The organism is Streptomyces sp. Tue6028, from assembly GCF_002300165.1.
Lineage (GTDB): Bacteria > Actinomycetota > Actinomycetes > Streptomycetales > Streptomycetaceae > Streptomyces > Streptomyces siamensis.
This window is the reverse complement of the sequence record NZ_MLCE01000031.1, coordinates 57672-173014: the sequence shown is the minus strand read 5'-3', so window position 1 is coordinate 173014 and position 115343 is coordinate 57672. Positions and strand designations below refer to the sequence as shown.

Genomic DNA, 115343 nt, shown 5'->3' with positions numbered 1-115343 from the left:
CCTACTCCCCCCATGTCATCAGGAGTCGTTTGAGCCCCACTGGTTCGGCATACGCCGTATGCCTGGTCACTGGGTAAGAGGGACGTAAGTCACAGGAGGTTCCATCACTTTCAGGGAGACTCGGCCCGGACTCGCCCCCAGGGGCTCGGCACTACTGGAAGAGTCATATCCATGCAGGTCTGGCCTGGAGAGGCATATCCACTCGGCGCCACGTACGACGGCGCCGGCACCAACTTCGCGGTCTTCTCGGAGGCCGCCGACCGGATCGAGCTGTGTCTGCTGCACGACGACGGCTCGGAGACAGCGGTGGAGCTGCGCGAGACCGACGCCTTCGTCCGGCACGCGTACCTGCCGGGGATCATGCCCGGACAGCGGTACGGCTTCCGGGTGCACGGGCGGTACGCGCCCGAGCGGGGGCGGCGGACCAACTCGGCGAAGCTGCTCCTCGATCCGTACGCGCGCGCCATCAGCGGTTCGATCAAGTGGGGCGAGGAGGTGTACGGCTACCCCTTCGGCTCGCCCGACAAGCGCAACGACCTGGACTCCGCGCCCCACACGATGTCCTCGGTCGTGGTCAATCCCTACTTCGACTGGGGCGACGACCGGCGGCCACGCACCGAGTACCACCACACGGTGATCTACGAGGCCCATGTGAAGGGCCTGACCATGCAGCACCCGGAGCTGCCCGACGAACTGCGCGGGACCTACGCGGCGCTGGCCCACCCCGCCATCATCGAACACCTGACCGAACTCGGCGTCACCGCACTGGAACTGATGCCCGTTCACCAGTTCGTGAACGACCACCGGCTGGTGGAGATGGGCCTCAACAACTACTGGGGCTACAACACGATCGGCTTCTTCGCCCCGCACAACGCGTACGCCTCCTGGGGCGACCGGGGCCAGCAGGTCCTGGAGTTCAAGTCGGCGGTCCGGGCCCTGCACGAGGCCGGGATCGAGGTCATCCTCGACGTGGTCTACAACCACACGGCCGAGGGCAACCACCTGGGCCCGACGCTGTCCTTCCGGGGCCTGGACAACGCGTCCTACTACCGACTGACGGACGACCCCCGCTACTACATGGACACCACGGGGACCGGCAACTCACTCCTCATGCGCTCCCCGCACGTGCTCCAGCTGATCATGGACTCGCTGCGCTACTGGGTCACGGACATGCACGTCGACGGGTTCCGCTTCGACCTGGCGGCCACGCTGGCCCGCCAGTTCCACGAGGTGGACCGGCTGTCGTCGTTCTTCGACCTGGTCCAGCAGGACCCCGTGGTCTCCCAGGTGAAGCTGATCGCCGAGCCGTGGGACGTCGGCGAGGGCGGCTACCAGGTGGGCAACTTCCCGCCCCTGTGGACCGAGTGGAACGGCAAGTACCGCGACACCGTCCGGGACCTGTGGCGCGGCGAGCCACGCACCCTGGCGGAGTTCGCGTCCCGGCTTACGGGCTCCTCGGACCTCTACCAGGACGACGGCCGCCGTCCGCTCGCCTCCATCAACTTCGTGACCTGCCACGACGGCTTCACGATGCACGACCTGGTCTCGTACAACAACAAGCGCAACCAGGCCAACGGAGAGGACAACCGCGACGGCGAGAGCCACAACCGGTCCTGGAACTGCGGAGCAGAGGGCGACACCGACGACGAGGACGTGCTGGCCCTCCGAGGACGTCAGATCCGCAATTTCATCGCCACGCTCATGCTCTCCCAGGGTGTGCCCATGCTCAGTCACGGCGACGAGTTCGCCCGCACCCAGGACGGCAACAACAACGCCTACTGCCAGGACAACGAACTGTCCTGGGTGCAGTGGCCGGAGGACGGCAGCGAGCTGCTGGACTTCACACGGGCGATGGTGTGGCTGCGGCGGGACCACCCCGTCTTCCGCCGGCGCCGGTTCTTCCACGGCCGGCCCGTCCAGGGCACGCACGACGAGCTCTCCGACATCGCCTGGTTCACTCCGGAGGGCAAGGAGATGACACAGCGCGACTGGGACTCCGCCCAGGCCCAGGCCCTGTCGGTGTTCCTCAACGGCAACGCGATCTCGGAGCCCGGCCCGCGCGGGGAGCGCATCTCCGACGACTCCTTCCTGCTGATGTTCAACGCCTCGCCACGGCCACTGGAGTTCGTGGTGCCGCTCGACCACGGACGGCAGTGGCAGGTCGTCGTCGACACGGCCGTCCCCGAGGGGGTCGCTCCCGGCACGGGCGCCAAGGTGGCGGCCGGTGACCGGCTGACGCTGGTCGACCGAAGCATGACGGTGCTCCAGCGGCCCGCCTAGGGGGATTCGTTCGGATCGGGTCGGATCGGGCCGCGGCGCCCGGTGCGGTGCGTCGCACGGCGGAGGACCACCCGCGTACTGGGCGTACTCGGGTGGTCCGACAACACGGCGAGGTGCCGTGCCGGGCGCCGCGGACCCGGGCGGATCCAAACGAAACCCCCTGGCCTCAGGGCCGCCGCCGAGCGGCACACGCGCGTGCGCACCGTTCACGGAGCGCACGCGCGTGAAGGGCCCGGGTACGGTGCCCGGCGTCCGGATGCGCGCGCCGATGACACGAAAGGCGACAAGAAGGGTACGTAGGTTCGCATGACACCTGAGCGTCCCGACCCGGAGATTTCGGACCCGACGGCCCCCGGCCCGGTGATTCCGGCCGTGCCGACGGCCACGTACCGGCTCCAGTTGCAGCCGGAGTTCCCGTTCGCCGGCGCCGAGGCGGCCGTGCCCTACCTGGCCTCGCTCGGCGTCTCGCATCTGCACCTGTCGCCCGTCCTGGAGGCCGTTCCCGGCTCGACGCACGGGTACGACGTGGTGGACCACTCGCGCGTGCGGGCCGAACTGGGCGGCGAGGAGGGACTGCGCGCGCTCTCCCGCACCGCGCGGGAGCACGGGCTGGGCCTCGTCGTGGACATCGTGCCGAACCACATGGCCATGCACCCGCGCCACAACCGCGCCCTGTGGGACGTGCTGCGTGAGGGCCCCGAGTCGCCGTACGCGCGCTGGTTCGACATCGACTGGGAGGCGGGCGGTCAGCTGCTGCTGCCGGTACTGGCCCGCAGGCTCGGCGCGGAGATCGACCACCTGAAGGTCGACGGCGACGTCCTGCGCTACTACGACCACGCCTTTCCGCTGCGCGCCGGCACCGAAGAACTGCCCCTGCTCCAGCTCCTCGACGCCCAGTGGTACCGACCCGCCTGGTGGCGGCAGGCCCGCACCGAGCTCAACTACCGCCGGTTCTTCAGCATTTCGGAACTCATCGGTGTACGCGTCGAGGATCCGGAGGTCTTCGACGCCACCCACGCGAAGATCCTGGAGCTGCTCCACGAGGACGTCGTCCACGGCCTGCGGGTCGACCACCCGGACGGCCTGGCCGACCCGGACGCCTATCTGCGCCGGCTGCACGAGGCGTCCGGGGGCCGCTGGACGGTGGTCGAGAAGATCCTCGCGGACGGCGAGCCGCTCCCGGCCGCGTGGCCCGTGGCGGGCACCACCGGCTACGACGCGCTGCGCCACGTGGACGGCCTCTTCACCGACCCGGCGGGCGCGGGCGAACTCCTCGGCCAGTACCGCAGGTTCGCGGCACCGCAGCCCGATCGCGGCGGCCACTGGGCGGCGACGGTGCGCCGGGCCGCGTACAAGGTGGTCACGCACGAACTGGCCACCGAGGTCGACCGCCTCACCCGCGTGGTGAGCGGTCTGTGCGCCGCGTCCCCCGATCCGGCGCTGCGCGACCACGCGCCCTGGGCCCTCGGTACCGCGCTGCGAGAGCTCCTCGTACGCCTCGACGTGTACCGCCCCTACTCGTCCACGGACGCCTCCCTGGTGGTGACCGAGCAGGCCGCCGACGAGGCGCGGGCCACGTTCACGGTGCCCGACGAGGCGCACGCCGTCGACGTCGTGCGCGACCTGGTGCTCGGGCGGGCCGGGGACGGGCCCGTGCACCGGGAGTTCCGCGTCCGCTTCGCGCAGACCGCGTCGGCGCTGCGCGCCAAGTCCGTCGAGGACACCGCCTTCTACCGCTATGTGCCCCTCCTGTCGGCCAACGAGGTGGGCGGCAGTCCGGGCAGCCCGGCCCTGTCGCCGGAGGCCTTCCACGCCTACTGCGCGCGCGTGCAGCGCGACTGGCCCACGACCGGCACGGTCCTGTCGACGCACGACACCAAGCGCAGCGCCGACGTGCGCGCGGCCCTCGCCGTGCTCAGCGAGTGCCCGGACCGCTGGGCCGGGCTGCTCGCGGAGGTGACCCGCGACGGCACGGGCGTACCCGACCCGCAGCTGGCGTGGGCCGCGTGGCAGACCGTGCTCGGGCTGGGCCCCGACGCCGAGGCACGGCTGCGCGACGCGCTGCTCAAGCACGTGCGCGAGGCCGGGCTGCACACCGCCTGGACCGAGCGGAACCCCGCCTACGAGGACAGGGTGGCGGCGTTCGTCGCCGAGGGGCCGTGCGGAGCTCCGGGGCGGCGTGTGGCCGCCTTCCGGGCGTCCCTGGCCCCCCATGTGCGGGCCAACGTCCTGGGCGCCGCTCTGGTCCATCTGACGATGCCGGGGGTGCCCGATCTCTACCAGGGCACCGAGGACGAGTACCTGGCTCTGGTGGACCCGGACAACCGGCAGCCGTTCGCGCCGCCGAAGAGCCCGTCCGAGAAGACGGAACTGACCCGGGCCGCGCTGGGGCTGCGCGCACGCCGACCCGCCGCCTTCGGCGAGTCGGCGACGTACGAGCGGCTGCCGGCGGAGGGTTCCGGAGCCGCGCACTGCCTGGCGTTCGTGCGCTCCGGCGAAGTGGTCACGGCCGTCACCCGGCTCTCGCTGAGGCTGGCCGACTCCGGGGGCTGGGGCGACACCCTGCTGGCCCTCCCCGGGGGGCGGTGGGCCGACGCGCTGTCCCCGGGGCGGGAGTTCACCGGGCACGCGCGCGTGGCGGACCTGTTCGAGCACTCGCCTGCCGCCCTGCTCGAACGGCTCGGCGCACCTCAGTGAAGCAGCACCCGCAGGGCCCGGGGCGAGGGGCTGACGGGCCCCTCCGGGGCGGGCCGGAAACCGGGCACCCAGCGCAGGCCCGGAGCCACGCTCAGCAGGGCGTGCAGACCGTGTTCCGCCGTGAGCGCGGCCAGCAGCGGGCCGGGACAGAAGTGCCTTCCGGAGCCGTACGCGAGGTCCCCCGGGTCGGCACGGAACGCGTCGTAGCGGTCCGGGTCGGCGAACCGCGCCGGGTCGCGGCCCGCGGAGCCCAGCAGGCAGGCCACGGTGGCGCCCTCGGGGATCACGCCGACCGGTGCGACGGCCCGTCGTTCCACGATGTGCAGCGGCGGGTCCCGGCGCAGCGACTCGGCCCAGGCGCCCTGGGTCAGCGTCGGGCGGGTCCGGATCACCGCCAGCTGGCCGGGGTGGTCGAGCAGGTTGGCGAGGAACGAGCCGAGTGCCCGCGCGGTGGTCTCGCCGCCCGCGCCGAGCAGGGTGCCGGCCAGGCCCGCCACGGCCTCGTCCGACAGCCGGCGCCCGTCGGTCCTGGCCGTGCACAGGGCGGACAGCAGATCGGCCCCGGGGTGGGCACGGCGGCGCGCGATGTACGGGCCCAGGAACGCTTCGAGTTCGGGGTGGTGACCGCCGAGGTGGTCCAGGCCCGAGCGGCACCAGGCGTGCACACGCGCCGTGTCCTCGTACGGCAGCCCGAGCGCGCCGACGACGGCCGCGGTGGGCAGCCAGCGGCAGAACTCGGCGACGAGGTCGGCCTCTTCGCGGGCGGCGAGGCGCCGGGCCAGGACGTAGGCCGTGCGTTCGACGCCGGCCGTCAGCGCGGCCAGCGCGGCACCGCGGAAGGCCGGTGAGACGAGGGCCTGGTGCGCGCTGTGCGTGCCGCCCTCCCGATGGACCAGGGTGCGTCCGGACGGCGGCACGGCCAGTCGCGGGTCCGCGAGCGCGGCGCGCACGTCGGCGTACCTGCTGATCAGCCACGCGCCGAACGGCTCGTCGTACACGAGCGGGAAGTGGGTCCGCAGGGTGCGGTAGAACGCGTGGGGATCGTGCTCGGTCCCGACGTCGAGCAGACTCGGCGGCCGGCCCGGTTCCCCGCCGCCCCGCCCGGGCGCGACGGGGTCCCCCGCCCGCGGTCCCGAGGACACCACCGGGACGGTCGAGACGACCACCGGACCGGGGGACGCGGCCGGGGAGGCGGGCGTCACAGCGCCGGGCGACACCGCCGGGCCGGCAGATGCCGACGGGGCGGGCGACGCCGCCGGACGGGAGGACGCAGGGGCGGAAGGCATCACCGGACCTGGCGCCGCCACCGGGCCGGAAGGCATCCCCGGGTCAGGCGACGGCACCGGACCGGAGGACGCCGACAAGCCGGGCGACGCCGACGGGCCGCCAGGTGCCGCCGGGCCGGCCGACGGACCAGCAGGAGCCGAAGGGGCGGGCGGCATCACCGGGCCAGAAGACGAGGACAAGCCGGGCGACGCCGACGGGCCGCCGGGGACCGGCGGACCAGCCGACGGGCCGGAAGCTCCCAGCGGCCCGGGCGACACCGCGGAGCCGGCAGGCGCCGCGGAGCCGGGCAACGGCGGCGCGGTCGTGCGCGAGGGGGCCGCCGGGTCGGACGGCCCGCCGTGCCCGGGCCGTTCTCCGCCCTCCGGCAGTCCCTCGTCGGACGGGCGTTCGCCGGGCGGGACCGGTGTCGTGGCCGGGCTGTCGCGGCACGCGGCCGGCCGCGCGGACCGCGGTCCCGCGTGCAGGGGCGTGGGCGCGCCTTCGCCGGGAAGGCCGTGAGAACACAGCACCGGGGCCTCCCGCCTCGGGTCTGCGCGCCGGACCCGCGCGCGGTTGGTATCAGCCGACCACCGCCGCCCCCGGACCGCAGTCCCCGTGCGCCCGTACGGGTGAATCGGCCGTCTCGCGGCGGGGCGCCGGAGCCTGCGGCCAGGACGCACGCAGGAGGTTCACGAAGGCCTCCGCGGCGCCCGTCGGCGGCACGCGCGTGAAGACGGTCAGGGGACGCTTCCAGGGCGGGTCGGCGGAGAGCACCACGCAGTCCTCGCCGACGGCGCCGCGCACGATGTGCGAGGGCGCGACGGCGACGCCGACCCCCGCCGCGGCCATCCGTACCGCCGTCGACGTGTGCTCGGTGAACACGGCCGTACGCGGCCGGAATCCCGCCTGCCCGCACACCCGGTCGAGGAAGCGCTCCCCGTCGACCACGGGCTCCATCGCGCAGCGGATCCAGGAACGGTCGGACAACTCCTCCGGTGTCACCGTCGTACGGCCCGCCAGCCGGTCGTCGAAGGGCACCACGAGGACGGCCTCCTCCTCGCCGACCGGCAGGACGCTGCCGGGCCAGTCGACGGGCGCGGGCCCGACGGCGAGGTCGGCGACGCCCCGCTCGACCTGCTCCTCCAGCGCCTGCGAGGTGGCGTACTCGTGAAGGTGCAGCAGGACGCCGGGGTGGGCCGCCCGCCAGCGCGCGAAGACGTCGGGCAGGACGCCGACGGCCACCGAGTGCACGGCGGCGACGTGCAGTTCGCCGCCCTCCGCGCCGGCGGCGGCGCGAGCGGCCCGGCGGGCCTGGGCCGCGCTGCGGACGGCCAGCTCGGCGTGCGGCCGGAAGGCCCGGCCCATGGGCGTCAGCCGCACACCGCGCGGCATGCGTTCCAGGAGGGGCCCGCCGACGGTCTTCTCCAGGGCCTTGATCTGGTGGGACAGCGCGGGCTGGGTGACGTGGAGGGCCTCGGCGGCGCGGGTGAACGACGCCTCCTCGACGACGGTCAGGAAGTACTCCATCTGACGCAGGCTCATCCCGGGCACGTCCGACCGAGGGAGGACCCATAAGTGTTCTGCATGAGTTCCACACAAACATTGCCTTGGACTCATGACAAGGAGCGGACGGAGGGTGAGTACATGGACACCTCCAACGAAACCGCCGTCCCAAGGACATCCGGCACCTCCCACGCCGCGGCCGACGTCGTCGTCATCGGCGGCGGCACCGGTGGGTACAGCACCGCGCTGCGCGCCGCCACCCTCGGCCTCGACGTCGTGCTCGCCGAGCGCGACAAGGTCGGCGGCACCTGCCTGCACCGCGGCTGCATCCCGAGCAAGGCGATGCTGCACGCCGCCGAACTCGTCGACGGCATCGCCGAGGCGCGCGAGCGCTGGGGCGTGAAGGCCACCCTGGACGAGGTCGACTGGGCCGCGCTGGTCGCCACCCGCGACGACATCGTGCAGCGCAACCACCGGGGTGTGGAGGGTCACCTCGCCCACGCGGGCGTGCGGGTGGTGCGGGGCAGCGCCCGGCTGACCGGCGCCCGTGCCGTACGGGTCGAGGGCGTGGGCACCTTCACCGCGCGCCGGGGCATCGTCCTCGCGACGGGATCACGCCCGCGCATGCTCCCCGGGCTCGTGGCGGACGGGCGGCGCGTGGTGACGAGCGACGACGCCCTGTTCGCCCCCGGCCTCCCCCGGTCCGTCCTGGTCCTCGGAGGCGGTGCCATCGGCGTCGAGTACGCCTCGTTCCACCGTTCCATGGGCGCCGAGGTGACGGTCGTCGAGGCCGCCGAACGACTCGTCCCGCTGGAGGACGCCGACGTGAGCCGGCACTTGACACGCGGTCTGAAGAAGCGCGGCATCGACGTGCTGACGGGGGCGCGGCTGCTCGACGCGGAGGTCGTGGACGACGGCGTGCGGGCCCGGGTGCGCACCGAGCGGGGCGGGACCCGCACGGTCGCGGCCGAACGGCTCCTGGTGGCCGTGGGAAGGGCTCCGGTGACCGACGGACTGGACCTGGCCGCGGCAGGCCTCGCGGCGGACGGACGGGGCTTCCTCGAACCCGCCGACTGGGACCGGCTGGAGACCGCCGTGCCGGGCATCCACGTGGTAGGGGATCTGCTGCCGCCGCCGTCGCCCGGACTCGCGCACGCCTCGTTCGCGGAGGGGCTGCTGGTGGCCGAGACGCTGGCCGGCGTGGAGTCCGCGCCGGTCGACTACGCGGCCGTGCCGCGCGTCACCTACTCGTCTCCGCAGACGGCGGCCGTGGGGCTGAGCGAGGCGGAGGCACGCGCGCGTGGTCACCGGGTCGACGTCGGCACGATGCCGCTCACCGCCGTCGCGAAGGGCATGGTGCACGGCCGGGGCGGCATGGTGAAGGTGGTGGCCGAGGCGGGCGGCGGACGGGTGCTCGGCGTCCATCTGGTGGGCCCGAACGTGTCCGAGATGATCGCGGAGAGCCAGCTGATCGTGGGCTGGGACGCCGAGCCCTCGGACGTGGCGCGGCACATCCACGCGCACCCCACGCTCTCCGAGGCGGTCGGGGAGGTGTTCCTGACGCTCGCGGGGCGCGGTCTGCACCAGCGGTGACCGGCCGAGCGCTCCCCCTTGCCGGCGGAACGTGCCACCTGGCGCCCCCTGGAGCCGCCCGGCCCGATCCTTGACAGTTCATCCAGACCGTGGACTACTGCCAAAAGCGACGCAGGGCGGACAAGTCGGGGGTGAGTCTCCTGCCGGAGTTGCGCTACCCCAGTGTGACCGAAATCGTCTCCTCCGCACGGGCATTGGCCGCTCATCGCCCCGGCCTGTGCACCCTGAGGCAAGTGGGTTCCTCACGCGCGGGAAGACCCCTGCACCTGCTCTCGGTGGGGCACGCCCGGCGCGCGGTCCTCGTCGTGGCGGGGGCCCACGCGAACGAGCCGACGGGTGGTTCGACCTTGCTGGCCCTGGCCGAACGAGCCCTCCAGGAGCGGGAGTTGCGGGCGGGTACCTCCTGGCACTTCCTGCTGTGCGCGGACCCGGACGGCGCGCACCTCCATGTCACGCCCGCGCCGCGCACTCTGTTCGACTACCACCGGGGCTTCTTCCGTCCGGCGGGTCCCGAGCAGCCGGAGTGGTCTCCGTCCGTGCTGCCTCCCGGCCGGCTCCCGCCGGAGACCCGCGCCCTGACCCGGGTCATCGACGAACTGCGGCCCTACCTCCAGGTGACGTTGCACGGGACCGATCTGGGCGGCAGCTGGGTACAGCTGACGAAGGACATCCCCGGACTCGCCGAGCCGTTCGCCAAGTCGGCGGCGGAGCTCCACATCCCGGTGGAGACGGCCGCGTCGGACGCCGCGGGCTGGCCCGCCTCGGGGCCCGGGGTGCACGTGATGCCGGCGCCGGGCTCGGACACGGCGTATCCGAGCATGCCGGACGACGCGCGGCACAGCACCTGGTACCACGCCCACCGCTACGGCGGGCTCACCGCCGTCGTGGAGGTGCCGATGTGGGCCAGCGACCTGGTGGACGATCCGGCGCCGCACCCGGCGCCGGTGGCGGCGATGCGCAGACTGGCGCGCCGGCTGCTGCGCGACGCGCTCCAGGTAGAGGTGGTCCTCGCGGAGGCGCTGCCGCGGTTGCCGGGGCCCGACGGGCCGCTCCTGCGGGCCGCGAAGTGGGCGCTGGAGCTGGTGCCGGGCCTTGCCGACGACTGGGCCCGCACACCGCCCCCGGACACGACGATGGCGTACGTCGGCAGTGTCGACGCGTTCGGCCGCCGGCTCCCGCTGCGGGCCGCCTCGATGCTGCTGCGGGTGCTCCAGGAGGCCGACGACCGTGCGGCGCCGCACCTCGAACGTCTGGTCGCCTCCTGGAGCGACGCCTTCGCGGACCGCTTCCGTGCCCGCTGGGTTCCGTTGGAGAACCAGGTCGAGCACCAGGCCCGCACGGTGGTCGCGGCGGCCCGGCACGCGCGCGACGGGGCGGTCTGAGGCCGGCCGCGGCGTCCGCGCGCGTGACCGTCGGGCAGGTCCTCGGCCGGCTGGGACGGACGGCGCCGGGCGCCCGCGCGGGGTCGTCCGTCCGGCCCGGCCCGTAGGTGTCGGGGCGCCCGTGCGGGGCTGTCGTCCGGCCCGGCCCGTAGGTGTCGGGGCGCCCGTGCGGGGCTGTCGTCCGGCTCAGTCCGTCAGGGCGAACACCGCTCCGGTCTCGGCCTCCATCACGCAGGAGTTGGAGAAGGTGTGGGTGTAGTCGATCCGGCGGCCGTCCCACACGCCCTGCGCCGAGGCGGTCACCGGGGCGTAGATCAGCGAGCACACGGCGTCGGGGGCGGGCGGGATGCGGGAGATGTCGCCGTGGGCGGCGTCGAGTTCCTCGCAGGCCCGGACCGCGTGCGGGTGTCCGCCCGGCGGGTCGCAGAGCAGCAGGGCGCCGCGGGTGCCGCCGGTGGCCACGTCCCCGTGGGTGACGGTGAGGTGGAGCCAGTCGCCGGCGTGGGACGTCCGGGGCACCGCGTCGGCCGGGACGGTGCCCGCGGTCAGGAGCGCGGCCCCGGCCAGCACCAGGGACCGGACCGCTCGCATGCTTGTCGTCATTCCAGGTGCATCGGCACGGCGGTGGGCGAACCCCACCCGGAGTCACTCGAACGGGAGCGCGCGGGGGCCCGCCGCGTGGCGAGATGGAACGCGGAGAGCACGACACGCGCCTGGTACTCGACCTGACGGGCGACCGGGATCCAGCGCGCTCCGCAGCCGTCGCGGTAGTCGGCGCACCACGCGTCGATGAGCCGGTCGAGTTCCGGCAGCGCCCCGGCGGGGTCGTGGCCGGACACGGTCACGAGTTGGTGCAGCAGCCCCGCCGTCCGCAGCGCGACACGCCGGCCCGCGAGGCGCAGGGCCGTCAGGCGGGCGGTGTCGAGCGGCGGCAGCGGGCGCGCGGCGGGCTGGTCCAGGTCGGGGTCCCAGGAGTCGGCGAGTCCGGGTCCGACCAGTAAATAGTCGTCGACGGGCGCGAGCAGGCAGGCCGTGTCCGGGGAGGTGCCGAGGCCCGGTCTGACGCGCGCGAGGATGCCTTCCAGGAGCCGTGTGTCGTCGCGCAGTTTGCGGCTGACGGAGCGCAGTACGGCCTCGGCGTCGGCGGGCCGGCCGGCGTCCTCCACGGCGGCGACGCCCCACATGGGGGCCTCGACGACGGCGGTCACCGTGCCGTAGGGGTGCGGGTGGAACCATGTCGACTCGACCGCGGCCTCCGTGATGGCGGCGGCCAGGTCGCCCCGGCGCGGCGGTGGGATGCGGTAGACGGCGGGCCCGAGGGCCGGCCAGTACAGGGTGTCGTACGGGCCGAGTTCCCGCGGGATGCCGAGGCGCGCTGCGGCGTGCGCGACCCGCTGGGCGAGGCCGGGCAGATCGTGGGTGAGCTCGACGAAGGCGCCGCCCACGTCGACGCCGTGCAGGGAGCACTGGAGGAAGGGCCGCAGTTCGTCCTGGAGGTCGAGGAGGGTCCGGGTCTCCGGCAGTACGGCGCTGTCCGCGCCGTCCGGCAGCCATTCGGGCTGTTCCAGGAAACCGGGCCGGAAGAAGTGCCGGAAGTAGCGGCCGAGGGTGTACGGGCCGGACAGCCAGGCCTCGTTGCGGCGGGAGCCGTCGGGGTCGAGGCACAGCAGCAGGTTCCAGGTGGCGTCCGCTCCCTCGCACAACCGGGGGTCGGCGAGGACTCGTTCGGCGAGGCGCAGGACGGTCGCACCGCCGACGGGTTCGTTGGCGTGCGGTCCGGCGACGACGAGGGCCTGGCGGCTGCCGTGTCCGACGGACAGGAGCCAGAGCGGCGCGCCGGCCCGCGAGGTGCCCACGCGGCGCAGTCGGGCGTCCCGGGGGCGACGGGCGGCGAGCGCGGCCGCCCGGGTGCCGAGCTCGTCCACGGTCGGGTAGCGGAGGAGTGGCGGCAGGACACACCTCCACTCATGTGGTGCCGTCGGTTCACCTGATGTGCATGGTGTACGCACAGTCAGTCACGGTGGTAAGGGTTCGTCAACACCGCGGAACACCGGGGGTGTCGGGGAAATCGGTTACTTCCGAAGCGGACCCGGTCAGTCCGAGGCGAGCCGGAACGCCATCCGCCCGAAGGCGACCTGGTCGCCGTCCTTGACGACGGTCGAGCCGACGACGCGCCGGCCGTTGACGGTCGTGCCGTTGGTCGAGCCGAGGTCGCGCAGCACCCACAGCCCGCCCTGCCGGCTCAGTTCGGCGTGCACCCGGGACACGGTCTCGTGGTTGAGCCGCAGCCCGCTGGCCGGGTCGCGGCCGATGCGCAGCGGGTACGGATTCCCGGGGTGGGGCAGCTGGAGCTTGGGGAGCCGCTCGGCCTGCCAGGCCCTGCGCACCCGTACGGTGAAGCCGGAGATCGCTTCCACGGTGCCGAACACGAGCTTCGCCCAACGCCCCTCGGTGGGCAGGTCCGCGGTGAGCACGGCGAGTTCGTCGGGCCTGCGGGCGGCGAGCGCCAGCTCCATGCGGCGGATGAAGGTGTCGTGGGAGAGACGGCCGAGGGCGACGCCGTCACGGAGCGCCTTCAGCGCCCGGTCGCGCTCCGCGTCGGACAGCCGCGCGGGGTACGTGTGGAACTCGAAAGACGACGTCACGCTCGTGATTGTCGGACAGGGCGGGCGGGGTGTCCAGAAAACGGGGAAAGGGGCGCCTCGGCCGACCGGAACGATTCGGCGGCCCGGGTGTGACACATGCGCGGCGGACACGCGGCAAAAGGGTGGATTCGAAAGCGAATTGATCTCAGGTGAAGCACCATGGACGGATTACGTCACGGTGAGCTGACAAGGGGGAACCGTCTGTGCGGTTCGAGGTGTGGGCACCGCAGGCCGACCGGGTGACGCTGCATTGCGCGGACGCCACGCGCGCGTTGGAGCGCGATCCGGAACGGGCCGGCTGGTGGACGGGCGAGGCGGACGCGCGGCACGGGACGCGTTACGGCTTCGCGGTGGACGACGGTCCCGTGCTGCCCGATCCCCGCTCGCGGCGCCAGCCCGACGGCCCGGACGGGCTGAGCGCGGTGGTCGAGCACGACCGGTACGCATGGCGTGCGCCGTGGGCGGGACGCCCGCTGCCCGGTGCGGTGCTGTACGAGCTCCACGTGGGGACGTACACGCCGCAGGGCACCCTGGACGCGGCCGCCGAGCGGCTGGGCCATCTGGTGGAACTGGGTGTGACGCACGTCGAGTTGATGCCCCTGTGCCCGTTCCCCGGCCGGCACGGCTGGGGGTACGAGGGGGTCTCGCTGTGGGCCGTGCACGAGCCGTACGGCGGCCCGCAGGCGCTCAAGCGCTTTGTCGACACGGCACATGGGCTGGGACTGGGCGTGGTCCTCGACGTCGTGCACAACCATCTCGGGCCGTCCGGCAACTACCTGCCCGCGTTCGGGCCGTACTTCACGGACACCCATCACACGCCCTGGGGCTCCGCGGTGAACCTGGACGCGCCCGGTTCGGACGAGGTGCGCGCGTTCCTCGTCGGCAGCGCTCTCGCCTGGCTGCGCGACTACCGGTTCGACGGGCTGCGGCTGGACGCAGTTCACGCGCTGCGGGACACGCGCGCGCTGCACTTCCTGGAGGAGCTGTCGACGGCGGTGGACGCGCTCTCCGGCGACCTCGGCCGGCCGCTCTTCCTGATCGGGGAATCGGACCTCAACGACCCGCGGCTCGTCACCTCCCGCGAGGAGGGCGGTCTCGGGCTCCACGCCCAGTGGAACGACGACTTCCACCACGCGCTGCACACCGCGCTGACCGGTGAGGCGCAGGGCTATTACGCGGACTTCGCACGGGACCCGTTCGCGGCGCTCGCGAAGACGCTGACCTCCGGCTTCTTCCACGACGGCACGTACTCCAGCTTCCGCGAACGGCACCACGGCCGCCCGCTGGACCGCAGCCGGGTCTCGGCGCACCGCCTGCTCGGCTACTCCCAGACCCACGACCAGATCGGCAACCGCGCCCAGGGGGACCGGCTGTCGGCGTCCCTCTCCCCCGGGCTGCTGGCCTGCGCGGCCGCGCTGACACTCACCGCGCCCTTCACCCCGATGCTCTTCATGGGCGAGGAGTGGGCCGCGGGCACACCCTGGCAGTTCTTCACCGACCACACCGACCCGGAACTGGCGGAGGCCGTGCGCAGGGGCAGGCGCCGCGAGTTCGCCGCGCACGGCTGGGCCGAGGAGGAGGTGCCGGACCCGCAGGACCCGGCGACCCGGGACCGTTCCTGCCTCGACTGGTCGGAGCCCGAGAAGGCCCTCCACGCGCGCGTGCTGGCCTGGTACCGGGAGCTGATCGCGCTGCGCCGCCGGCAGCACGACCTCTCGGACCCCGACCTCGCCGCGGTCAGGGTGGCCCAGGACCCCCGGGCCCGCTGGCTCGCCCTGAGGCGCGGGGACGTCCGGGTGGCGGTGAACCTCGGCAAGGAGCCCGCGGCGATCCCGCTCGGCCTGCGCCACGCGCGCGTGCTGGCGGCGTGGGAACCGGTGGAAGCGCCGGACACGGACGGGGTGTTGACCGTGCCCGGCGCATCGTGCGTGGTGCTGACCCAGGCGTGACCCTAGGGCGACTCGTCGGGGTCGTCCCGCAGGTCGGTGACCCGTTCCAGCATGATCGCCTCCCAGGCGCGGCCGAGTCGGGTCCGCAGGAGCGGGACGGGGCCGCCGTCGCCGCCCCGCAGACGGTCGGCGAGACGGATCACCGTGTCGCAGCGCGACAGCCACAGGCCGCGCAGGCAGGGGCGGGCGCCGTACCCGGCCAGGGTGGCGGCGCGGACGGCCGCCCCCGCCCCGACGGCGATCGCCAGCCCGCCGATGTCCTCGGCCGGGTCGCCGATCACCGCGTCGGTCCAGTCGAGGACGCCGCGCACCCGCCCGTCGGCGCTGACCACGAGGTGTTCGCCCTTGAGGGCGTGGTGCACGAGGAACGCGGCTCCGGGCTGTGCGGCGAGTTGGGCGGCGCCCGGTGCGGTGAGCTGGGCGAGCCGGGCCGGGTCGAACTCCTCGGCGGCGGCGAGCTGCTCGGCGGCAGCGGCGGCGGCCTCGCGCAGCGCCTCCAGGGAGCGCGGGGCGACGCGGGGCACGCCGAGCGTCTCGGCCTGCCGTACGGGCACTTCGCGCAGACCCGTGAGCAGGCCCGCCAGGTCGGCCTCGCCGACGGCCGAGACGTCCTGGACCTCGCCCGAACCGCCGGCGAGCCGGGTGTCCAGGGTGCAGCCGAGTCCGCTCGCCCATTCGCCGTGGGCGACGCTCACCGGGACCGGCACGCCGAGGTGCGGCCGGATCAGGTCGCGCAGCCGCAGTTCGCGGCGCTGGCGCGCGGCGGCGTCACGGTCCCGGGCGAGCCGCAGCACATGGCGCCGGCCCACCCACCAGCTGGAGTGTCCACCGCCCTCGGCGACCGGGCGCACGTCGGGGCCGGCTCCCTCCGCCGTGCCGTCGGCGAGCAGCGAACGGACCAGTTCGCGGACGGTGTCCTCGGTCGGTGTCGGTGCCTGGGTCATGGTCGCGCCCTTGTCGTTCGGGGGCGTGGGCGGGGCTTCTGCCGCACGGTCGGTGGGTGCAGGTCAGTCGACGATCACCATCTCGCGGGAGGTGGTGTTCAGGCGCCGCCCGCCGTCCTCCGTGACCGTGACGATGTCCTCGATGCGGACCCCGAAACGGCCCGGCAGGTAGATGCCGGGCTCCACGGAGAAGCACATGCCGGGGACGAGGGGCTGCTCCTCGCCCTCGATCATGTACGGCGGTTCGTGGGTGGTGACGCCGATGCCGTGTCCGGTGCGGTGGATGAACCGGTCGCCGTATCCGGCCTCGGTGATGACCGCCCGGGCCGCGCGGTCGACGTCCTGGCAGGCGGCGCCCGGCCGCACCGCGCGGAAGCCCGCCTCCTGAGCCGCGCGCACGACGTCGTGCACGGTGCGCTCCTCGGCGTCGGGCTCGCCGACATGGACGGTGCGGGAGGTGTCGGAGCCGTAGCCGTGCTTGAGGCCGCCGAAGTCGAGGACGACCATGTCGCCGTGCTCGATGACGCGGTCGTCGGCCTCGTGGTGCGGATTCGCTCCGTTCGGGCCGGAGGCGACGATGGTGAAGTCGACCTGGGAGTGCCCGAAGCGGCGCAGCAGATCGGCGAGGTCGGCGGCCACGTCGGTCTCCCGGCGGCCGGAGAAGCGGACCGTGCGGATCTCCTCGAAGGCCTCGTCCGCCGCGGCGCCCGCCGCGGCCAGCCGCTCCAGTTCGGCAGCGTCCTTGACGGCGCGCAGCATCGGCAGGGCCTTGGTGAGGGCCTGGTAGCGGGTGCCGGGCAGGTGCTGCTGGAGTCCGAGCAGGTGCAGGGCCCAGCCGTTGTCACTGACTCCGAAGCGGCCCTCGTGGCCGAGGAGCGGCGCGGTCGCCTCGTAGGGGTCCTTGCCGTCGGTCCAGTCGCGGAGCGTCAGGGCGGGCGCGCCGGGTGCCTTGGCGGCGTCGGGCGCCTCCAGGGTGGGCACGACCAGGACCGGGTCCTGCCCGGGCCGCAGCACGAGGAGGGTGAGCCGCTCGGTCTCCACCGGCCGGTACCCGGTCAGCCACACCAGGTCGGGACCCGGCGCGACCAGCACGCCGTCGAGCCCGGCGTCCGCGGCGGCCTCGGCCGCACGCCGCATCCGGGCCTCGTAGTCACCGGCCGCGAAGGGCGCGGGTGTGGCGGTCATGCGTGCCTCCAACCGTCCGGAGTTCCCCAGGGGGCTACGGGCAGCATCCTGCCCCTCCGGTGGGGCGTGCGCGAGCCGATTGGGGTGCCTTCGTGTCAGCTCTCCAGGGCGAGACGCGCACCCAGGAGGAGCAGGACGCCGCCCGAGACCTGTTCCAGACGCCGCCGCACGCCGGTCCTGGACAGCACGGCCTTCATCCGCCCGACGAACCACACGTACAGGCCGTAGTAGCCGACCTCGTAGACCGCCCAGAGCGCGGCGAGGCCGACCATGGTGGGCAGGTGCGGGGCTCCTTCGGGCACGAACTGCGGCAGGAAGGACATCGCGAAGACGGCCGCCTTGGGGTTGGCGAGGTTGAGCAGCAGTCCGCCCCGGTAGGAGGCCCAGCCGCTCCGCTCCGTGCCCTCCCAGCCGGCGCCGTCCGGGGCGTCCTTGGAGCGGCGCGCCTGCCGCAGCGTCTGGATGCCGAAGCCGACGAGGACGACGGCGCCGACGACGCGCATGACGCCGTACGCCACCTCGGAGGCGGCGAGCAGCGCGGAGAGGCCGAAGGCGGCGACGACGCCCCAGACGAACACCCCCGTCTCGTTGCCGAGGACGGTCAGGAAACCGGACCGCCGGCTGCGCAACGACTGCTTGATGATCAGCACGGTGCTGGGTCCGGGGGACGCCGCGATCAGCGTGCAGGCGCCGAGGAAGGCGAGAAGGGTGCTCAGCATGCGGCCATGGTGACGCAGCGCCCGCGGGGCGGCCAGCACTTTTCCGCACGGACCTCGCCCGACCTTCCTCTAACGTCCGGGCATTGCCTTGCCATTAGCCCTAATGCTTAGATGTCGTTGTTCCATTACACGAACTCGGGGCTTCGAGGCCTCAATCACGGGGACGGGGGACGGCATGCTCGTGCTGGCGCACATCAGCGACCTTCACTTGGACGGGACCGAGCGGGCGACGGAGCGGGCCGAGCAGGTGCGCGACCGGCTCTGGGGGCTCGCGGGGCGGGTGGACGCGCTCCTGGTGACGGGAGACATCGCGGACCACGGCGCGGAGGCGGAGTACGAGGAGGCGGCCCGTCTGCTGGGACTGCGCGACCCGGACACGGCCCCGTTCCCCGTCCTCACCTGCCCGGGCAACCACGACAGCCGCGCGCCCTACCGCAAGGCCCTGCTCGGCGGGCCCGCCGGAGACGGCCCGGTCAACAGCCTCCACGTCTTCGACGACGCGGCCGTGCTCATGTGCGACTCCAGCATCCCGGGCCGGGACGAGGGCGAGTTCGACGAGGAGACGTACGCCTGGATCGAGGCGACGCTCGACGACCTGGACGGCGGCCTGCCCGCGCTCCTCGCCTTCCACCACCCGCCGGTCGCCCTGCACCACCCGCTGCCGGACGCCTACCGGCTGCGCGAGCCGGGCGCCCTCGCCCGGCTGCTGGAGCGCAGGCCGGAGATCGTCGGACTGATCACCGGACACGCGCACACGCCGGCGGCCACCGCCTTCGCGGGACGGCCGCTCGTCGTCGGCCCCGGTGTGACCTGGACACTGCGGCTGCCCTGGGAGGGCGAGGGGGCCGCGGACCGGGACGCCCCGCCCGGGTTCGCGTTCCATGTGCTCGACGACGAAGGGCGGTTGACGAGCCACTTCAGGGTCGCGTGAGCCGGGGCCGGAATCAGGTCACGACGCCCGGGACCGTGGACAGTTGGCGTCGGGACCCGTTCGCGTGGCGGACGGAGAGGGTGACGGACGCGCCCGGGCGCGCGGCGGCGACCGCGTGCGCGAGGTCCGCCGCCGAACCGATACGGCTCTCCCCGAGGGCGAGCAGGACGTCACCGCGCACCAGGCCCGCGGTGTACCCCGGCCCGGGGACGTGGACGGCGACGACGAGCGCGCCCCCGCCCTTCGGGGCGTCGACGGCCTCGACGCCCAGCGTGGCCCGCGCGGACTCCGTCACCGGAGCCGTCCCGCCGCCCGCCGACGCCGACTTGGAACCGCCGGGGGCGGCCGGACCGGAGACGCGCCCGGAGGCGCCCGGCGGCACGGACGGCCCGGGTCCCGCCGCCCCGCCCGCCTTCTGCTGGAGGGCCGCCAGTCTGCTCATGCCGATCACCGTGGCGCCCACGGTGCCGAGCCCGACCCCCGACAGGACCAGCACCACGCCGACGAACAGGCTGAACAGCAGAGTCATCAGACGCCTGCCGCGGCGTCGTGCGGCATGCGGTCGCCGACCGACGCCGGACGGGCGGCCACCGCCCGGCTCCTGACCGGGCATCGGCTTGGGACGCAACGCGGTCTGTTCCATGGATCGCCTCCGGCAACTGCTCTACGGACCGCCTCCGGCTCTTGCTCTACCCTGCGCGCCGGCGCGCGACGATTCACTAACGAGTGAGACTTTCAGGGCCGTTCGAGAAGTTTGTCCACCACCGCGGCCGCCGCTCCCCGCGGCGATCCGGTGTGCACCAACTCCGTACGGTGCACGAGCCGGGGAGCCACCAGCGGCACGGCCGCCGTGCCGGGCACGCCGACGGCCGCCGCGCGCGGCAGCAGGACCAGGCCGTGCCCCGCGGCGGCCAGAGCGGTGAGGGCGCACAGATCGGTGCCCTCGTAGCGCAGGGCCGGGCGGAAGCCCGCACCACCGTGCGCGGCGCGCAGGTGGGCCAGCGGCAGACCCGCGCCGGGGGCGTCCAGCCAGCGGGCGTCGACCAGGTCGCCCAGTCGCAGCCCCGTACGCCGGGCCAGTGGATGCGACGCGGGCAGCAGGACGCAGACCGGCTCCTCGCCCGCCCCGTGGGTCGTCAGCGGCGCCACGTCCGGCAGCCGCAGGGGGTCGCTGGGCGCGGCGAGTCCGTCGACGAGCCCCAGGTCCGCGCCGCCGGTGGCGACGGCCGCCGGGACCTCTTCGCGGGCCAGCACCTTGAGGGTCACACCCGCGGCGGGCAGCGCCGCGACGACACGGGGCCCGAGTGCGGTCGGCGCCACGGCGAGCGTCAGACCGTGCTCGGGCGCGGCCGCCATCCGTGCGACGTCGGCCCGGGCGGCGTCCAGGCGCAGCAGCAGCGGGCCCGCGTGTTCGAGGAGCCGCTCGCCCGCCGCGGTCGGTGCGACGGGCCGCCGGGTGAGCAGCGGCGCGCCCAGGTCCTGCTCCAGCGCCGCGATGTGCTGGGACACCGCGGACTGGGTGTAGCCGAGCTCGCGCGCGGCCTCCGAGAAGGACGCGAGCCGCGCCACGGTGACGTACGTACGCAGGAGATGCGGATCCATGCCGCCAAGGATGGCGCACCGTATCAGCGTTGCTTATCGAGGGTGCAGAAATCATCGTTGGACGTGAACTCGACGGCGCGCCGAGGATGAACCGCATGACCACGAACAGCAGCACGGCCACGAACGGCCCGGCGAGCGCCATCACCACGAACGGTCCGGCCACGAACGGCTCGGCCACCGCGCGCACGGCTGTGAACGGGCCGGCCACGAACGCCCCGGCCACGAACGGCGGCGGCACGGCACGCGGCGCCCGGATCGCCCTCGTCGGGGACCGCTCCCCCACCGTCGTCTCGCACACCCGCGTCCCGCTCCTGCTCGACGCGCTCGCGGAACGCGACCGGATCGTCCTGGACGCCTACTGGATCCCCTCCGAGGACGCCGAGGACGCGACGGCCGTACACGGCTTCGACGCCGTGTGGGTGCTTCCCGGGAGCCCCTACCGCAGCGAGGCGGGGGTGCTCACGGCGATCCGGACGGCTCGCGAGGAGGGCATCCCGTTCCTCGGCACGTGCGGCGGTTTCCAGCACGCGCTCCTGGAGTACGCCCGCGACGTGTGCGGCCTCACCCGGGTCGCGCACGCCGAGAACGACCCTGACGCGGACGACTTCCTGATCGAGCCGCTCGCGTGCTCACTCGTGGGGCACGAGGCCGCCGTCACCGTCGAGCCGGGCTCGCTCGCGCAGTCGCTGATCGGGGCGGAGCGGACGGTCGAACGGTACTTCTGCTCGTACGGCCCCTCACGCCATCTCGACACCCTGCGCGCGCGGGGGCTGCGCTTCAGCGGGCACGACCAGGACGGCCAGGTCCGGATCGCCGAACTCCCGGGCCATCCCTTCTTCCTGGCCACCCTGTTCCAGCCGGAGCTGTCCGGGGACGGTTCTCGCCCGCACCCGCTGATCAGGGCGCTCGCACGGGCCGCGGTGGAGCACGCCGCACGGGTACGTGCCGAGTGACGGAGTCCGGCAGGCACGCGGCGGTGCGTGCCGATGCCGCACAACGGTCGAGTCCCGTTTGCCGCACACCGGTCAAGTCCCCTTGTCAGTGGCAGCTGTTACTTTCTGTGACATGACCGACAACGCCCTGCGCCTGCTCCGGCAGGACCCGCACCTGGCCGGCCTGGCCGCGTTCCCCTTCGGCTTCGACCTGAGCCGCGCGGCCCACGGCCATGTCGAGCCGGTCCGTCTCGCCTCGGGCGGACCTCTGGAGGTGGTGGCCGGGGACGACACCGGTGGCACCTACTTCCTGTGCGCGGACGGCTCGATGCTGTACGCGGACTCGGAAGGCGGCTCGGGCATCGTGGGGTCGAGCGCCGACGAAGCGCTGGAGATATTCGTCGGCCTCCCCGGCTGGCACGACTACCTCGGGCTGTCGCCGCAGGACGGCGCGGAGAAGATCCTGGCCGCGGTCGCGGAGACCGAGGACGAGCTCCGCGAGTGCTACGGCTTCGACGACGAGCGGACCGAAATGCGCGCCGCCCTGGGCTTCCCCGAGCGTTCCCCGGTCGAGCTCGTCGGCATGCTGTACGCGGCGCTGCGGCGCACCGAGCCCGACTTCGTGCTGATCCACGGAGAGGAACTCCTCGCCTACCGCCTCCTGGACGAGCTGCCCGGCCCACCCCTGTGGGAAGCCGCTCTGGCCCGCGGACACGCCGACCTGGCAAGACTGCGGGCGGGCGAGCAGACGGTCGAGGACGCGCCGGCCGAGGATCCGGTACGGCGCCGGGTCGCGCTGCGCGCCGCGCAGTTCGACCGCGCGGACGATGACACCGGCCTGCTCCGGCGACTCCTCCGGCACGAGGCGCGGACCTCGATGACGGACGAACTGCGGCTGGCCGCCGTACTGGTGGGCCTGCGCGGGGACCCCGCGGACCTGCCCCTCCTCCACGAGGTCCGCGACACCGACTTCGACACCCGGTGCGGGCTCGGCGGAATTCCCGAACCGGACGCGGACGGCGCCGCACTGCGCTCCTGGGCGCGGGACCTCGACGAGTCCCTGTTCGGCACGGACCCCGCCGACGAACCGCTGTTCACCTGGACCGAACTGGCCCTGGACCAGGGCCTGACGGAGCTCGCCCGGGTGGCGCTGATCCGGCACCTGGACGAGATCGAGATGAACCAGAACATGCTGCGGCGGCCGGACGCCCCGACGCGCCTCGACCCGTCCCCGCTCGGCTCGCTCGCCCGGGGGTTCGAGCGGCTCGGCGACCTCCCCCAGGCGCTGCGCGCCCAGCGCCTGTTCGCGCGGCTCCAGGAGCGGGCGTGGAACCAGGTCTCGGCCCGGCTGACCGAGGCCCGGTTGGAGCGGGAGGCGGCGCGACTCGACAGAGCCGTGAGCACCCTGGGGGTTCTCCGGGGGGTCCTGGCGGCTCCGGGCGACGACTCGCTGCGGCACTGGCAGGGCGTCAACCTCGGCCGGTTCATCGCCGAGGAGCATTACGCCCTCGCCCATGCCCTGGCCGACGCGGATCTTCCCGAGGAGGCCCGCGCGGTTCTCGCGGCCGGCGACGCGATACGCGACGAGCTCTCGCCCGCCGGCGCCGCGGCCGTGCGGCAGCCCGCCGAGGAGGCGGCACGCAGGACGCCCGGCCGGCCCTGACCCCGGCCCGCACAGGCGAGCAGGGCCCGAGCCCACCCAGCCAGGGGCGCGAGGAACCGCGCACCCAACAACACCCCACCCGCACAGGCGAGCAGGGCCCGAACCCACCCGCCCAGGGGCGCGAGGAACCGCGCGTCCGGCGACAGCTGGCCCGCACGGGCGAGCGCAGGTCAAGACCGCCCGACCAGGGGACGGCGACGGATACGAGGCGACCGCGGGCCGGTGGGGGCTGGTCGCGCAGTTCCCCGCGCCCCCGGGCGGGACGGTCCCGGCCGGTGCCCGCCCCCTGCAGGCACTCCGGCAGGGAAATGGGCCCCCCGCTCACGCCGGAGCCGTCCGGCATGCGCGGTCTCAGCCGACGGGGAGCGCCGGAGCGGGCGGCCGGTCCGGGAGGAAGCCATGGGCACGGCGCGCCAGGTACTCGGCCTTGTAGCGGTCGACGTTCCGGTGCCAGTTCAGGATGCCCGCCATCCAGTTCTGCAGGTCGGCGACATAGCCCGCCATGATCTCGCGCGCTTCCTCCGACAGGCCGAAGTCCTCGTACAGGACGGGCAGTTCGTGCGCGGCGACGTGCTCGAACTGCCGCATGCGCTGGTTCAGCAGATCGCCCACCACGCCGAGCGCGGTCGGATAGTCGCAGCCGAAGAAGTTCTGCACGACGAAGACGGCGTTGTGGATCTCGCCCTCGTACTCGATCTCCTTCTGGTACGAGAAGACGTCGTTCACCAGGCAGCCGTAGTCGACGGCCGAGTTCTCCAGGGAGCGGACCGGTCCGCTGCGGTACACCTCCGTCGGGACGGCGGAGCCGTGGCCCATCCGGCACAGGCTCAGGGTGAGGTCGGAGCCGAAGGTGGCGCGCCGCATCTCCAGATAGTCGATCGGGTCCGGGACGCGGTGCTGGATCTGGTTGGACAACTCCCACAGCCAGCTCGCCGTCATGACGTCCACCGCGTCCTTCAGGGACCGCCGCGCTTCGGGGGTCATCCCGCCCGTGGTGCGTGCCCACAGGTCGATGAGACCGTGCTCCATGCCGTTGACCGGGACGGGCATCTCCTCACCGGCCAGGGGCATGCAGGCGGACAGGCGCTCGGTGGTCATGCGCGCGGCGGCCAGGTCGCGGCGGTGCCCGAAGACGAGCGTGTAGTAGTCGTCGGCGTACGTGCCCCAGGCGAGCCACTGGGAGCTGAGGTCGAGGGCCTCGGCGGTCGCGTCGGGGTCCAGCCCCGCCGCGCACAGCGGGAGGTCGGCGGCCGCGAGCCGGTCCTCGTCCCAGACGCCCTCGTCCAGCATGCCCATGCGGTGCATCCACGGCGTCAGCCGGCCCCGGGCGGCGTCGAGGTGCGGGCAGAGCTCGACCTCGAACGGCATGGCGAAGTCGGGCAGCAGCGACGGGCCCACACGCTGGTGCGGCAGGTGGGAGTAGGCGCGCAGGCGTTCCGCGGCGACGGCGGCCAGCAGCGCGCCCACGTCGGCGGCGGAGGTGCCGGGGCCGGTCGGGGCCTGCCAGGGCGCGCCGGACGTCGCCCCCTCGTTCATGTAGCGACTGGAGCGCATGTGCCATTCGTGGCCGCCGGACTGCCAGTCCTGCAGGCCCTTGGTGTACGCGGCCACCGCCGCGACCTCGCCCGGGGTGAGCCCCTTCTCCAGGGCGAGCGCGGGCACTTCGGTGAGGGCGCTGTGCTCGAACTGGTGGAGCCGGGAGGTCAGGATGTCGTTGACGGTCTCGGCGGCCTCCTGGGTGGTGCAGCCGAAGAAGGTCTCCAGGACGAGCACGCCGTTGCTGAGTTCGCCTTCGTCCTCGACCTCCCGCTGGTAGGAGAACAGGTCGTTGCGCAGGTGCACGGCGTCGGAGAACGTCTCCGTCAGCACCCGGAGCGGCCGCGTCCGTGCGACGGCCGCCGGGACCTCGGCGGTGGCGTACTCCACGAGCCCCGCCGACCAGGGCGCACCGCCCACCTTGCGGCGCATCTCGATGTACTCGACGGGGTTGGAGACCCGCCCTTCGTTGATGTTGGACAGCTCCCACATCGACTCGTTCAGCAGATGCTCGGTGGCGACGGCGAAGCGGCGGCGCCAGTCGGCCGACATCGACGGCACCGTGCGCGCCCACAGGTCGGCGAGCCCGGCCTCGACCGGGTTCCGCGGTTCCGGCACGGGCGTCGACAGGTCCAGGGGCATGAACAGCGGCAGGCGGTCCAGGTGGGCCTTGCCCGCCGCGCGGTCCTGGGTGCGCTTGAACATGTCCAGGAAGTGGTCGTCGAAGAAGAACACCCACACGTACCAGTCGGTGATCAGGGACAGCGCGGGCCCGTCGCAGTCGGGGTGCGTGTACGCGCACAGCAGCCCGTAGTCGTGGGCGTCGAGGTCGGACTGCTCCCAGATGCCGGAGCCCTCCAGCATGCCCATGTCCCGCGCCCACCCGACCGAGTGGGCACGTGCCTCGTCGAGGTGCGGGTTGAGCCGCGCGGGATACGGCATGTAGAAGTGCGGGAGTCGGAACGGCTGCGTCATGGCCGGGCCCTACCCATGGCCTCCGGGGGACACCCGCGGGCCTGGACATGATCACACCATCGCGTGAATCCCCTGGGCGGCGGCCCCTCCGCCTCCCGGATCTGCAGCACGGCAGGTCCAGCGAGCCCCTTGCCGCCGCCGGACCGGGCCGGTCACCGTGGTCGTATGACGTCCACACCACGGGCCCCGCGGGACACGGCGGAGGCATCACATGCGCCTCGGACGCCCCACCTGCCGGACCCACCCGATGTCTTCGACCCCCGGCAGTACGCCGACGGGGTCCCCCACGCCGCGTACCGTGCGCTGCGCGATCACGTGCCCGTCGCCTGGCAGGAGGAGCGCGAGGTGCTCGGCTGGCCGGCGGGACCCGGGTTCTGGGCGGTCACCCGGCACGCGGACGTGGTGCGGGTGCTCAAGGACTCGGCGACGTACTCCTCGTGTCTCGGGGCGACCCAGATCCGCGATCCGGCCCCCGGCGACCTGCCGTTCATCCGGCGCATGATGCTCAATCAGGACCCGCCGGACCACGGCCGGCTGAGGCGGCTGGTGAGCCGGGCGTTCACCCCGCGCCGCGTCGGGCAGTTCGAGGCGGTGGCCCGCGAGCGGGCCTGTGCGCTGCTCGGGCGGGCGGTCGAGGAGGCCCGCGCGGGCGACGGCACGTGCGATCTCGTCGGCGCGGTCACCGACGACTACGCCCTGCTGAATCTGTCGGACCTGCTCGGCGTGCCGGTGCGGGACCGGGGGCTGCTGCTGGACTGGACGCGGCGGGTCATCGGCTACCAGGACCCGGACGAGGCGGGCCCGACGACGGTCGGCGCGGACGGGAAGCCCATCGATCCGCGTTCCCCGGCGATGCTGCGGGACATGTTCGAGTACGCCCGCCAGCTGGCCGTGCTCAAGAAGAACCACCCCGCCGACGATGTGATGACCACGCTCGCGGCCGACCCCGAACTCGCCCCCGAGGAGCTGGAGATGTTCTTCTTCCTGCTCACCGTCGCGGGCAACGACACCGTGCGGGGCGCGGCGCCGGGGGGCCTGCTGGCCCTGGCGGAACACCCGGACGCGTACGCGGCACTGCGCGCGGGGCAGGTCGGATTGGACACGGCCGTCGACGAGTTGCTGCGCTGGCATCCGCCGGTGCTCACCTTCCGCCGCACGGCGGCCGTGGACACCGAGCTGGCCGGACGGCGCCTGCGGGCCGGTGACAAGGTCGTCGTCTTCCACGCCTCGGCCAACCGTGACGAGCGCGTCTTCGCCGACCCGGACCGGCTGGATCTCGGCCGGGCACCGAACCCGCACGTCTCCTTCGGCGACGGCCCGCACGTCTGCCTCGGCGCCCACTTCGCCCGGCTGCAACTACGGGTGCTGTACGAGGAGACGCTCCGCGCGGCGCCCTCGCTGGGCACCGCGGGACCTCCCCGGCGTCTCGTCTCGAACTTCATCAACGGTCTCAAGTCGCTGCCACTGCAACTGATTTGATTGTGCATCAGGTCAACGCCGCGGAGTGTCCGCGCTCAGGGCCTGACCTGGATCAGCGCGTGCGTGCCGCCGGTGCGCCAGCGCTGCTCCTCGGCGGCGACGAGCGCGGCCTCGGTGCCGGCGTCGAGCCCGACGACCACGTCGGACTTGAGGGTGCGCAGTGCGGCCACCGCGCCGGGGAAATGAGCCGTCGCCACCGCGAAGGGCGTGGTCGCGGGGTAGAGCCGGTCACCGATGAGGCGGCGGTAGTTGAGGTCGCCCTTCAGGACGGTCAGGTCGGCCGCGGCGAACTCACGGCGGAGGTCCTCGGGCAGGTCGGCGTAGGGCAGCGGTGCGCAGAAGAAGGGGTGGGCCCGGACCGTGAGGCGGCCGTCGCCCGCCGCCGCCCAGAGCCGTCGGCCGGCCTCGCCGGCCGCTCCCTTCGCGTCGACGAGGCGGCGCAGCGCGTCGACGGTGTCCGCGGTCGTTGCGTCGGAGACGTAGTAGGGGTACGGCTTGACGTGCAGGACGGCCCGTGTGATGCGGTCGTGGTGCAGGAGGTGGTCGACGAGGAGCAGGTCGGGGATGAGCTCGCGGCCCGCGTTGTCCGCGACCAGGCAGAGGGTGCCGCCGTCGAGCAGGGAACGCAGCGCGTCGCCGTCGTCCGCGACGAGCCGGGACGCCGTCGGCGTGTCTCCCGCGGCGACGCCCAGGCGGAAGCCGAGGTCGGCCCGGTTGCCCCACAGCGAGCCGTGCAGCAGGGCCACCTCCTGTTCCTCGGCCGGCCGCGGGGCGAGTTCGTCGAGCGCGGCGAGCTCCTCGTCGGCCTCCGCGGTGTCGAGCTCCGCGAGCTTGAAGGGCCGGAACGGGTCGATGCCCTGCCAGGGGCCCGGCGCGAAGTATCCGACGGCTTCCAGGAGCCGGCGGTAGAAGTAGCTCTCGGACCACAGGAACGGCACGTCGAACCAGGACCGGCCGATCCGGCCCCGGCCCCATTCCAGCCACTGGTCCCGGTCCGCGGCCTCGGGGCCGAGCGTTTCGACGACGCCCTCGGTGCAGTCGGCGAGCAGGGCGTCGAGGGCACGGTGCTGTTCGGGACCGTACGGGAAGGCGCCCCGCACCTGGCGGATCAGCGCGGGGTGCCGCTCGGCGAGCACGCTCCAGGGGAACGACCCCACGACGTTGCTGACGACCACGGGCGGGACGGACTCGGCGGGCTGGCCGGAGGGTGCGGGCTCGGCGGGTGCGGGCATGCCGCTCACCGTACCGGCCGGACCGAAGGGGCCGGCCGACACGCGAGCGCGTCGGCCGGCCCCTCCCCCCGTGGAGATCAGCAGCGTGACCCGGGTCAGAAGGTCAGCTTCCAGCTGTTGATCGTGCCGGTGTCCTGGGCGGCCACGTCCTGGACGCGGAGTTTCCAGGTGCCGTCGGCGGCCTCGCCGGAGGCGTCGACGGTGTACGTCGCGCTGACGTCGTCCGCGGAGTCCGAGCTGCTGGAGGACTTCAGCCGGTACGTCGAACCGTCCGGCGCGACGAGGTCGATCACCAGGTCGCCGCGGTAGGTGTGGGTGATGTCCACGCCCACCTTGAGGGCGGCGGGCGCGTTGCCGCCGCGCCCGCTGACGGTGATCGGCGACTCGACGGCGGAGCCCGCGTCCGGGATCGCCACCGGGTCGGCGCTGGTGAAGGTGGTGCCGCCGGTCGAACCGCCGGCGGCCACGGCCTGGACGGTCTTGGCCGCGTCCGCGAGACCGGCGCCGCAGCCGCCCGAGCAAGTGCCGGGCAGGGCACGCGCGTTGGCCTTCACGGCCGTCTCGATCTGCGCCGGGGTGAGGGCCGGGGCGGCCGACTTCATGAGCGCGACCAGGCCGACGACGTGCGGGGTGGCCATGCTGGTGCCCTGGTAGTACGCGTACGACTCGGTGGACGGCGTCTTCGTGCCGGAGTTGAGCGTCGACAGGATGCCGTTGGCGGTGCCGGTGCTCATCTCGCCGCCCGGAGCCGCGATGTCCACGACGGAGCCGTAGTTGGAGTACGAGGCGCGGGAGCCGGTGCGGCCGGTGGCGGCGACCGTGATGACGTTGCCGCAGCTCGCCGGGGAGTACTTGGAGGCGTTGTCGTTGTCGTTGCCCGCGGCCACGACGACGGTCGTCCCGCGGTTCACGGCCGCGTCGATGGCGCTCTGGGTGGCGGAGGTGCAGGCACCCGGGCCGCCCAGGCTCATGTTGATGACCTTGGCGACGTTGCTGTTGGCCGGGACGCCGGACACCGTGCCGCCGGAGGCCCAGGTGATGGCGTCGATGATGTCGGAGTCGTAGCCGCCGCACTTGCCGAGCACGCGCAGCGGGGAGATCTTCGCGTGGTAGGCGATGCCCGCGATGCCCTTGCCGTTGCCGGTGACGGCGGCGATGGTGCCGGCGACGTGCGTGCCGTGCCAGGAGGAGCCGCTGGAGCCGGTGCCCGCACCGCATTCGTCCGTCGCGTACCAGTCGCCCGGGTCGGCCGGGTTGCTGTCGCGGCCGTCGCCGTCGACGGAAACCGCCGGGTCGGAGATGAAGTCGTAGCCGCCGACGACGTTCGCGGCGACGTCGGAGTGGGCGACATAGCCGGTGTCGATGACGGCGACGGTCACCCCGCTGCCGGTGGACGTGGTCCAGGCGCCGGGAACCCGCATGCCCGCGGTGGCCTCGAAGAGATCCCACTGCTTGGCGTACTCGGTGTCGTTCGGGTCGGCCTGGGGCTTGTTGAGGCGGTCCGGCACGACGTACGCGACCTGCGGGTCGGCCCGGTACTGCGCGATGACGTCGGCGACGTCCGCCTTCGCCGGCTCGGCGCCGAGGTCCACGAGGGCCGCCCCGGTGCCCAGGCGGCGCCGGAAGTCGAGGTCCTCCCCCGCCTTCCTGCCCTTCGCCGCGGCGTCGGCGTCCGCGGCCTTGTCCGAAGTCGCCTCCGCGGCACCGGACTTGTACCCGACGATGAGGCGCTCGGCCGGAGCGGCGGCCGGTGCGGCGGGCGTGGCCTCGGCCGCGAGGGTGGTGGATCGCGCGTCGGGGGTCTGGGCGGCGGCGACCGTGCTCGTCGTCACGGCCAGCAGTGCCGCGGATATCGCGGCGACGGACACCAGTTTCCGGCCGGTGCCGCGCGGCGCCTCGCGGGAGGCGTCGGGTGAGGGGGAGGGACGCAAGGGCTTGCCTTTCGTGGCCGGCTCCGGAAGGTGTGGGGTACCGCGGAGCAGCGGTCGATTCGCTTCGTCGTCGAAGCGGCGGGGGGTGCGGATCCGGAAGAGCGGCGCGGTGGCCGGCCATGCGCGAGCGACCCGGCGAGGGGATTCCTGTGGGGCGGCTGTGCTCGAACGATAGGCAGGCGGAAGGTGAGGCGGATACAGGGGAAACCCTCGATGTGACCGGTAATCGACCCTCGATCCAGGGCCGTTGGCCGGGAAGGGTACGTTTCGTGCCCCTCGCACCGCTGAACGCACGGCTCCGCGGTCCCGTACTTCATGGTGCCCCGGGTGAGGAGTGCCCTCCGCACGCCCCGCACGGTGGCCGGACCGCTTCGCCGACGTATCGAGGAGACCCCCGGATGACCGCCCACCGCACCGCCGTCGCGGCCGCTGTCGCCGTGACGGCTCCACTGCTCCTCGCCACCTGGGCCGCGGGGCCCGCCCAGGCGCACGGCGCACCGACGTCCCCGGTCAGCCGGGTCGTCGCCTGCTCCCCCGAGGGCGGGAGCATGACGCGGACCGCGGCCTGCAAGGCGGCGATCGCAGCGAACGGGGCCCCCTTCACCGCCTGGGACAACCTCCGGGTGGCCGGTGTCGGCGGCCGGGACCGGCAGGTGATCCCCGACGGGAAGCTGTGCAGTGGCGGCCTGCCCGCCTACAAGGGCCTCGACCTCGCCCGCACGGACTGGCCGTCGACCCGTCTGACGTCCGGAGCGAGCCTCACCCTCAGCTACAGCTCGACGATCCCGCACACCGGGACGTTCAAGCTGTACCTCTCGAAGCCGGGCTACTACCCCTCCCGGCCGCTGAAGTGGTCCGACCTGCCCGAGAAGCCGTTCGCCACCGCCACCGACCCGGCTCTGGTCGACGGCGCCTACCGCATCAGGGCGAAGCTGCCGTCCGACCGGACCGGGCGGCACATGCTGTACACGATCTGGCAGAACTCCAGCACGACGGACACCTATTACTCGTGCTCGGACGTGGTGCTGTCCGGCGGTCGCGCGACACCGGCGCCCACAAAGAAGCCCGCCGCCGGCGCGGGCGGCACGAGCACGGACAAGAGCGGGCGGACCGGCGCACCGTCGAAGCGTCCGCCCGCTCCGTCGCGGCCGGCCGACTCGCCGGCGCCGGCGTCCGGTTCGCCGACCCTGGTGACCACGTCACCGGCCGGCGCGGCCGGTCCGGATCACCTCCAGCCCGCCGCCGACAGCACGTCGGACCACAGTGCCGCGCTCCCCCTGGCCGCCGGGGGAGCCGCGGCGCTGCTGCTCACCGCGGGCGTCGCCGTCACGCTGCGGCGCCGCCGCTGAGCGCTCGGCGGGCCGTCAGTTGACGTGGACCGTCGGGCCGCCCTCCTGGCTGGTGTCCGACACGGGTGCGTACTTGGCGGTGAAGTAGCCGCTGGCGAAGCACAGGGACGAGCCGGAGAACTTGGTGAACTGCTGGTTGGTGAACGCGATGCTGTTGTCGGCGTTGCTCGCCGTACCGGACAGGCCCGCCGCCCGGTAGACGCAGGTCACGGTGCCGAGCAGGGTGCGCAGCTTGACCGTGGTCTGGATGCTGGAACCGGCGGCGGGCGCCACGGCGACGGCGCCGTCGGAGGAGACGGTGGTGCTGTAGGGCAGGTTGTCGACCGTGATGCCGGTGACGCCGAGCACCCCGACGACGTTGCTGCTGCAGCTCGCGCTGTCGAAGGTGTGCCCGGTGAGCGACTCGGTCGCGATGCCGGGGGCCGCCGGGTTGTCGGTGACGGTGGCGGTGAAGGTCGACGAGGAGCAGGAGACCCCGCTCGTGCCGGTGCTGCTGGAGTAGAGCGTGGCCGTGGTGCCGCTCGCCAGGGACGCGTTGACGACGTCACCGGCGGCGACCGGGGTTCCGCCCGCGCTGCCGGTGGTGAGCACCGGGGTGTCGGCCGCGGACGAGGGGACGGTCGCCGACACCGTGAGGGCGGCGACGACGCCGGCGACGGCGAGGAGGGATCGAGTGCGCATGGGGGGTGCCTCTTCTCCTGAGGGGGGTGTGAGTGCCTGACCGCGCATGGGGCGCGGGGGTGCGGGGGTGCGGCGACGAGCCGACGCGCCCGCGGCACGGCAGCGCGGGGCCGACACGGGGTGGCGCGAGCGTGCGGACGACGCGCGAGCGCGGGGCGACGCGGACGTACGGGACGACGCGAGCGGGTGGAGCGACTTAGGGGGCGACGCGAACGGGCTCGTCGCCTGCGCGCGGGAATCCGCCGCCGGTCCGTGACGCCTTCTCCGTACGTCACGGACCGGCAGCGACAGCCGGGCGCCGGCACGGCTCAGGGGGAAGGCGACCGTGCCGGTGCCAGGGGTGGGGGGTGCAGTGGTCGAGGAGGCGCGGCGCGTCCGGAGGTGTCACCGCCGCCCGTGGAAGGACGGCGTCCGGGAGGCGACCCACGCGTCACGCGGCGGACCCGGCGCCACGGGTCCGTGGGAATCAAGGCAGAGTTGTAGACCTGGTGAACGCTCAACGTCAAGGCACAGCACGGAAGTTGAGCGTGGAAGCGACCTTTTGGCCGGTCTCCGTTCACAGCCACGGCACAACCACCACGCTTTTCCCACAAGTGCCTTGACCCATGAATGTAACCCCCGGTAACTTCCTCGACGGCTACTGCTGCGTAACGAGAAAGCCCTTGCGACCGCCGGGAGGCGCGAGGGGCGTGCGCCGCAGCCGCTGTCCGCGCCAGGACAACGTGCCACTGAACCCGTACCCGCATCGAACGTGCACAGGGAGCAGACATGGCCTCGTCCTCGGACGCCTCGGCGTCCCACGGTTCCACCCCCGAGAGTTCGGAAAGCGGTTCCGCGACCGAGGGCCCGGACAGACGTGGGCGGGTCCGCCTGCGCCGCGCCGCGGTGATGGCGGTGCCTGCCACCGCGATCGCCGCGGGACTGATGATCCTCACCGCGCAGGGCGCCCTCGGCGTCCAGTTCGCCATCTCCGGCATGCCGTTCACGGTCACCGCCACCGAGCTGAACGGCACCGGCTTCGAGCAGTTCGGCAACCTCGACAACATGGCGGAGGACAGCCCCAACGCCGGCGACACCGGCGGCCAGGTCCTCGTCGTGACCTCCGCCATCAAGAACGCGACGCTCACCAAGCTGTGCCAGAGCGTCGACCTGGGCGGCACGAACCTGCTCATCACCGCGGGCAGCGGTGCGGACAAGGTGCAGGCGACCAACCTGACCACCGACTCCACGGAGCTGTCGGGCGACGCGGCCTTCGACAACATCGAGATCGGCAACGACGCCAGCACGCTCAGCAAGGCCGGCGTCCAGGGCAACAAGGGTGTCTTCAGCCAGCAGGCCGACACCGTGCACATCGCGAACCTACGACAGACCAACTACGCGACCACCGCTGCCGTGTTCAAGCTGCCCGGGCTCAAGCTCCGCTTCAGCGACCAGGGTTGCTGATGACGTCCTCCCGGAACCCGCGGTCGGAATTCCGCCGGTGGCGAGCGCACCGCCCCTTCTGGGGCGGTCTGCTGCTCACCCTGGCCGGGGCGGAGATCCTGCTCACCGAGAAGGCCTCTCTGAAGGTCGTCCTGCACATCGGCATGCAGGGACTGGCGGGTTACCTGCTGCCCACCCTGATGGTGCTGTGCGGACTGCTGATCCTCTTCAACCCGGCCCAGCGCCTGTTCTACTCGCTGGTCGGCATCCTGCTCTCCCTCGGCACCTGGCTCACCTCCAACCTCGGCGGCTTCCTCGTCGGCCTCCTCCTCGGAGCCGTCGGCAGCTGTCTCGCCTTCGGCTGGCTCCCGGACCAGGAGCCCCGCCGTCGCCGCCTGCTGCGACGCAGGCACGCGTGATCCCCGAGCCCGTGCGACCTCCGGACCCGCCGCGGTCCGGCAGCGCCCGGGCAACCCGACAAGTCGACCCGGCTCCGGGTCGACTTGTCGGTACGCGCACGGAAGTTGCCCTCGTACGCACCGGGCGACGGGCGCTCTCGCTGCGGAACCGTACCCCCGCGTAGCGTGACCTGCCGTCATGACGTTCGAATGCCAGGGAGGCTCCCCGTGGGAAATCCAAGCCCCTTAGTGATAGACGCGACCGGCCGCGACATTCACTCGGAAGCCGCCCGCATCCGGGACGGCGGACCGGTGACCCTGGTGGCGCTCCCCGGTGGTGTCGAGGCCTGGGCGGTGAGCAGCCCGGATCTGCTGAAGCAGCTGCTCACCGACCCGCGGGTGTCCAAGGACGCCCGGCAGCACTGGCCCCGGTTCGCAGGCGGGGAGATCACCCCGGACTGGCCTCTGTTCACCTGGGTCGCCGTGCAGAACATGTTCACCGCGTACGGCGGCGAGCACAAACGTCTGCGCATCCTGGTCTCCAAGGCGTTCACCGCGCGCCGTACGGCCGCGCTCCAGCCGCGGATCGAGGAGATCACCGCGCAGCTGCTGGACCGGATCGCGGAGGCCGGCCGCGACTCCCAGGTCGTCGACCTGCGTGAGGAGTTCTGTTATCCGCTTCCCATCCAGGTGATCAGTGAGCTGTTCGGGCTGCCCGAGGAACGCGGGCCCGAGCTGCGGCAACTGGTGGACCGCATTTTCGACACCTCCGCCGACCCGGGCGAGATGACCGCCGCCTACGAGCGGTTGTACGTCGTCCTGGCCGAACTCGTCGCCTCCAAGCGGGAGTCACCGGGCGACGATCTGACCACCGGGCTGATCGCGGCACGCGACGAGGACGACGGCACCCGGCTCAGCGAGCAGGAACTGCTGGACACCCTGGTGCTGATGATCAGTGCGGGCCACGAGACGACCGTGAACCTCATCGACAACGCCGTGCACGCCCTGCTCACCCACCCCGGTGAGCTCGCCGCCGTGCGTGAGGGGCGGGCCTCCTGGGACGACGTGGTCGAGGAGACGCTGCGCGTGGACGCGCCGGTCGCCAGCCTGCCGCTGCGCTACGCGGTGGACGACCTGCCGATGAGTGAGTTCGGCGGCCCGGACGGTCTGGTGATCGGCAAGGGCGAGGCCATCCTCGCCGCGTACGCCGCCGCCGGGCGCGACCCCGAGCGCCACGGGAAGGACGCCGACCGCTTCGACGTCACCCGCGCCGACAAGGAGCACCTCGCCTTCGGCTACGGGGTGCACCACTGCCTCGGTGCCCCGCTGGGCCGCATGGAGGCCCGGGTCGCGCTCCCGGCGCTCTTCGCCCGCTTCCCGGACCTGTGCCTCGCCGTTCCCGGGGAGGAACTGCGGCCGGTGGAGTCCTTCATCTCCAACGGCCACCGGTCCCTCCCCGTACGGATCTCCTGATCACTCCCCGCGCCACCAGGCCAGCAGGCGTGCCCAGCCGCTCTTCGGCGGCTCGGGCACGACGGCGGGCGGCGGGGCCACCGGCAGCGGAAGGGCGCCGGGGTGCGGCTGCGGCTCGGCGTCCGGCGCCGTGACCGCCGCCGTGGGCGGGAAGCGGACGGGCAGTGCGGCGAGAGCGCGGTGGAAGGGGCCGGGCCGCCAGACCAACTCCTCGGCCGGGACCGTGAGTTCGACATCGGGGAGGCGGTCGAGGAGCTTCTCGACGCCGACCGCCGCGATCAGCCGCGCCGGACTCTGTGCCGGGCAGTTGTGCGGGCCCGCGCTCCACGCCAGGTGGGCGCGGTTGCCCGCCCGCTGATCGCTCGTCAGTGCCGGGTCCGTGTTGGCCGCGGCGAAACTCACCACCAGCGGATCACCGGCGCGCAGCGACGCACCCTCGTAGACGACGTCGTGCACGGGATAGTGGACGGCGTAGTTGGCCATCGGCGGGTCGGACCACAGCACCTCGTCGAGGGCGTCCTCCACCGGGAGGCTGCCGCCGGACAGGTCGCCCGCGAACCGGTCGTCGGACAGCAGCAGCCGCAGGCTGTTCGCGATGAGGTTCTGCTGCGGCTCGGTGCCGGCGCCCATCAGGACGACGAGGGTGTGGATCATCTCCTCGTCGGTGAGCGCGGCCGGGTGCGCCATCAGCCAGGACGTCATGTCCTGCCCGGGCTCCGCCCGCTTCAGTGTGACGAGGTCGAGCAGGGTGGTGCTGAGCAGTTCGTTCGCCTTCTCGGCGTCCACCCCGTCGAAGATCCCGGACATGCCCTCGACCAGCCGGATCCCGTAGTCGGCGGGGCAGCCGAAGAGGTGGTTGAACACCAGCAGCGGCAGGACCTGGGCGTACTCGCCGAGCAGATCCGCCGTGCCGAGCGGGGCGAACCGGTCGATGAGCGTGTCGGCGCTGCGCTCCACGTATCCGCGCAGCGTGTTCGGCTCCACCAGGGCCAGGCTGTCCGTGATCGCTCCGCGCAGCCGGCGGTGCTCCTCACCGTCGGTGAACAGCGCGTTCGGCCGGTACATCATCATCGGCACGACGGGGCTGTCCATCGGGACGGTGCCGTCGGCCAGGTCGCGCCAGCGGCGGGGGTCCTTGGAGAAGGTCTCCGGGCTGCGCAGGACGTGCAGGGCGGCCTCGTACCCGGTGACGAGGGTGGCCCGGACGCCGGGCGCCAGTTCGACGGGGGCGGTCGGTCCGTTCTCCCGGAGCCTGCGGTACACGGCGCCCGGATCGGCCGCGAACTCCGGTCCGTACATGGGTTCGTGGGCCGGGCAGCCGGGCGGCGGCACGGACTGCGACGGTGCGGGCCGCGGCGCCGGGGCGTCCTCCGGCACGGTCTGCGGTGGTACGGACTCCGGTGGTACGGGGGTCACGCGTGCTCCAGTTCGCCGGTGCGGGTGAGCAGGTATTCGACGAGGGCGATCAGCGCCTCGGTGGAGGAGACCCGGTCACGCGCGTCGCAGCGCACGAGCGGGGTCGAGGGCAGCAGGTCGAGGGCCTCGCGCACCTCGTCCAGGCCGTGTTCGGGCGCGTCGTCGAACTCGTTCAGGGCCACCGCGTAGGGCAGTCCCAACTCCTCCAGCACGCCCATGACTTCGAAGGACTGGTCCAGGCGCCGGGTGTCGGCGAGGACGAGTGCGCCGAGCGCACCGCGCGTCATGTCCTGCCACAGCTCGGTGAAGCGCTGCTGCCCGGGTGTGCCGAACAGGTAGAGGACCAGGGCGTCGTTGAGGGTGAGGCGGCCGAAGTCGAGGGCGACCGTGGTGGTCGTCTTGTCGCGCGTCCCGGCCAGGTCGTCGACGAGCGCGCCGGCCTGGGTCATGACCTCCTCGGTGCGCAGCGGCCGTATCTCGGACAGGGCACCGACGAAGGTGGTCTTGCCGACGGCGAAGTGGCCCACGATCAGCAGCTTGACCGCGGTCTGCACGGTCGGCGGCAGATGCATGCCGCCCGACCGGGGGCGGACGTCGTCAGAGGCGGGCGCGGAGCCCATCGAGCACCTCCTGGAGGATGCGGGTGTCGGAGGGGCGGGCCGACGGGATCGGCGCGCGGGTGACGATGTGACCGCTGTCGATCAGGTCGGCGATCAGCACCTTGGTGACGCTGACCGGCAGCTCCAGATGCCCGGCCACCTCGGCGACCGACAGCGCTCCGGGCCGGCACAGCTCCATCAGCCCCCGCTTCTCGGGACTCAGTCCCGTCAGGGGCAGATCGTCGGCGGCGATCAGCAGCGTGACGAGGTCGAGGGTGTTGCGGGACGGGTGGGAGCGGCCGTCCGTGACGACGTAGGACCGCACGAGCCGCTCCCCGGGACGGCGGCGGGGTGTCATGCGGGACTGCCGGTGTCCTGCCGGGCCGGGCTGGTCAGCTCCTTGCCGAGCCGGTCGACCAGCTTGTGCATGCGGTAGGTGACCGCTTCCATGTCGACGTTCTCGGTGGTGGACACCGCGAGATAGGCTCCCTCCCCCGCGGCGACGAGGAAGACGTAGCCGTGGGCGAACTCGATCAGGGTCTGGCGCCACGGGGTGTGCGGGCTGCCGCAGAACTCGGCCGTGCTGCGGCTGATCGACTGCACCCCCGACAGGCCGGCGGCCAGCCGTTCGGCGTCGTCCCGGCCGATGTCCGCGGAGTGCGCCCGGAGCATGCCGTCGGCGGACAGCAGGATCGCGTGACGCGCCTCCGGCACCTTGAGGACCTCGTCGAGCATCCACCCCAGCTCGTTGGTCATGGGGGCGATCATCCCTGTGTGTTCCCTTCGTTCTCGTGGGGGGCTTGGTGGGAGGCCTCGGCGGCGGTCGCGTCGTGGGCGGACCGGCCGAAGCGGGTGCCGCGGGCGAAGGCGCCCATGCGCCGCGCGTTCTCCTCGGCGGTCCGGCCGCCGACCTCCTCGGCCGGAGGGGCGGGCGGCTCCCCGGCGGTCGCGGTCACCGGCGCCTGAGGGGTGCGGCGGCGCCGCTTGGGCAGTCCTCCGGCCGTGGTGGCCTCCGCGGTCTCGGCCGTACGGGCTGTCGTACGGGCAGGGGTGGCGGCGGACGCCGCCTCGGTCGGGGTGGCGGGTCCGGCCTGTGCGGGGGCCGGGGCGGCCGGAGCGGGTTCCGGCGACGTGACGGTTCCGGCGGGCCGGGACGACCGGCGGGTCGGGGCGGCCGGCGGTGCCGCCACCGTCGCGGGGTCCATGTGGGTCAGCAGCGCCGCGGGCACGAACAGCACGGCGCGCACACCGCCGTACGGCGACCGGGTGTCCACCGAGACGCTGAATCCGTACCGGGCGGCGAGCACGCCGATGACGGCGAAGCCGAACTGGGGCGGGTCGTCGAGGCGGGTGACGTCCACGGCGTGCCCGCCGGTCAGCAGCGCGGCGGCGTGCTCGGTGGCCTGCCCGTCCATGCCGACGCCGGCGTCGTCGATGACCACGCAGGCACCGTTGTGCACCGTCTGGACGTTGACCTCGACCGCCGTGTTGGGCTGCGAGTGGCGTGCCGCGTTGTCGAGCAGTTCGGCGACCGCGAGGACCACGGGCTCCACCGCGCGGCTCTCGACGGCGATGTCCGCCTGTCCGTTGATCCGCACGCGCCGGTAGTCGCGGATGCGGGAGGTCGCCCCGCGGACGACCTCGATCAGTGGGGAGGTGGAGCGCTGCCGTCCGGGCCAGGAGCCGCACAGGACGGCGATGGCCTGCGCGCGGCGGCCGAACTGGGCGTTGGTGTGGTCGATCTCGAGCAGGTCGCGCAGCACGTCGGGGTGGTCGTGCCGGTCCTGCATCTCGGAGATGGACACCTGCTGCTCGTTGGCGAGGGCCTGGATCGAGCGCATCGACGCCTTGAGGGCGGCCTTGGCGGACTGGTCGGCGCGGGACTGCGCGTGCTCCACGGCGCCGGAGAACCGCTCGACGACGCTGTCGAGGCTCTTGGCGAAGTCCGTGTCGGCCAGCCGGACGTCCAGCAGCCCGGCGGCGGGACCCGCCTGGTGCGGGGCGTCCTCCAGGGCCGGGAGGCGGACCGCGGCCAGATGACGCAGTTCCTCTTCGCGGGCCCGCAGTCCGTCCGCGAGTTCGGTGGTCCGCCTGCGCTGCCGGGCGGTGATGCCGCGCTGGCGGAGCAGCAGGACGGTGACGGCGAGCAGGCCGACGGCCAGGCACCAGAACGCTGCCTCCGGTAGGCGTTCGGTCATGGATCCTCAAGTCTCCGCATGCATAGCTGAGTTGAACGGGTGGCAGTCATAGGAGTTGGAAGGGTGAGGGGTGGGGCGCGAGTTGACGCGGCGCACGACGGTAGCCGCGCGGCGGCGCCCGCGCTTGCCCCGGCGCGCAAGGAAGTTGCTGTCATGCGCACGGGGCGTGTGCAGTAGGCTGACGCCGAGTAACTACCGCCAAAAGCACTGGAGTTGAGGTGCCGCTGCCAGCGGAGAGCTACCTCGTGGAATCGCAGTCGACCCATGAGGTGACACCACGCGAGCGGGCCGACTTCTGGAGCGAACACATCGGGTCGTACCAGTCCCGGATGGGCTTCGCGTACGCCCGCCCGGACGACTTCGGCGGCGAGACCGTCCGTCAGCGGACCGAGAAGTACCAGCTCGTCAGGTTCCGGTCCGACGAGATCGAGTACAGCAGGACCGCGCGGCAGGTCCGCGAGGACCCCGACGGGGACTACCGGTTACTCCTCCCGCTCACCGGCGGGATCGTCCTGCGGCAGGACGGCCAGGAGGCACGGCTCACCCCGGGGACCGGCACACTCGTCTCCTTCGACTCCCCCTTCGACTGCCTCCAGGACGCGACCACCCAGGCGTACATCCTCACCATCCCCGCCCGCGAGGTGGACGGCCCCCTCAACCGCAAGTCACCGCTGGCCACCGGCCTCGACCTGACCAGGGGGCTCGGCCGGGTCGTCGGCTCCATGCTGAACGACCTGCACGCCGAGCGCGACGTCCTCACCGACGCCCAGTTCGACGCCGTCTCCGACCGCATCGTCGAGCTGCTGTGCATGCTCGCCACGGGCGACGACCGCCCCGACGCGACCGGGCAACTGTCCGACGTGGAGACCATGGTCCGCCGCTACGTCCGCGACCACGCGGCCGACCCGGCCCTCACGGGTACGTCCATGGCCCGCGCGCTCGGCTGGTCACTGCGCCAGATCCAGCTGGCCCTGCAACGGGCGGGCACCACTCCCCGCGACCTGATCCGGGAGGAGCGGCTCCGGCTCGTCCGCGAACGCCTCCGGTGCGGCGACTGCGAACACCTGACGATCACCGACCTCGCGTACGCCTCGGGCTTCTCCTCGGCGAGCGCCCTGAGCACCGCGTTCCGGCAGCGCTACGGGTTGAGCCCCCGGGAGATGCGCAACGGCGGCCGACGGTCCTGAGCCCCCGCCGGACCCACCCGGACGGTGATCCGGCGAGCGGTCCTCCGGTCCGGCGACCGGCCCGCGGACGGCCGGCGGACCGCCTGCTGGTGATCGCGGCCTGCGACAATCGATGCACAAGCCCATCTCCGACGGAGATGGGGTGCGGCTTCGGGACCGGGAGCGGAGCGTACATGGACCTGCGGCAGATGGAGGTCGCCGTCGCGGTGGCCGAGGAGGGCGGCTTCACCGCGGCGGCGCAGCGCCTGCACGTGGTGCAGTCCGCCGTGTCCGGCACGGTGCGGGCGCTGGAGCGTGAACTCGGCACCCAGCTGTTCGACCGCACCACGCACCGGGTGTCGCTGACCGCGGCGGGCGAGGCCTTCGTCCCCGCGGCACGCGCCGCGCTGCGGGCCGCCGAGCAGGCACGGGCGGCGGTCGACGCGGTCCGGGGACAGCTGCGGGGCAGGATCACCGTCGGCACCATGCAGGGCGTATGGGCCGAACTGCACCGTCCGCTGGCCGCACTGCGCGCGGAACATCCGGGCGTGGTGGTCCGGCTGCGGCAGGCCGCCGTCACCGACATCCGGCAGGCACTGCGCGAGGGCTCGGTGGACCTGGCCGTCGTCGCGCTCGACCGGCAGCAGCAGCGCGGTCTGGTGACACGGCTGCTCTCGCGCGAGGAGATGGTCCTGGTGTCGGCATCCGGGCGGGCGCTCGCCGGGGAGGGCCCGGACGGCACGGTGACGCTCGCCGAGGCCGCCCGGCTGCCGCTCGTGGACTTCACGCCCGGCTGGGCGATCCGGCTCTGCGTGGACCGGGCGTTCCGTGCCGCCGGTGTCGAGCGCGAGACGACCTTCGAGGTCAACGACATCGTCGCCGCGTCCGAACTCGTCCGCAACGACCTGGGCGGCTGCATCATGCCGGCGTCGATCGCGGCACGGTTCCCGGACCTCGCCACACACCGCTTCGACCGGCACGCGCCCAGCTGGAAGGTCATGGTGGTGCGCCCGCGCGGGGAGGCACCCCCGGCCGTCGCCGCGTTGCTGCACCACATGTCCTGAGGCCGGTCCCGCCGAATGCCCTGAGGGCGGTCCCGCCGAGCGACCCTGCACGGCGGGACCGGAGCACGACGTCCTGAGGACAGTCACCCACCGACAGCGACAAGCCCTGGGGGCAGTCACCCCCGGAGCGAGACGCCCCGAGTCCGGTCGGCCCGCGGGACGGCCGCCCGCCCGGGCACCCTCCGAGGACGACGCCCCGGACCGCGGAGACCCGCGTCATCTCCCTTGGAGATAACCGATATCTCTGATCATCGCCGCGCCAGGGGAAGGGACACGTCCCGTCCGGTGCTGAGGAGACCGTACGGGCGACAAGGAGGCCGCCCGTCCAGCAGACAGCGTTCCCGCCGAACCGTCCCCATCGGTTCTTTTCCCGAGAAGGTGCCGTGTCAGCATCCTCCGAATCCGCCGGGCTCCGGTCCCAGAGCCCGTCCGCCACCACGTCCCCGCACGGCGTACCGGGCCGACTGGTCGTCCTCCTCGCCGTCGCCTCCGGCATGACGGTCGCCAACCTCTACTACGCGCAGCCGCTGCTGTCGTCCCTGCGTGACGTCTTCCACGTCAGCACCGCGGCGGCCGGCGGCCTGATCACCCTCACCCAGGTCGGCTACGTCATCGGCATGCTCTTCCTGGTCCCGCTCGGCGACCGGCTGGAGAAGCGCGGACTGATCACCGTGCTGCTGGGCGTCACCACGCTGGCCCTGGTCGCGGCGGGCCTCGCGACGAGCTTCCCCCTCCTGCTGGCCGCGTCACTCGTCGCCGGGGCCACCTCGGTCGTCGCCCAGATCGTGGTCCCGTTCGCCGCGAGCCTCGCCCCCGACCACGCACGCGGCCGCATCGTCGGCCGGGTGATGAGCGGTCTGCTCACCGGCATCCTGCTCTCCCGCACGCTCAGCAGCCTGGTCTCCGACGCGGCGGGCTGGCGTGTGGTCTACCTCGGCTCCGCCGTCCTGATGGCCGTGCTGGCCGTGGCGCTGCGTGCCGCCCTGCCCGCGCACGCACCGACCACGACGATCCCGTACGCCCACGTCCTGCGCTCCACGCTGCGCCTGGTGCGCACCCACCCCGCGCTGCTGCGGCGCGGGCTCTACCAGGCGGCGATGTTCGGCGCGTTCAGCGCCTTCTGGACGACCGTCTCGTACGTCCTCACCGGCCCGCCCTTCCACTACTCGCCTGTCGGCGTCGGCCTCTTCGCGCTGGTCGGGGCGGCCGGTGCGGTGGTGGCGCCGGTCGCGGGACACTGGGCCGACCGGGGGCTGACCCGGCCGATGACCGGCGTCGCCTTCGCCGTCGCCGCCGTCGCGTTCGCCGTCGCGGGTCTGGGCGGGCACCACATCGTGCTGCTCGCCCTGGCCGCCGTGCTGCTCGACATGGCCGTCCAGAGCACCCTGATCCTCGGCCAGCACACCATCTACCAGCTCGACGCCGACGCCCGGGCCCGGCTCAACAGCGCGTTCATCGCCATCTTCTTCGTCGGCGGGGCACTCGGCTCCCAACTCGCCTCCCTCGCCTACCACGCGGCGGGCTGGCCCGCGGTGGCCGCCTTCGGCACGGCTCTGCCCGTACTGGCACTGCTGTACTGGACGACGGAACGCGCGGCGGGCCGGCGGGCCGCCGACGCCGCCTGACCGGACGTCAGGCGAGACGGGGGATCATGCGGTGCAGCCCCTTGCGGTCGTAGTACCGGGTCATCGCGAAGCCGAAGAGCAGGGCCAGGGCGGAACCGACGGCGATCATGGTCCAGGCGCGGGCGAGACCGGCGTCGGCACGCGCGTCGAAGAAGAGGATGGCGCGCACGCCGTCGCTGAGCTGGCGCATGGGCTCGAAGACCGACAGGAAGCGGTAGAAGCCGGGGACGGCCTGGAGGGGGACGGTGGCCCCCGACGACGGCAGGCCCAGCACGATGAACACGAACATGGAGACGAGCTGTCCGATCCCGCCGAAGGCCGCGTTGATCGCCTGGACACCGAGGCCGACCGCGAGGCTCGCGCAGTACGAGTAGATCCACAGCAACGGCAGACGGGTGGCGTCCATGCCGAGGATCGCGACGGTGGCCACCATGACGAGGGAGACCGAGAGAACGCAGATCCCGGCGGTCATGGCCATCTTCAGCAGCAGGGTCTGGGTGCGGTCGATCGGCACGGTCGGCCGGCGGGTGTGCCAGGGGCCGATCTCACCGTCGGCGTAGCCGAGCGCGGTGTCCACGCCGGTGTTGATGATGTTGGCGCCGAGGAATCCGGCGAGGACGAGCAGCAGGGTGTAGTAGAACGCGGTCAGGCCGAGGCCACTGTGCGTGCCGATGGGGTGACCCACCTGGGTGACGACCTGGACCGGATCCGCCAGCAGCAGCCGCTCGGTGGCGTCGGCCCGCACGGTGGCGGGGGTCGACGTCAGTTCCTTGCCGATCGCCGCGGAGGCCTGCTGGGCGGCGGTCGAGCCGATCCGGGAGGCCAGCGAGGAGCCCAGGCTGCCCATGCCCGGATTGGTGAGCACGGTCATCGTCGGACGGACCGTCGCGTTCGCGGTGGTGAGCGCGGCCACGGAGTCGGTGAAGTCCGCCGGGACGACCAGGGCGCCGTAGATCTTCCCGGAGGCCATCTGCTCCTGGGCCTGCGCACGGGTGAGCCGGCGCCAGCCGGCCTGGCCGGAGACGTCGCCGGACAGGATCTTGTCGGTGACCTGCGCGCCGAGGTTCTGCCGCTGCCCCGGCAGCGGGCGGCCGCGGTCCTCGTCCACCATGCCGATGGGCAGGCGGTGCAGATGCCCGCTCGGGTTCACGATGCCGCCCATGTAGAGCAGGGACAGCAGCAGTGCGAGGAGCCCGGTCATGGCGGTGGGGAACAGCCACAGCCGGGGACGCCGCAGCAGCGCGGAGGCACGGGCCTCGGCGGGGGCGCGGGGGCTGGTCCGGCCCGGCTCGCCGTCGGGTGTCCCGCCGGGAACGCCGGTCCCGCCCCCGCCGCCGGCAGTGGCTTCGCCCGCGGCACCGGCCGCTCCCGCGCCCGGGGTGCGCGGCCGGGTCTCGGGGCGGGACGGCTCGCGGTCTTCGTTGTCGGCGTCCATGGTGCTCCCTGAGGTCCGGGCCTGCCTTCGGGCCGGCTTCCGGGAGGCTCGGCACCGCCGCGCGAGGGGCGGCCGCACCCGCGCCCGCGGAGCCGCCCACCGAGGTCAGCATGGTGCGTCCGGTGGTGCCTCGTTCGACGACGCGCCGACCTCGCCGCCACCGGGCGCGGGCCGCGCGTGCGGCGATGGCGGCGGGGTTTCGCCGTCCGCGGCGGGCGGCCTGCCCATGCCGAACCGCGGACGGCTGCGAGGGCTCGCCCACCGGATCTCCAAGAGGCCGCACCGGTAAGACCGTTGGGCCTCGTCCCTCTCGTCTCCCCTGCCTGCCGGACCGGTTGTGCGGACGGGCGGGCCCGGGACCTGACCGGCCCGGTTGAGGGGACTGCCCGATCAGATCATGCTTGTACATATGGTGACATTGCCGAGGCCCGCGGGGTCTGCGGCCACGGCCGGTGACGCCATGGCGGTGGTGGATGCCGACGGAGTCGTCACGGGCTGGAGCGACGGTGCCCGGATGCTGACGGGCCACACCGCCCAGGAGGTCCACGGGCGGCCGTTGGCGGAGCTGATCGACGGCGATGCCGAAGCTGCCTGGCAGGAGCTGCGGACGAGCGGCGGGAGCGTGGTGACCGTGCGGTGCCGGGACGGGCGGCGCACGGACCTGGCGCTGCGGGCGTGGGCGCTGCTCGGTGAGCGGGGCGACACCTCGGGATACGTGATCACCGCGACGCCGGACGACCGGGGCCGGGCCCTGGGCGACCTGGCGTTCCGGCAGTCGTCGGTGTCGATGTCGGTCTTCGACACCGAGCAGCGGTACCTGCTGATGAACGACACGGCGTCCCGGCTGATGGGCCGGGCGGAGGCCGAGTTCGTCGGCCGGTTCTTCCCGGACACCGTGGAGAACGAGGAGCACAGCCGCGGCTTCGTGCGCCATCTTCAGGAGGTCGTGGAGACCGATCGGCCGGTGCACTACGAGAGCTGGACGCGGGCGCCCTCCGGGACGCGCACGCACGCCTGGAACACCGAGATGTGGCCGCTGCGGGGCCCCGCGGGGGATCTGCTCGGGGTGGCGGCGGCCGCGTTCGACAGCAGCGAGCAGTACTGGGCCAGACAGCGCCTCGCGCTGCTGAACAAGGCGGCCACCAGCATCGGCACGAAGCTCGACGTGATCCACACCGCGCAGGAGCTGTCCGAACTGGCGGTCCCGCGGATGGCGGACTTCGCCAGCGTCGACCTGCTGGACTCCGTGCTGCGGGGGGAGGAACCCTCCGTCGGCGCGGTGGGCGCCGACGTGGAGCTGCGCCGCGTCGCCCACCACTCGCGTACCGCCGGGGTGCCGGAGGCGGCGATCGCTCTGGGCTCCGCCGACGTGTATCCGCCGGCCTCGCCGCCCGCCCGCGCGCTGGCGACCGGCGAGGTGGTGGTCACCAGGAGCGGCGAGCCGGGCCTCGACATCTGGCTGGCCCGCCACGACAGCCGGGCCACCCGGCAGCGGGAGTCGGAAGAATACGACTTCTCGCTGATGGCCGTACCCCTGGTGGCGCGCGGCACGGCGCTCGGGGTGGCCGTGCTCGTACGACTGCTCACGACGGGCAGCCCCGACCCCTTCGACGAGGACGACGTGTCATTGGTGCAGGAGCTGGCCAGCCGAGCCGCCGTCTGCGTCGACAACGCGCGCCGCTACACCCGGGAACACACCACCGCGCTGGCGCTGCAACGCAGTCTGCTGCCGCAGGCCATGGTGGGTCAGGCGGCGGTGGAGTTCGCCTCCCGCTACCTTCCGGCGCTGTCCCGGGCGGGCGTCGGCGGCGACTGGTTCGACATCATCCCGCTGTCCGGGACCCGGGTGGCGCTGGTCGTCGGGGACGTGGTGGGGCACGGCATCCACGCCTCCGTCACGATGGGCCGGCTGCGCACCGCGGTCTGGACGCTCGCCGACGTCGACCTGCCCCCGGACGAGTTGCTCACCCACCTCGACGACCTGGTCGGCCATCTCACGGCCGACGACAGCCAGCCGGGCGGCCAGATCGGCGCGACCTGCCTGTACGCGGTCTACGACCCGGTGGCGCGGCACTGCACGATCGCCTCCGCCGGGCACCCGCCGCCCGCCGTGCTCTACCCGGACGGAGGGGTCGAGGTCGTCGAGGTGAGCGCCGGTCCCGTGCTCGGCATCGGCGGGCTGCCCTTCGAGTCCACGGAGCTGGACCTCCCCGAAGGGTCCGTGCTGGCCCTGTACACGGACGGGCTCGTGGAGGCCCGCCACCTGGAGGTGAACGCGGGCACGGCCACCCTGTGCAGCGCGCTCGCGGCCCCCGCCGGGAATCTGGACGACGCCTGCGACAACGTGCTCAAGGCGCTGCTCCCGGAGCGCCCCGCCGACGACGTGGCCCTGCTGCTGGCGCGCACCCGCGCCCTGGACGCCGACCAGGTGGCGGTGTGGGACCTGCCGTCCGATCCGGCGGTGGTGGCCACGGCCCGGCAGCGCGTCGGGGAACGGCTCGCCGAGTGGGGGCTCGACGAGGCCGTGTTCGTCACCGAGCTCGTGGTCAGCGAACTGGTCACCAACGCCATCCGCTACGGCGGGCCCCCGATCCAGCTGCGGCTCATCCGCGACCGGGCGCTGATCTGTGAGGTGTCCGACGCCAGCAGCACCTCGCCGCACCTGCGCCGGGCCCGCACCTTCGACGAGGGCGGGCGCGGCCTCCTGCTGGTCGCCCAGCTCACCGACCGCTGGGGCACGCGTCAGGCAGGTTCGGGCAAGACCATCTGGGCCGAACAGACACTGCCCGCCGACTAGTGCGCCGTACGGGCACGGACCCGCGCGGCCGGTGCCGTGCTCAGCTCTCGTCCGGCGCCAGCCGCAGCGAGATGCTGTTGATGCAGTACCGCTGGTCGGTCGGGGTGGGGTAGCCCTCCCCCTCGAAGACGTGTCCGAGGTGGGAACCACAGCGGGCGCAGCGCACCTCGGTCCGCGTCATCCCGTGCGAGCGGTCCTCGATCAGCTCGACCGCGTCGCTGTCCTTCGGGTCGTAGAAGGAGGGCCAGCCGCAGTGCGACTCGAACTTCTCCGTCGAGGTGAAGAGCTCGGCCCCGCACGCGCGACAGGAATACACTCCTTCGGCCTTGGTGTCGGTGTACTCGCCGGTGAAGGCGGGCTCGGTGCCCGCTTTGCGCAGTACGGCGTACTCGGCCGGGGTCAGCTCCGCACGCCACTGCTCGTCCGGCTTTTCGACGTCGTACGACATGAAGCTCAACCCCTCAGGAACGCTGTGGCTACTTCGACAGGCGGGCCAGGATCTCCGGACCGAGGTCCGTGACGTCGCCCGCGCCCATGGTGAGAACGAGATCACCGGGCTTCGCCATTCCCGCGACCGTCTCGGGCACGTCGCTCTTGTCGTGGACCGCCGTGACGTCCGCGCCCGCAGCCCGTGCCGCCTGGATGATCAGGTCGCTCGTGACGCCCGGGATCGGGTCCTCGCGGGCCGGGTAGATGTCCAGGACGACCGAGGCGTCCGCCAGGGCCAGGGCCTCGCCCATCTCCTTGCCCAGCTCCTGGGTGCGGGAGAACAGGTGCGGCTGGAAGACCACCAGGATGCGGCCGGAGGCACCGGCGCGCATGGCCTCCAGGTCGGCCGTCATCTCCGTCGGGTGGTGCGCGTAGGAGTCGACGACCTGGACACCGGCCTCCTCGCCCTTGAGCTGGAGGCGGCGCTTGACGCCCGTGTACGACGCCAGGGCCGGGGCCAGCTCGGACGCCGGGACGCCCAGTGCCGCGCCGGCGGCCAGGGCCGCGACCGCGTTGTGCGCGTAGTGGCGGCCGGGCACGGAGACGGTGAAGGTGAGCTCGGTGCCGTCCAGGAGGACGGTCACCTCGCTCTTGAGGCCATGCGGGACCACGGAGAGCACCCGGACGTCGGCGTCGGCGGAGTCGCCGTACGTGACGACCCGGACGTCGCGGCCCCTGACCCGGCGCGTGAGCTCCCGCGCCCCTTCGTGGTCCGCCGAGATCACCAGCGTGCCGCCCTCGGCGATCCGGTCCACGAAGGTCTCGAAGGACTCGTAGATCTCGTCCATGGAGGCGTAGTTGGCGTGGTGGTCGAGCTCGACGTTGAGGACGATCGCGACCTCGGGCGCGTACTTGTGGAAGCTGCGGTCCGACTCGTCGGCCTCGGCGACGAAGATCTCGCCGTCGCCGTGCAGGGCGTTCGAGCCGGGCGCGTCGAGGTCGCCGCCGATCGCGTACGACGGGGACAGGCCGAGCGAGGACAGGGACACGGCGAGCATCGACGTCGTGGTGGTCTTGCCGTGCGTGCCCGCGACAGCGATCGGGCGCAGGCCGTCCATCAGGCGGGCCAGGGCGTCCGAGCGGTGCACCACGGGGATGCCGAGCTCGGCCGCGCGGGCCAGCTCCGGGTTGTCGGCGCGGATCGCGGAGGAGACGACGACGCAGGTGGCGTCGGTGGCGAGGTGGTCGGCCGCGTGGCCGATGTGCACCGTCGCGCCCAGTGCGCGCAGGGCCTCGGCGGTCGCGGAATCCTTGGCGTCGCTGCCGGCGACCGCGGCGCCGCGCTGCGCGAGGATCTTCGCGATGCCCGACATCCCGGCTCCGCCGATGCCGATGAAGTGCGGTCGGTCCATGGCGGTAGGAAGGCCGGGTGCCATGCGTGTGTCTCCCCAGGAAGCGTCGAGCGGGTCGAGAGGTGTTGCGGATCGGGTGGCGCCGGAGCGCGCGGGGGCAAGCCTATGCCTTGCTGTGCGAGAACAGTTTCAGCACCGGCACGCCCACCTTGTGGCGGGCCCGCGAGGCCCAGTCCCGGTGGAAGAACTCTTCCACGTAGTGGGGGTCGGTCAGCACGATCACCTCGTCGGCGTCGATCTCGTCGACCAGGGCCTTCAGGGCGTCCAGCGGATGGTCCTCGACGAGCCGGCCCTCGGCCGCGCTGCCGGTGGTACGCAGCGCCACCAGTGACACGTCCAGGGCCTGCTGTCCCTGGTCGGCGGCGGCCTCGCCCTCGGGCGTCTCGCCCTCGCGGGCGGCCTCGTCCAGTTCGCCGAGCGCGACGTCGTCGATGGCCCGCAGCAGCCGGTCCGCCTGGTCCCCGCGGGGCTGGAGCAGCACATGGAAGGCGACCGACTCGTCACCGTGCAAGGTGGTGACGAACTCCACGTCGGCGGACGTCAGGGCCTTCTCGATCATCAATACGCTTGTGAACACGACAGGCGCCCTTCTCCTCCGTGGGCCGTCCCGGCCCCCTGCTGAAACCATCCTGCCCCGTGATCTCGCGAGGGCTGCGAGTTTTAGTGTGCCCAGCGGACAATAAACGGAACGGTGCATTCCGCCGACTTGTCAGGGACGACGGTATCGGCTGTACAGGAACCCGGCCTCCTCCAGCAGGGACACGAGTTCGAACCGCTCCGGGACCGCCACCGAGGGGCCTCCGGCGATCCGCTGGGCACCCCCCGCCGTGAGCATGGGCGACACCGTCAGACAGAGCTCGTCGAGCACTCCGGCCGCGATCAGCTGCCCCAGCAGGCGGGGGCCGCCCTCCGTCAGGAGCCGGGTGAGTCCGAGGTCGCCCAGGGCCCGCACGGCGCGGGCGGGGTCCACCCCCGCTCCGTCCCCGGCGATCACCACCCGGGCACCCGCCGCGCGTGCCGCCTCGATCCTGTCCGGGTCCGCCGCGGCGCCGGTCAGCACCAGTGTGGGCACCAGGGGCGAGGTGAACAGCGGAAGCGAGAAGTCCAGGTCGAGCCCGGCCGAGACGACCGCGATCGCGGGTGCGGGACCCTGTCCGGCGGCCTCCCGCAGGGCCGCGAAGGCCTCACGCGCGCGTGCCGGCCGGTAACCCTCCTGGCGTACCGTTTCCGCACCGACCACTACGGCGTCCGCGAGGCCCCTCAGCACCCCGAAGACCCGCATGTCGGTGGCGCTGGAGATGGGCTGCGAACGCCCATCGTGCTGGGCGGCGCCGTCGAGCGTGGAGACCATGTTCGCGCGCAGCCAGGGCCCACGGACGTCCGGGTAGGCGTAGGCCTCGGCCAGCTCCGCGAGCCCCCATTCCCGGTCCGTCACACCCGTCGCAGGGGCCTCACCCGAGGCCTGGGCTGCTGTTTCATAGGTCACAGGGAACAGGCGTCGCATGACGCGCAGTGTGGCACGGCGCTTAGAGTGGGTGACCGTGTCGTCCACCACCACCGCCTCCGGGATCGGCCCGATACCCGAAGCGACTCCGCTGTCACTGTGCGCCCGCGAGCCCCACGTCCCCGCCGACCGGCTCGTCGCCGAGATGGTGCCGCCGCCGCGCTTCGACTCGGTCCGCTTCGCCACCTACATCCCGGACCCGAACCAGCCGAGCCAGACCGAGGCCGTAGGCGTCCTCGAAGGCTTCGCCGGCGGACTCGGCGGGGCGCACGCCGTCGGCGCCCCCAAGCGCAAGCTGTTCGGCTTCGGCAAGGCCGCGAAGAAGTCGCCCGCCGGCCCCCGCGGCGTCTACCTCGACGGCGGATACGGCGTCGGCAAGACCCACCTCCTGGCCTCTCTGTGGCACGCGACCCCCGCGGAGCCCTCGCTCAAGGCCTTCGGAACCTTCGTGGAGCTGACCAACCTGGTCGGCGCGCTCGGCTTCCAGAAGACCGTGCAGACCCTCTCCGGGCACCGTCTCCTGTGCATCGACGAGTTCGAGCTCGACGACCCGGGCGACACCGTCCTGGTCTCCACGCTGCTCGGCAAGCTCGTCGACGCGGGCGTGGCCCTCGCGGCCACCTCGAACACACTGCCGGGCAAGCTCGGCGAGGGCCGGTTCGCCGCCGCCGACTTCCTGCGCGAGATCCAGGGCCTGTCGGCGCGCTTCCGGCCGCTGCGCATCGACGGCGAGGACTACCGCCACCGCGGGCTGCCCGAGGCCCCGGCACCGTTCTCCGACGAGCAGGTCACCAAGACCGCGTACGCCACCGACGGCGCCTCCCTGGACGACTTCCCGCACCTGCTGGACCACCTCGCACGCGTCCACCCCAGCCGGTACGGCGCCCTGACGGACGGCGTCCGGGCCGTCTGCCTCACCGACGTGCAGCCGGTCCCGGACCAGTCCACGGCGCTGCGGCTGGTCGTGCTCGCCGACCGCCTGTACGACCGGGAGGTGCCGGTCCTCGCCTCCGGGAAGCCCTTCGACCAGCTGTTCAGCGAGGAGATGCTGAACGGCGGCTATCGCAAGAAGTACTTCCGCGCAATCTCCCGACTCACCGCGCTGGCCCGGGACGCCAAGGACATCGTCCACAACTAGGGGGTTTCGGGGCGCCCCCGAGGCCGGGCCCCGGCCCTCCGCCGGCACGCTCGGGGCCACCGTCCCCGAGCACCGGATCACGCCAACTGCACGACCCCTTTCGGGCGCACTTCGCGGGTGAAACGTGGAGTTAACCGCGCAAACGACTCGGCGGGTTAACGTACTTGTACGCGCCGACTCCCGGCGTGCGCGAACCGCCGGAAGGGGGGCGCATGTTACGAGGCAGGACGGCCCGGACCCTGTTCACGGCGCTCGCCGCCGTGCTGATCCTTCTGCAACTCCTCGGCCCAGCCGACACGTTCGCGTCCGTGCACAGGGGGGAGACCGTCGCCTGCGCCGAGACCGAGCATCCGCACAAGGCCGCTCCGGCCCCCGGGGCCCGTCGGCACGCGCGCGACGAGGACCTCGTACCCGAACCGCCGTCGCACCCGCTGTCGGTGGACGGCCCCGCGGCCACGCGCTCCCCCGTCCCGGGCGCCGCCTCGCACCCCCGCACGCCGAGATCCCCGGCCGCGCACTCCCCGGAGGGGCTTCAGGTCTTCCGATGCTGAGCGGAGCGATTCCCCCCACGCTCCGTTGTGCAAGCCGACGCGCCCACAGGGCGCGCCAGGAGGATCCGACATGCAACCCCTCATCGACCACCCCCGCTCCCTCGGCCGGCGGCCCGACGACTTGGCCTCGCTCGCCCACGGCCGGTCCCCGCAGGTCCTCTTCGTCACCTGCTCCGACTCCAGGGTCGTCCCGGCCCTGATCACCGGCGCCCGTCCCGGGCGGCTCTTCGAGCTGCGCACCGCGGGCGACATCGTCCCTCCCCCCACCCCGGACCGGCCGACCGACGAGGTCCACACCGGTGCCGTACGCGCTCACCGGCCGGACACCGACACCTTCGAGGCGCTGTGAGGCGCACGATGGCCTTCCCCCACCTGCGGCAGGACTTCGCCGCGTCGGTCGTGGTGTTCCTGGTCGCCCTGCCCCTGTGCGTGGGCGTCGCCGTCGCCTCCGGCGTACCCGCCGAACTCGGCCTGGTCACCGGCATCGTGGGCGGCCTCGTCACCGGATCGATGCGCGGCAGCAGCCTCCAGGTGTCGGGGCCGGCCGCCGGGCTGACCGTCCTGGTCTTCGAGGCCGTACGCGAGTACGGCCTCCCCGTCCTCGGGGTCGTCGTGCTCGCGACGGGCCTGCTCCAGCTGCTCATGGGCGCCCTGAAGCTGGGGCGCTGGTTCCGGGCGATCTCGGTCTCCGTCGTCGAAGGCATGCTGGCCGGGATCGGGCTCGTGCTGATCGCCGGCCAGCTCTACTCGATGGCGGGCCTGAAGGCACCGGCGTCCGGGCTCGACAAGATCACCGGGCTGCCGGGGGCGCTGGCGGACGCCGTGCGGAGCACCGAGGCACTGGCCTCGCTCGGGCTCGGCGCCGGCACCGTGGTCGTCCTGGTGCTGTGGCCCCGGCTGCCGCGGCGCGTCCGCGCGGTTCCGGCGGCGCTCGGCGCGGTCGCCCTCGCCACCCTTGCCGTGTCCGTGTTCGGGCTTCCCGTCGCGAGGGTGGAGGTGCACGGACTGCTGGAGTCGGTCCAGCCGCCGCCGCTCGACACGTTCGGCGAGCTCGGGCACGTCGGTGTCCTCGGCACGATCCTCGCCTTCACGCTGATCGCGTCCGCCGAGTCCCTGTTCAGCGCGGCGGCCGTGGACCGGCTGCACGACGGGCCACGGACCCGGTACGACCAGGAGCTGATGGCCCAGGGCGCGGGCAACACGGTCTGCGGGATCCTCGGTGCCCTGCCGATGACCGCGGTGATCGTCCGCAGTTCGGCGAACGTCCGGGCGGGCGCGCGGACCAAGGCCTCCCGCGTCCTGCACGGCGTGTGGCTGCTGCTGTTCGCGGCGCTGCTGCCCGCCGCGCTCGGCGTCATCCCGCTGCCCGCCCTCGCGGGCGTCCTGGTGCACGCGGGCTGGCGGCTGATCCCGCTGCGCGAGATCGCGTCGCTGTGGCGCGAGCACCGGGGCGAGGCGCTGGTCCTCGTCGTCACCGCGGTGTCGATCGTCGCCGTCAGCATGTTCGAGGGGGTCCTGATCGGGATGGCGCTCGCCGTGGGCAAGACGGCCTGGGAGGCCTCCCAGGTCCGCCTCGACGTCATAGACAAGGGGGCGGGCCCGGTCCAGGTGTACCTCTCGGGCAACGCGACGTTCCTGCGGCTGCCGAAGATCCTCGACAGCCTGGAGGCGCTGCCCCAGGACCGGCCGGTCGAGCTGGACCTGTCCGGACTGCACCATCTGGACCACGCGTGCCGGACGGCGCTGGAGACCTGGTCGGAGCGGCACAGCGCGGCGGGGGTCGAGCCGGTGAAGATCACGCCGGGGCGCTGAACCGCGCACGGGAGCCCGCCCCGCGCGGGCTCCCGCACGGGGCCGGGCCGCCGCACGGCAGCCCGGCCCTACGACGTAAAGTGGACATGTTGGGCATACTCGACGGGTGTGCCGGGCGGCTCGGAAGGGGGTCGTCATGGTCGAAGAACTCGTCGTCGCGTGCGTGGCCACGGCTTCGGCCGGTCTGGTCTACTTCGCCGCGGCGGCCCGGGTCGTCAAGCAGTACGAGCGCGGTGTGGTCTTCCGGCTGGGCAGGCTCGCGGGGAACGTGCGCCCGCCGGGCTTCACGACGGTGATCCCGGTCGTCGACCGGATGCACAAGGTCAACATGCAGATCGTGACCCTGCCCGTGCCGGCGCAGGAGGGCATCACACGGGACAACGTGACCGTGCGGGTCGACGCGGTCGTCTACTTCAAGGTGGTCGACGCGGCGAACGCGGTCATCCAGGTCGAGGACTACCGTTTCGCGGTCTCGCAGATGGCACAGACCTCCTTGCGGTCCATCATCGGCAAGAGCGACCTGGACGACCTGCTGTCCAACCGCGAGAAGCTCAACCAGGGCCTGGAGCTGATGATCGACAGCCCCGCGATCGGCTGGGGCGTGCAGATCGACCGCGTGGAGATCAAGGACGTGTCGCTGCCGGAGACGATGAAGCGGTCCATGGCCCGGCAGGCCGAGGCCGACCGCGAGCGCCGCGCCCGGATCATCAACGCGGACGCGGAACTCCAGGCCTCCAGAAAACTGGCGGAGGCGGCCGGGGTGATGTCCGAGCAGCCCGCGGCGCTCCAGCTGCGGCTGCTGCAGACGGTGGTGGCCGTCGCGGCCGAGAAGAACTCGACGCTCGTGCTCCCCTTCCCGGTGGAGCTCCTCAGGTTCCTGGAGAAGGCGCAGGCAGGGCAGACGCAGCCCGCTGCTCCCGCGGACAGGCTGCCGCGCCCGGCCGGGGACACGACGCCGGGGCGGTCCGACGCTCCCGGGGAACTCACCGCCGAGACCGACGGACTCCGGCCGACGGCCGCTCCGGACGGACCCCCGCCCGCCGCCGAACCGAGTGGCCCCGGCCTCACCGCCGAACCGGACGAGCTCGGCCTCACCGCCGAACCCGACGAGCTCGAACTCACCGCCGAACCCGACCAGCTCGGACTCGCCGCGGGCCCCGGTGACCCGAAGGGTGACCCGCGCGGGATCTTCGGGCACGACGACCCCGCCGGCCGCGACGTACCGGGCGGCGGATAAATCCGGTGCGGGGCCCCCGCCGCCTTGTTACGGTCGGGACCATGCAGCGTGCCGCCATGAACACGACGACGCCGGAGAGTGTCCCGGCGCGCTGACTGCTGACTGAGTCCGAAGCCCCGGGGCGAGTGCCCCGGGGCTTCGTCGTGCGGGCGCTCGCCTCCCCCGAGCGAGGAGAGCACCGTGCACGACCACCGCCGACTCGGCCGTGAACTGGACCTGTTCGACACCGACCCCCTGATGGGCGCGGGACTGCCGTACTGGCTGCCGGACGGCGCCGCCGTACGGCACGCCCTGGAGGAATACGTCCGCGACGCCGAGCGGCGGGCCGGCTACCGGCATGTGTACTCGCCGGTGCTCGGCAAGCGCGAGCTGTACGAGATGTCGGGGCACTGGTCGCACTACAGCGACGACATGTTCCCGCCGATGGACCTCGGCGGCGAGCAGGTCGTCCTGCGGCCGAGCCTGTGCCCCCACCACGCGCTCATCTACCGCTCCCGCGCGCACAGCTACCGCGAGCTGCCGCTCCGCATGGCCGAGTTGGGCGCCATGTACCGCTCCGAGCCGTCCGGCGTGCTCGGCGGGCTCACCCGCGTCCGCTCGATCCAGCTCAACGACGCGCACATCTTCTGCACCCCGGACCAGGTCGCCGAAGAGGCCGACGCCGCACTGGGGTTGATCCGCCGGGCCTACGAGGCGATGGGCGTGCGGGCGGCCCGCTACCGACTGTCGCTGCCCGGCCCCGGCGGGAAGTACGTCGCCGACCCGGAGCTGTGGCGCCGGTCGGCCGCGGTGCTGCGCGAGGTCCTCGACCGCGCGGAGGTGGCCTACGAGGCCGTCGAGGGCGAGGCCGCGTTCTACGGCCCCAAGATCGACGTCCAGGTCGCGGACCCGGCGGGCCGCGAATCCACCCTGTCCACCGTGCAGGTCGACTTCCACCAGCCGGAGCGCTTCGGCCTGCACTACACCGGCCCCGACGGCGCGAAGCACCGGCCGGTGATGGTCCACCGCAGTGTCGTCGGCAGCCTGGAGCGGGCCGTCGCCCATCTCATCGAGGTGCACGGCGGCGCCTTCCCGGCCTGGCTCGCCCCCACCCAGCTGGTGGCCCTGCCGGTCTCCGACGCCGAGGCCCACCGGGCCGCGGCGCTCGTGCGCCGCTGTCGCGACCAGGGGCTGCGGGCCGAGGTCGCGGGCCCTGAGCAGGGCACCCTGGCGGCGCGGGTGCGCGCCGCCCGCCTCGTCCCCTACCAGGCGGTGATCGGCCCGAAGGAGGGCGCCGACGAGATCTCGCTGCGGCTGCGCGACGGCCGCCGCCTCGGGACCCGTCAGGTCGGGGAGGTGCTGAGCCGTCTGCGGCGAGTCGTCGACGCCCACGCCGCCGACCTGCTCGACGAGGCGACCTGAGCCGCGACGACCCTCGGCCGCCGGCGCTCCCACGACGCTCCCGGCCGCCCGGCACGGTGCGCGGGCTCTCGTCCCCTCGCACGACACCACCGCCGCGTGCCCGTCGGCCCTTCCCGCAGGGCCGGCGGACACGCGGCCGTCACCGGGACGCGTGCGCGGCTCCAGCCGGGTGACTTCGCGGCCGCGGGCGCACGACACAGCCCCGTAAGGAGCAAATAGTCACATTTACGACGATAGTTTCATTATGTGACCATCTCAGTACGACAATTCGCCGTGACCTGTGCCGTCGGAGCCCTCGGAGCCGCGCTCGCCGCCTGCGGTGGACCTTCCCCCCAGCACGCCGCCCGCCCCGCGCAGTCCGCCTCGGCCGCCGCCCCGCCGTCGAAGCCGCCCACACTCGCACCGGGCCCTGCCGGACTGACCCCCGTCTTCACCAACGGGCCCCGGACCCAGGACAAGACGGTCGCGCTCACCTTCGACGCCGACATGACCGCCGACGAGGGGCCGCGCGCGGAGGCCGGCGAGCGCTTCGACAATCCCCAGCTGATCGACACGCTGCGCGGATTCAAGGTCCCGGCCACCGTGTTCATGACCGGACGGTGGGCCGAGGAGTATCCGCAGGAGGCCAGGGCCATCGGGCGGGACCCGCTGTTCGAGGTCGCCAACCACTCCTACAGCCACTACGCCTTCACCGGCAACTGCTACGGGCTTCCGACCGTGGGCGAGGCGGACATGCGCGGCGACGTGGAGCGGGCCTACGCCGCCTTCAAGAAGGCCGGGGTGCCCAAGGCGATGCCCTACTTCCGCTTCCCGGGCGGCTGTTACGACCAGCGGGCGCTGCGCGCCCTGAGCGCTGTCGGCGTGACCGCCGTGCAGTGGGACGTGGTGAGCGGTGACGCCTTCGCGACGGACGCGGACGCCGTGGCCCGGCAGGTGCTGGAGGGCGTGAAGCCCGGTTCCGTGGTCGTGATGCACTGCACGCGCAGCGCCGCACCGACCACCGAGCAGGCGCTGCGGACGATCGTCCCCGAACTGCGCAAGCAGGGCTACCGGTTCGTGAAGGTGTCCGAGCTCATCGGGCAGACGGCCGCCGGTCACCGCCGCTGACGGGTCCCGCGAGGTGCGCCCTACCCTGGGGGCATGAGCGACTACTGCGGCACCCAGGCGGACCCGGCCCCCGAGGCTCCCGAGGCCGTCCCCGCGGACGGCCCCCGCGCCGAGTGCGTGCTGTGCCGCAAGCCCACGGAGTACCCGGAGTCGCACAAGGGGATCACGCTCTGCCCGGTCTGCGAGTGGCAGGAGGCGCAGCGCACGGCCTGCTCCGGCTGATCGTCCCCGGCGGCCACCGGTTCACGGCGACCGGCGGGAGGTGAGCGCGCACGCCACCGCGAGGGCGCCCGCCGTGAGGAGGACCGCGCCCGTCAGGGGCAGCAGCGGCACGGGGACCGTACCGGTCCGTGAGCCGGTGATCAGTCCGGTGAGCGCCGCGTGGGCGGGCGAGCCCGTCAGCACGAGCGCCAGGAGCGCCGCGAGGAGCATCGCGGGGACCGCACGGCCCGGAGAACGCAGCAGTGGCCAGGTCGTGAGCGCGCCGACCGCCGTGCCGAGCAGCGCGCACACGAGTGTCGCGAGCAGCCCGGCGCCGACCGCCGCGGCCCACGGCACCCGACGGTGGTGGTCCGCGCTCGTCGGATCGCTGATCGCCGTGACGACCGGCGTGGCCGTCGCACCGAGGACCACGGCCGCCCCGAGCGCGACCGCGAGGCAGGCCAGGTGGGCCCGCGCCGGTCCGACGGCCGCCGCTGCACAGGCGCGCGCCGCCGGGGGCTCGCCGCTCGCGCAGACGCGGACCAGCCAGGCGGCGACGGGCAGCAGTGCGGCGGCCGTGTAGCCGAGCGAGTCGAGGACCGGCTGCCCGCTCTGCACACCGATCGCGAGGAACGCCGCGTACAGGACGAACGGCGGGAGCCAGCGCTGGGAGCGGATCAGGAGCGCGGTCTGATAGCGCAGCAGTGCGGTCATCGGCGGTTCTCGCTCTCCTGCGGGACATGGGGCGTGAGCGCGGCGGCCTCGGCGGGGCCGTGCCGGAACGCGGCGACCTCGGCGGGGCCGTCAGGGAGCGCGGCGTCCTCGGGCGCGGTCTCCGGGAGTGGCGCGGTCTGCGGGAGCGCCGCGGTCTCCGGGAGCGCCGCGGTCTCCGGGAGTGCCGCCCCGACGCTCACCACGTGCCACGGCGGCCGGGCGCCCAGCAGTGCCCTGAGCAGGACGTCGGAGCGGGACGCGGGCACGGTGAAACAGGTCGTCCCCCGGCCGGTGCGACGCGCGGCCGTCGACAGCGCGGTCGCCTCCGCGGGAGGTGCCTCGTCCGGCGGCCCCTGCGCCTCGACCAGCACGTGCGGTCCGGCGACGGTGCCGCCGGCCGCCGGGTCCGTACGGCGCCGGAGTGCGCCCCCGGTCACCGTGTACGTCGCGTCCGGTGCCCCCGCGAGCCGGCGCGGGTCGTGGTCGACGAACACCACGGCACCGCCGGCGGCCGTGCGCTCGGCGACCGCGCGTTCCAGTTCGGTGCGGGCGGCGGCGTCGAGCCCCGTCCAGGCCTCGTCGAGGACGAGGAGGTCCGGCGCGGCGAGCAGCGCCTGCGCGACGGCGACCTTCTGGCTGCTGCCCTTGGACAGCTCCGCCATGGGCGTGCGGGCGTAGCCGGCGGCGCCGAGCCGCTCCAGCCACGCGTCCGCGGCGCGGGCCGCGGCCGTGCGGGACAGACCGTGCACGGCGCCGAGGTGCGTGAGGTATCCGGACGCCGTGAAGGGCAGCTCGGCGGGGAAGCGCTCGGGGACGTACGCCGTGCGCGGGCGGCCGGTGATCCTGCCCTCGGTGGGCGCGTCGATTCCGGCGAGCAGCCGCAACAGGGTCGACTTGCCGGTGCCGTTGGCACCCTCGACGCGGACCAGTGTGCCGGGCGCCAGCGCCAGGTCGACACCGCGCAGCACCCAGGGGCCGCGGAGCCCGTAGCGGCGGCCGACACCCGCCAGCCGTAGATCGTCTCGCATGGTGACCATCCTCGCCCGGGCCGGACAACGCCCGCAGAAGAACCGATCTTCCGCCTGGCAGACTGGAGGGCGTGAGCAGCGACCCGACCCCCGCGACCCCGGCCTCCGAGGCCACCCCCGTCTCCCCGGCCTCCGAGGCCTCTGCCGACGAGAGCCCCTTCCGTACCGAGCGCATCGCGCGCGACGAGGCACCGCAGTTCGTGCTGCCCCTGGTCGTGCGGATCGAGAAGGCCGCTCCCCCGGCGCGTACGGACGCCCTGGAGACCGCGGCCCGGGCCGTGCTGACGATCCTCGCGGACCGGCGCTCCCTGGACGACGGGGAGTGGGCGCAGGCGATGCGGGACTGGCAGGACGCCCGGATCCGCAAGGTGGTGCGGCGGGCGCGCGGCGCCGAGTGGCGGCGGGCCGCGACGCTGCCGGGCATCACGGTGACCGGGAAGTCCGCGGAGGTGCGCGTCTTCCCGCCGGTCCCGCTGGACGGCTGGCCCAAGGACCTGGCCAAGCTCCAGGTCTCCGGCACCGATCTCGACGACCCCGAGCCCCCGGTGGACGCCGATCCGTCGGCGCCCGTGCTGTGGCTCAACCCCGATCTCGACATGTCGGCCGGCAAGACGATGGCGCAGGCGGGGCACGGCGCCCAACTGGCGTGGTGGGAGCTGTCGGACGAGGAGCGCGCGGCCTGGCGGGACGCCGGGTTCGCGCTCGCCGTGCGCACCGCGGACCCGGACCGCTGGCGCGCGCTCACCTCGTCGGGGCTGCCGCTGGTGCGCGACGCGGGCTTCACGGAGATCGCACCGGGGTCCTGCACGGTGGTCGCGGACCACCCGGCGCTGCGACGCTAGCACCGCGGCCGGGCCCCCGGCGGGGCCCGGGACGGGCTGCGGCCCGCGTGGACGAGCATGTGGAGGTCACGATGACCGGGTCCCGGCTGGACGGCAGGGTCGAACGGGGCAACCGTACGCGACAGTCGGTGCTGCGCCGCACCGTCGACATCGCCTCGGTCGAAGGGCTGGAGGCACTGTCCGTCGGCCGTCTGGCGACCGACCTCGGGCTCAGCAAGAGCGGGGTCTTCGCGCTGTTCGGCTCCAAGCGGGAGCTGCAACTGGCCACGGTGCGGGAGGCGGCCCGCATCTACGTCGAGCAGGTCGTCCGGCCCGCGGCGGACATTCCGGCCGGGATCGCCCGGGTCCGGCGGCTGTGCGAGCTCTGGCTGGCGTACTCCGAGGGCCGGGTCTTCCCGGGCGGCTGCTTCTTCTATGGCGTCATCGCCGAGTTCGACGCCCGGTCGGGGCCGGTGCACGACGCCGTCGCGGGTGCCCAGCGGGACTGGACGGACCACGTGGAGGGCGCCGTCACCACGGCCCGCGAGGCCGGTGAGCTCCACCCGGGCACGGATGCCGCGCAACTCGCCTTCGAGCTGATCGCGTTGATGGAGGCCGCGAACGCGGTGTCCGTGCTGCGCGACGAGGCGGACGCGTATCGCAGGGCCCGCGTCGCGATCTCCGCCCGGCTGCGCGCGGCGGCGGTCGACCCGTCGCAGGTGGCCGAACTCTCCTGACCCGTACGGCCGTCGGCGCAGCGACGGCACCGGCGAGCAGCGGGAAAACAAGTAGCACGACCGTTCGCTCAGTTTTAGGATCGGGGCATGACTACGACCGGAACGGACATCGTCGAGCTCGACCGGATCGCCGTGCACGAGTCGCTCAGGGTCCTGGCGAGAGCCGGAGCGACGGACTGGGAACGGGACACACCCTGCTCGGGGTGGACCCTGCGCGCACTGGTCGCCCACATGACCGCCCAGCACCACGGCTTCGCGGCCGCCGCACGCGGGACGGGGCGCGAGGAGGCGCACTGGCGGGAGCCCACGGACACGGACGACCCGGGGCGGACGTACCGGGAAGCGGCGAGCTCGGTGCTCGACGCCTTCGCCGAACCGCGCGTCACGGAGCGGGAGTTCGTCCTGCCCGAGCTCGGCGGCACGTTCCCCGGGCGACGGGCCGTCGGCTTCCACTTCATCGACTACGTGGTGCACGCGTGGGACGTGGCCGCCACGCTCGGCGTCGGCCTGGAGCTGCCCGGCGCCGTCCTCGACGCGGCGGTGGCCGTCGCCCGGCGCGTCCCGGCGGACCCGGCGCTCCGGGGACCGGGCTTCGCCTTCGCACCGGCCCGCGACGTTCCGGCCGGCGCCGACGCCCTGGACGAGGCGCTGCGGCTGCTCGGCCGCGATCCGGAGGCATGGCCGCTTCCGGGCCGGTGAGCCGACCGCCGCGCGGGACCGGCAGCGTCAGCGACGACGCCACTTGCAGCCCGACGGCCGCCACCGGTGTCGGCGTCGGCGCCCGGAGCCCGACCGGCGGCAAAAGCGCGATCGGCACCGGCCGAGCGGACGCCACGGAACGGGACCGGCTGCCCGTCGGCCACCCCGTGGAACCTCAAATGTTGCTCTGAACGTCCTCCGTGACGGATTCGGCCCCGGTTCCCGGGGCCATGACTTCGTCACACCGGGGGACACGGGTCCGTCGTGAGGAGACGACACGCAGCGTCTGGTCGAGACCGTGACGGAGGAGGGGCCATGAAGCAGCTGAGCCGACTGGGGACGGGAATCGGGTGGCGGCCGGAGATCGCCGAGGCCGTGGAGCGGATGCCCGGCATCGACTGGGTCGAGGCCGTCTCGGAGAACCTGTGCCCCGGGCACCTGCCCGAGTCGCTGGTGCGGCTGCGGGAGCGGGGGGTCACGGTCGTGCCGCACGGGGTCTCGCTGGGGCTCGGCGGCGCGGACCGGCCGGACGCCTCCCGTCTGGCGGCGCTCGCCGAGCGGGCCGAGGCACTGGGCTCGCCGCTCGTCACGGAGCACATCGCGTTCGTGCGGGCCGGCGGACCACTCACCGCGTCGCAGCCGCTGGAGGCGGGGCACCTGCTGCCGGTCCCGCGCACCCGGGACGCGCTGGACGTGCTGTGCGAGAACGTCCGCATCGCGCAGGACGCGCTCCCGGTCCCGCTCGCGGTGGAGAACATCGCCGCGCTGATCTCCTGGCCCGGCGAGGAGATGACCGAGGGCCAGTTCCTCTACGAGCTCGCCGACCGCACCGGCGTACGGCTTCTCATCGACGTCGCCAACCTCCACACGAACCACGTCAACCGGGGCGAGGACCCCGCCAAGGCGCTCGGCGAACTCCCCGTGGAGGCCATCGCCTACGTCCACGTCGCCGGCGGTTTCGAACGCGACGGCGTCTGGCACGACAGCCACGCCCACCCGGTGCCCCGGCCCGTGCTGGACATCCTCGCCGACCTCGCCTCCCGGGTGTCCCCGCCGGGGGTCCTCCTGGAGCGCGACGAGAACTTCCCCGAGCCGGCGGAACTGGAGCGGGAGATCGGGGCGATACGGGAGACGCTCGCGAAGGCACCGCGGGCGGACCGGGCCACGACGGGCTCCACCGCGGGGGTGGAGGAACCGGCGAACGGGCCGGTGGGGCCGACCTCTTCCGGTTCCGACGGCTCCCGGGCGGACGAGGACCCGGCGGCCCGGCAGCGGCTCGCGCTGGCGCAGGCCGCGCTGCTGTCCGCGCTCGTCGCCGGGACCCCCGTGCCCGAGGGGTTCGACCGGGTGCGGCTCGGTGTGCAGGCGCGGGCGCTCGCCGCCAAGCGCGCCGACGTGGTGGCGAAGGTGGCCGGGGAGCTGCCGGAGATCCTGGCGCGGGAGTACCGGCCGGCGTTCCTCGCGTACGCCCAGGGGCATCCGATGACCGGAGGCTACCGGCGCGACGCCCTCGACTTCGCCGAGCATCTGCTCCTCGCGGGGCTCCCGGAGGACGCGGCCGCGCGCCGCCGGCTGCGCGACTGGTGGCTGGAGCGCTCGGGTCCCGCGCCGCTGTCGCGACGCCCGGCGGCCCGACTGGCCCGCGCCACCCGCAGGGTGCTGCTGCGCCACTGACCCCTCCGCACGGCGAACGCACCCGGCCGCCGCGTTCCCGGAGGCGCAGGGTGCGGCCGGGCGGCTGAACCGAAGCGCCGGGACCGGAGCGACTGTTGCCGCCCTCCCGACGCTCGGCGCCGCCGCGTCGGAGAGCGGACGCGCAGCGGGCCCCGACCGGCCCCCCCCTTCCCAGAGTCGTGCGCAGGGTGTCGCCGCGCCGCTGAGCGGACCCCTGACGGAACCGGACCGGCGACGCCCCCAGCCGTGCGCGGGGCGTTGCCGTGTCGGTGGGCAGACGCGCGTCGGCCGGGTGTCGCCGCCGAGTGTGCCGGGATTAACACGCCATCCTGTGAGCCCGCCGCGGACGTCCGGATTCCTCCGCTTCACGGGGGTATGGCGTGGGCCCGAACCACCACATCCGTCGCCTTCCACCCGGCACCCAACCCGAATCTCCCGTACGGCAGTTGGCGTAGGGCCCGCAGTAATATGCCAACTCGCACCCGAAGCGCATTAGCGTGCGGTGCCGCAAGCAGGAGGCACCATGCGATCCATCAGCCGCACCGGACTGATCAGTGGAACCGGGCTCGTCATAGCGGGGCTCACGGCGACGCTCGTCGCCCTGGTCTTTCCGATCTGGTCGTACGCGGACCGCTCCGGCACCGGCCTGGACACCCTGAACGCCCAGAGCGTGTCGACCCGGTTCGGGCCCTTGTCGGCGCTGGACCGGGAGTTCGTCACCAAGGTGCGGCTGGCCGGACTGTGGGAGCTGCCCGCCGGTCAGCAGGCGCAGGAGCGCGGCACCACCCAGGCCGTACGGACGGCGGGCGAGCACCTCATCGAGGGTCACACCTTCCTGGACGCGCGGGTCCGCGACGTCGCGGCGCGGCTGAACCTGGAGCTGCCCAACCAGCCCAATCCGCAGCAGCGTCAGTGGCTCGCCACGCTCGACGCTTCGCACGGCACGGAATACGACCGGCAGTTCGCGAACATCCTGCGCAAGGCGCACGGCAAGGTCTTCTCCGTGGTCGCCCAGGTCCGCGCGAACACCCGCAACTCGCTGGTGCGCGACCTCGCCGACGACGCGAACACCACGGTGCTCGACCACATCAAGGTCCTGGAGGCCACCGGCTACGTCGACTTCGACGCCCTCGCCGAGGACGCGGCCACCGCGAGCCCGCCGCCGCTCACCAACTCCCCGGCCCCGCCCCACCCGACGCAGTCGCCGGACTCACCGGCCCCGGTCACTCCGTCCGCGGGTTATTCGCTGCCGCCCGCGGCCTCGCGCCCCGACCCCTCCGCGACCTCCTAGCAGAACCGGCGGAGCGGAACGTCACATACTCACAACACTCCGTCCACATAGTGAACAAACCATGGCGCCCGCGCGGCCGTTCGCATAGAAAAACGCCATGTTCTGGGTCCTTCTCCTGCTCCTGGCCTGGGTCGCGGCCGGCACCTCGTGCACCCGGCTCTGCCTGGCCGCCGTCCGCGCGGCGGCGGCCGACGCGAACGCGGCGCGCGGTCACGATCTGACGCTCTACGAGGCGGCGTTCCTGTCGGGCGGTCCGGCCCGGGTCGCCGATCTGACGCTGGTGTCGATGGCCCGTCAGCGGCGCCTGCTGCTCGCGCACACCGGTTGGGCGACCGTCGTGGACCCGCGGGGACGCGACGAGATGGAGTGCTCCGTCATCGGAGCCATCGGCCCGGAGGGCCAGTCCCGGATAGCCCCGGTGCGCACGGCTGCCGCGGCCGCTGACTCGGTGCGCCGCCTCGCCGACCGTCTGGTCGCCGCGGGTCTCGCCGTGCCCGACGGTGCCCGCACCACCGTCGCCGGAGCCGTCCGCCAGGTCCAGGCCGCGCTGGTCGCCGTCCTGGCGCTGGGCGCCGTGGCCCTGCTGCTGCCCGCCCAGAGCACCGGCAACGACGTACCGGTCGCCGTCTGGTTCGCGCTCCCGCTGATCCTCACGGTGAGCTGCCTCGCCATAGCGAGGATCGAGGTGCACCCCTATACGCGCTGGGCCTCCCCCGCCGGACAGCGCCTGCTCGGCACCCTCGCCCGGCACACCGGCGCCACCGGCGACGACCGTACGTACCTCACCTCCGTCGCCGTACGCGGCATCCGCGCGATCGGCGAGCCCGACCTGCGGGCCGCCCTCACGCACCGCGACCGCGGCCCGAGCGTCTGACGGGTGGCCCACGGCCGTCCTCCTGAGCCGGCGGGGAGCTCACGAAAGGGCTGAGGGGCGCCCCCGGGGGCGCATCGGGGTCATTGGGGCCGACACCGGCGGCCGGTGCTTTACTTCCCCAACCCGCAAACGAAACATCCCCTTTGTCGCTGCCGCGCGCTGAAGGGATGCCCGATGAGAGCCGCCGTCCTCTACGGAACCGCAGGGTCCGTACTCCTGACCGCCCTCGTCGGCGCCCCGGCGGCGGGGGGTGCGCCGGCCGGGCGGACCGCGGCCGGCTCCGCGGAGACGCGCGGCACCGAAGTCGCCGCCCAGCGTGCCGCCGCCGCGGGCATCCGCTTCGGCACATGCGCCGAGGAACAGGGCCTGCCCGGCGGCGTCCGGTGCGGCACGGTCACCGTGCCCCTCGACTACGCCCACCCCGACGGCAAGAAGATCAAGCTGACCGTCAGCCGGGCCCGGGCCACCGGCAAGGACGCGAAGAACTCCAAGCGCAAGGTGCCGCGGCAGGGCGCCCTCGTCTACAACCCGGGCGGCCCCGGCGCGTCCAGCATGTACTTCCCGCTGATCGGCTCCCTGCCCGGCTGGCAGCGCGTCGCGGCCGCCTACGACCTGGTCGGCTACGCGCCCCGCGGCGTCGAACGCTCCGCCCCACTGTCCTGCCAGGACCCGAAGCAGTTCGTCAAGGCTCCCTCACTGGCGCCGACGTTCCCCTCGGAGTCGTACAAGAAGGAGCGCATCGCGGAGGCCAAGGCGTACGCACAGGGCTGCGCCAGGCGTTCGGGCAGCGGCCTGCGCCACTACACCTCGCTCAACAACGCCCGCGACCTGGACGTGCTGCGCGCCGCGCTCGGCGAGCCGAAGCTGACCTACATGGGGGCCTCGTACGGGACGTACTTCGGTGCCCTCTACGCGACCCTCTTCCCCTCGCACGTCCGCCGGATGGTCTTCGACTCGGTGGTGAACCCCGCCCCCGGCAAGATCTGGTACCGGAACAACCTCGACCAGTCGGCCGCGTTCGAAGCCCGCTGGACGGACTTCCGGACCTGGATCGCCAAGCACGACGACGTCTACGGGCTCGGCACCACGCCCGCGCAGGTGCTGAACAGCTACGAGAAGGCGCGTGCGCAGCTCGCCGCGCAGCCCGCGGGCGGCAAGGTGGGGCCGGCGCAGCTGCAGGGCGCGTTCCTGGAGGCCGGGTACTTCGACGACTACTGGCCGCAGCGCGCCCTGGCCCTGTCCGCGTATCTGAAGGGCGACCCGAAGCCGCTGATCGAGGCGGCCGGCCCGCACCCGGAGACGGCCGCCGAGCAGGAGAACGGCAACGCGGTCTACACGGCCGTCGAGTGCAACGACGCGCCCTGGCCGACCGACTGGCGCACCTGGGACCGCGACAACACACGCCTCGCGCGGGTGGCGCCGTTCGAGACCTGGGACAACGTGTGGATGAACCTGCCCTGCGCCTACTGGCCGGTGCCGCGGCAGAAGCCGCTGCAGGTGCGGACGCTGTCCGGAGAGCTGCCGCCGACCTTGATCCTGGCCGCGGAACGGGACGCGGCGACGCCGTACGAGGGGGCGCTGGAGCTGCGGCGCCGGCTGTCCGGCTCGGTGCTGGTGACGGAGCGGGACGCGGGCACGCACGGTGTCGCGGGCGGCTCCAACCAGTGCGTCAACGGTCACCTGGAGGCATATCTGCTGACGGGCCGGCTGCCGGAGCGGCACGCGGAGTGCGCGCCGCACGCGGAACCGAAACCGTCGAAGCGGAAGTCCGCCGGGCAGGGCGGTCACTCGAAGGGCCCGCGGGACGCGCGGCACCCCGGCGGCCCCGCTCGCTCCGACGAGCAGGAGGCCGCCCGGCAGGCTCCCTGATCAGGCCAGACCCGCGACCAGCTCGGCGATGTCCTTGCGACGGCCGGTGTAGAACGGGATCTCCTCACGGACGTGCATCCGCGCCTCGGAGGCACGCAGGTGACGCATGAGGTCGACGATGCGGTACAGCTCGTCGGCCTCGAAGGCGAGGATCCACTCGTAGTCGCCGAGCGAGAACGAGGCGACCGTGTTGGCCCGCACGTCCGGGTAGCCGCGAGCCATCTTGCCGTGGTCGGCGAGCATGCGGCGGCGGTCCTCGTCGGGCAGCAGGTACCAGTCGTAGGAGCGCACGAAGGGGTAGACGCTGACGTAGTTGCGCGGCGTCTCGTCGGCGAGGAACGCGGGGATGTGCGAGCGGTTGAACTCGGCGGGCCGGTGCAGCGCCATGTTCGACCAGACCGGCTCCAGCGCGCGGCCCAGCTTGGTGCGGCGGAAGAGGTTGTACGCCTCCTGCAGCTGGTCGGCGGTCTCCGCGTGCCACCAGATCATGAGGTCGGCGTCGGCGCGCAGGCCGGAGAGGTCGTACGTGCCGCGGATCGTCACGTCCTTGGCGGCGAGCTGGTCGAACAGCTCCTGGACCTCGTCGGCGTAGCCCGCGCGGTCCTCGGGCAGCACGTCCTTCAGCTTGAAGACGGACCACAGCGTGTAGCGGATGACCTCGTTGAGGTCCTTGGCCAGCTTGCCCTTGTTCGGGATCCTGCCGGGTTCGGTGGTGGGGGCGTCGTCACTCATGTGCCTATTCTCCCGCTCCGCCGTGCAGGCTCTGCACCGGGTTCGCCCTGAGCGCGTCCAGACCGGCGCGGTCGCCGCCGAGCCGGTCCACGGCCGCGTACGCGCTCGCGATGCAGGCCGGGATGCCGACGCCGTCGTAGGCCGCGCCGCACACGGCGAGGCCGGGGAGCTTGCCGAGGTGCTCACGGACGCGGGCCACGCGCGCGTGGTGCCCGACCGGGTACTGCGGCAGTCCGTCGTCCCATCGCGTCACCCGCGTCGCCACCGGCTCGGCGGCGAGGCCGATCGCCTCCCGCAGGTCGTGCCGGGAGACCCGCACGAGGTCGGCGTCGTCCCGGCCGAGCACCTCCGTCTCGCCGTACCGCCCGACGGAGGTGCGCAGGACGAGCAGATCCGGTTCGTCCTCGGCGATCCAGCCCCACTTCTGGGACGCGAAGGTGGACGCCTTGATGGTGTGCCCGTCGACCGGCGGGACGAGGAAGCCGCTGCCCTCGGGGAGGGCGGCGTCCCGGCGGCGGTAGGCGAGGGTGACGAGCGCCATGGAGGCGTACTCCACGGCGGCCAGTTCGGACGCGGCGGCGGGTGCCTCCGCGCGCAGCAGGGCGGCGGCGGGCGCGGCGGGCAGCGCGACCACGACGGCGTCGGCGTGCAGCACGCGGTCTCCGGCGACGACCCGCCAGCCGGTGTGCGGGCCGCCGGCCGCGGCCCCGTCCGCTGCGCCGCCCACCCGGCGCAGCTCCGTCACGGCGGCCCGGGTGACGATCTCGCCGCCACGTGCGCGCACCGACCCGGCGACCGCCAGGGGCAGTTGCCCCACGCCGCCCTCGATGCCCATGAACACCGGTCCGGTCTGCTGCGCCGCGGCGGCCTTGGCCTGGATGTCGCGGACGGCGTCCGTGAGGGAGGTGTGGGTGCGGGCGGCGGCGTAGAGCTGGGGCACGGCCAGGCGCATCGAGATGCGGTACGCGTCGCCCGCGTAGACCCCGCCGAGGAGGGGTTCGACCAGGCGGTCGACGACCTCCCGGCCGAGGCGGGCCGCCACGTACTCACCCACCGCCACGTCGTCGCCGACCTCGGTGCGGGGCAGGTCGGCGTCACGTCCGATGCGGCGCAGGCCCTCCTCGGACAGGATGCCGGAGAGCGCGGACGCGGTGCCGGGGACGCCCATCACGTGTCCCTTGGGCATCGGGCGCAGGGTGCCGCGGTTCCACAGGGACGCCGTCGCGGTGGCGGGCGGCTGGAGGCGGTCGGCGAGGCCGGTCTCGCGGGCGAGGGACACGGCCTCGGGGCGGCGCGCGAGCATCGACTCGGCGCCCAGGTCCACCCGGACGCCCGCGATCTCGCCGGGCAGCAGCTTCCCGCCGACGCGGTCCGAGGCCTCCAGGACGGTGACCCGCGCGCCGCGGTCCAGCAGGCGGTGGGCGGCGGCCAGACCGGCGATCCCGCCGCCGACGACCACGACATGTCCCGAACCCGTACGAGTGTCCTCTTCGCGCATGCCTCCACCCTCTCAGACCGCGCCGGCGCGGCCCGCCGGGCGTCCGGTGTCCGGCGCGAGTCCTGACCGTGACCGCATCGGGACCGGCCGGGACCAACGTCCCGGCCCGGTCGTGCGTCGAAGGAGCGTCAGTCGAGTCGAGACGACCCTCGGGGGTAGGCCCACATGCGCATACGAAGCTCCGCACGTCCCGTCCAGGTCCTGGCCGGGGTGCTCCTCGCGTCCGCGCTCGCCCTCGCGGGATGCAGTGGCGCCGACGACTCGGCGAGCAAGGCCGGCGGTGGCGCCGCGGGCGACGAGAAGGCCGCCGCGCCGCAGGCCGGGCAGGAGGACTCGGGCGCCACGGGCCGCGGCGGCTCGAACGGATCCAGGGCCACCGCGCCGCCCAAGGTGAGCGCGAGCCACATCATCCGCACCGCCTCCCTGACCGTGCAGGTCAAGGACGTGCCCAAGGCCCTCGACGACGCCCGTGCCACGGCGGAGGACGCGGGCGGCTACGTCGGCAACGAGACCACGACCCGCGACGGCCGGCGTCACGAGCGCACGCGCGTCGTCCTGCGCGTGCCCACCGACCGGTACGAGCAGGTGCTCGCCGACCTGGAGGGCACGGGCAAGGTCCTCGAGCGGACCGCCAAGGCGCAGGACGTCACCGACCAGGTCGTGGACGTGGAGAGCCGCATCAAGTCCCAGCGCGCCAGTGTGGCGCGGGTCCGGGAGCTGATGGACAAGGCGACCAAGCTCAGTGACGTGGTCACCCTGGAAGGGGAGTTGAGCAGCCGCGAGTCCGACCTGGAGGCGCTGCTCGCCCGGCAGGCGTCCTTGAAGGACCGCACCGGTCTGGCCACGATCACCCTCTCGCTGTCCGAGACACCGGTGAAGAAGGCCGAGAAGAAGGACGAGGACCCGGGCTTCGTGGACGCGCTCACCGGGGGCTGGCACGTGCTGGTCACGATGCTGCGCTGGATCACCCTCGCGTTCGGAGCGGTGCTGCCCTTCGCGGTGGGCCTGGCGCTGATCGTCCTGGTGTGGGTGCGCCTGGTGCGCCCCCGGCTGCCGCGCCGCACCGCCACGCGCCCGGCCCCGGCCCCGGCGGCGGGCGCCGGGTCCCTGCCCGTGGCACGTCCGGTGCGTGCCGACGGCTCGGCGCAGGGTGGCGAGGAGGACTGAAATGCCCGGCCCCCGTAGCGTGTTCGCATGGACATGAGCCGTACGAGCAGCAGTGGCGGGGCCCGGGAACGACTGGTCGTCATCGGCGGTGACGCGGCGGGCATGTCCGCCGCGTCGCAGGCACGCCGGCTCCGGGGGCCCGACGAGTTGGAGATCGTGGCGTTCGAGCGCGGCCACTTCACCTCCTACTCGGCGTGCGGCATCCCGTACTGGGTGGGCGGCGACGTCCCCGAGCGGGACCAGCTGATCGCGCGGACGCCCGAGGAGCACCGGGAGCGCGCCATCGATCTGCGGATGCGCACGGAGGTCGTGGAGATCGACGTCGCGGGCGCCCGGGTGCGCTCCCGGGACCTCGACAGCGGGGCCGAGGAGTGGACGGCGTACGACAAGCTCGTGATCGCGACCGGCGCGCGTCCGGTCCGCCCCGACCTGCCGGGCATGGACGCCCCGGGCGTGCACGGGGTGCAGACGCTCGACGACGGCCAGGCCCTGCTGGACACGCTGGCCGGCACGGAGGGCCGGCGGGCGGTCGTCGTCGGCGCGGGCTACATCGGCGTGGAGATGGCCGAGGCGCTCATCAACCGCGGCTACGAGGTCACGGTCGTCAACCGCGGCAAGGAACCCATGTCCACGCTCGACCCCGACATGGGCCGCCTCGTGCATACGGCCATGGAGGGCCTGGGCATCACCATGGTCGACGACGCCGAGGTCACCAAGGTGCTCACCGGTGACGACGGGCGGGTGCGCGCGGTCGCCACCGAGGACGCCGAGTACCCGGCGGACGTGGTCGTGCTGGGCATCGGCGTACGTCCCGAGACGACCCTGGCCGAGGCCGCCGGGCTACCGCTCGGTGAGCACGGCGGGCTGCTCACGGACCTGGCGATGCGGGTGCGCGGCCACACGGACATCTGGGCCGGCGGGGACTGCGTCGAGGTGCTCGACCTGGTCTCCGGAAGGGAACGGCACATCGCGCTGGGCACGCACGCCAACAAGCACGGGCAGGTCATCGGCTCCAACGTGGGCGGCGGGTACGCCACCTTCCCCGGTGTCGTCGGCACGGCGGTGAGCAAGGTGTGCGATCTGGAGATCGCCCGCACCGGCCTGCGCGAGAAGGACGCCCTCCGGGCGGGCCTCCGGTTCGAGACCGTGACCATCGAGTCCACGAGCCGTGCGGGCTACTACCCGGGGGCCGCGCTCATGACCGTGAAGATGCTCGCCGAGCACCGCACCGGGCGCCTGCTGGGCGTGCAGATCGTCGGCCGTGAGGGTGCGGCCAAACGCGTCGACATCGCGGCGGTGGCGCTGACCGCGGGCATGACGGTGGAACAGATGACGGCCCTCGACCTCGGCTACGCACCGCCCTTCTCCCCCGTCTGGGACCCCATCCTGGTGGCAGCCCGCAAGGCAGTCACAGCAGTACGCAACAACACCCGATAGTCCCGCACCGAACAGCGAAGCACCCGCCAGGGGCACGAGGAACGGCACCCGTCAGGGGCGCGAGGAACCGCGCGCCCAGCCACGACGCACCCGCACAGACACAGGCACACAGACGTCACCCCGTCAGGAGCGCGAGGAACAGCACCCGTCAGGGGCGCGAGGAACTGCGCGCCCAGCCACGACGCACCCGCACAGGCACACAGACGTCACCCCGCCAGGGGCGCGAGGAACCGCGCGCCAAGCCACGACGCACCCGCACAGGCACACAGACGTCACCCCGTCAGGAGCGCGAGGAACGGCACCCGTCAGGGGCGCGAGGAACTGCGCGCCCAGCCACGAACCGACCCCCGGTCCACAACGGACCGCACCCCACCGCGGCGCGGGTCCCGCGAGCCCAGCCACGAACAACCCGCAGTCCCGGACGGACATCAGGCGCCACCCCCGACCCGCCCCGCGCCCCGCCCCGTGACCCGCCGCGACCCGACGCGCCCGCGCCTACGCGGACTCGTGCCCCGCACTCCCGTTGATCCGGTCGATGGCCTGCCGGGCCTGCTCCGCAGGCGGCCGCGCAGGCAGCGACGAAATGGACGCGGACGGGAGCGTGGACGACGAGACGGAGGCCGGCGCGGCGACCGCGGGCGGCGACTGCGCGGGCTTCGCGTGGGCAGCGGGCCTGCTGCTGCGCAACCGGTGGCTGACGGCCTCGTCGAGCGTCACCGGACGCTGCATCCGCGCCGCGAGCCGACCTGCCTCCTGGCCGAGTGCGGCGACGTCCTCCCAAGGCAGGTGCAGCACCAGGGCGATCTCCGCCTCGCCGTCGGGCAGGGCGTGCATCGGAGGAGTAACTCGGTCGTTCATCGCCTGTGTCCTCACGTCTTCCGCGTGTCACGTCTGCACCGCGCCGCGGGCGGTTGAGGAGACATACGGACGAGAACACGGTGGCGTTCAGCCAGGACGCCCCGGGGGCGCGCATTCGGCGTCGGTATCCAGGGCACTAGTTCCTTGTGGTCATCCCCGTCCATGACGTGAATCCGGTGCGCCGCACGCCGTACGTGACGTACGCGCTGATCGCCGCCAACGTCCTCGTGTTCCTCTACACTCCCGGCCTGGCCGGCTCGGCGGCGAGGGACAGCGGACTGTCGCAGCTGTGCCATCTCCAGGCGTTCCTGGACCACTACGCCGCGGTGCCACAGGAGTTGATCCATCATCAGATGCCGCGGCTGGTGCCGACGGGGCAGACCGGTGCCGGGCCGCACGGCGTGGGCTGTGTGGTGGCTCCGCCGGACTACGACAAGTCGCCGCCGCTGTCGGTGTTCACGGCGATGTTCCTGCACGGAGGCTGGCTGCACCTGCTGGGCAACATGCTGTTCCTGCTGATCTTCGGCAACAACATCGAGGACCGCCTCGGCCATGTCCGCTTCACGCTGTTCTACGTGGCCTGCGGTTATGCGGCGGCCTACGGCTTCGCGCTGCTCAACGACGAATCGGGCGACCCCCTGATCGGCGCCTCGGGAGCGATCGCCGGAGTCCTCGGGGCCTATCTGGTGCTCTATCCGAGAGCCAGGGTCTGGGTCCTCGTCCCGTTCCTGGTCTTCCTGCCGCTGCGTCTGCCGGCCTGGCTCGTGCTGGGCTTCTGGTTCGTGCTCCAGGCGGTGTACTCGTCCGGGAGCGGCGTCTCGACCGCGGGAACGGTCGCGTACGCCGCCCATGTGGTCGGCTTCCTCACCGGCATGCTGCTCGCCTGGCCGCTGCGTCCCGGCACACCGCCGCCGCCCGAACCGCGCCGTCTGCTGTGGGGCAGGCGGGCGCGGCACAGCTGGTGACGCGGCGGGCCGTGAGCGCGGGCCGGTGGACCGAAGGGGGCTCCCCCGGTCAGCGGGCGGTCTGGGTGTGCACGTACTCCACGAGTCGGGTCAGGGCGTCCGGGTCCATGGTCGGCAGCACGCCGTGGCCGAGGTTGAAGACATGGCCTTCGAGACCGGCGGCGGCGTCGAGCACCTCGCGGGTCTTGGTCTCCACGGCCTCGGTCGAGGAGAACAGCACCGCCGGGTCGAGGTTGCCCTGGAGGGCCTTGCCGGGGCCGACGCGGCGGGCGGCCTCGTCGAGCGGGACGCGCCAGTCGACACCGACCACGTCGGCGCCCGCCTCGCCCATGAGGCCGAGCAGCTCACCGGTGCCGACGCCGAAGTGGATGCGCGGCACGCCGTACCCGGCGACGGCGTCGAAGACCTTCGTGGAGGCGGGCATGACGGAGCGGCGGTAGTCGGCGGGTGCCAGGGCGCCGACCCAGGAGTCGAAGAGCTGCACGGCGCTGGCGCCGGCCTCGATCTGCACCTTCAGGAAGGCGGAGGTGATCTCGGCGAGGCGGTCGAGGAGGTCGGCCCACAGCTGCGGGTCGCCGTACATGAGCGCCTTGGTGTGCTCGTGGTTCTTGGACGGACCGCCCTCGACGAGGTAGCTCGCGAGGGTGAAGGGCGCGCCCGCGAAACCGATGAGCGGGGTCGGGCCGAGCTCGGCCGTGAGCAGACCGATGGCCTCGGTGACGTAGTGGACGTCCTCGGGGGTCAGGTCGCGCAGCTGGGCGAGGTCGGCCCGGGTGCGGATCGGGTTCTGGACGACGGGGCCGACGCCCGGCTTGATGTCCAGGTCGATGCCGATGGCCTTGAGCGGGACGACGATGTCGCTGAAGTAGATCGCCGCGTCCACGTTGTGCCGGCGGACCGGCTGGAGCGTGATCTCGGCGACCAGCTCGGGCCGCATGCAGGACTCCAGCATGGGGATGCCCTCGCGCACCTTGAGGTACTCGGGCAGTGAGCGACCGGCCTGCCGCATGAACCACACCGGCGTGTGCGGCACGGGCTCGCGCCTGCACGCCTTGAGGAAGGCGGACTCGTACGTGGCTGTCGGCTGTTGCCCGGAGGGGCTGTGGTTGGCACTCACGACGGAAAGTCTCGCACGGCGCACGGGCGTCCAGATCCCGGGCTCCGCCCTCCCCCGGCCGGTGCGGGTCCCCGGCGCACGGCGCGCGGGCGGGCGCGTTCGCGCGGAACGATCCGGACAGTGGTCCCGCGCACGGGTGTCTCTCCCTGCGCGAAGGCTCCGTTCCCCTTAATCTTCCCCGCATGGCTGCGGCTCAGGGACGACTGTCGGACGGCGCTGGCGGAATGGACGACGCGAAGGAGGGGGACCGGAATGCGGTGGAGACGGCTCCCTTGCCCTTCCGGACGGCCGTCGACGCGCTGAGGACCGCACGACTGCGGCCGGAGATCGAGATCGACCCGACGCGTCCCCCGCAGCGGCTGGCTCCGCACGCGTACGCCCTGGAGGCGGCGGTCGTCGCGGACGACGAGGACCTCGCGGACGGCCGGCTCGTCCTGCTGCACGACCCCGCCGGGCACGACGCCTGGCAGGGCTCCTTCCGTCTGGTGACCCTGATCCGCGCGGAGCTGGAGCCGGAGATGGCCGCCGATCCGCTGCTCCCCGACGTGTGCTGGTCGTGGCTGACCGGCGCGCTCCAGGCACGCGGCCTGTCGTACGGCGAACCGAGCGGCACGGTCACGCGTGCGAGCTCTCACTACTTCGGCGGCCTCGGTGAGCGCCCCGCCGCCTCGCAGATCGAGATCCGCGCCTCGTGGACGCCCCGCGAGGGACGGGGCGGCGTCCCGGACACGGCGGCGCACCTCGCGGCGTGGTGCGACCTGCTGTGCCAGGTCGCCGGACTCCCGCCGGCCGGGCCGGGCGACGGGTCGATCGTCACCCTTCCGCAGCGCCGGGGCCCGCAGTCCCGCTGAGTGCGTTCCCGCCCCCGCCGTGAGCCGTCGCACCTCGGCCACGCGGGGCAGGCTCCGCAGCCGTGCCACGCTTCGGGGCGGCTCCGCCACGCCTTCCTGCCGAAGTGGTCCGTACCCGTGCCGTCAGCGGTGACCCTGCCCGCCGGGCCTCGGCCCGGCACGCCGACGCGCCCGTCTCTCACCGCACGCTTACCGGTTCTTTGTCGATACGGCCACTTTCGGCCGTGATTTGACGCGGATCGACTCGGTTCGATCTTCGGATGATCGATCGCGTGTCCGAATTGCACGGATTGTTACTCACCAAATCGTGATCATTCTCTAAAGGACAAGGGGTTTGGTGCCGAAGACGTCTGTGACCTTGAAAGCACGGTTCGTCCCGGCTCCATCCCCAGAGCCGGTCCCGTCCCGAACCCCAGGAGGCCTGGTGTCCGTTCTCCTCGAGCAGCCCGCAAGCCTGGTCGCCTACCGCCCCAACAAGCCGACCGCCATGGTGGTCGTGGCCGACCCCCGGGTCCGCTCCACCGTCACCCGCCACCTGTGGGCGCTCGGAGTGCGCGACGTCATCGAGGCGTCGTCCGTCGCGGAGGCCCGTCCCCGAATCGGCAACCCGCGTGACATCTGCGTCGCCGACGTCCATCTGCCCGACGGCAGCGGGCTCACCCTGCTGTCCGAGACCCGAGCCGCGGGCTGGCCCAACGGCCTCGCCCTCTCCGCCGCCGACGACATCGGCGCCGTACGCAACGCCCTGGCGGGCGGCGTCAAGGGCTATGTCGTCACCGGCACCCGAACGAATGTCGGGCTCCCCACCCGGCCCGGCGCCGCACCGATCGGCTCGGCCGCCGCCCGTATGCACCGCCGCCCCCCGGGTGCCCCGAGCCACCCGGGCGGCTACCGCGAACTGTCCGGACGAGAGGTCGAGGTCCTTCGACTGGTCGCGGAGGGCCAGTCGAACAAGGCCATCGGCGTCTCCATGGGCCTGTCCGCGCTGACCGTCAAGAGCCACCTCGCCCGCATCGCCCGCAAGCTCGGCACGGGCGACCGCGCCGGGATGGTGGCGGTCGCGCTGCGGACCGGCATCATCCACTGAACCCCGCCCCGCCCCCACCCGTCTCCCACCCGTGAACCGGATGTTTCACTGACCTGACTGGTTTACGACCCTCAGACGCCCGTCGACGGAACGTTCCGTCGGCGGGCGTTGTCGATACACAGATACCCTTGACAGGTGACCGACGCCCAAGAGACCGCAGCAGACAGCTCACTGCGAACCACCGGAGGCGCCCCTCCGGACGACGTCGAATCGGCGCCGATCCCTTTGCTTGAGCCCCGAGACGGCATTCCGCCCGTGATCGCCGACGACGCCTCGCTCGCGCAGGTGATCGCCGCCTTCGCCGCCGGATCCGGCCCCGTCGCCGTCGACGCCGAACGCGCGTCCGGGTACCGATACGGCCAGCGCGCCTATCTGGTGCAGCTGCGCCGCGAGGGTGCCGGGACCGCGCTGATCGACCCCGTCGCGTGCCCCGATCTGTCCGGCCTCGGCGAGGCGATCTCCGGCGTGGAGTGGGTGCTGCACGCGGCCACCCAGGACCTGCCCTGCCTGCGCGAGATAGGCATGGTCCCCACCCGGATCTTCGACACCGAGCTGGCCGGCCGGCTCGCCGGGTTCCCCCGGGTGGGCCTCGGCGCCATGGTCGAGAGCGTGCTCGGTTTCGTCCTGGAGAAGGGACACTCCGCCGTCGACTGGTCGACCCGCCCGCTGCCCGAGCCCTGGCTGCGCTACGCCGCGCTCGACGTGGAGCTGCTCGTCGACCTGCGCGACGCCCTGGAGAAGGAGCTCGACCGGCAGGGCAAGCTGGAATGGGCCCAGCAGGAGTTCGACGCCATCGCGCAGGCCGAGCCCGCCCCGCCGCGCAAGGACCCCTGGCGCCGCACGTCGGGGATGCACAAGGTGCGCCGCCGCCGGCAGATGGCGGTCGTACGGGAGCTGTGGGAGGCCCGGGACCGCGTCGCCCAGCGCCGGGACGTCTCGCCCGGCAAGGTCCTCGGGGACGCGGCGATCGTCGAGGCGGCGCTGGGCCTGCCCGCCAACGCGCACGCCCTCGCCGCGCTCACCGGCTTCGGACACCGCATGGGGCGCCGCCAGTTGGAGCAGTGGCAGGCCGCGGTCGACCGCGCGAAGGCGCTGCCGGAGGCCGAACTGCCGCAGCCGGGCCAGCCGGTGACCGGCCCCCCGCCGCCGCGCGCCTGGGCCGACAAGGACCCCGCCGCCGCCGCGCGGCTGTCCGCGGCTCGCGCCGCGGTGTCCGCGCTGGCCGAGGAGCTCGGCATGCCGCAGGAGAACCTGATCACGCCGGACACGGTGCGGCGGGTGTGCTGGGAGCCGCCCGCGGCGCCGGACACGGCGTCCGTGGCCACCGCGCTGACCGGGTACGGGGCGCGGCCCTGGCAGGTCGAGCAGGTCGCCCCGGTGCTGGTGACGGCGCTTTCGGCGAAGGCTCCCAAGGGCTGACGCCCGCGCTCATTTCGTCGCCCCCCGGGTGAAGCCGTTGTAGATGAACCGCTGGAGGAACAGGAAGACGATCAAGGTCGGCAGGATGACGAGCACCGCGCCGGCCGAGATCGTCTCCCAATGCGCCCCGAACGGCCCCTTGAACCGGAACAGCGACGTCGAGATCACGCCAAGATCCTCGGACGGCATGTAGAGGAAGGGGAGGTAGAAGTCGTTGTAGACGGTGATCCCCTTCACGATCACGACCGTGGCGACGGCGGGCCTGAGCAGCGGAAGGATGATCTTCCAGTAGATCGTGAAGGCGTTGGCGCCGTCGAGGCGCGCGGCCTCGTCCAGGGAGACGGGGATGGACCGGACGAACTGCAGGAAGATGTAGATCGACACGATGTCCGTGCCCATGTAGAGCACGATCGGTGCCCAGCGGGTGTCGAACAGGCCGAAGCGGTCGACGATCTGGAAGGTCGCGACCTGTGTCGTGACGCCCGGTACGAGCGTGGCGATCAGGAAGAGCGCGACCACCAGCTTCTTGAAGCGGAACGTGAAGCGGTCGATCGCGTACGCCGCCATCGAGCCGATGATCACCGTGCCGGTGACGGAGAAGAGCAGGATGAAGGCCGTGTTGCCGAAGGCCGCCGGCATCCCGCCGTCCCGGAACGCCGTCACGTAGTTGTGGAAGTTCAGGAAGTCGTCGGGCAGCGCGAGCGCGCCGCTGCCGTCCGCCATCTCCTTCGAGGACTTGAGGGAGGTGAGCAGGACGACGGCGAGCGGGAGCAGCACGACGACGGAGGCGACGGCGAGCGACAGGTACGTGAGGCTGCGGGCGGCCCGGCGACGGCCCGCGGGCGTCGTTCCCGGCAGTGTCATACGAGATCCACCTTGTCGTCCGGGACGAGGCGCCGCTGCACCCACGTCACCGCCAGGATGATGAGCAGCAGCACGACCGCGGCCGCCGACGCGAGGCCCGTCTTGTTGAACTGGAAGGCCAGTTTCACGGTCTGGATCACGAAGGTCTCCGTGCCGGTCGCGCCGCCGGTCATGATGAACGGCACGTCGAACGCGGACAGCGAGCCGGAGACGGAGAGGATCACGGAGAGGCTGAGGACAGGCTTGATGCCGGGCAGGACGATGTACCGGAACTGGTGCCATCGATGGGCGCCGTCCAGCTCGGACGCCTCGTACAGTTCGCCCGGGATCGACTGGATCGCGCCGAGGAACAGCACGAAGTTCAGGCCGGTGTAGCGCCAGACGGAGACCCCGGCCAGGGAGGTGTTGGCGGACACCGAGGTGCCGAGCCACGCCCGGTCGGAGTGGTGTCCGAACAGTCCGAGGACGGAGTCGAGGGTGCCGCCGTCCTGGAAGAAGTAGAGGAAGACGAAGCCGATCGCGACGCCGTTGACGAGGTACGGGAAGAAGAGCACGCCCTTGAAGAAGTTCCGGAAGCGGACGTCGAAGCTCAGGATCGTCGCGAAGTAGAGGGCGACGGCGATCTGTACGACCGAGGCGGCCAGGTAGTAGCCGCTGACGAAGAACACCTGGAACAGCTCGGGCCGGGTGAAGAGTTCGACGTAGTTCTCGGCGCCCGTGTAGTGCAGGTCGGGGCTGACACCGTCCCAGTCGGTGAAGCTGTACGCGATCATGTTGGCGACGGGCGCGTACGTGAAGGTGATCAGCAGGGCGAGCGGGGCGGCGAGGAAGAGCCAGGGGGTCAGGCCGCGCCACAGGCGTACGCCGCGTGGGGCGCGCCCCCGGGCGGCGGGCGGCGGGGCCGTCGCGGGCCGCGCCGCCGTACCGAGGGCGTCCGTCATCACGGTCCCGGTGTCGTCGCCGTTCATCAGGACCCGGACCCGACGGTCCGGGCCGCCTCGGTCCAGCGCTTGCCGAGGTCTGCGAAGAAGTCGTCGAGGCTGCCCTTCCTGGCGCCGCGGGCGAGGTCGACGAGGTTCTGGCGGTAGTCGGGGGCGTAGATGCCGACCTCGGACTGGTTGTCGATGGCCTTGACGGTGGCTCCGTCGGTGTCGTCGAGTTCGATGAACTTCACGCCCGCGTCCTGGTACGGCTTCAGCACGTCCGGCAGCGGCGCTCCCTTGACCGGGGAGAGGGTCAGGTTGTCGTCCGCGTAGCCCGACCGGTCGGTGAACCAGTCGATCCAGGCACGGGCGGCCTCCTTGTGGGCGGAGTGGACGTTGACGGCCTGGTTGTAGTCGGGCGCCACCACGGCGCAGAACCTGCCGCCGACCTGGACGGGGAAAGGCATGAAGCCGATGTCGTCGGGGTCCGTGCCGGCCTGCTCGGCGGCGGCCCGGAACTGCGTGATCGCCCAGGAGCCGAGCCACATGGTGGCGATGTCGCCCTTCGCCAGCCGGGGTTTGGAGCCTTCCCAGTTGGTGGTCGTCGGGTCCTTCTCGGCGAGCCCGTCGTGGACGACGTCGTAGAGCAGGGTGTCGGCGACGCGCAGATCGGCGCCCTCGGCCCAGGGGTCGCCGTCGGCGAGGGCGGTGGTCGCCCCGGTGTCGCAGCTCGCGGACCCGTTGGCGGACGTCCAGGACGTGAGCGGCCACTTGTCCTTGAAGTTCGTGTAGTACGGGACGGCCTTCGTCCTGGCCTTGATCGCCCGGAGGTCGTCGATGAACGCGTCCGGGGTGGTGGGCCAGTCGGTGATCCCCGCGTCCTTCCAGACCCGTTTGTTGTAGACGAAGCCCGGGGTCACGCCGATCGGGCTCTGTCCGTAGACCTTGCCGCCGACCGTGGTGAAGTCCGTGAAGCGGTACTTCCTGGAGCGCTCGGCGGACGTGCCGAGCGAGGCGAAGAACTTGGGGTAGTCGCCCTTCTTGATCACGGCCGGGATCATGAGGACGTCGCCGTAGTTCTCCGTGTTCATGCGGATCTTGACCTCACCCTCGTAGTCGGTGACGGCCTCGAACTCGACCTCGACCTTCGGGTAGGTCTTGTTGAACTCGGCGGCGTACTTCTTCATCGTGCCGTCCTGCACGAGATCGGTCCGCTGCGTGAGGACCTTGATGGTCCCGGACACCTTGGCGGGGTCGTCGGGGGCCTTGGCGTCCGCGCCCTTCGACGCGCCTCCGCTCCCCGTGCAGCCCGCGGCCAGCAGTGCGGCGGCGAGCAGTGTTCCGGCGAATGACGTGCGGCGGTTCATCTGCACCAGCTCCGTTCACCTCGGTTGGCTGGTTCGGCACTCTGACAGCCGCCGCTAAACCGGTAAAGTCACTATTCCGCCAACGATTCCGAAATCTTTCGCAGCCACTGGTGTCTACTGCCTCAACCGGTTTAGGGAGTACGCATGCTGGACGTCACACCGCTCACCGAGGGATGGACCCTGCGGCACGAGGGAGCCGCACTTCCGGCCGCGGTCCCGGGCTGTGTGCACACCGATCTGCTGGCGGCGGGCGCCATCGCGGACCCGTTCCTCGGCCGGAACGAGACCGAGGTGGCGTGGGTGGGCCGGCGGGACTGGACGTACGACGTCGACCTGCCCGCCACGTCCGGCCACGAGCAGACCGACCTCGTCTTCGACGGTCTGGACACCGCCGCACAGATCCGGCTGGACGGACGGCTCCTCGGCTCGGTACGGAACATGCACCGCTCCTACCGCTTCGACGTCACCGGGCTCAGCGGGCCGCTCTCGGTGCACTTCACCTCGGCGTACGGCGCGGCCGAGGCGGTGCGGGACCGGCTCGGCGAGCGGCCGAACGCCTATCCCGAACCCTTCCAGTACCTGCGGAAGATGGCCTGCTCCTTCGGCTGGGACTGGGGGCCGACGCTGGTCACCGCCGGGATCTGGCGCCCGGTGCGGCTGGAGCACTGGTCGACCGCGCGGATCGCCCGGGTACGGCCGCTGGTGAGCGTCGAACGGGGCGTCGGACGCGTCGAGCTGGCCGTGGACGTCGAGCGGACCAGGGTCGAGGCCGGCCTCACCGTGGAGGCCCGGGCCGGCGGGGTGCGGGCCTTCGGGACGATCGACGGCACCTCCGGGACGGTCGTGCTGGAGATCCCGGACCCCGAGCTGTGGTGGCCCCGCGGCTACGGTGAACAGCGTTTGTACGACGTCGAGTTGACGTTGTGCGACACGCACGGCCCGCTCGACGCGTGGCGCCGCCGCATCGGCTTCCGCACGCTGGAACTGGACCGCCGCGCCGACGCCCACGGCAGCGGCTTCACCTTCGTCGTCAACGGCGTCCGGCTCTTCGCGCGGGGGGTCAACTGGATCCCGGACGACGCCCTCCCGTCCCGGATCACCCGTGAGCGCTACCGGCACAGGCTCCGCCAGGCCGCCGCCGCGGGCGTCGACCTCGTGCGCGTGTGGGGCGGCGGCATCTACGAGAGCGAGGACTTCTACGACGCCTGCGACGAACTGGGGCTGATGGTCTGGCAGGACTTCCCCTTCGCCTGCGCGGCGTACCCCGAGGAGCAGCCGCTGCGCGGCGAGGTGGAGGCCGAGGCCCGCGAGAACGTCGTACGGCTGATGCCGCACCCCTCGCTCGTGCTGTGGAACGGCAACAACGAGAACCTGTGGGGCTTCAGGGACTGGGACTGGGAACGGCGACTGGCCGGGGACTCGTGGGGCGAGGGGTACTACCTCGGGCTGCTGCCGCGGGTGGTGGCCGAGCTGGACCCGACGCGGCCGTACGCGGCGGGCAGCCCGTGGTCCGGCTCCTGGGACCACCACCCCAACGACCCGGCGCACGGCACCCACCACTCGTGGGAGGTGTGGAACAGGACGGACTACGCCGACTACCGCCTCCATGTCCCGCGCTTCGTCGCCGAGTTCGGCTGGCAGGCACCGCCCGCCTACGCGACGCTGCGCCGCGCGCTCCCCGGCGAGACGCTCGCGCCCGACTCCCCCGGCATGCTGCACCACCAGAAGGCCGACGACGGGAACGGCAAGCTGGAGCGCGGACTCGCCCGCCACTTCCCGCCCCCCGAGGGCGACTTCGACCGCTGGCACTACCTCAACCAGGTCAACCAGGCCCGTGCGGTGGCCGCCGGGATCGAGCACTGGCGCGCGCACTGGCCGGTGTGCGCCGGCACGGTCCTCTGGCAGCTCAACGACTGCTGGCCGGTGACCTCCTGGGCCACGATCGACGGCGACGGACGCGCCAAGCCGCTCTACCACGAACTGCGGCGGCTCTACGCGGACCGGCTCCTGACGCTGCTGCCCCGGACCGGCGGCCTGGTGCTCGCCGCGGTCAACCAGTCCGCACAGCCCTGGCGGGGCACGCTCCGGCTGCGGCGGATGTCCGTCGAGGGCGTGACGACGGGCGAGACGACGCTCGACCTCTCCGCCGCCGCACGCGCGGTCGGCAAGGTTCCCGTACCGCCCGAGCTGCGGCCGGCCGGGCCGAAGGAGTTCCTGGTGGCCGACGCGGACGGGCTACGGGCCCTGCACTTTCCCGTGCCCGACCGTGAAGTCCCCTACCCGAGGCCCCGGTTCGACGTCACGGTCGCGCCGGGCGCGGTGACCGTGACGGCCCACACCCTCGTACGGGACCTGCTGCTCCAGGCGGACCGCCTCGACCCGGCCGCCGAGGCCGACACCGGCCTGGTCACGCTGCTTCCCGGCGAACGGGTCACGATCGGCGTACGCGGCTGGAAGACTCTGGACGAGTGGGCCGAGACGGCCGCCCGATCCGCCCTGTACTGCGTGGAGCCGACCCGATGACGACAGTGCCGACCCCCCGCGTCACCATCAAGGACGTCGCGGCGCGCGCCGGGGTCTCGAAGGGCGCGGTGTCCCTCGCCTTCAACCGCAAGCCCGGCCTGTCGGACGCCACCCGCGACCGGATCTTCGCCGCGGCCCGGGAGCTGGGCTGGGCGCCGAACCTCACCGCCCGGTCGCTGTCCAGCCAGCGGGTGGACGTGGTCGGGCTCGCGATCTGCCGGCCGGCCAAGCAGCTCGGACTCGAACCCTTCTACATGGAGTTCATCTCCGGGGTGGAGGGCGTGCTGACCGAGCGTTCGTGCTCGCTGCTGCTGCGTCTGGTGCGGAACCTGGAGGAGGAGGTCGGGCTCCAGGAGGCCTGGTGGAAGGGGAAGCAGATCAGCGGGTCGATCCTGGTCGACTTCCGGGCCGACGACCCGAGGGTCGCCGCGGTGGAGCGGCTCGGCATGCCGGCCGTCGCCGTCGGCCATCCGTCGCTGACGGGCTCCCTCACCTCCGTGTGGACCGACGACGCGACCGCCGTCGCCGAGGCCGTGCGCTACCTTGCGGCGCTCGGACACCGGCGGATCGCCCGGGTCGGCGGCGCGGCGCCCCTCGGTCACACGACCATCCGCACGGCGGCGTTCGACGAGGCGGCCCGGACGCTGGGCCTTGCCGGGTCCTGGCAGGTGGCGACCGACTTCTCGGGCGACGCCGGGGCGCGGGCCACGCGCTCGCTGCTGTCGGCCGCGCCGCCGGACCGGCCGACCGCGATCGTGTACGACAACGACATCATGGCGGTGGCCGGGCTCTCCGTGGCCTCCGAGATGGGGCTGAGCGTGCCGGGCGACGTCTCCCTGCTCGCCTGGGACGACTCCCAGCTGTGCCGGCTCACCCATCCGACGCTCTCCGCCATGAGCCACGACGTGCACGGCTTCGGCGCGGACGTGGCGCGGACGTTGTTCGGCGTGATCACCGGCGAGGAGCCCGCGTCGCACCCGGTGCCCACCCCGGTGCTGACGCCGCGGGGGTCGACGGCACCGCCCGGGGGCGGCTCCCGGATGTGACCTTCGCCGCTCCCGCCTCCGGGGCTGGGCAGCATGGTTACCCGCAAGTAGCATGAGGGGGTGAGCGCGCGCTCAGTCGCGTGCGACGCGCAGCAGTGCCATCCCGCATCTGGAGGAGAGCCATCGTGCCTCGTACCGTCAGGGACGTCGTCTTCGTCGACGGCGTCCGCACCCCGTTCGGCAAGGCGGGCCCGAAGGGCATCTACCACGAGACCCGCGCCGACGACCTCGTCGTGAAGGCCATCCGGGAGCTGCTGCGCCGCAACCCCGGCCTGGACCCCAAGAAGATCGACGAGGTCGCCATCGCCGCGACCACGCAGATCGGTGACCAGGGTCTGACGCTGGGCCGCACCGCCGGGATCCTGGCCGGTCTCCCCCAGTCGGTGCCCGGCTACTCCATCGACCGCATGTGCGCGGGCGCGCTGACCGCCGTCACCACCACCGCGGGCTCCATCGCCTTCGGCGCCTACGACGCCGTCATCGCCGGCGGTGTCGAGCACATGGGCCGCCACCCGATGGGCGAGGGTGTCGACCCGAACCCGCGGTTCGTCAGCGAGAAGCTGGTCGACGAGTCCGCCCTGTTCATGGGCATGACCGCCGAGAACCTGCACGACCGCTACCCCACGATCACCAAGCAGCGCGCCGACGAGTACGCCGTGCGCTCGCAGGAGAAGGCCGCCAAGGCGTACGCCAACGGCAAGATCCAGCAGGACCTGGTGCCGATCTCGGTGCGCAACACCAACGCGGAGGTCGGTGAGACCGGCTGGGGCCTGGTGACCGCCGACGAGCCGATGCGTCCGGGCACCACGCTGGAGAACCTGTCCGGCCTGAAGACCCCGTTCCGCGTCCACGGCCGTGTCACGGCCGGCAACGCGGCCGGTCTCAACGACGGTGCGACCGCCTCGATCATCGCGTCCGAGGACTTCGCCCGCGAGCACAACCTGCCGGTCAAGATGCGCCTCGTCTCGTACGCCTTCGCGGGCGTCGAGCCGGAGGTCATGGGCTACGGCCCGATCCCGGCCACCGAGAAGGCCCTCGCCCAGGGCGGCCTGACGATCGACGACATCGGCCTCTTCGAGGTCAACGAGGCCTTCGCCGTCCAGGTGCTCGCCTTCCTGGAGCACTACGGCATCGCCGACGACGACGCGCGCGTCAACCAGTACGGCGGCGCCATCGCGTTCGGTCACCCGCTGGCCTCCTCCGGCGTGCGTCTGATGACGCAGCTGGCCCGCCAGTTCGAGGAGCAGCCGGAGGTCCGTTACGGCCTCACCACCATGTGCGTCGGCTTCGGCATGGGCGCCACGGTGATCTGGGAGAACCCGCACCACAAGGACGCCGGAGGCGAGAAGTGAGCACCGCTGAACTCCTGAAGGGCGCAGCCGAGCTGTTCCCCGACGAGGTCGTGACGTCCGCGAACGTACGCCACCTCGACCTGCCCTTCGGCGCCGGGCGCTTCGCGCTCATCACGCTGGACAACGGCTTCGACCACACCAAACCGACCACCTTCGGCCCTGCCTCGCTCGCGAACCTGAACACCGCGATCGACCAGGTCGAGGCGGAGGCCGCGGCCGGCGACATCATCGGCGTCGGCATCACCGGCAAGCCGTTCATCTTCGCGGTCGGTGCCGACCTCAAGGGCGTCGAGCTGCTGAAGAAGCACGAGGACGCGCTCGCCATCGGCAAGGGCGGCCACGAGGTCTTCAAGCGCCTGTCGGCGCTGGCCGTCCCGACCTTCGCGTACTACAACGGCGCGGCGATGGGCGGCGGCGTCGAGGTCGGTCTGCACTGCACCTACCGCACGGTGTCGAAGGCCCTGCCGGCCTTCTCCCTGCCCGAGGTCTTCCTGGGCCTGGTCCCGGGCTGGGGCGGCTGCACGATCCTGCCGAACCTGATCGGTGCGGACAAGGCCGTCTCGGTGATCATCGAGAACTCGCTCAACCAGAACAAGCAGCTCAAGGGCAAGCAGGTCTTCGAACTGGGCATCGCCGACGCCCTCTTCGAAGGCGCGGACTTCCTGGAGCAGTCGCTGCTGTGGACGGCCTCCGTCCTCAAGGGCGACATCACCGTCGAGCGTCCCGAGATCGACCGCGGCGAGGCCTGGGACCAGGCCGTCGCCAAGGGCCGCTTCATCGCCGACGGCAAGGTCCACGGTGCCGCTCCGGCCGCGTACCGCGCGCTGGACATCATCGCCGCGGCCAAGGACGGCGACCTGCAGAAGGGGTACGACGCCGAGGACGTGGCGCTCGCCGACCTGATCATGGGTGGCGAACTCCGCTCCGGCATCTACGCCTTCAACCTGGTCCAGAAGCGCGGCAAGCGCCCGGCCGGCGCGCCGGACAAGAACCTCGCGCGCCCGGTCACCAAGGTCGGCGTCGTGGGCGCGGGCCTGATGGCCTCGCAGCTCGCCCTGCTCTTCCTGCGCCGCCTGGAGGTGCCCGTCGTCCTGACGGACATCGACCAGGAGCGTGTCGACAAGGGCGTGGGCTACGTCCACGCCGAGATCGACAAGCTGCTCGGCAAGGGCCGCATCAACCAGGACAAGGCCAACCGCCTCAAGGCGCTGGTCAGCGGTGTGCTGGACAAGGCCGAGGGCTTCTCCGACGCGGACTTCATCATCGAGGCCGTCTTCGAGGAGATCGGCGTCAAGCAGCAGGTGTTCGCGGAGGTCGAGGCGGTCGCCCCGGCGCACGCGATCCTCGCCACCAACACCTCCTCGCTGTCGGTCACCGAGATGGCCTCGAAGCTGAAGAACCCCGAGCGGGTCGTCGGCTTCCACTTCTTCAACCCGGTCGCGATCCTCCCCCTCCTGGAGATCGTCCGCGGCGAGCGGACGGACGACGCCTCGCTGGCCACCGCCTTCGCCGTCGCCAAGAAGCTGAAGAAGACCGCGGTCCTGACCAAGGACGCCCCGGCGTTCGTGGTGAACCGCATCCTCACCCGCTTCATGGGCGAGATCCAGAACGTCATCGACGAGGGCACCCCGGTCGAGATCGCCGAGAAGGCCATCGAGCCCCTGGGCCTGCCGATGTCCCCGCTGGTGCTCCTGGAGCTGGTCGGCCCCGCGATCGGTCTGCACGTCTCCGAGACCCTCAACCGGGCCTTCCCGGACCGCTTCACGGTCTCCGAGAACCTCGCGGCCGTCGTCAAGGCGGGCAAGCGCGGCTTCTACGTGTACGACTCCGGCAAGCCGGAGCTCGACCCCGAGGTCGCCGCGCTCCTCAAGCAGGGCGATGTCGTCCTCACCGAGGAGCAGGTCCGCGCCCGTGTCCTCGACGCCGTCGCCCAGGAGATCGGGCTCATGCTCGACGAGGGTGTCGTCGCCGAGGCCCAGGACATCGACCTGTGCCTGATCACCGGTGCCGGCTGGCCCTTCCACCTGGGCGGCATCACGCCGTACCTGGACCGTGAGGGTGTCTCCGAGCGGGTGAACGGCAAGCGGTTCCTGGAGCCGGGAGTCGCCAGCGTTCCCGCGTAGCACGCTGCCTCGCGCCGGTGCCCCGCACGCCTGTCGGTGTGCGGGGCACCGGCCGTTCTGCCCCGCTTCCACGGGCGCCCTCGGAGCTGGGGGCTGCGCCCCCAGACCCCCATCGGCCTGAACGGCCTTGTCCTCAAACGCCGGACGGGCTGGGACTCTCCGACCCTGGGCGGGACAGTTCCAGCTGTCAGACCGGGCGCCAGGCCTCCAGGGCCAGGCCCGGTTCGGACTTGCGGCGGGTGAGGAGGAGTTCGCCGGAGCCGGGCGCGAGGCTCGCCGCGACCACCCGGCCGCCCTCGTCCTCCGCGAGCGAGACGACCGCGTCCCCCGGCAGTGCGGGCCCGGACTCGGCCCACCACGCCCCCGCGGCCTCGTCCTCCGTCGGATACGCGGCGAAGACGACCCGGCCGCTCGACGACCGCTGCGCGAGCAACGTGCAGTCGTGGCCGTCGAGTTCGCAACGGATCGCCGCCACGGGGCCGGGCCCCGCGCTGGCGAGCACCCGCACGGGTTTCCCGCCCGCCCGCCAGGCGCACAGGTCGCCCGACCCGTCGGTGTAGAAGACGGTGGTGGAGTCGGGGGAGGTCGCGAGCGCGCGGAGTGTGCCGGGGCGGACCTGGGCCTCCAGCGCCTCCTCCAGGACCGGCTGCGCGCCGGGCTCCGGCTGGCTCCAGTGCAGGATGCCGTCCGGCACGGCGGCGTACAGCTCGACCCGGCCGGACTCCCCCGTCACGGCCGCCAGTTCGTCCCGTACGTCATGTCCCTTGAGATCGCGCCACGGGCCCCAGCCGCCCTTCTCCTTCTGGGCGACCATGCTGACCCCGCCGCCCTTGTTGCGCACGAAGACATGGGCGCGTCCCTGGGCGTCGACCGCGACGGCCGGCGGGCCGGTCCGGCCGCCCGTCCTGTCGGGGTGCCCGATCGGGTTCCAGTCGAGGGCGGCGAGACGCGGCCGGTAGTGCGTCGAGTGGACGAGGCCGGACTCGTCGCGGACGGTGGGGCGCCAGGAGACGAGGTGGGCGTAGCCGTCGGCGCCCTGGCCGACGGCGAACACGGGGTGCAGGCGCTGGTCGCCGCCCACGGTGCGCGGGGTGTCCCAGGGGCCGCCGGGGCCGCGCTCCGCCCGGCAGCGGACGGCGGCCTCCGACAGCAGGTACACACTGAGCCTGCCGTCGCGGCCGCGTATGAGCCAGTCGCCGTTCACCGGTTCACCTTAATCGGGGGCGGGCCGTCCGCGGCGGCCCGCCCCCGCCCGACTAAGCCGCTCACAGACGCTTGGCGCTGCGGAGCAGACCCGCGTAGAAGCCGTTGCCGTCGATGCGCGAGGCGCCGCCCTTGTCGCCCATGGTCGGTCCGTTGACCTCCTTGCGGCTGGAGATGAAGACGCGGTGGCCGTCGGTGTCGACGCCGAGGTACAGGGCGACGTGGTCGAGGTGGTTGCCGGTGCGGTGGTCCATCTTGAAGAAGAGGAGGTCGCCGGGCTGGACCACGTCGATGTTCTTGGGACGCGTGTACCAGGGGGAGGGGCCGGAGAGCTTGATGATGTCGACGCCCACCTTGGAGCGTGCCATGCCGTCCGCGCTGCGCGGCAGCCCGTCGCCGATCGTGTTGGTGGCCATCAGCGGGTAGCGGGCCCGGTATCCCCACACCATGCGCATGAAGCCGGAGCAGTCCAGGGCGCGGTAGCGCTCCTTGCGCGCCTGCATCGTGGTGCCGTCACGGAAGGTGTAGTTCATGCCGAGGTAGTCGTAGAAGTCGTTCTGTTCGAGGCGGTCGACGCCGTCCTCCTTGAACGGGCCGAAGACCGCGTCGCCGGCGTAGGGGACGCCCTCGTCGTCCTTCTTCACCGGGGCACCCTGGACGTACTGGAAGGCGAACGCGAAGATGTCGTCCTCCTCGCTGCCGTAGTACTGCTTGAACCAGTCCTTGAACCACTTCTCCTTCTCGGCGCCTTTGCGCCACGCCTCCGGCATCAGCCGCACCCAGTCCTCCGTCACCACCCGGGACTGCGTGTTGGCGGGCTCGGTGAAGGTGCGGGAGGGGCCCCTGAGGGTCGCGGTGCGGGCACCGTCCGTGAAGGTGGCGAGGATCTCGCCGTCCTTGCCGCGCAGCACCGAGCGCGTCGGGTTGTTCAGGCGCTCCCAGGTCTGCTTCCCGGTGGCCTTGCCCGCCGAGTTCTCCAGGTCGGGCTTGTCGGTCACCGACTGCACCGCCGGGACCTTGGCCTCCGCGTCCTTGCGGAGTTCGACGGTGAAGTACGCGCTGCCCGCGAGCAGCGCGAGGACCGTGGCCGCGTGCAGGACGGGGCGGCCTTTGCTCTTCGGCATGGTGAAGGCTCCAGAGGTTCCGAGTGGGCAGCGGGCTCAGGCGGTCGGCATGGCGCCGAGAAGGATTCCGGCGGTCAGCACGACATAGGTGGCGAGGGTGACCGAGCCGGTCGACAGCAGGGTGGCTCCCTTGGGCTGGCGCACGAGCTGGTAGCCGATGAGGCCCGGGACGATGAAGCCCAGGGTCTGGTTGGCGTACAGCAGCGGGAACTCCATCTGGAGCACGATGATCACGGTCGCCTGGATCAGCACGCCGGTGAGCACGACGGCCGCGAAGAGCCGCTTGCCGTAGAGGATCACGACGCGCTGGAGGAGCAGGGTGGTGACGTACGTCAGGACGGTCACGCCGATGACGAGGGCGGCACGCTGGAGGTCCTCGATGAGGGTGAGCGCGAGCCAGCCCGGGGTGATCATGCCGCCGGGCGAGAGGTTGGTCGTCAGGTAGCAGATCAGCGAGAACATCAGGCCCAGGCCGATGCCGATCGCGGCGATCTCGGGGGTGAGGACGGAGGGGATCAACGGGGCTCTCCTGGGCTGTGCCACTGCTGCTGGTCGTCGGCGGAGTGTGCGGGGGGTACTCGGGGCTCGAACAGACCCCGGGACGGGGGCGGTTCGGCGGGGCCGGGGGACGGTGGTGCGGCGGGGCCCGGCGCGATCGCGGGCCACTGTTCCCTGGTCCGCTCGGGGTATCCCTGCCGCGGCTGCTCGGGGATCGCGGGGCGCGGGTGCGCCTGCCGGCGGCCCTGCTCCCAGGAGCCCGGTTCGCCCTGCGTGTGGTGCTGGTGGGGCTGGTTGTGGTGGGCCGGGTCCTGGTGCGGGTGCGTCCGGGACTGGTGCTGGTGTGTCTGGTCCTGGTGCTGGTGTGTCTGGTCCTGGTGCTGGTGCGTCTGGGCCGGGTACGGGTGCTCGGCGCCGCTCTGCACCGGGACGGCGGCCGTCTGGGGCGCGTACCGCGTCTCGTACGCCTCGGAGTAGGGCTGGTACGGGTCGATGCGCGGGGCGTACAGCTGCATGGTCTCGACGTGCTCGGGCACGCGCGCGGGCGTCTGCCGTGCGCCGGTTCCGTCGTCGGCGTGCCCGCCGGGCCGGTCGGCGGACTCGTCGGGGGTGTCGTCCGCGGGCAGTTCGGCGAGGTGCTCCAGCAGGTGCTCGCCCTGGCCGTGGATGTTGCCGATGGCCACGAGGGAGGAGTCGGAGCCGAGCCTGCCGATCAGCTGTCCCATGAACTCCTCGGGATCGCGGCGGTCGCCGCCGAGGTCGACGGCGCGGTCGCGGTACGCGGCCGGGATCGCGTCGATGGCGCTCTTGGCCGGGTGCCCGATGACGAAGACCTGCTCGGGGTCGAGCTGCGGGATGATCTCGCCCATCTGGCCGTTGCGTTCGACGCGGTCGGGACGGCAGTTGATGACCACGTTCAGCGGCCGGTGGATGGCGCCGAGGTCGAGCAGCTGGTTGATGTTCATCAGCGTCGACTCGGGGTCGTTTGCCGCGAAGACGTTGGCGAAGCGCAGCCGCTTGCCGTCCTGGGTGACATACCGCTCGACGGACAGGACACCGGGGTCCGGCGGCGCGTCGTACATGCCCTGGAGGGCGGTCTGCCGCTCCACGCCGAGAAGTTCGGCGACGGTGAGCGCGATCGCCACGTTCTCCTTGAAGGTGAACCAGCTGAAGCCGCGCAGCTCCTCGTCCGTGACGGAGTCGGGGTCGGCGTAGATCAGCTTGCAGTCGCGGGAGTCGGCCTCCTCCTGGAGGATCGCGAAGCGTTCCTTCTCCGCGGTGATGCAGATGCCGCCCTCCGGCATGGACCGGGACAGCGAGCGGGCCACGTCGTCCAGGGTGGGGCCCATCTCGGCGAGGTGGTCCTCGCGGACGTTGCAGAGCACGCCGATGGTGGAGCGGATCAGCTTGGACTGGTTGATCTCCTGGAGGGCCGGCATGACGGCCATGCACTCGATGACCATGGCGTCCGGGTTGTACGCGGCCGCACGCCGGACGATGCCGATCTGCTCGACGACGTTGGCGATGCCGAACTTGCGGTAGACCGGCTCCTCGGTGGCGTCGGGGTGGATGAACCGGGCCGCCGTGCCGGTGGTCTTCGCGACCGTGGTCAGCCCGCCGCCGCGCAGCGCGCCCGCGCACAGACGGGTGATGGACGACTTGCCGCGGATGCCGTTGACCAGCACCCGGGTGGGGATGTTGTCCAGGTTGGTGAAGTGCCGCCGCTGCTCGATGACGCCCGCCACCAGCAGGATCACGCAGCACACCAGCAGAACGGTGTAGAGGAAGAGCACCGGTGATCAGTTCCTTACGTGCTGCTCGTGCGGGGCCCCTTGGGAGCTCCGGCGCGGCGTCGACTGCTGTTTGCGCTGTTCCTGGAGTTGCTGGCGGACGAGCTCCAGGGAGCGGGTGACGGCGCCGACCTCGTCGTGGTTGCGCGGGAAGAGGACGGTCTTGCGGTCGCCCTCGGCGAGTGCCTCGGCCTGGCCGGCCAGGACCCGCAGCGGGCGGGCCACCACGATGTGCATCCAGCCCAGGCAGGCGGCCGCCGCCGCGGCGCCCAGCAGCCCGGCGAGCATCGTGCGGTGCTGCACGTCGTACTCCGGGATGGCGAGGCGGTCGGCCGGCTGCCAACTGACGACAGTCCAGCCGAGGGCCTTGGCGGGGCCGCCGCCGACGAAGGGGGCCGCGGCCGCGATCTGCACGCCGTTCTCGCGGTAGAGGACGCCGGCGGCGTGCGCGGACTTGCCGACCTTCTGGTTCGACGCGGAGACCAGGTCCTTCAGGCGGTCGTTGGGCAGCGACTGGAAGGCGATGTATCCGGTGTTGCCCGCGATGACGTGGCTCTTGTCGTCGACGAGGCGTACGACTCCGAGGCCCGGCCGCTTGAGCAGCGAGTTGAGGAAGTCGATGCGGAACTCGCCGACCAGGGCGGCGCCGTCGCGTCCGGGGATCTCCGCGGTGCCGACCACGAGGGGCTTGGTGCCGCCCTGGCCGAGCAGCTGGATCGGGTCGGCGGTGGCGGGCTTGGACCGGACCTCGTGCGGCTTGCCGCCGGACCGGGCGATCACGTCGCCGGAGGTGTCGACGACGTAGAGCGACTGGTAGCGCAGGTGCTGGTTGAGGGTGCGGTCGAGGACCTTGGTCATGTCGGCGGGGGTGGTGCGGTCGCCGATCAGGGTGGCCACGGACTGGAGGTCCGCCTCGCCCTCGTTGAGCGCCCGGCGGACCCGGTCGGTGAGGGTGTCGGTGCGCTCGCGCTGGTCGTTGACGATCTGCTGCGGCACGACGACGGTGCCGTCGGCGCGGTTGAGGGCGAGCAGCAGCGGCGCCGACCAGGCGAGCAGCAGGACCGCGCAGACGACGAGGAGACCGCGGCTGCCGATGCGGCGCAGACCGCGCGGGCGCGGCGCGGGCTCGCCCTGTCCGGCGCTCTCGCCGAGCAGCTGGCGGCGCAGCCGTTCCAGGGCGGTGCCGATACGGCGGGCCTCGCCGTACCGGGGGACGCTCACCGGGCGGGTGAGGTCGCCGCGGGTGAGGCGGCGCGACTCCAGGAAGAGCCGGATGAGGGGCCGCTGCACCGTGCCGAGCAGGACGGCGACGGCGATGCCGCCGACCAGCAGCAGGGCGCCGCCCGCGACGAGACCGAACAGCGGCGAGGCGGTCCGGGTGGGGTCCTCGGCGACCTTCACCATGGAGACCACGCTGAGACCCAGGTTGGTCGCGGTGGTGGTCTCGCCGGGTTCGGGCGCGGTGAGGGTGGCGTATCCGGCGACGGAGCGGTCACTGAGCCAGCGGCCGCCGAGCAGGCTGCCGCTCACGCCCTGGTAGCCGCCGGAGCCGGGCTCCTTCGTGCTCTGGGGGTGCCGGCCGGCCTTCTCGGCGACCTTCTTGGCGAAGGCCTTGAGCTGCTTGTTCGATGCGGCGACCTCCTGGCGCTGGAGGTCGGTGAGCACCTGCTCGGGCTCCGGGATGCCGTCGCTGCTCAGGATCGTTCCGGAGCGGTCCACGACCGCGATGGAGCGGAACTGGCCGAGGCTGATGCCGGGGAACTTGAGGCTGTTGGAGGCGACGAGGAGCAGCTGCGGCCGGTCCGGCCACGACAGCAGGGCGAAGGACAGCAGCCGGACCTCGCCGTTCTGGAGCCGCACCATGCGGGGCGCGAGCCCGTCCTCGCCGCTGAGCGAGGAGCGGTCGAGGGAGGTCAGCGGGACGGTCTCACCACGGGTGGCGACGAGCTTGCCCGACTGGATCTCGATGACCGCCGTGCCCATCCACTTCTGGTACGTGTTGCCCAGTTTGTCGAGCACGGTGTCGCCGGAGACCGGGGAGCCGGCGCTGAAGAGGGCCGCGGAGCGGTTGAGGTCCGTCACCGACTCGTCGATGGACGCCCGCAGGGCGATCGCGCCGTCCTCCGCGAAGTGCTGCTGCGACGTCTGGACCGCCTTGGGCAGGGCCACGTCGTCGACCCGGCCGAGCACGAGGGCGGTGATGCCCGCGAGGGACAGCAGGAGCACCGAGAGGATCGCGATGGGCGGACGTATGCCGCCGAGTAGCGACATGTCGGCTCGGCGGCGGGCACGGTGCTGCCGAGCCGGGGGCGATGGCGCCAACGGAGGGGTCCTCTCAGGCGTTTGTACGGATGGCGGGACGCGTGGAGCGGCCTGCATGCGGGTGCGGGCGGGTGGCGCGGGCGTGACACGGAGACTCAGGTGAGAAAACTGAGTCTCCGCGCGTCAGACCGGCGAGGGCAGATCAAAGTTGCACGATTTGAACGTGATCTGCGCTACACGAGGTTTTATGCGATCACACTCGGGCATGAGCGATCGATTCCGCTTCGGGCGGGTTCAGTTGGCCGCTTCCGGCGACCTCGACACGCGTCCAGCCCGGGTCGCACCCGGTCGCAGATGAAGCGAAACGGACGAAAAAGTACATCATGCCGACATCGCGCCCGGACCGCCGGGGTACCGGGGGCCGGGCGCGGTCCGGACGTCACGCGGGCGCGCCTCGGACGTCATACGGGGCGCGATCAGTCCGGCAGCTCCGTGAGGGGCTTCAGGCCGTCCTTGGCCGCGCCGCGGTTGAGCATGGTGCCCTCGGTCCGCTCGAAGGCCAGCCGGAGACGGGCCCGCTCCTGGTCCGTCAGGTCGTCGCGCTTGAGCTCGGCGGCCACGTCCAGCAGCCGGTAGTCCTGCACCTGGCCCTTCTTCGGCTCCACCGCGGTCTCACCGGTGGTGGTGTCCGGGTCCGGCGGGATGTCCACGAGGGTCGGCTCGTACCGGGCCTCGACGTCCCACTTGCCGCCGCGCTCGGTGAAGGTGAACCAGCCGATCACACCCTCCTCGGTCAACCCCGTCGGCACGTCGTGCCGGGCGACCTGGTTGCCGAGGCCGTACGCGATCCACGTGCCGTCGACCTTCTCCATCGGCTGCACCACGTGCGCGTGGTGCCCGATGACCAGGTCGATCCCCGTCTCCCGGGCGAGCTGGCGGGCGAACTTCAGCTGCGGCGTCGAGGGGTTCGGGTGGTGCTCACGCCCCCAGTGGATGGAGAGGATCACGACCTCGGCGCCGGCGGCGCGGGCCCGCTTCTCGGCGGCCTTGATGCGGCCCAGGTCGTTCTGGTTGACCAGCCACGGCTTGTCCTTGGGCAGCTCGTGGGCGTTGAAGCCGAAGGCGAAGGAGATCTGCGCGACCTTCACGCCCTTGACGTCCATGATCAGCGGGGTGAGCGCGTCCTTCTGGGTGCGGAAGGAGCCCGTGTGCTTCAGACCCACCGAGTCCAGCGTGTCGAGCGTGCGCTTCACACCCTCGTAGCCGTGGTCGATCGAGTGGTTGGAGGCGGTGGAGCAGGTGTCGTACCCGACATCCTTGATCGTCCCGGCGATCTGCGGCGGCACGAGGAAGTTGGGGTAGCTCTCGAAGGGGCCGTTCGGCTTGCCGATCACCGGCTCCATGTGGCAGATCCCCAGGTCGGCCTTGCTGATCACCGGCTTGATGCCGGCCATCAGCGGTCCGAAGTCCAGGCCGTGCACCCCCTTGCCGGTCTCCTTGGCGTCCTTCCTGGCCTGGTCGATCAGCTGCGGGTGGATCAGGATGTCTCCGGCCGCGGCCACCGTGAACGAGCGTCCGCCCCCCTTCGACGAATCGCCCGAGTCTCCCCCTCCGACGAGACCGCATCCCGCCAGTACGGCGACGAGTGCGAGAGGGGTCAGCAATGCGGGCAGGGTGCGGCGGCTACGACGTCTGGTCACCGGGATATCTTGATACAACCATGAAGGCATTCCGGGCCAGAACGATAACAATCGCAACACTTCTCCTGCTCCTCACCGCTCTGGCCGGTTTGGGAACGCTTGTCCTGCGCGGCACCCACGACACCGGCCGGGACGCGGGTTCCGGCCGCCCCGACGGCGACGCGCAGAGCGTCGACCTGGCGCGCGACATCGCCGACTACACCTCCCGGTTCACGCCGGACGGCGGCTACCTGCCCCCCTCGCGCACCGAACGGCGACTGGTCACCGACGGCGTCGCACTGCTTCTCGACGGCCACCGCGAGCAGGCCGAACAGCGCCTCGCCGAGGTCGACTTCGGCATCCGCACCCTGGCGGACAGCGCGACCGGGCGACGGTTCGCAGAGGTGTACGACCGCGTCGACCAAGCCCCCCACCCGCGCGGCTGGGGCCGCGTCTACGTGGACCTCGACCACCGCGCCCGATGGTCGGTCCAGGTCCCCCACCCGGTCGCCGACCACGGCACGGAACAGCTGGGCGTGCGCGTCCTGCGCGGCACACCGGGTGGCGTCCTGATCGTTGCTGGAGCACATCGCAAATCCGGCGAGGGGGACGCGTCCGACGTGGCGCACCGCCGGGACACGGTGTTCCACGCGGTCTGCGCGGAGCTCGTCCGGCGCGGCTTCCCGGGTGTCCAGCTGCACGGCTTCGCCGACGACTCGGCGCCCGACCACGACGTCGTCGCCTCCACGGGCAAGGGCTCCGAGGGCCGTGCCGACGGTCGCCGGCTCGCCGACGCGCTCCGCGACCGGGGCTTCGCGGTGTGCCGCGCCTGGGTCCGCTCGTGCCCGCTGGAGGGCCACGAGAACGTCCAGGGTCGTACCGCCGCGGACGAGGACGTGCCGTTCCTGCACGTGGAGTTCGCCCGGTCCGTCCGCTCCAGCGACGCGCGGGCCGCCGAGGCCGCCGCCGCCGTGCGCGTCGTCACCTCACGGTGGGACGCCGCCTCCGGCGTGCGACGCTGAGTCCATGGACGACGACCACGGCGACCCCCTCCTCGTCATCGTCGACGGCGCCAACGTCGTCGGCTCCGTGCCCGACGGCTGGTGGCGCGACCGGCGCGGTGCCGCGGAGCGGCTGCGCGACCGGCTGGCCCGGGACGGGCTGCCCGGTCACGGCGGACCCGTGGAGCTGGTCCTCGTCGTCGAGGGCGCCGCGAAGGCCGTGGAGTCCGTCCCCGGCGTTCGGGTGGTGGCCGCGCCGGGCAGCGGTGACGACACCGTCGTCGGCCTCGTGGCCGGGGCCACGGACCGCACCTGCCTCGTCGTCACCGCCGACCGTGAACTGCGCGGCCGTGTCACCGCCCTCGGCGCCGGCACGACGGGCCCGCGCGCCGTACGCCCGGACTGACGGCGCACTCCCCCTGCCTGCCCGGCGCCGGAGCAGAGGCCGTCGGGCCCCGCAGGCCGCCCCCTCACCGAGACCCCGTCTCCCGCACGTACAGCACCGCCCCGTCCACCTCCCCCGCCACCTCGTACTCCGCGGTGAGCAGCCTGCGCAGGGACGGGATCCGTTCCGGGGCGTACGGCGCGGCTCGTGAGTCGTCGACGACGAGGGTGGGCGGGTGCGTGCTCATCTCCTCCCGGAAGACGGGCCAGGAGCCCTCGACGCCGTACTTCTCGCCCACCTGGGGCCCGTTGCGGCCGCCGCTGTAGTTGGTCAGGAGGCCGGCGGTCAGATAGCGGCTGGCGGGGGTCCGGTCGGCCAGCCAGTACGTCTCCGGGTGTATCCCCCAGACCAGGACCCGGTCACCGGGCGCCGTGCGACGGGCCACCGCGTCCGCGAGCCGGGTGGCGTGCGCGAGGTCGGACCGGGGCGCCAGCAGTCCCCAGGCCAGGAACGCCGAGCAGCAGCAGGCAGAGGTGACCAGCGCCGTCACCAGCCGCTCCCGGGGCAGGATCTGCAGCGCCGCGGTCGCCAGCAGGGCCAGCGGCGGGATGAGTTGCAGGTAGTAGTGGCCGAAGAAGTGGAAGCCCATCAGGACGGCGACCGCGGAGGAGGCGAACCACAGCCACAGGTCCACGGCCCCCGTGCGGGCGACGCGCAGGACCCGGACGACCGGCGGGACGAGACCGGCGCAGGCCGCCGTCAGAATGGCCGTGTTGACCAGGCCACGCGCCAGGACGTGCAGCTCGGAGCCGGTGAAGGAGGCGTACGCGGCCGAGCCGGTGACGGTCCAGAAGGCGAAGCCCGCCGGGTCGGTGACAAGGGCGGCGGACAGCACCGGCACGACGATTCCGGCGAGCAGCCGCAGCAACCCGCCGCGCGTCGCGCCCTGCCGGTGCAGCAGCCACAGCACGGGCAGCAGCACCGCCCCGCCGGTCTGCTTCGTCAGCAGGGCGCAGGCCACGGTCACCCCGGCCGCGCCCCAGCGGCCGCGGTCGGCACACCACATCGCGGCTGCCGTGCACGGCAGTATGAACACCTCGAAGGTGGCGGCCTGCGCGTCCTCGGGGTTGAGCCCGACGGAGACCAGCAGGTAGAGCACGCCGGCCGTGCGTCCCGCGCCGTCGCCCCAGCGGCGCCTGGCCAGCGAGGCCAGCAGGACCGCGGTGAGCAGCTGGGCGAGAAGGGCCAGGACGCGGACGGACGTGAGGGACTCGGAACCGTGCACCGCGAACGCCCCCTCGTACAGCCAGGGCACGAACGGCGGCTTGCGGTCCACGACCGTCTCGTACAGCTCCCCCCCGTCGGCCAGCATCCGCGCCTGCACGGCGAGATACCCCTCGTCGGGGTTCCACAGGGGCCGGGCGAAGGACGGCACCCGGGTGACACAGGCCAGCACCGCGAGCAGCGGCAGCAGCCGCGTCCAGTACGCCGTCCGTACGACTGCGGACCGTGGCGGGGCGAGCGGCGCGGCGAGCATGGGAAGCACGCTATCCGGCCCCGCAGTCCACACCGAAGCGGGACATACGGGGCCGGGGTGATCGGGTGAGTGACGACCGACGGGACTTCTCCTAGAGCTGCTTGCCTCCCGGGCCCTCGCCGGTGACCTGCTCGAGCGTCGTCTCCTCCTGCCGTCCGAGACGGCTGTGCGAGCGGCCGTAGAGGAAGTACACCAGCGCGCCGATCACCATCCAGATCGCGAACCGCAGCCAGGTCTCGGTGGGCAGGTTCACCATCAGCCACACCGTGGCGCAGACGGACACGATGGGCAGGACCGGCACCCACGGGGTGCGGAAGGAGCGGGGCAGGTCGGGGCGGGTGCGGCGGAGGATGATCACGCCGATCGCGACGACGACGAAGGCGAACAGGGTGCCGATGTTCACCAGCTCGGCGAGTTCGCTGAGGCTGGTGAAGCCCGCGACGATCGCGATGATCACGCCGAGCAGGATGGTCGGCCGGTGCGGGGTCTTGAAGCGCGGGTGGACGCGGGAGAAGAAGCGGGGCAGCAGACCGTCGCGGCTCATCGCGAAGAAGACGCGCGTCTGGCCGAGCAGCAGGATCATGCAGACCGTCGTCAGACCGACGGCGGCACCGAAGCTGATGACGCCCGAGAACCAGGGGTGCCCGGTGGCCTTGAAGGCGTCGGCGAGCGGGGCGTCCACCGACAGCTTGCTGTAGTGCTGCATGCCGGTGACGACGATGGCCACGGCCACGTACAGGGTGGTGCAGACGAACAGGGAGCCGAGGATGCCGCGCGGCATGTCGCGCTGCGGGTTCTTGGTCTCCTCGGCGGCGGTGGCCACGACGTCGAAGCCGATGAAGGCGAAGAAGACCACGGAGGCGGCGGTGAAGATGCCCATCACGCCGAAGTTGGCGGGTGCCCAGCCGAACATCAGCTGGATGAGGGGGGCCTTGAGGCTGCCGCCCGCCTCCACCGCCTGCGACTTCGGGATGAAGGGGCTGTAGTTGTCGCCGTTGATGAAGAAGGCACCCGCGATGATGACGATGAGGACGACGGTCACCTTGATGGCCACGACGACCTCGGTGACCCGCGCGGAGAGCTTCATGCCGAGGACGAGGATGCAGGTGAGGACGAGCACCAGCGCCGCGGCGAGGATGTCGAACCCGAATCCGTGCGCCTCGTCCCGGCCCCCCAGCGAGGCGGGCATGTGCCAGCCCGCGTTGTCCATCAGTGAGCGGATGTAGCCCGCCCAGCCGACGGCGACCACCGCCGTGCCGAGCGCGAACTCCAGGACCAGGTCCCAGCCGATGATCCACGCGGGAAGCTCGCCCAGCGAGGCGTACGAGAAGGTGTACGCGGATCCGGCGACCGGGAGCGTGGAGGCGAACTCCGCGTAGCAGAGCGCGGCGAGTGCGCAGACGATGCCGGCCACGACGAAGGCGAGGGAGACCGCTGGGCCCGCGTTCTGCTTGGCGACCTTGCCGGTGAGGACGAAGATGCCGGTGCCGATGATGACACCGACGCCGAAGACGGTGAGATCCAGAGCGGACAGCGACTTCTTGAGTGCGTGCTCCGGCTCCTCAGTGTCCAAGATCGATTGTTCGACCTTCTTCGTCCTGAAGAGGGTGCTGCTCACGGGCGTACCTCCACGCTTGACGTCCTCGAAATGATCGAGGGGGCGTGTTAGCCGCTTGCCCCGGCCGCGAGAGAATCACGCAAATGGGCCGGTTTCACCACCCCTTCAGGGTGCTGAAACCGGCCCTTTGGACCTGTGGCCGTCCGGTCAGTCGCGCGCCGGCTCCACGGAGTCCACGGCGTGCGCCGCCGTGCGCTCGAACCGGCCGTCGAGCCTGGCGACCAGCCCGGTGACCTGGCGGGCGACGTCGGGCGCGGTCAGCCCGATCTCCGCCAGGACCTCCTTGCGCGAGGCGTGATCCAGGAAGCGCGGCGGAATGCCGAAGTCGCGCAGCGGGACGTCGACGCCCGCGTCGCGCAGGGCCTGCGCGACCGCCGAGCCCACGCCGCCGACACGGGAGTTGTCCTCCACGGTGACGACCACGCGGTGCTGCTCGGCGAGCGGGGCCATGGCCTCGTCGACGGGCTTGACCCAGCGCGGGTCGACGACGGTGGTGGAGATGCCCTGCTTGTCGAGGAGGTCCGCGATCTCCAGGCACATCGGCGCGAGCGCGCCGACGGAGACGAGCAGCACGTCGGGGATGTCGGTGCCGGGCGCCCGCAGGACGTCCATGCCGCCGATCCGGCCCACGGCGGGCACGGCGGGGCCGACCGCTCCCTTGGAGAAGCGGACCACGGTCGGCGCGTCGGTGACCTCGACGGCCTCCCGGAGCTGGGCGCGGACCTGGTCGGCGTCGCGCGGTGCCGCCAGCCTGAGGCCCGGGACGACCTGGAGGATCGACATGTCCCACATGCCGTTGTGCGAGGCACCGTCGGTGCCGGTGACGCCCGCGCGGTCCAGGACGAAGGTGACGCCGCACTTGTGCAGGGCGACGTCCATCAGGACCTGGTCGAAGGCGCGGTTGAGGAAGGTGGCGTAGACGGCGAAGACGGGGTGCAGTCCGCCGGTGGCGAGGCCGGCCGCGGAGACCGCGGCGTGCTGCTCGGCGATGCCGACGTCGTACACGCGCTTCGGGAAGGCCTTGGCGAACTTGTCGAGGCCGACCGGCTGGAGCATCGCGGCCGTGATGGCGACGATGTCCTCGCGCTCCTTGCCGAGTTCGACCATCTCCTCGCCGAAGACGGACGTCCAGTCGGCGCCGGAGGACGCGATCGGCAGGCCCGTGTCGGGGTGGATCTTGCCGACGGCGTGGAAGCGGTCGGCCTCGTCCTGGAGGGCGGGCTGGTAGCCGCGGCCCTTCTCGGTGAGGCAGTGCACGATGACCGGGCCGCCGAAGCGCTTGGCGCGGGCCAGCGCGGACTCCAGGGCCTCGATGTCGTGGCCGTCGATCGGACCGACGTACTTCAGGCCGAGGTCCTCGAACATACCCTGCGGGGCGATGAAGTCCTTGAGGCCCTTCTTGGCGCCGTGCAGGGTCTCGTAGAGCGGCCGGCCGACGACCGGGGTGCGCTCCAGGAGGTCCTTGCCGCGGGCCAGGAAGCGCTCGTAGCCGTCGGTGGTGCGCAGGGTGGCCAAGTGGTTGGCGAGGCCGCCGATGGTCGGGGCGTACGAGCGCTCGTTGTCGTTGACGACAATGACCAGCGGGCGGTCCTTGGCGTCGGCGATGTTGTTGAGCGCCTCCCAGGCCATACCGCCGGTGAGGGCGCCGTCGCCGATGACGGCGACGACATGGGCGTCCTTGCGGAGCACCTCGTTCGCCTTGGCCAGGCCGTCGGCCCAGCCGAGGACCGTGGAGGCGTGCGAGTTCTCGATGACGTCGTGCTCGGACTCGGCCTGCGAGGGGTAGCCGGACAGGCCGCCCCTCATCTTCAGCCGGGAGAAGTCCTGGCGGCCGGTGAGCAGCTTGTGGACGTAGGACTGGTGGCCCGTGTCCCACAGCACCTTGTCCTTCGGCGACTCGAAGACGCGGTGCAGGGCGATGGTGAGCTCCACGACACCGAGGTTGGGGCCGAGGTGGCCGCCGGTCTTGGAGACCGCGTCGACGAGGAAGGTCCTGATCTCGCCGGCCAGCTGGTCCAGCTGCTCCAGGCTGAGCCGGTCCAGATCGCGCGGTCCCCTGATGCGGGTCAGCAGCGGCACCCGTGCCTCCTTGCAGTAGAGCTGTTCGAGCTTTGCCGGGCCTGTCGAGTCTAATGTTCCGTCTTTGGCGCCCGTGCCCGGCCTCCACGTTGTACGTCACGCGTTCGGCCGTAAATCGTCCGTACACACGTTCTCTTCACCGTGATGCCGCCGGTGCCGCACGCGGACATGGAAGTGCCCGGTACCGCCGTTGGTACCGGGCACTTCGTAAGGGGCCAAAAGGGCCGGTCGCGCTAGGCGCGGCCTGCCGTCTTCTGGGTCTTGCGGGTGACCGCGTCGATGACGACGGTGGCGAGGAGCACACCACCGGTGATCATGTACTGGACCGGCGAGGCGATGCCCTCGAGGGCGAGGCCGTACTGGATCGAGACGATGACCAGAACACCGAGCAGGGCGTTCCAGGTGCGGCCACGGCCACCGAAGAGGCTGGTGCCACCGATGACGGCCGCCGCGATGGCGTTCATCAGCAGGTCGCCGGCGCCGGCGCCCTGGTTGGCGGAGGCGATCTTCGAGGCGATGAACAGACCGCCGATCGCGGCGAAGGTACCGGAGATCGCGAAGACCGAGATCCGGACCATCTCCACGTTGATACCGGCACGGCGGGAGGCCTCGACGCTGCCACCGAGCGCGAAGATCTTCCGGCCGTACGAGGTGCGGCGCAGCACGAAGTCCGTGAGCAGCAGCACCGCGATGAAGATCACCACGGCCAGCGGCAGGCCCTTGTACTGGTTGTACATGATCGCCACGGCGAAGGAGACGATCGCGAGCAGCGCGGTGCGCGCGACGGTCTCGCTCAGCGGCGCGGACGGCACACCGGCGGCCTCACGGCGACGGTTGCCGAAGTAGGAGTTGAGGAAGTACACGCCCGTCACGACGACGGCGAGCGCGTAGGCGGCCGCCACATCCGTGAAGTAGTAGCTGGTCAGCTTGGCGACCACGCCCTCGCTGTCCAGGTTGATGGTGCCGTTGCTGCCCAGGATCTGCAGCATGAAGCCGTTCCAGAACAGCAGACCGGCCAGGGTGACGGCGAACGCCGGGACACCGATGCGGGCGAAGACGAAACCGTGGATCGCACCGGCGACCGTGCCGGTCAGGATGGCCAGCACGAAGGCCAGCCACTCGTTCATCCCGTGTGTGACGCTCAGCACCGCGAAGGCGGCGCCCGCGACACCGGAGACGGAACCGACCGACAGGTCGATCTCGCCGAGCAGCAGCACGAAGACGATACCGACGGCGATCATGCCCGTGCCGACCATGGCCACGGAGATGTCGGAGAGGTTGCCCGCGGTGAGGAAGTTCGAGTTCAGGCTCGCGAAGATCGCCCAGATGATGACCAGACCGACGACGACCGGGAGGGAACCCAGGTCACCGGCCTTCATCTTGCGCTTGAACTCGGAGAGGTAGCCGGCGAGGCCCTGCTCGCGGACCAGCAGTCGGGGGTCGACCGCGGTGACCGCCTTGGCGGCAGCCTCGGGGTTCTCCACGACGTGGTCCTCGGGGGTCGCGGAGGTCTTGTCGATGCTCACTTCTGAGCCTCCCCATTGCTGCGCGCCGCACGACGGGTCACGGCGTTCTCCGTGGCGCCCGTGATGGCGGAGATGATCTCTTCCTGGGAGGTCGACTTGACCTCGAAGACGCCGTTGTTGCGCCCGAGGCGCAGGACGGCGACCTTGTCGGCCACGGCCTTCACGTCAGCCATGTTGTGGCTGATGAGGATCACCGCGTGGCCACGCTCGCGCAGCCGCTCGACCAGGTCGAGGACCTGAGCGGTCTGCTCGACGCCGAGGGCGGCGGTGGGCTCGTCGAGGATGACGAGCTTGGGCTCACCGAGCATCGAACGGGCGATCGCCACGGTCTGGCGCTGACCGCCGGAGAGCGAGGCGATCGGGATGCGGACACTGGGGATGCGGATGGACAGCGTGTCCAGCAGCTCGCGGGAGCGGCGCTCCATCTCGACCTCGTCCAGGACACCGCGCTTCTTCAGCTCGCGGCCCAGGTAGAGGTTGCCGACGACGTCGATGTTGTCGCACAGCGCGAGGTCCTGGTAGACGGTCGCGATGCCCAGGGCCTGTGCGTCGTGCGGCCGGTTGATCTGGACGGTCTTGCCGTCCCACTCGATGGCGCCCTCATCGATGGGGTGCACGCCGGCGATCGTCTTGACCAGCGTGGACTTTCCGGCGCCGTTGTCGCCCACCAGGGCGACCACTTCACCGGCGTGGACCTCAAGCTCTACGTCGGTGAGCGCCTGGACGGCACCGAACCGCTTGGAGACCCCGCGCAACGCCAGCACAGGCGTAGCGGACACGTGAACCATCTCCTTCGCCGCCTGACCCGGCGGGAGGTTGTGCAGAAGTTTTTGGAGGGGGGTGTTCCGTCCGGCGCCCCGCCAAGCTTGCGGGGCTGATGATGCGGGGCGCCGGAGGGGCTTCGTCACGCAAGTCCCGATCCGGAATTCAAGGATGAATTCCATTGATTGGAAAGGGACTTGCGGGAGATTACTTCAGACCGATCTTGTCGCAGGCCGCCTTGTAGGCGGAGGTGCAGATGTCGTCGATCGTGTAGACGCCGTCCTTGACGACGGTGTCCTTGATGTTGTCCTTGGTCAGCGAGGTGACGGCGACCAGGACCGACGGAACGCCCTTGGTGGTCGGGCTGTCGACCTTGTCCTTGGCGACGGAGTCGAGCGACTTGCCCTGGGCGAGCGCGACGGCCATCTCGGCGGCGGCGTCGGCCTCGGGGGCGTACGGCTTGTAGACGCTCATGTACTGCTCACCGGCGACGATGCGCTGCACACCCGCGAGCTCGGCGTCCTGGCCGGTGACCGGGACCTTCAGGCCCTTGGCCTTGAGGGCGGTGATGATACCGCCGGCCATGCCGTCGTTGGCGGAGTAGACGCCGATGATGTTCTTCTTGCCGAGAGCCGAGATGGCGCCCTCCATGTTGGAGTTGGCGTTCTCCGGCTTCCACTCCTTGGTGTCGTACTCCTTGCCGATGTTCACCTTGCCGTCGAGCACCTCGTGGGCGCCGGCCTTGAACTGAGCGGCGTTCGGGTCGGTGACCGACCCGTTCATCATGACGATCTTGCCGTCCTTGGCCTTGGAGCCAAGAGCCTTCAGGAGGGCCTCGCCCTGCGTCTTGCCGACGGTCTTGTTGTCGAACGAGGTGTAGCCGTCGATCGGACCCTGCGCGAGACGGTCGTAGGCCACGACCGGGATGCCGGCGTCCTTGGCCTTCTGGACCGAGTTCTTGATGGCGGCAGCGTCCACAGCGTCGACGATCAGCACGTCCACCTTGTTGGTGATCATGGTGTCGACCTGCTGGTTCTGCGTGCTGGCGTCCTGCTTGGCGTTGGCGTAGACGACCTCGCCCTTGTCGTTCGTGAGCTCCTTGATCTTCTGCGTGATCAGGGGCTTGTCGAACTTCTCGTAGCGAGCGGTCTGGTTCTCCGGAAGGAGCAGACCGACCTTGATCGCGTCGCCCTTCTTGGCGGAGCTGGAGCTGTCGCTCTTGTCGCCGGACTCCTTGGCACTGCCACAGGCGGCCAGCGAGACGGCCATCGCACCAGCGGCAACGGCAACGGCGGCACGACGCATACGCGTGTTCACTTCAGAAACCTCCCTGACGAGGCCGCGTCGTTGCGGCCGAGGTGGCTGGAAGTCAACTCGGCCACACGTGCGACGTCAAGAAGTAAATACTTAACGAGATGGCAACGGTGCCATGCGTTCTCTAAGTGAAGGCAGGGGCGGCGGCAGTGAGCGAGCCGTCCAAAAGGGTCGAATCACCCATCTCGCTGAGCGCGAGAGCGAGTGCCCCGAGGACCTCCGCACGGCCTCCAAGCGCCCCTGGAAGCACCGAGAGTTGACGTGCGGCGCTGGGGATCGCGTAGCGCCCGACCGACTCCCTGATGGGCCCCAGAACCAGCTCCCCGGCCTCGGCGAGATCGCCGCCGAGGACCACCCGGCTCGGGTTCAGCAAATTGCAGAGATTCGCGACTCCACTGCCGATGTGACGACCGACGTCGGCGATCACCCGACGACAGCCCGGATCACCGTCCCGCGCCAGCCGGACGACACCCTCCATGGTCAGGTCCGTACCGTGACTGGACTGGAGGAGCGGCAGCACGTAGCGCGCGGCCGCAAAGGTCTCCAGGCAGCCTCGGTTGCCGCAGCGACAGACGGGGCCGGATTCATCAAGAGTAATATGACCGATTTCTCCGGCCGTGCCGCCGGGGCCGCGGTAGATCTTGCCGTTGATCACCAGCCCGGCACCCACACCGCTGGCGACCTTGATGTACGCGAGATCCTTGGCGCCCCGGCCGCTGCCCCAGACCATCTCGCCGAGCGCGCCCAGGTTGGCGTCGTTGTCCACGTGCACCGGCACACCGAGCCGCCCCCGCAGCTCCTCGGCGGGCTTCGCACCGGTCCAGCCGGGCAGGATGGCGGTGGAACCCAGGGTCCCCGACTCCACGTCGATCGGACCCGGCACACCGAGCCCCACGCCCGCGATCTTGGACCGGTCGACGCCGGTGGCCGCGATCAGGCGGCTGACCAGCTCTTCCGCCCGGTCGAAGCCCTGCGCGGCGGAGGCGTCCACGTCGAGCGGCTCGGACTCCTCGGCGAGCACCTGGTGGGCCAGATTCCCGACCGCGACGCGCAAATGCGTGTGACCGAAGTCGACACCGATGACGATGCCGGCGTCGCCGCTCAGGGACACGCTGCGGGCCCTGCGGCCGCCCGCCGACGTGGGAGTGACCTCGACGGTCCCCCCGTCCTTGAGTTCACGGACGATATTGGACACGGTCGCGGCGGACAGGCCTGTCGTCCTCGCGATCTCCGCCTGCGTGAGCGAACCGGCAAGGCGCACCGCACGTACGACGCGCTCCAGATTGGCTCGGTGCAGCGACGACTGCGACCCCGGAGTCTCCATTGACTCTCCACCCTTAGCCCCTGGCTCGCGTCACACCGGGTGACTGAGCCTTGTACAAGTTATGAACCCCAAACTCCGCTGGATGCACCTGTGGCGTCAAGCCCTTGACAGAAATCGGTGCCATCCGCCGTACACAGGGGTCGGGCCCCGGAGAGTTGTCTCTCCGGGGCCCGACCCCTGTGCGCAGCGGGTGAAGCAGCGGTTACGTGATGACGTCGGCCGCCGGACCGGCCGAGCGACCCGGCCGGCCGTACGGCGCGACGGTGGGCGTCAGCGGAAGGTGCCCTGCGACACCGAACCGGCGATCCGCCGCTGGAAGATGACGTACACGATCAGTACGGGCACCACCGTGACGACGATCGCCGCGAACAGGGCACCGTAGTCGATGCCGTAGGCCTGCGAGGACGCGTAGGCGGCCATGCCCTGGGTCAGCACCCACTTGTCCTGGTCGGTGTTGAGCGCGACCGGCAGCAGGAACTGGTTCCACAGGCCCAGGAAGTTGAAGATCGCCACCGCCGCCATGCCCGGCCGCGCCATCGGCAGCATCACCTGGAAGAACGCCCGCCAGTCCCCCGCGCCGTCGATCAGCGCGGCCTCGTACACGTCGTGCGGCAGGGAGCGGAAGAACGCGTAGAGGAAGAACATCGTGAACGGCAGCGCGAACGCGACGTAGGTGAGGATCAGCCCCGGGCGTGTGTTCAGCAGCCCGAAGTTCTGCAGCTGGAAGAAGAGCGGCACGATCGCCAGGAAGACCGGGAAGGTCAGCCCGGCGAGCATCACGTAGTAGATCAGCCGGCGTCCCGGGAACTGGAACCGGGCCAGGACGTACGCGCACATCGCGCCCAGCAACATCACCAGGACCAGTGCGCAGACGACCACGATCACGGAGTTCAGGAAGTACTTCCCGATGCTCGCGTCGCTCCAGGCGCGCGAGTAGTTGTCGAACTGCCAGTGCTTCGGCAGCGCGAACGGCGACGACAGGATCTCCTTGGTCGTCTTGAACGACGACACCAGGACCCACAGCATGGGCAGGATCACGATCACGGACCACAGGATCAGCAGGCCGTGCGCGATCACCGCGAACCTGCGGTCGCTGCCCGCGACGGCTTTCGTCAGCTTCTGGTCGCTCGCCCGCTTCTGGTCACGCGCCTGCTTCCGGTCGGCGGCTATGACGCTCACTGGGCACCCCCCTTGGCTACGGCACGCCGAGCCTTCAACCCACGCGCTTCCTTACGGCCCTCGCTCTCGCCCCCGCCGGTCAGACGGTTGACGGCGAACACCAGCGCCGCGAACACCAGGGTGACGACGGCGAGGACGACCCCCATCGCGGTGGCCAGTCCGAACTGCTGCTTCGCGAAAGCGACATTGAACAGCCGCTGGCTGATCGTGAGGGTCGAGTTGTTCGGCCCACCGCCCGGCAGCATGGCCTGTACGTAGACGAACGCGTCCAGCGCGGCGATGCCCAGGTAGATGTACGCGGTCTGCACACTGTCCCGGATCGCCGGCAGCGTGACCGAGATCGTCATCCGGAACCGGCCGGCTCCGTCGATCCTGGCCGCCTCGTACAGCTCGGCGGGAACGCCCTTGATCGCGGCGATGAAGAGCACCGCGTAGAACCCGACAAGCCCCCAGACGATGACGAACATCAGGGCCGGCATCGCCGTCGCCTGTTCGCCCAGCCAGGCGAACTCCTTGAAGCCGTCCAGGCCGAGCCCGCTGAGGATGCCGTTGACCAGGCCGGCGTTCGGGTCGTACATCTGCGCCCAGATCAGGCCGACGATGATCGCCGGCACGACGTAGGGGAAGAACGAGACGATCCGGTAGAACGACGCCCCCTTGATCCCCCGGACGGGGCCCTTGCTGGGCCCGCCCAGGGTGATGGCCACCGCGACCCCGAGAGCGAGCGTCAACGTCACCAGCGGCACGAAGGCCGCCAGCAGGGCGACATTGCGCAGCGCCTTAAGGAAGACATCGTCCTGGAACATCTTGACGAAGTTGTCGAGGCCGATGAAGTCGTAATCCGGGCTGAAACCGCGCCAGTTGGTCATCGCCCAGAAGATCGCCTGGGCGAAGGGGTACAGGACGAAGATCACGAAGATGGCGACCGGGAGACCGAGGAACGCGAGGAAGAACGTCACCCGGTCGAACGTGAGCTTGCGGCGCCGGGGCCGCCCGCCGCGAGCGGCCGGCACGGGCCGGCTGCTCGCGGTGTCGGAGATGGTGGTCTTGTCTTTCATCGCAGTGCTAGCTGACCTTGATCTTGTCGACGGAGTCGTCTTCCCGGACCTTGTCGGAGATCTTCTGCAGAGCCGAGGTCAGACCCTTGGCGTCGAGGTCACCGGAGAGGAACGAGTTCCACGGCACCAGCTGGTCGGTGTTCATGCCGTAGGCCTCGACGAAGTTGTAGGTGAAGATGTTGGTGCCCGCGGCCTCCAGCATCTTCGTCTGCGAGACGAGGGCGGACGATCCGTAACCGTCGGCGGGCACGGTGCCCTTGACGATCGTCGGGGCCAGCTTCGTCTTGGAGAAGTTGGCGGCCGCGTCCTTGGACAGCATCGCGCGCAGCACTTCCTTGCCGCCGGCCGGGTTCTTGCCCTTCTTGGGGACGATGAACGGCTCGCCAGCGGCCGCGCGAATCGCCTCGTAGGGCAGCTTCGGCTTGCCGGTGAGCGTCATCGACGGGAAGCCGGTCATCTGGAAGTCGGCCTTGGTGGCCTTCTTCATCTCGTTCTCGATCCAGCCACCGGACGGGTAGAGCAGCGCCTTCTGGTCGTTGCTCCAGATCGCCTGCGCCTTCTGGAACTGGGTGCCGGAGCCGCCGGGAACGAACATCTTCTCCTTGACCATGGTCTCCATGACCTTGATCACGCCCTGGATGGCCGGGTGCGACCAGCAGCCCTTCTCCAGGTTCTCCAGCGCGAGCCGGACCTCGTCGCCGCCCTCCTTGATCGCCGAGTCGATCAGGAGCGTGCGGTAGTAGGTCGCCGCCTCCTTGCCGTGGACGAAGAGGTACTTGCCCTTCTTCTTCGCCTTCTGGCCGAGGTCGAGCGCTTCGTCCCACGTCTTCGGCGGGGTCCAGCCGTTCGCCTCGAACAGCGTCTTCGAGTACCAGACGCCATACACCGTCATCACATAGTTCAGCCCGACGAACTTGTCCTTGAACGTGCCGGGGCCCTTGATGCCGGGATAGATCGTGTCGGCGATCTTCTTGCCCTCGTAGTTGTTCGCCTCGAGGACGTCGTCGAGCTCCTCGAGCTGGTCGAGGATGCCGAGGAAGCCGATCTGGTCCTCGCCGGAGTTGTCGATGAGGTCCGGCGGGTTGCCGCCGACGAAGCGGGGCTGGAGCTCCGGGGCGATGTCGACGACCGGCTTGACCTTGACGTCGAGACCGTTGCTCTTCTCCTTGGCGATGTTGCCGGCGTAGGTGACGTAGTCGACGCCGTAGCCGCCGTTGAAGATGGCCGCGTCGACCTTGGAGTTCGCGGCGACACCGAACGGGTTGTTGGCGCTCGTCTTGCCCTTCGCCCCCTTGTCGTCATTACCGCTGTCGGAGGGGGAGCTACAGGCGACGGCGAACGACCCCATGGCCGCGGTCGCGATCGCCCCGCGCAGGAGCGTCCGCCTGTCGAGAGAGCCGGCACGAATGGTCATTTCCGCATCCTCACTGATCGATTGGATCTGTACGGTTTGCTGCGTGTTCGGCTGCCGGGCCGGGGTGGCCCCGTGCTTGCCGCACTTCTCTTTGAGCGCGTCCTGGTGTGGGTCTCCGCTTGAGATGTCGGCGGAGATGCACACCGGGGCGTTTCGCCGTCGTCTCGGAGCCGCTCAGCGGCACCGATGGTGATCAGCTGAGTGATGTCGGAAAAGCAGTCGCCGGGGCCGCGGCCGGAGCGGCAGTCTCGCTCCGCTTGATGAGATCGCGCTGGCCTACGCCGGGGGTGGATCCCATGCTCAAGTCCTCGCCTTCTCCAGGACTCAGGCGGTGAACCGGATCCTCCCCGGCACCGCGGTTAGGTCAAGCTGGGGTCGTGCGTGGGGGATTCACCGAGCCGGCACGACAGTCGGTGTATGTGACACCCTCCGTCGCCTCCCGATTTCCCCCCGGGGTCCTGCCTGTCCACGGCCGTCGAGCGGCTAGGCGGACGCCGACAGGTATAGTCCACTTCCCGCCAACGGAGCAAGATCGAATACGGGTTTGGCCGCCGGTCTTTTCCGAGTTGAGACCTCGCGGAAATGTGCGGCCCGCACACCCCGCCCCCACGAAGATCGTCGGGGGTCAACCTCCCGCATTGAACGCAATGTGCCGTTCGTCGGATCGCATTCACACCGGATGCCTCACCCAACACCCTTGACACCGCTGACAACTTGACTCACAAATGGTCCTTGCGCATCGAATTTGACAACGTTGTCCACGGCACGCGAGTGAGCCGAAGGGGGCGCCTGCGTCAAGGATGTGAGCGCGTCGCGGCCCCCGGGGCCCCGTCGCGCCGCACCCTCGACACGGGCTTCGCCACCCGCCGGTGAACGAGCCAGAGACAGGGAGGGTGCTCGCGCATGCAGCACAGCGCTCGGTACAGACGGAGTTCTTCGACTCGGCCGAGATGGGGTTCACCGACCGCGCTGGGGGTGGTGGCACTCTCCCTCGTGGTGGCCTCGCAGGGGGTGGCGGTCGCGCTGCCCGCCCAGGCGGCGGCCGCGGACCGGGAGTTCAGCTCCTCCTTCGAATCGGGAGATCCGGCACCGGACTGGCTCAACACGGTCGACACGGGTGCAGACGGGTCGAAAAGGGCCTCGGGTGTCGACGGTGGCTACAGCACCGGCATCCCCGGCAATGTGACCGACCACGTCACCGACGTCCGGGCCAGCGGTGAGAACACCGGCGCGGGCGAGGTGAAGGAGAACCTCGCCGACGGCGAGTCGAGCACGAAGTGGCTGACCTTCGAGCCCACCGGCTGGGCGGAGTTCGACCTGGACGCCCCGGTCAAGTTGGTGACCTACGCGCTGACCTCGGCCAACGACCACGACGAGCGCGACCCGAAGGACTGGACCCTCCAGGGCTCCACGGACGGCAAGGACTGGAAGACCCTCGACACCCGCACCGGGGAGTCCTTCGGCGAGCGGTTCCAGACCAAGTCGTACGACCTCGACAGCCCGGCCGAGTACCAGCACTTCCGGCTCGACGTCACCAAGAACAACGACGGCGACATCCTCCAGCTCGCCGACGTCCAGTTCTCCACGGGCAAGAGCGACGACCCGACGCCCAAGGACATGCTGTCGCTGGTGGACCGCGGACCGAGCGGCTCGCCCACCGCGAAGGCGGGCGCGGGCTTCACCGGCAAGCGGGCC

The 115343-nt window shown here is 72.1% G+C and carries 93 protein-coding genes and 1 pseudogene (1 of these 94 only partly in view); 45 read left to right on the top strand and 49 right to left on the bottom strand.

Annotated features, from left to right (window positions below; all coding sequences use genetic code 11):
* Window positions 1–171: 171 nt before the first annotated feature.
* Entirely contained in the window at window positions 172–2280 is a 2109-nt protein-coding gene (gene glgX, locus BKI49_RS29365) for a glycogen debranching protein GlgX (protein ID WP_095937283.1), read from the top strand.
* A gap of 306 nt (window positions 2281–2586) precedes the next feature.
* Window positions 2587–4977 carry a malto-oligosyltrehalose synthase gene (treY, locus tag BKI49_RS29360; protein WP_095937282.1) on the top strand — a complete coding sequence of 797 codons (2391 nt, stop codon included), beginning with the start codon at window positions 2587–2589 and terminating at the stop codon, window positions 4975–4977.
* On the opposite strand, the gene BKI49_RS29355 is transcribed toward treY, so the two are convergent.
* Together BKI49_RS29355 and BKI49_RS29350 are read right to left on the bottom strand one after the other, a co-directional pair.
* Window positions 4971–6119: a cytochrome P450 gene (locus BKI49_RS29355; RefSeq protein WP_257005004.1), complete on the bottom strand. Its 1149-nt coding sequence runs from the start codon at window positions 6117–6119 to the stop codon at window positions 4971–4973. The genes treY and BKI49_RS29355 overlap by 7 nt on opposite strands.
* Window positions 6120–6822: 703 nt before the next feature.
* Window positions 6823–7785, bottom strand: a complete 963-nt coding sequence (locus BKI49_RS29350) for a LysR family transcriptional regulator (RefSeq protein ID WP_095937280.1) — start codon at window positions 7783–7785, stop codon at window positions 6823–6825.
* Window positions 7786–7887: 102 nt separating this feature from the next.
* Between BKI49_RS29350 and lpdA the strand changes: the two genes are divergently transcribed.
* Window positions 7888–9339: a dihydrolipoyl dehydrogenase gene (gene lpdA, locus BKI49_RS29345; RefSeq protein WP_095937279.1), complete on the top strand. Its 1452-nt coding sequence runs from the start codon at window positions 7888–7890 to the stop codon at window positions 9337–9339.
* Window positions 9340–9470: 131 nt separating this feature from the next.
* Window positions 9471–10721: a M14 family zinc carboxypeptidase gene (locus BKI49_RS29340; protein WP_095937278.1), complete on the top strand. Its 1251-nt coding sequence runs from the start codon at window positions 9471–9473 to the stop codon at window positions 10719–10721.
* Window positions 10722–10907: 186 nt separating this feature from the next.
* Here the strand turns inward: BKI49_RS29340 and BKI49_RS29335 are convergent, their stop codons facing one another.
* From BKI49_RS29335 to BKI49_RS29325, 3 genes are all read right to left on the bottom strand, one after another.
* Window positions 10908–11324 carry an SSI family serine proteinase inhibitor gene (locus BKI49_RS29335; protein WP_095937277.1) on the bottom strand — a complete coding sequence of 139 codons (417 nt, stop codon included), beginning with the start codon at window positions 11322–11324 and terminating at the stop codon, window positions 10908–10910.
* Complete coding sequence (locus BKI49_RS29330; protein WP_179332619.1) at window positions 11321–12646, bottom strand: M14 family zinc carboxypeptidase; 1326 nt, start codon at window positions 12644–12646, stop codon at window positions 11321–11323. Before BKI49_RS29330 ends, BKI49_RS29335 begins: the two co-directional genes overlap by 4 nt.
* 168 nt (window positions 12647–12814) lie before the next feature.
* A complete protein-coding gene (locus BKI49_RS29325; protein WP_095937275.1) occupies window positions 12815–13366 on the bottom strand; it encodes a DUF1707 and FHA domain-containing protein in 552 nt (183 codons plus the stop codon).
* A gap of 203 nt (window positions 13367–13569) precedes the next feature.
* Here BKI49_RS29325 and treZ point away from each other — a divergent pair, with 203 nt between their 5' ends.
* Window positions 13570–15315, top strand: coding sequence for a malto-oligosyltrehalose trehalohydrolase (gene treZ / locus BKI49_RS29320; RefSeq protein WP_095937274.1), 1746 nt, complete (start codon window positions 13570–13572; stop codon window positions 15313–15315).
* 2 nt (window positions 15316–15317) lie between these two features.
* On the opposite strand, the gene BKI49_RS29315 is transcribed toward treZ, so the two are convergent.
* From BKI49_RS29315 to BKI49_RS29305, 3 genes are all read right to left on the bottom strand, one after another.
* The gene (locus BKI49_RS29315) at window positions 15318–16259 is read right to left on the bottom strand and encodes an aminoglycoside phosphotransferase family protein (RefSeq protein WP_095937273.1); all 942 of its coding nucleotides are present in this window, start codon (window positions 16257–16259) and stop codon (window positions 15318–15320) included.
* A 63-nt stretch (window positions 16260–16322) separates the two neighbouring features.
* Window positions 16323–17444 (bottom strand): aminopeptidase P family protein, encoded by a 1122-nt coding sequence (locus BKI49_RS29310; protein WP_095937272.1) that lies wholly within the window; start codon window positions 17442–17444, stop codon window positions 16323–16325.
* Window positions 17445–17539: 95 nt separating this feature from the next.
* Window positions 17540–18163, bottom strand: a complete 624-nt coding sequence (locus tag BKI49_RS29305) for a LysE family translocator (RefSeq protein WP_095937434.1) — start codon at window positions 18161–18163, stop codon at window positions 17540–17542.
* A gap of 175 nt (window positions 18164–18338) precedes the next feature.
* Between BKI49_RS29305 and BKI49_RS29300 the strand changes: the two genes are divergently transcribed.
* Window positions 18339–19094, top strand: coding sequence for a metallophosphoesterase (locus BKI49_RS29300; RefSeq protein WP_095937271.1), 756 nt, complete (start codon window positions 18339–18341; stop codon window positions 19092–19094).
* Between the two features lie 13 nt (window positions 19095–19107).
* Here the strand turns inward: BKI49_RS29300 and BKI49_RS29295 are convergent, their stop codons facing one another.
* Together BKI49_RS29295 and BKI49_RS29290 are read right to left on the bottom strand one after the other, a co-directional pair.
* Entirely contained in the window at window positions 19108–19737 is a 630-nt protein-coding gene (locus BKI49_RS29295) for a PDZ domain-containing protein (RefSeq protein ID WP_095937270.1), read from the bottom strand.
* Between the two features lie 92 nt (window positions 19738–19829).
* Window positions 19830–20696: a LysR family transcriptional regulator gene (locus BKI49_RS29290; protein WP_095937269.1), complete on the bottom strand. Its 867-nt coding sequence runs from the start codon at window positions 20694–20696 to the stop codon at window positions 19830–19832.
* Between the two features lie 95 nt (window positions 20697–20791).
* Between BKI49_RS29290 and BKI49_RS29285 the strand changes: the two genes are divergently transcribed.
* Both BKI49_RS29285 and BKI49_RS29280 read left to right on the top strand, forming a co-directional pair.
* Entirely contained in the window at window positions 20792–21649 is an 858-nt protein-coding gene (locus BKI49_RS29285) for a CTP synthase C-terminal region-related (seleno)protein (RefSeq protein ID WP_095937268.1), read from the top strand.
* Window positions 21650–21761: 112 nt separating this feature from the next.
* Window positions 21762–23291 carry a hypothetical protein gene (locus tag BKI49_RS29280; RefSeq protein WP_095937267.1) on the top strand — a complete coding sequence of 510 codons (1530 nt, stop codon included), beginning with the start codon at window positions 21762–21764 and terminating at the stop codon, window positions 23289–23291.
* Between the two features lie 351 nt (window positions 23292–23642).
* Here the strand turns inward: BKI49_RS29280 and cyc2 are convergent, their stop codons facing one another.
* Window positions 23643–25802 carry a germacradienol/geosmin synthase Cyc2 gene (gene cyc2, locus BKI49_RS29275; RefSeq protein WP_095937266.1) on the bottom strand — a complete coding sequence of 720 codons (2160 nt, stop codon included), beginning with the start codon at window positions 25800–25802 and terminating at the stop codon, window positions 23643–23645.
* 165 nt (window positions 25803–25967) lie between these two features.
* Between cyc2 and BKI49_RS29270 the strand changes: the two genes are divergently transcribed.
* Complete coding sequence (locus tag BKI49_RS29270; protein ID WP_095937265.1) at window positions 25968–27281, top strand: cytochrome P450; 1314 nt, start codon at window positions 25968–25970, stop codon at window positions 27279–27281.
* 35 nt (window positions 27282–27316) lie between these two features.
* Here BKI49_RS29270 and BKI49_RS29265 read toward each other — a convergent pair whose 3' ends face one another.
* Window positions 27317–28513: a damage-control phosphatase ARMT1 family protein gene (locus tag BKI49_RS29265; RefSeq protein ID WP_095937433.1), complete on the bottom strand. Its 1197-nt coding sequence runs from the start codon at window positions 28511–28513 to the stop codon at window positions 27317–27319.
* Between the two features lie 95 nt (window positions 28514–28608).
* Window positions 28609–30444: a S8 family peptidase gene (locus BKI49_RS29260; protein ID WP_095937264.1), complete on the bottom strand. Its 1836-nt coding sequence runs from the start codon at window positions 30442–30444 to the stop codon at window positions 28609–28611.
* Window positions 30445–30842: 398 nt separating this feature from the next.
* On the opposite strand from BKI49_RS29260, the gene BKI49_RS29255 reads away from it, so the two are divergent.
* A complete protein-coding gene (locus BKI49_RS29255; RefSeq protein ID WP_095937263.1) occupies window positions 30843–31793 on the top strand; it encodes a lytic polysaccharide monooxygenase auxiliary activity family 9 protein in 951 nt (316 codons plus the stop codon).
* Between the two features lie 15 nt (window positions 31794–31808).
* Here the strand turns inward: BKI49_RS29255 and BKI49_RS29250 are convergent, their stop codons facing one another.
* The gene (locus tag BKI49_RS29250) at window positions 31809–32474 is read right to left on the bottom strand and encodes a Tat pathway signal sequence domain protein (protein ID WP_095937262.1); all 666 of its coding nucleotides are present in this window, start codon (window positions 32472–32474) and stop codon (window positions 31809–31811) included.
* A 768-nt stretch (window positions 32475–33242) separates the two neighbouring features.
* Here BKI49_RS29250 and BKI49_RS29245 point away from each other — a divergent pair.
* The 3 genes from BKI49_RS29245 (at window position 33243) to BKI49_RS29235 (ending at window position 35767) form a co-directional block, all read left to right on the top strand.
* On the top strand, window positions 33243–33917 hold the full coding sequence (locus BKI49_RS29245) for a DUF6230 family protein (RefSeq protein WP_095937261.1): 675 nt from the start codon (window positions 33243–33245) through the stop codon (window positions 33915–33917).
* Entirely contained in the window at window positions 33917–34315 is a 399-nt protein-coding gene (locus BKI49_RS29240) for a DUF6114 domain-containing protein (RefSeq protein ID WP_095937260.1), read from the top strand. Before BKI49_RS29245 ends, BKI49_RS29240 begins: the two co-directional genes overlap by 1 nt.
* Before the next feature lie 207 nt (window positions 34316–34522).
* Complete coding sequence (locus BKI49_RS29235; protein WP_095937259.1) at window positions 34523–35767, top strand: cytochrome P450 family protein; 1245 nt, start codon at window positions 34523–34525, stop codon at window positions 35765–35767.
* Here the strand turns inward: BKI49_RS29235 and BKI49_RS29230 are convergent, their stop codons facing one another.
* The 5 genes from BKI49_RS29230 to BKI49_RS29210 all read right to left on the bottom strand — a co-directional run bounded on the left by BKI49_RS29230 (window position 35768) and on the right by BKI49_RS29210 (window position 39980).
* Window positions 35768–37066 carry a cytochrome P450 gene (locus BKI49_RS29230; RefSeq protein WP_095937432.1) on the bottom strand — a complete coding sequence of 433 codons (1299 nt, stop codon included), beginning with the start codon at window positions 37064–37066 and terminating at the stop codon, window positions 35768–35770.
* A 113-nt stretch (window positions 37067–37179) separates the two neighbouring features.
* The gene (locus BKI49_RS29225; protein WP_095937258.1) at window positions 37180–37803 is read right to left on the bottom strand and encodes a GTP-binding protein; all 624 of its coding nucleotides are present in this window, start codon (window positions 37801–37803) and stop codon (window positions 37180–37182) included.
* Window positions 37781–38140, bottom strand: coding sequence for a DUF742 domain-containing protein (locus BKI49_RS29220; protein WP_095937257.1), 360 nt, complete (start codon window positions 38138–38140; stop codon window positions 37781–37783). Before BKI49_RS29220 ends, BKI49_RS29225 begins: the two co-directional genes overlap by 23 nt.
* Window positions 38137–38550, bottom strand: coding sequence for a roadblock/LC7 domain-containing protein (locus BKI49_RS29215; protein WP_028800745.1), 414 nt, complete (start codon window positions 38548–38550; stop codon window positions 38137–38139). The genes BKI49_RS29220 and BKI49_RS29215 overlap by 4 nt, the downstream gene beginning before the upstream one ends.
* Window positions 38547–39980, bottom strand: a complete 1434-nt coding sequence (locus BKI49_RS29210; RefSeq protein ID WP_095937256.1) for an ATP-binding protein — start codon at window positions 39978–39980, stop codon at window positions 38547–38549. Before BKI49_RS29210 ends, BKI49_RS29215 begins: the two co-directional genes overlap by 4 nt.
* A 224-nt stretch (window positions 39981–40204) precedes the next feature.
* Between BKI49_RS29210 and BKI49_RS29205 the strand changes: the two genes are divergently transcribed.
* From BKI49_RS29205 to BKI49_RS29195, 3 genes are all read left to right on the top strand, one after another.
* The gene (locus BKI49_RS29205; RefSeq protein WP_095937431.1) at window positions 40205–41167 is read left to right on the top strand and encodes an AraC family transcriptional regulator; all 963 of its coding nucleotides are present in this window, start codon (window positions 40205–40207) and stop codon (window positions 41165–41167) included.
* Between the two features lie 173 nt (window positions 41168–41340).
* Complete coding sequence (locus BKI49_RS29200) at window positions 41341–42210, top strand: LysR family transcriptional regulator (RefSeq protein ID WP_095937255.1); 870 nt, start codon at window positions 41341–41343, stop codon at window positions 42208–42210.
* A 494-nt stretch (window positions 42211–42704) separates the two neighbouring features.
* Window positions 42705–43835: an MFS transporter gene (locus BKI49_RS29195; protein WP_095937430.1), complete on the top strand. Its 1131-nt coding sequence runs from the start codon at window positions 42705–42707 to the stop codon at window positions 43833–43835.
* Window positions 43836–43842: 7 nt separating this feature from the next.
* Here the strand turns inward: BKI49_RS29195 and BKI49_RS29190 are convergent, their stop codons facing one another.
* On the bottom strand, window positions 43843–45270 hold the full coding sequence (locus BKI49_RS29190; protein ID WP_095937254.1) for a YhgE/Pip domain-containing protein: 1428 nt from the start codon (window positions 45268–45270) through the stop codon (window positions 43843–43845).
* Between the two features lie 409 nt (window positions 45271–45679).
* Between BKI49_RS29190 and BKI49_RS29185 the strand changes: the two genes are divergently transcribed.
* Window positions 45680–48067, top strand: a complete 2388-nt coding sequence (locus BKI49_RS29185; RefSeq protein WP_095937253.1) for a SpoIIE family protein phosphatase — start codon at window positions 45680–45682, stop codon at window positions 48065–48067.
* A 40-nt stretch (window positions 48068–48107) separates the two neighbouring features.
* Here the strand turns inward: BKI49_RS29185 and msrB are convergent, their stop codons facing one another.
* The 4 genes from msrB to BKI49_RS29165 form a co-directional block, all read right to left on the bottom strand.
* Window positions 48108–48515 carry a peptide-methionine (R)-S-oxide reductase MsrB gene (gene msrB / locus BKI49_RS29180; RefSeq protein ID WP_095937252.1) on the bottom strand — a complete coding sequence of 136 codons (408 nt, stop codon included), beginning with the start codon at window positions 48513–48515 and terminating at the stop codon, window positions 48108–48110.
* A 28-nt stretch (window positions 48516–48543) separates the two neighbouring features.
* Window positions 48544–49932, bottom strand: a complete 1389-nt coding sequence (murC, locus tag BKI49_RS29175; protein WP_095937251.1) for a UDP-N-acetylmuramate--L-alanine ligase — start codon at window positions 49930–49932, stop codon at window positions 48544–48546.
* Between the two features lie 79 nt (window positions 49933–50011).
* Window positions 50012–50485, bottom strand: a complete 474-nt coding sequence (locus BKI49_RS29170) for an indole-3-glycerol phosphate synthase (protein ID WP_179332617.1) — start codon at window positions 50483–50485, stop codon at window positions 50012–50014.
* Between the two features lie 132 nt (window positions 50486–50617).
* On the bottom strand, window positions 50618–51412 hold the full coding sequence (locus tag BKI49_RS29165) for a pyrimidine reductase family protein (RefSeq protein ID WP_095937249.1): 795 nt from the start codon (window positions 51410–51412) through the stop codon (window positions 50618–50620).
* Between BKI49_RS29165 and zapE the strand changes: the two genes are divergently transcribed.
* From zapE to BKI49_RS29125, 8 genes and pseudogenes are all read left to right on the top strand, one after another.
* Complete coding sequence (gene zapE / locus BKI49_RS29160) at window positions 51411–52550, top strand: cell division protein ZapE (protein WP_373557601.1); 1140 nt, start codon at window positions 51411–51413, stop codon at window positions 52548–52550. The two genes, BKI49_RS29165 and zapE, sit on opposite strands and share 2 nt — an antisense overlap.
* Window positions 52551–52762: 212 nt before the next feature.
* Entirely contained in the window at window positions 52763–53101 is a 339-nt protein-coding gene (locus BKI49_RS29155; RefSeq protein WP_095937248.1) for a hypothetical protein, read from the top strand.
* Window positions 53102–53171: 70 nt separating this feature from the next.
* Window positions 53172–53399, top strand: a pseudogene (locus BKI49_RS29150) (carbonic anhydrase); the annotation flags it as partial.
* A gap of 59 nt (window positions 53400–53458) precedes the next feature.
* Window positions 53459–54913 carry a SulP family inorganic anion transporter gene (locus tag BKI49_RS29145; protein WP_095937246.1) on the top strand — a complete coding sequence of 485 codons (1455 nt, stop codon included), beginning with the start codon at window positions 53459–53461 and terminating at the stop codon, window positions 54911–54913.
* Window positions 54914–55049: 136 nt separating this feature from the next.
* Window positions 55050–56150 carry a slipin family protein gene (locus BKI49_RS29140; RefSeq protein ID WP_257005002.1) on the top strand — a complete coding sequence of 367 codons (1101 nt, stop codon included), beginning with the start codon at window positions 55050–55052 and terminating at the stop codon, window positions 56148–56150.
* Window positions 56151–56330: 180 nt separating this feature from the next.
* Window positions 56331–57551 (top strand): threonine--tRNA ligase, encoded by a 1221-nt coding sequence (gene thrS, locus BKI49_RS29135; RefSeq protein ID WP_095937245.1) that lies wholly within the window; start codon window positions 56331–56333, stop codon window positions 57549–57551.
* Window positions 57552–57797: 246 nt separating this feature from the next.
* Entirely contained in the window at window positions 57798–58658 is an 861-nt protein-coding gene (locus BKI49_RS29130; RefSeq protein WP_179332616.1) for a polysaccharide deacetylase family protein, read from the top strand.
* A 33-nt stretch (window positions 58659–58691) separates the two neighbouring features.
* Window positions 58692–58880, top strand: a complete 189-nt coding sequence (locus BKI49_RS29125) for a hypothetical protein (protein ID WP_095937243.1) — start codon at window positions 58692–58694, stop codon at window positions 58878–58880.
* Between the two features lie 21 nt (window positions 58881–58901).
* On the opposite strand, the gene BKI49_RS29120 is transcribed toward BKI49_RS29125, so the two are convergent.
* Window positions 58902–59573, bottom strand: coding sequence for an ABC transporter (locus BKI49_RS29120; protein ID WP_095937242.1), 672 nt, complete (start codon window positions 59571–59573; stop codon window positions 58902–58904).
* A complete protein-coding gene (locus BKI49_RS29115) occupies window positions 59570–60601 on the bottom strand; it encodes an ABC transporter ATP-binding protein (RefSeq protein ID WP_095937241.1) in 1032 nt (343 codons plus the stop codon). Before BKI49_RS29115 ends, BKI49_RS29120 begins: the two co-directional genes overlap by 4 nt.
* Window positions 60602–60672: 71 nt before the next feature.
* Here BKI49_RS29115 and BKI49_RS29110 point away from each other — a divergent pair, with 71 nt between their 5' ends.
* From BKI49_RS29110 to BKI49_RS29080, 7 genes are all read left to right on the top strand, one after another.
* Window positions 60673–61443: an aminoacyl-tRNA hydrolase gene (locus tag BKI49_RS29110; protein WP_095937240.1), complete on the top strand. Its 771-nt coding sequence runs from the start codon at window positions 60673–60675 to the stop codon at window positions 61441–61443.
* Between the two features lie 71 nt (window positions 61444–61514).
* The gene (locus BKI49_RS29105; protein WP_095937428.1) at window positions 61515–62159 is read left to right on the top strand and encodes a TetR/AcrR family transcriptional regulator; all 645 of its coding nucleotides are present in this window, start codon (window positions 61515–61517) and stop codon (window positions 62157–62159) included.
* 87 nt (window positions 62160–62246) lie between these two features.
* Window positions 62247–62858: a TIGR03086 family metal-binding protein gene (locus tag BKI49_RS29100; RefSeq protein ID WP_095937239.1), complete on the top strand. Its 612-nt coding sequence runs from the start codon at window positions 62247–62249 to the stop codon at window positions 62856–62858.
* Window positions 62859–63173: 315 nt separating this feature from the next.
* Window positions 63174–64532 carry an MbnB/TglH/ChrH family RiPP precursor modification enzyme gene (locus tag BKI49_RS29095; protein WP_095937238.1) on the top strand — a complete coding sequence of 453 codons (1359 nt, stop codon included), beginning with the start codon at window positions 63174–63176 and terminating at the stop codon, window positions 64530–64532.
* A 523-nt stretch (window positions 64533–65055) separates the two neighbouring features.
* A complete protein-coding gene (locus BKI49_RS29090; protein WP_095937237.1) occupies window positions 65056–65823 on the top strand; it encodes a DUF4142 domain-containing protein in 768 nt (255 codons plus the stop codon).
* Window positions 65824–65920: 97 nt separating this feature from the next.
* Window positions 65921–66697, top strand: coding sequence for a TIGR04222 domain-containing membrane protein (locus tag BKI49_RS29085; RefSeq protein ID WP_095937236.1), 777 nt, complete (start codon window positions 65921–65923; stop codon window positions 66695–66697).
* A 174-nt stretch (window positions 66698–66871) separates the two neighbouring features.
* On the top strand, window positions 66872–68566 hold the full coding sequence (locus BKI49_RS29080; protein ID WP_095937235.1) for an alpha/beta hydrolase: 1695 nt from the start codon (window positions 66872–66874) through the stop codon (window positions 68564–68566).
* On the opposite strand, the gene hemQ is transcribed toward BKI49_RS29080, so the two are convergent.
* Together hemQ and hemG are read right to left on the bottom strand one after the other, a co-directional pair.
* Window positions 68567–69298, bottom strand: a complete 732-nt coding sequence (gene hemQ, locus BKI49_RS29075) for a hydrogen peroxide-dependent heme synthase (protein ID WP_095937234.1) — start codon at window positions 69296–69298, stop codon at window positions 68567–68569.
* Between the two features lie 4 nt (window positions 69299–69302).
* A complete protein-coding gene (gene hemG, locus BKI49_RS29070; protein ID WP_095937233.1) occupies window positions 69303–70796 on the bottom strand; it encodes a protoporphyrinogen oxidase in 1494 nt (497 codons plus the stop codon).
* Between the two features lie 165 nt (window positions 70797–70961).
* On the opposite strand from hemG, the gene BKI49_RS29065 reads away from it, so the two are divergent.
* Both BKI49_RS29065 and BKI49_RS29060 read left to right on the top strand, forming a co-directional pair.
* A complete protein-coding gene (locus BKI49_RS29065; RefSeq protein WP_095937232.1) occupies window positions 70962–71963 on the top strand; it encodes a DUF4349 domain-containing protein in 1002 nt (333 codons plus the stop codon).
* 27 nt (window positions 71964–71990) lie between these two features.
* A complete protein-coding gene (locus BKI49_RS29060; RefSeq protein WP_095937231.1) occupies window positions 71991–73400 on the top strand; it encodes an FAD-dependent oxidoreductase in 1410 nt (469 codons plus the stop codon).
* Window positions 73401–73895: 495 nt separating this feature from the next.
* Here the strand turns inward: BKI49_RS29060 and BKI49_RS29055 are convergent, their stop codons facing one another.
* Complete coding sequence (locus BKI49_RS29055) at window positions 73896–74258, bottom strand: hypothetical protein (protein ID WP_095937230.1); 363 nt, start codon at window positions 74256–74258, stop codon at window positions 73896–73898.
* Window positions 74259–74404: 146 nt separating this feature from the next.
* On the opposite strand from BKI49_RS29055, the gene BKI49_RS29050 reads away from it, so the two are divergent.
* A complete protein-coding gene (locus BKI49_RS29050) occupies window positions 74405–75223 on the top strand; it encodes a rhomboid family intramembrane serine protease (protein WP_095937229.1) in 819 nt (272 codons plus the stop codon).
* A 49-nt stretch (window positions 75224–75272) separates the two neighbouring features.
* On the opposite strand, the gene hemE is transcribed toward BKI49_RS29050, so the two are convergent.
* Window positions 75273–76340, bottom strand: a complete 1068-nt coding sequence (hemE, locus tag BKI49_RS29045; protein ID WP_095937228.1) for a uroporphyrinogen decarboxylase — start codon at window positions 76338–76340, stop codon at window positions 75273–75275.
* A 182-nt stretch (window positions 76341–76522) separates the two neighbouring features.
* On the opposite strand from hemE, the gene BKI49_RS29040 reads away from it, so the two are divergent.
* The 3 genes from BKI49_RS29040 to BKI49_RS29030 all read left to right on the top strand — a co-directional run bounded on the left by BKI49_RS29040 (window position 76523) and on the right by BKI49_RS29030 (window position 79697).
* Window positions 76523–77191 carry a DUF3000 domain-containing protein gene (locus BKI49_RS29040; protein ID WP_095937227.1) on the top strand — a complete coding sequence of 223 codons (669 nt, stop codon included), beginning with the start codon at window positions 76523–76525 and terminating at the stop codon, window positions 77189–77191.
* A gap of 424 nt (window positions 77192–77615) precedes the next feature.
* A complete protein-coding gene (locus BKI49_RS29035) occupies window positions 77616–78278 on the top strand; it encodes a response regulator transcription factor (protein WP_019073943.1) in 663 nt (220 codons plus the stop codon).
* A 135-nt stretch (window positions 78279–78413) separates the two neighbouring features.
* Complete coding sequence (locus tag BKI49_RS29030) at window positions 78414–79697, top strand: ribonuclease D (RefSeq protein WP_095937226.1); 1284 nt, start codon at window positions 78414–78416, stop codon at window positions 79695–79697.
* Between the two features lie 9 nt (window positions 79698–79706).
* Here the strand turns inward: BKI49_RS29030 and BKI49_RS29025 are convergent, their stop codons facing one another.
* The 3 genes from BKI49_RS29025 to BKI49_RS29015 are packed head-to-tail and all read right to left on the bottom strand — an operon-like array spanning window position 79707 to window position 82851.
* The gene (locus BKI49_RS29025; protein ID WP_095937225.1) at window positions 79707–80561 is read right to left on the bottom strand and encodes a carbohydrate ABC transporter permease; all 855 of its coding nucleotides are present in this window, start codon (window positions 80559–80561) and stop codon (window positions 79707–79709) included.
* Window positions 80558–81502 (bottom strand): carbohydrate ABC transporter permease, encoded by a 945-nt coding sequence (locus tag BKI49_RS29020; protein WP_095937427.1) that lies wholly within the window; start codon window positions 81500–81502, stop codon window positions 80558–80560. Before BKI49_RS29020 ends, BKI49_RS29025 begins: the two co-directional genes overlap by 4 nt.
* A 26-nt stretch (window positions 81503–81528) precedes the next feature.
* A complete protein-coding gene (locus BKI49_RS29015; protein ID WP_095937224.1) occupies window positions 81529–82851 on the bottom strand; it encodes an extracellular solute-binding protein in 1323 nt (440 codons plus the stop codon).
* 144 nt (window positions 82852–82995) lie between these two features.
* On the opposite strand from BKI49_RS29015, the gene BKI49_RS29010 reads away from it, so the two are divergent.
* The 4 genes from BKI49_RS29010 to BKI49_RS28995 all read left to right on the top strand — a co-directional run bounded on the left by BKI49_RS29010 (window position 82996) and on the right by BKI49_RS28995 (window position 89895).
* Window positions 82996–85374, top strand: a complete 2379-nt coding sequence (locus BKI49_RS29010) for a glycoside hydrolase family 2 protein (protein WP_095937223.1) — start codon at window positions 82996–82998, stop codon at window positions 85372–85374.
* Window positions 85371–86420, top strand: a complete 1050-nt coding sequence (locus BKI49_RS29005; protein ID WP_179332614.1) for a LacI family DNA-binding transcriptional regulator — start codon at window positions 85371–85373, stop codon at window positions 86418–86420. Before BKI49_RS29010 ends, BKI49_RS29005 begins: the two co-directional genes overlap by 4 nt.
* Window positions 86421–86545: 125 nt before the next feature.
* Complete coding sequence (locus tag BKI49_RS29000) at window positions 86546–87772, top strand: thiolase family protein (protein WP_095937222.1); 1227 nt, start codon at window positions 86546–86548, stop codon at window positions 87770–87772.
* On the top strand, window positions 87769–89895 hold the full coding sequence (locus tag BKI49_RS28995; protein WP_095937221.1) for a 3-hydroxyacyl-CoA dehydrogenase NAD-binding domain-containing protein: 2127 nt from the start codon (window positions 87769–87771) through the stop codon (window positions 89893–89895). The genes BKI49_RS29000 and BKI49_RS28995 overlap by 4 nt, the downstream gene beginning before the upstream one ends.
* 187 nt (window positions 89896–90082) lie before the next feature.
* Here BKI49_RS28995 and BKI49_RS28990 read toward each other — a convergent pair whose 3' ends face one another.
* From BKI49_RS28990 to BKI49_RS28965, 6 genes are all read right to left on the bottom strand, one after another.
* On the bottom strand, window positions 90083–91099 hold the full coding sequence (locus tag BKI49_RS28990; RefSeq protein WP_095937220.1) for a PLL family lectin: 1017 nt from the start codon (window positions 91097–91099) through the stop codon (window positions 90083–90085).
* A 61-nt stretch (window positions 91100–91160) separates the two neighbouring features.
* Window positions 91161–92222 carry an NlpC/P60 family protein gene (locus tag BKI49_RS28985; RefSeq protein ID WP_095937219.1) on the bottom strand — a complete coding sequence of 354 codons (1062 nt, stop codon included), beginning with the start codon at window positions 92220–92222 and terminating at the stop codon, window positions 91161–91163.
* Window positions 92223–92258: 36 nt separating this feature from the next.
* On the bottom strand, window positions 92259–92741 hold the full coding sequence (locus tag BKI49_RS28980; RefSeq protein ID WP_028802192.1) for a poly-gamma-glutamate biosynthesis protein PgsC/CapC: 483 nt from the start codon (window positions 92739–92741) through the stop codon (window positions 92259–92261).
* Window positions 92738–94513, bottom strand: a complete 1776-nt coding sequence (gene pgsB, locus BKI49_RS28975) for a poly-gamma-glutamate synthase PgsB (RefSeq protein WP_095937218.1) — start codon at window positions 94511–94513, stop codon at window positions 92738–92740. The genes BKI49_RS28980 and pgsB overlap by 4 nt, the downstream gene beginning before the upstream one ends.
* Before the next feature lie 6 nt (window positions 94514–94519).
* Window positions 94520–96781 carry a HAMP domain-containing protein gene (locus BKI49_RS28970; protein WP_095937217.1) on the bottom strand — a complete coding sequence of 754 codons (2262 nt, stop codon included), beginning with the start codon at window positions 96779–96781 and terminating at the stop codon, window positions 94520–94522.
* A gap of 467 nt (window positions 96782–97248) precedes the next feature.
* Entirely contained in the window at window positions 97249–98472 is a 1224-nt protein-coding gene (locus BKI49_RS28965) for a CapA family protein (RefSeq protein WP_373557600.1), read from the bottom strand.
* An 89-nt stretch (window positions 98473–98561) separates the two neighbouring features.
* Here BKI49_RS28965 and BKI49_RS28960 point away from each other — a divergent pair, with 89 nt between their 5' ends.
* Both BKI49_RS28960 and BKI49_RS28955 read left to right on the top strand, forming a co-directional pair.
* Complete coding sequence (locus tag BKI49_RS28960; RefSeq protein WP_257005001.1) at window positions 98562–99473, top strand: hypothetical protein; 912 nt, start codon at window positions 98562–98564, stop codon at window positions 99471–99473.
* A gap of 4 nt (window positions 99474–99477) precedes the next feature.
* Entirely contained in the window at window positions 99478–99858 is a 381-nt protein-coding gene (locus BKI49_RS28955; protein ID WP_095937215.1) for a PIN domain-containing protein, read from the top strand.
* Window positions 99859–99922: 64 nt separating this feature from the next.
* Here BKI49_RS28955 and BKI49_RS28950 read toward each other — a convergent pair whose 3' ends face one another.
* The 10 genes from BKI49_RS28950 to ngcE all read right to left on the bottom strand — a co-directional run bounded on the left by BKI49_RS28950 (window position 99923) and on the right by ngcE (window position 113648).
* Window positions 99923–101374 (bottom strand): ArnT family glycosyltransferase, encoded by a 1452-nt coding sequence (locus tag BKI49_RS28950; RefSeq protein WP_095937214.1) that lies wholly within the window; start codon window positions 101372–101374, stop codon window positions 99923–99925.
* Between the two features lie 91 nt (window positions 101375–101465).
* Entirely contained in the window at window positions 101466–102992 is a 1527-nt protein-coding gene (locus tag BKI49_RS28945; protein WP_095937213.1) for an amino acid permease, read from the bottom strand.
* 147 nt (window positions 102993–103139) lie between these two features.
* Complete coding sequence (gene dxs, locus BKI49_RS28940; protein WP_095937212.1) at window positions 103140–105071, bottom strand: 1-deoxy-D-xylulose-5-phosphate synthase; 1932 nt, start codon at window positions 105069–105071, stop codon at window positions 103140–103142.
* 233 nt (window positions 105072–105304) lie between these two features.
* On the bottom strand, window positions 105305–106597 hold the full coding sequence (locus BKI49_RS28935; RefSeq protein WP_095937211.1) for a sugar ABC transporter permease: 1293 nt from the start codon (window positions 106595–106597) through the stop codon (window positions 105305–105307).
* A complete protein-coding gene (locus BKI49_RS28930; protein WP_028802202.1) occupies window positions 106594–107385 on the bottom strand; it encodes an ATP-binding cassette domain-containing protein in 792 nt (263 codons plus the stop codon). The genes BKI49_RS28935 and BKI49_RS28930 overlap by 4 nt, the downstream gene beginning before the upstream one ends.
* Window positions 107386–107566: 181 nt before the next feature.
* A complete protein-coding gene (locus tag BKI49_RS28925; RefSeq protein WP_095937209.1) occupies window positions 107567–108664 on the bottom strand; it encodes a substrate-binding domain-containing protein in 1098 nt (365 codons plus the stop codon).
* Between the two features lie 133 nt (window positions 108665–108797).
* Window positions 108798–109997, bottom strand: a complete 1200-nt coding sequence (locus BKI49_RS28920; protein ID WP_095937208.1) for an ROK family transcriptional regulator — start codon at window positions 109995–109997, stop codon at window positions 108798–108800.
* Window positions 109998–110267: 270 nt separating this feature from the next.
* Window positions 110268–111176 carry a carbohydrate ABC transporter permease gene (locus BKI49_RS28915; RefSeq protein ID WP_095937207.1) on the bottom strand — a complete coding sequence of 303 codons (909 nt, stop codon included), beginning with the start codon at window positions 111174–111176 and terminating at the stop codon, window positions 110268–110270.
* On the bottom strand, window positions 111173–112234 hold the full coding sequence (locus BKI49_RS28910; protein ID WP_095937206.1) for a carbohydrate ABC transporter permease: 1062 nt from the start codon (window positions 112232–112234) through the stop codon (window positions 111173–111175). The genes BKI49_RS28915 and BKI49_RS28910 overlap by 4 nt, the downstream gene beginning before the upstream one ends.
* Before the next feature lie 7 nt (window positions 112235–112241).
* Entirely contained in the window at window positions 112242–113648 is a 1407-nt protein-coding gene (ngcE, locus tag BKI49_RS28905) for an N-acetylglucosamine/diacetylchitobiose ABC transporter substrate-binding protein (RefSeq protein WP_095937205.1), read from the bottom strand.
* A gap of 903 nt (window positions 113649–114551) precedes the next feature.
* Between ngcE and BKI49_RS28900 the strand changes: the two genes are divergently transcribed.
* Window positions 114552–115343, top strand: the start of a protein-coding gene (locus tag BKI49_RS28900) for a GH92 family glycosyl hydrolase (RefSeq protein ID WP_095937204.1). Its footprint extends 3033 nt past the window's final position; the window shows 792 of its 3825 coding nt (coding positions 1–792); the start codon lies at window positions 114552–114554; its stop codon lies off the right edge, out of view.

Excerpts from the sequence above, each read along its gene's own strand:
- glgX (WP_095937283.1), top strand. The coding sequence starts at position 172 with ATGCAGGTCTGGCCTGGAGAGGCATATCCACTCGGCGCCACGTACGAC.
- treY (WP_095937282.1), top strand. The coding sequence starts at position 2,587 with ATGACACCTGAGCGTCCCGACCCGGAGATTTCGGACCCGACGGCCCCC.
- BKI49_RS29350 (WP_095937280.1), bottom strand. The coding sequence starts at position 7,785 with ATGAGCCTGCGTCAGATGGAGTACTTCCTGACCGTCGTCGAGGAGGCG.
- lpdA (WP_095937279.1), top strand. The coding sequence starts at position 7,888 with ATGGACACCTCCAACGAAACCGCCGTCCCAAGGACATCCGGCACCTCC.
- BKI49_RS29335 (WP_095937277.1), bottom strand. The coding sequence starts at position 11,324 with ATGACGACAAGCATGCGAGCGGTCCGGTCCCTGGTGCTGGCCGGGGCC.
- BKI49_RS29315 (WP_095937273.1), bottom strand. The coding sequence starts at position 16,259 with ATGACCCAGGCACCGACACCGACCGAGGACACCGTCCGCGAACTGGTC.
- BKI49_RS29310 (WP_095937272.1), bottom strand. The coding sequence starts at position 17,444 with ATGACCGCCACACCCGCGCCCTTCGCGGCCGGTGACTACGAGGCCCGG.
- BKI49_RS29305 (WP_095937434.1), bottom strand. The coding sequence starts at position 18,163 with ATGCTGAGCACCCTTCTCGCCTTCCTCGGCGCCTGCACGCTGATCGCG.
- BKI49_RS29300 (WP_095937271.1), top strand. The coding sequence starts at position 18,339 with ATGCTCGTGCTGGCGCACATCAGCGACCTTCACTTGGACGGGACCGAG.
- BKI49_RS29295 (WP_095937270.1), bottom strand. The coding sequence starts at position 19,737 with ATGGAACAGACCGCGTTGCGTCCCAAGCCGATGCCCGGTCAGGAGCCG.
- BKI49_RS29290 (WP_095937269.1), bottom strand. The coding sequence starts at position 20,696 with ATGGATCCGCATCTCCTGCGTACGTACGTCACCGTGGCGCGGCTCGCG.
- BKI49_RS29285 (WP_095937268.1), top strand. The coding sequence starts at position 20,792 with ATGACCACGAACAGCAGCACGGCCACGAACGGCCCGGCGAGCGCCATC.
- BKI49_RS29280 (WP_095937267.1), top strand. The coding sequence starts at position 21,762 with ATGACCGACAACGCCCTGCGCCTGCTCCGGCAGGACCCGCACCTGGCC.
- cyc2 (WP_095937266.1), bottom strand. The coding sequence starts at position 25,802 with ATGACGCAGCCGTTCCGACTCCCGCACTTCTACATGCCGTATCCCGCG.
- BKI49_RS29270 (WP_095937265.1), top strand. The coding sequence starts at position 25,968 with ATGACGTCCACACCACGGGCCCCGCGGGACACGGCGGAGGCATCACAT.
- BKI49_RS29265 (WP_095937433.1), bottom strand. The coding sequence starts at position 28,513 with ATGCCCGCACCCGCCGAGCCCGCACCCTCCGGCCAGCCCGCCGAGTCC.
- BKI49_RS29255 (WP_095937263.1), top strand. The coding sequence starts at position 30,843 with ATGACCGCCCACCGCACCGCCGTCGCGGCCGCTGTCGCCGTGACGGCT.
- BKI49_RS29250 (WP_095937262.1), bottom strand. The coding sequence starts at position 32,474 with ATGCGCACTCGATCCCTCCTCGCCGTCGCCGGCGTCGTCGCCGCCCTC.
- BKI49_RS29245 (WP_095937261.1), top strand. The coding sequence starts at position 33,243 with ATGGCCTCGTCCTCGGACGCCTCGGCGTCCCACGGTTCCACCCCCGAG.
- BKI49_RS29240 (WP_095937260.1), top strand. The coding sequence starts at position 33,917 with ATGACGTCCTCCCGGAACCCGCGGTCGGAATTCCGCCGGTGGCGAGCG.
- BKI49_RS29230 (WP_095937432.1), bottom strand. The coding sequence starts at position 37,066 with ATGTACGGACCGGAGTTCGCGGCCGATCCGGGCGCCGTGTACCGCAGG.
- BKI49_RS29225 (WP_095937258.1), bottom strand. The coding sequence starts at position 37,803 with ATGGGCTCCGCGCCCGCCTCTGACGACGTCCGCCCCCGGTCGGGCGGC.
- BKI49_RS29220 (WP_095937257.1), bottom strand. The coding sequence starts at position 38,140 with ATGACACCCCGCCGCCGTCCCGGGGAGCGGCTCGTGCGGTCCTACGTC.
- BKI49_RS29215 (WP_028800745.1), bottom strand. The coding sequence starts at position 38,550 with ATGATCGCCCCCATGACCAACGAGCTGGGGTGGATGCTCGACGAGGTC.
- BKI49_RS29210 (WP_095937256.1), bottom strand. The coding sequence starts at position 39,980 with ATGACCGAACGCCTACCGGAGGCAGCGTTCTGGTGCCTGGCCGTCGGC.
- BKI49_RS29200 (WP_095937255.1), top strand. The coding sequence starts at position 41,341 with ATGGACCTGCGGCAGATGGAGGTCGCCGTCGCGGTGGCCGAGGAGGGC.
- BKI49_RS29195 (WP_095937430.1), top strand. The coding sequence starts at position 42,705 with ATGACGGTCGCCAACCTCTACTACGCGCAGCCGCTGCTGTCGTCCCTG.
- BKI49_RS29190 (WP_095937254.1), bottom strand. The coding sequence starts at position 45,270 with ATGGACGCCGACAACGAAGACCGCGAGCCGTCCCGCCCCGAGACCCGG.
- BKI49_RS29185 (WP_095937253.1), top strand. The coding sequence starts at position 45,680 with ATGGTGACATTGCCGAGGCCCGCGGGGTCTGCGGCCACGGCCGGTGAC.
- msrB (WP_095937252.1), bottom strand. The coding sequence starts at position 48,515 with ATGTCGTACGACGTCGAAAAGCCGGACGAGCAGTGGCGTGCGGAGCTG.
- murC (WP_095937251.1), bottom strand. The coding sequence starts at position 49,932 with ATGGCACCCGGCCTTCCTACCGCCATGGACCGACCGCACTTCATCGGC.
- zapE (WP_373557601.1), top strand. The coding sequence starts at position 51,411 with ATGACGCGCAGTGTGGCACGGCGCTTAGAGTGGGTGACCGTGTCGTCC.
- BKI49_RS29165 (WP_095937249.1), bottom strand. The coding sequence starts at position 51,412 with ATGCGACGCCTGTTCCCTGTGACCTATGAAACAGCAGCCCAGGCCTCG.
- BKI49_RS29155 (WP_095937248.1), top strand. The coding sequence starts at position 52,763 with ATGTTACGAGGCAGGACGGCCCGGACCCTGTTCACGGCGCTCGCCGCC.
- BKI49_RS29145 (WP_095937246.1), top strand. The coding sequence starts at position 53,459 with ATGGCCTTCCCCCACCTGCGGCAGGACTTCGCCGCGTCGGTCGTGGTG.
- BKI49_RS29140 (WP_257005002.1), top strand. The coding sequence starts at position 55,050 with ATGGTCGAAGAACTCGTCGTCGCGTGCGTGGCCACGGCTTCGGCCGGT.
- BKI49_RS29125 (WP_095937243.1), top strand. The coding sequence starts at position 58,692 with ATGAGCGACTACTGCGGCACCCAGGCGGACCCGGCCCCCGAGGCTCCC.
- BKI49_RS29120 (WP_095937242.1), bottom strand. The coding sequence starts at position 59,573 with ATGACCGCACTGCTGCGCTATCAGACCGCGCTCCTGATCCGCTCCCAG.
- BKI49_RS29115 (WP_095937241.1), bottom strand. The coding sequence starts at position 60,601 with ATGCGAGACGATCTACGGCTGGCGGGTGTCGGCCGCCGCTACGGGCTC.
- BKI49_RS29105 (WP_095937428.1), top strand. The coding sequence starts at position 61,515 with ATGACCGGGTCCCGGCTGGACGGCAGGGTCGAACGGGGCAACCGTACG.
- BKI49_RS29100 (WP_095937239.1), top strand. The coding sequence starts at position 62,247 with ATGACTACGACCGGAACGGACATCGTCGAGCTCGACCGGATCGCCGTG.
- BKI49_RS29095 (WP_095937238.1), top strand. The coding sequence starts at position 63,174 with ATGAAGCAGCTGAGCCGACTGGGGACGGGAATCGGGTGGCGGCCGGAG.
- BKI49_RS29090 (WP_095937237.1), top strand. The coding sequence starts at position 65,056 with ATGCGATCCATCAGCCGCACCGGACTGATCAGTGGAACCGGGCTCGTC.
- BKI49_RS29085 (WP_095937236.1), top strand. The coding sequence starts at position 65,921 with ATGTTCTGGGTCCTTCTCCTGCTCCTGGCCTGGGTCGCGGCCGGCACC.
- BKI49_RS29080 (WP_095937235.1), top strand. The coding sequence starts at position 66,872 with ATGAGAGCCGCCGTCCTCTACGGAACCGCAGGGTCCGTACTCCTGACC.
- hemQ (WP_095937234.1), bottom strand. The coding sequence starts at position 69,298 with ATGAGTGACGACGCCCCCACCACCGAACCCGGCAGGATCCCGAACAAG.
- hemG (WP_095937233.1), bottom strand. The coding sequence starts at position 70,796 with ATGCGCGAAGAGGACACTCGTACGGGTTCGGGACATGTCGTGGTCGTC.
- BKI49_RS29065 (WP_095937232.1), top strand. The coding sequence starts at position 70,962 with ATGCGCATACGAAGCTCCGCACGTCCCGTCCAGGTCCTGGCCGGGGTG.
- BKI49_RS29060 (WP_095937231.1), top strand. The coding sequence starts at position 71,991 with ATGGACATGAGCCGTACGAGCAGCAGTGGCGGGGCCCGGGAACGACTG.
- BKI49_RS29055 (WP_095937230.1), bottom strand. The coding sequence starts at position 74,258 with ATGAACGACCGAGTTACTCCTCCGATGCACGCCCTGCCCGACGGCGAG.
- BKI49_RS29040 (WP_095937227.1), top strand. The coding sequence starts at position 76,523 with ATGGCTGCGGCTCAGGGACGACTGTCGGACGGCGCTGGCGGAATGGAC.
- BKI49_RS29025 (WP_095937225.1), bottom strand. The coding sequence starts at position 80,561 with ATGACACTGCCGGGAACGACGCCCGCGGGCCGTCGCCGGGCCGCCCGC.
- BKI49_RS29020 (WP_095937427.1), bottom strand. The coding sequence starts at position 81,502 with ATGACGGACGCCCTCGGTACGGCGGCGCGGCCCGCGACGGCCCCGCCG.
- BKI49_RS29015 (WP_095937224.1), bottom strand. The coding sequence starts at position 82,851 with ATGAACCGCCGCACGTCATTCGCCGGAACACTGCTCGCCGCCGCACTG.
- BKI49_RS29010 (WP_095937223.1), top strand. The coding sequence starts at position 82,996 with ATGCTGGACGTCACACCGCTCACCGAGGGATGGACCCTGCGGCACGAG.
- BKI49_RS29005 (WP_179332614.1), top strand. The coding sequence starts at position 85,371 with ATGACGACAGTGCCGACCCCCCGCGTCACCATCAAGGACGTCGCGGCG.
- BKI49_RS28985 (WP_095937219.1), bottom strand. The coding sequence starts at position 92,222 with ATGCCGAAGAGCAAAGGCCGCCCCGTCCTGCACGCGGCCACGGTCCTC.
- BKI49_RS28970 (WP_095937217.1), bottom strand. The coding sequence starts at position 96,781 with ATGTCGCTACTCGGCGGCATACGTCCGCCCATCGCGATCCTCTCGGTG.
- BKI49_RS28955 (WP_095937215.1), top strand. The coding sequence starts at position 99,478 with ATGGACGACGACCACGGCGACCCCCTCCTCGTCATCGTCGACGGCGCC.
- BKI49_RS28950 (WP_095937214.1), bottom strand. The coding sequence starts at position 101,374 with ATGCTCGCCGCGCCGCTCGCCCCGCCACGGTCCGCAGTCGTACGGACG.
- BKI49_RS28930 (WP_028802202.1), bottom strand. The coding sequence starts at position 107,385 with ATGGTTCACGTGTCCGCTACGCCTGTGCTGGCGTTGCGCGGGGTCTCC.
- BKI49_RS28925 (WP_095937209.1), bottom strand. The coding sequence starts at position 108,664 with ATGCGTCGTGCCGCCGTTGCCGTTGCCGCTGGTGCGATGGCCGTCTCG.
- BKI49_RS28920 (WP_095937208.1), bottom strand. The coding sequence starts at position 109,997 with ATGGAGACTCCGGGGTCGCAGTCGTCGCTGCACCGAGCCAATCTGGAG.
- BKI49_RS28910 (WP_095937206.1), bottom strand. The coding sequence starts at position 112,234 with ATGAAAGACAAGACCACCATCTCCGACACCGCGAGCAGCCGGCCCGTG.
- ngcE (WP_095937205.1), bottom strand. The coding sequence starts at position 113,648 with ATGACCATTCGTGCCGGCTCTCTCGACAGGCGGACGCTCCTGCGCGGG.